General features: G+C 65.2%; 88 protein-coding genes, 3 tRNA genes and 1 riboswitch. Of the genes, 38 read left to right on the top strand and 53 right to left on the bottom strand.

Annotation, left to right across the window (positions count from 1 at the left end; translation table 11 throughout):
* A partial coding sequence (locus ACOJB8_RS31065; protein ID WP_475016021.1) for a biotin/lipoyl-containing protein occupies nucleotides 1–1,024 on the bottom strand: 1,024 nt, incomplete at its 3' end.
* Nucleotides 1,025–1,102: 78 nt separating this feature from the next.
* On the bottom strand, nucleotides 1,103–3,799 hold the full coding sequence (gene aceE, locus ACOJB8_RS31060; protein ID WP_475016019.1) for a pyruvate dehydrogenase (acetyl-transferring), homodimeric type: 2,697 nt from the start codon (nucleotides 3,797–3,799) through the stop codon (nucleotides 1,103–1,105).
* A gap of 295 nt (nucleotides 3,800–4,094) precedes the next feature.
* On the opposite strand from aceE, the gene fixL reads away from it, so the two are divergent.
* From fixL to ACOJB8_RS31040, 4 genes are all read left to right on the top strand, one after another.
* Entirely contained in the window at nucleotides 4,095–6,608 is a 2,514-nt protein-coding gene (gene fixL / locus ACOJB8_RS31055) for an oxygen sensor histidine kinase FixL (RefSeq protein WP_368606274.1), read from the top strand.
* Nucleotides 6,605–7,252, top strand: a complete 648-nt coding sequence (gene fixJ, locus ACOJB8_RS31050) for an oxygen response regulator transcription factor FixJ (protein ID WP_042264842.1) — start codon at nucleotides 6,605–6,607, stop codon at nucleotides 7,250–7,252. Before fixL ends, fixJ begins: the two co-directional genes overlap by 4 nt.
* Before the next feature lie 217 nt (nucleotides 7,253–7,469).
* Nucleotides 7,470–8,324: a bifunctional methylenetetrahydrofolate dehydrogenase/methenyltetrahydrofolate cyclohydrolase FolD gene (gene folD, locus ACOJB8_RS31045; protein WP_342945898.1), complete on the top strand. Its 855-nt coding sequence runs from the start codon at nucleotides 7,470–7,472 to the stop codon at nucleotides 8,322–8,324.
* Nucleotides 8,325–8,570: 246 nt separating this feature from the next.
* Nucleotides 8,571–10,670 carry a M3 family metallopeptidase gene (locus ACOJB8_RS31040; protein ID WP_475016017.1) on the top strand — a complete coding sequence of 700 codons (2,100 nt, stop codon included), beginning with the start codon at nucleotides 8,571–8,573 and terminating at the stop codon, nucleotides 10,668–10,670.
* 83 nt (nucleotides 10,671–10,753) lie between these two features.
* Here ACOJB8_RS31040 and ACOJB8_RS31035 read toward each other — a convergent pair whose 3' ends face one another.
* Both ACOJB8_RS31035 and dinB read right to left on the bottom strand, forming a co-directional pair.
* Nucleotides 10,754–12,040, bottom strand: coding sequence for an amidohydrolase family protein (locus ACOJB8_RS31035; protein WP_475016015.1), 1,287 nt, complete (start codon nucleotides 12,038–12,040; stop codon nucleotides 10,754–10,756).
* A gap of 112 nt (nucleotides 12,041–12,152) precedes the next feature.
* Complete coding sequence (gene dinB, locus ACOJB8_RS31030) at nucleotides 12,153–13,349, bottom strand: DNA polymerase IV (RefSeq protein WP_406952104.1); 1,197 nt, start codon at nucleotides 13,347–13,349, stop codon at nucleotides 12,153–12,155.
* Between the two features lie 141 nt (nucleotides 13,350–13,490).
* Here dinB and ACOJB8_RS31025 point away from each other — a divergent pair, with 141 nt between their 5' ends.
* Nucleotides 13,491–14,198, top strand: coding sequence for an aspartate/glutamate racemase family protein (locus tag ACOJB8_RS31025; RefSeq protein WP_475016013.1), 708 nt, complete (start codon nucleotides 13,491–13,493; stop codon nucleotides 14,196–14,198).
* 96 nt (nucleotides 14,199–14,294) lie between these two features.
* Here ACOJB8_RS31025 and ACOJB8_RS31020 read toward each other — a convergent pair.
* Together ACOJB8_RS31020 and ACOJB8_RS31015 are read right to left on the bottom strand one after the other, a co-directional pair.
* A tRNA-Met gene (locus ACOJB8_RS31020) sits at nucleotides 14,295–14,371 on the bottom strand.
* Between the two features lie 136 nt (nucleotides 14,372–14,507).
* A complete protein-coding gene (locus tag ACOJB8_RS31015) occupies nucleotides 14,508–15,050 on the bottom strand; it encodes a PadR family transcriptional regulator (protein WP_475016011.1) in 543 nt (180 codons plus the stop codon).
* Between the two features lie 186 nt (nucleotides 15,051–15,236).
* Here ACOJB8_RS31015 and ACOJB8_RS31010 point away from each other — a divergent pair, with 186 nt between their 5' ends.
* On the top strand, nucleotides 15,237–16,238 hold the full coding sequence (locus ACOJB8_RS31010; protein ID WP_475016009.1) for an NAD(P)H-dependent flavin oxidoreductase: 1,002 nt from the start codon (nucleotides 15,237–15,239) through the stop codon (nucleotides 16,236–16,238).
* Nucleotides 16,239–16,299: 61 nt separating this feature from the next.
* On the opposite strand, the gene ACOJB8_RS31005 is transcribed toward ACOJB8_RS31010, so the two are convergent.
* A complete protein-coding gene (locus ACOJB8_RS31005) occupies nucleotides 16,300–16,920 on the bottom strand; it encodes a 2-hydroxychromene-2-carboxylate isomerase (RefSeq protein WP_368606281.1) in 621 nt (206 codons plus the stop codon).
* A gap of 100 nt (nucleotides 16,921–17,020) precedes the next feature.
* On the opposite strand from ACOJB8_RS31005, the gene ACOJB8_RS31000 reads away from it, so the two are divergent.
* Both ACOJB8_RS31000 and xth read left to right on the top strand, forming a co-directional pair.
* Nucleotides 17,021–17,749: an SDR family oxidoreductase gene (locus ACOJB8_RS31000; RefSeq protein ID WP_069268146.1), complete on the top strand. Its 729-nt coding sequence runs from the start codon at nucleotides 17,021–17,023 to the stop codon at nucleotides 17,747–17,749.
* 83 nt (nucleotides 17,750–17,832) lie between these two features.
* Complete coding sequence (xth, locus tag ACOJB8_RS30995; RefSeq protein WP_368606283.1) at nucleotides 17,833–18,618, top strand: exodeoxyribonuclease III; 786 nt, start codon at nucleotides 17,833–17,835, stop codon at nucleotides 18,616–18,618.
* Nucleotides 18,619–18,627: 9 nt separating this feature from the next.
* Here the strand turns inward: xth and ACOJB8_RS30990 are convergent, their stop codons facing one another.
* From ACOJB8_RS30990 to glnA, 4 genes are all read right to left on the bottom strand, one after another.
* The gene (locus ACOJB8_RS30990) at nucleotides 18,628–20,721 is read right to left on the bottom strand and encodes a prolyl oligopeptidase family serine peptidase (protein WP_475016007.1); all 2,094 of its coding nucleotides are present in this window, start codon (nucleotides 20,719–20,721) and stop codon (nucleotides 18,628–18,630) included.
* Nucleotides 20,722–20,838: 117 nt separating this feature from the next.
* Nucleotides 20,839–22,410, bottom strand: coding sequence for a nitrogen regulation protein NR(I) (gene ntrC, locus ACOJB8_RS30985; protein WP_342945909.1), 1,572 nt, complete (start codon nucleotides 22,408–22,410; stop codon nucleotides 20,839–20,841).
* 66 nt (nucleotides 22,411–22,476) lie between these two features.
* Nucleotides 22,477–23,619 carry a nitrogen regulation protein NR(II) gene (gene glnL, locus ACOJB8_RS30980; protein ID WP_069268150.1) on the bottom strand — a complete coding sequence of 381 codons (1,143 nt, stop codon included), beginning with the start codon at nucleotides 23,617–23,619 and terminating at the stop codon, nucleotides 22,477–22,479.
* Nucleotides 23,620–23,849: 230 nt separating this feature from the next.
* A complete protein-coding gene (gene glnA / locus ACOJB8_RS30975; RefSeq protein WP_042264808.1) occupies nucleotides 23,850–25,265 on the bottom strand; it encodes a type I glutamate--ammonia ligase in 1,416 nt (471 codons plus the stop codon).
* Between the two features lie 449 nt (nucleotides 25,266–25,714).
* Here glnA and ACOJB8_RS30970 point away from each other — a divergent pair, with 449 nt between their 5' ends.
* Nucleotides 25,715–26,179, top strand: coding sequence for a rhodanese-like domain-containing protein (locus tag ACOJB8_RS30970; protein WP_133181498.1), 465 nt, complete (start codon nucleotides 25,715–25,717; stop codon nucleotides 26,177–26,179).
* Between the two features lie 114 nt (nucleotides 26,180–26,293).
* On the opposite strand, the gene ACOJB8_RS30965 is transcribed toward ACOJB8_RS30970, so the two are convergent.
* The 5 genes from ACOJB8_RS30965 to hrpA form a co-directional block, all read right to left on the bottom strand.
* On the bottom strand, nucleotides 26,294–27,151 hold the full coding sequence (locus ACOJB8_RS30965) for a competence/damage-inducible protein A (RefSeq protein ID WP_342945910.1): 858 nt from the start codon (nucleotides 27,149–27,151) through the stop codon (nucleotides 26,294–26,296).
* A 35-nt stretch (nucleotides 27,152–27,186) separates the two neighbouring features.
* The gene (locus ACOJB8_RS30960) at nucleotides 27,187–28,020 is read right to left on the bottom strand and encodes an EI24 domain-containing protein (RefSeq protein ID WP_069268153.1); all 834 of its coding nucleotides are present in this window, start codon (nucleotides 28,018–28,020) and stop codon (nucleotides 27,187–27,189) included.
* Between the two features lie 138 nt (nucleotides 28,021–28,158).
* Complete coding sequence (locus ACOJB8_RS30955) at nucleotides 28,159–29,217, bottom strand: sterol desaturase family protein (protein ID WP_342945911.1); 1,059 nt, start codon at nucleotides 29,215–29,217, stop codon at nucleotides 28,159–28,161.
* 17 nt (nucleotides 29,218–29,234) lie between these two features.
* Nucleotides 29,235–30,260: a YVTN family beta-propeller repeat protein gene (locus tag ACOJB8_RS30950; protein ID WP_368617710.1), complete on the bottom strand. Its 1,026-nt coding sequence runs from the start codon at nucleotides 30,258–30,260 to the stop codon at nucleotides 29,235–29,237.
* A 146-nt stretch (nucleotides 30,261–30,406) separates the two neighbouring features.
* Nucleotides 30,407–35,026 carry an ATP-dependent RNA helicase HrpA gene (gene hrpA, locus ACOJB8_RS30945; protein WP_475016003.1) on the bottom strand — a complete coding sequence of 1,540 codons (4,620 nt, stop codon included), beginning with the start codon at nucleotides 35,024–35,026 and terminating at the stop codon, nucleotides 30,407–30,409.
* Between the two features lie 23 nt (nucleotides 35,027–35,049).
* Here hrpA and argA point away from each other — a divergent pair, with 23 nt between their 5' ends.
* From argA to proP, 3 genes are all read left to right on the top strand, one after another.
* Nucleotides 35,050–36,441: an amino-acid N-acetyltransferase gene (gene argA / locus ACOJB8_RS30940; protein ID WP_342945914.1), complete on the top strand. Its 1,392-nt coding sequence runs from the start codon at nucleotides 35,050–35,052 to the stop codon at nucleotides 36,439–36,441.
* A 42-nt stretch (nucleotides 36,442–36,483) separates the two neighbouring features.
* Nucleotides 36,484–36,759, top strand: coding sequence for an oxidative damage protection protein (locus ACOJB8_RS30935; protein ID WP_069268157.1), 276 nt, complete (start codon nucleotides 36,484–36,486; stop codon nucleotides 36,757–36,759).
* A 654-nt stretch (nucleotides 36,760–37,413) separates the two neighbouring features.
* Nucleotides 37,414–38,871 (top strand): glycine betaine/L-proline transporter ProP, encoded by a 1,458-nt coding sequence (gene proP, locus ACOJB8_RS30930; protein ID WP_475016001.1) that lies wholly within the window; start codon nucleotides 37,414–37,416, stop codon nucleotides 38,869–38,871.
* A gap of 69 nt (nucleotides 38,872–38,940) precedes the next feature.
* On the opposite strand, the gene ACOJB8_RS30925 is transcribed toward proP, so the two are convergent.
* The 5 genes from ACOJB8_RS30925 to ACOJB8_RS30905 all read right to left on the bottom strand — a co-directional run bounded on the left by ACOJB8_RS30925 (nucleotide 38,941) and on the right by ACOJB8_RS30905 (nucleotide 42,655).
* A complete protein-coding gene (locus tag ACOJB8_RS30925; RefSeq protein ID WP_475015999.1) occupies nucleotides 38,941–39,420 on the bottom strand; it encodes a metallophosphoesterase family protein in 480 nt (159 codons plus the stop codon).
* 41 nt (nucleotides 39,421–39,461) lie between these two features.
* Entirely contained in the window at nucleotides 39,462–39,836 is a 375-nt protein-coding gene (locus tag ACOJB8_RS30920; RefSeq protein WP_069268158.1) for a cupin domain-containing protein, read from the bottom strand.
* Between the two features lie 10 nt (nucleotides 39,837–39,846).
* Nucleotides 39,847–41,250 carry an FAD-containing oxidoreductase gene (locus tag ACOJB8_RS30915; protein ID WP_475015997.1) on the bottom strand — a complete coding sequence of 468 codons (1,404 nt, stop codon included), beginning with the start codon at nucleotides 41,248–41,250 and terminating at the stop codon, nucleotides 39,847–39,849.
* A 341-nt stretch (nucleotides 41,251–41,591) separates the two neighbouring features.
* Nucleotides 41,592–41,801 carry a hypothetical protein gene (locus ACOJB8_RS30910; RefSeq protein ID WP_069268200.1) on the bottom strand — a complete coding sequence of 70 codons (210 nt, stop codon included), beginning with the start codon at nucleotides 41,799–41,801 and terminating at the stop codon, nucleotides 41,592–41,594.
* 239 nt (nucleotides 41,802–42,040) lie between these two features.
* Nucleotides 42,041–42,655: a glutathione S-transferase family protein gene (locus ACOJB8_RS30905; RefSeq protein ID WP_475015995.1), complete on the bottom strand. Its 615-nt coding sequence runs from the start codon at nucleotides 42,653–42,655 to the stop codon at nucleotides 42,041–42,043.
* Nucleotides 42,656–43,085: 430 nt separating this feature from the next.
* Between ACOJB8_RS30905 and ACOJB8_RS30900 the strand changes: the two genes are divergently transcribed.
* From ACOJB8_RS30900 to ACOJB8_RS30855, 10 genes are all read left to right on the top strand, one after another.
* Complete coding sequence (locus ACOJB8_RS30900) at nucleotides 43,086–43,334, top strand: hypothetical protein (RefSeq protein WP_475015994.1); 249 nt, start codon at nucleotides 43,086–43,088, stop codon at nucleotides 43,332–43,334.
* A gap of 484 nt (nucleotides 43,335–43,818) precedes the next feature.
* Nucleotides 43,819–44,091, top strand: coding sequence for a hypothetical protein (locus tag ACOJB8_RS30895; RefSeq protein ID WP_069268162.1), 273 nt, complete (start codon nucleotides 43,819–43,821; stop codon nucleotides 44,089–44,091).
* A 423-nt stretch (nucleotides 44,092–44,514) separates the two neighbouring features.
* Nucleotides 44,515–44,757 (top strand): hypothetical protein, encoded by a 243-nt coding sequence (locus ACOJB8_RS30890; protein WP_406952089.1) that lies wholly within the window; start codon nucleotides 44,515–44,517, stop codon nucleotides 44,755–44,757.
* Between the two features lie 346 nt (nucleotides 44,758–45,103).
* A complete protein-coding gene (locus ACOJB8_RS30885) occupies nucleotides 45,104–46,171 on the top strand; it encodes a LacI family DNA-binding transcriptional regulator (RefSeq protein ID WP_475015992.1) in 1,068 nt (355 codons plus the stop codon).
* Nucleotides 46,172–46,398: 227 nt separating this feature from the next.
* Complete coding sequence (locus tag ACOJB8_RS30880; RefSeq protein WP_475016025.1) at nucleotides 46,399–47,403, top strand: ABC transporter substrate-binding protein; 1,005 nt, start codon at nucleotides 46,399–46,401, stop codon at nucleotides 47,401–47,403.
* Nucleotides 47,404–47,423: 20 nt separating this feature from the next.
* Complete coding sequence (locus ACOJB8_RS30875) at nucleotides 47,424–48,248, top strand: ABC transporter permease (RefSeq protein WP_475015990.1); 825 nt, start codon at nucleotides 47,424–47,426, stop codon at nucleotides 48,246–48,248.
* Between the two features lie 28 nt (nucleotides 48,249–48,276).
* The gene (locus ACOJB8_RS30870) at nucleotides 48,277–49,221 is read left to right on the top strand and encodes an ABC transporter permease (protein WP_475015988.1); all 945 of its coding nucleotides are present in this window, start codon (nucleotides 48,277–48,279) and stop codon (nucleotides 49,219–49,221) included.
* Nucleotides 49,218–50,258, top strand: coding sequence for an ABC transporter ATP-binding protein (locus ACOJB8_RS30865; protein ID WP_069268165.1), 1,041 nt, complete (start codon nucleotides 49,218–49,220; stop codon nucleotides 50,256–50,258). The genes ACOJB8_RS30870 and ACOJB8_RS30865 overlap by 4 nt, the downstream gene beginning before the upstream one ends.
* Nucleotides 50,259–50,280: 22 nt before the next feature.
* Entirely contained in the window at nucleotides 50,281–51,108 is an 828-nt protein-coding gene (locus ACOJB8_RS30860; RefSeq protein WP_342945923.1) for a phosphodiesterase, read from the top strand.
* Nucleotides 51,109–51,220: 112 nt separating this feature from the next.
* Nucleotides 51,221–52,435, top strand: coding sequence for an MFS transporter (locus tag ACOJB8_RS30855; RefSeq protein WP_069268203.1), 1,215 nt, complete (start codon nucleotides 51,221–51,223; stop codon nucleotides 52,433–52,435).
* A gap of 16 nt (nucleotides 52,436–52,451) precedes the next feature.
* Here ACOJB8_RS30855 and ACOJB8_RS30850 read toward each other — a convergent pair whose 3' ends face one another.
* Nucleotides 52,452–52,994: a ferritin-like domain-containing protein gene (locus ACOJB8_RS30850; protein ID WP_256094991.1), complete on the bottom strand. Its 543-nt coding sequence runs from the start codon at nucleotides 52,992–52,994 to the stop codon at nucleotides 52,452–52,454.
* Between the two features lie 56 nt (nucleotides 52,995–53,050).
* Nucleotides 53,051–53,212 carry a DUF1328 family protein gene (locus tag ACOJB8_RS30845; RefSeq protein WP_028204224.1) on the bottom strand — a complete coding sequence of 54 codons (162 nt, stop codon included), beginning with the start codon at nucleotides 53,210–53,212 and terminating at the stop codon, nucleotides 53,051–53,053.
* A gap of 170 nt (nucleotides 53,213–53,382) precedes the next feature.
* Between ACOJB8_RS30845 and ACOJB8_RS30840 the strand changes: the two genes are divergently transcribed.
* Nucleotides 53,383–53,520 carry an entericidin A/B family lipoprotein gene (locus tag ACOJB8_RS30840; RefSeq protein WP_042264962.1) on the top strand — a complete coding sequence of 46 codons (138 nt, stop codon included), beginning with the start codon at nucleotides 53,383–53,385 and terminating at the stop codon, nucleotides 53,518–53,520.
* 183 nt (nucleotides 53,521–53,703) lie between these two features.
* On the opposite strand, the gene ACOJB8_RS30835 is transcribed toward ACOJB8_RS30840, so the two are convergent.
* Complete coding sequence (locus ACOJB8_RS30835; RefSeq protein ID WP_475015985.1) at nucleotides 53,704–54,657, bottom strand: EamA family transporter; 954 nt, start codon at nucleotides 54,655–54,657, stop codon at nucleotides 53,704–53,706.
* A gap of 723 nt (nucleotides 54,658–55,380) precedes the next feature.
* Between ACOJB8_RS30835 and ACOJB8_RS30830 the strand changes: the two genes are divergently transcribed.
* The 5 genes from ACOJB8_RS30830 (at nucleotide 55,381) to ACOJB8_RS30810 (ending at nucleotide 61,017) form a co-directional block, all read left to right on the top strand.
* Nucleotides 55,381–55,788, top strand: coding sequence for a GreA/GreB family elongation factor (locus tag ACOJB8_RS30830; protein WP_069268168.1), 408 nt, complete (start codon nucleotides 55,381–55,383; stop codon nucleotides 55,786–55,788).
* Nucleotides 55,789–55,885: 97 nt separating this feature from the next.
* A riboswitch (TPP riboswitch) is annotated at nucleotides 55,886–56,015 on the top strand.
* 104 nt (nucleotides 56,016–56,119) lie between these two features.
* A complete protein-coding gene (gene thiC / locus ACOJB8_RS30825; protein ID WP_475015983.1) occupies nucleotides 56,120–58,051 on the top strand; it encodes a phosphomethylpyrimidine synthase ThiC in 1,932 nt (643 codons plus the stop codon).
* 212 nt (nucleotides 58,052–58,263) lie between these two features.
* The gene (locus tag ACOJB8_RS30820; protein WP_475015981.1) at nucleotides 58,264–58,485 is read left to right on the top strand and encodes a glycine zipper 2TM domain-containing protein; all 222 of its coding nucleotides are present in this window, start codon (nucleotides 58,264–58,266) and stop codon (nucleotides 58,483–58,485) included.
* Nucleotides 58,486–58,803: 318 nt separating this feature from the next.
* On the top strand, nucleotides 58,804–59,187 hold the full coding sequence (locus ACOJB8_RS30815; protein ID WP_475015979.1) for a hypothetical protein: 384 nt from the start codon (nucleotides 58,804–58,806) through the stop codon (nucleotides 59,185–59,187).
* 231 nt (nucleotides 59,188–59,418) lie between these two features.
* Complete coding sequence (locus ACOJB8_RS30810; protein ID WP_475015977.1) at nucleotides 59,419–61,017, top strand: L-lactate permease; 1,599 nt, start codon at nucleotides 59,419–59,421, stop codon at nucleotides 61,015–61,017.
* A gap of 110 nt (nucleotides 61,018–61,127) precedes the next feature.
* Here ACOJB8_RS30810 and bamC read toward each other — a convergent pair whose 3' ends face one another.
* Complete coding sequence (gene bamC / locus ACOJB8_RS30805; protein ID WP_069268172.1) at nucleotides 61,128–62,366, bottom strand: outer membrane protein assembly factor BamC; 1,239 nt, start codon at nucleotides 62,364–62,366, stop codon at nucleotides 61,128–61,130.
* Nucleotides 62,367–62,752: 386 nt separating this feature from the next.
* Between bamC and ACOJB8_RS30800 the strand changes: the two genes are divergently transcribed.
* Complete coding sequence (locus tag ACOJB8_RS30800; protein ID WP_475015975.1) at nucleotides 62,753–63,226, top strand: DUF2844 domain-containing protein; 474 nt, start codon at nucleotides 62,753–62,755, stop codon at nucleotides 63,224–63,226.
* Nucleotides 63,223–64,503 carry a DUF3443 domain-containing protein gene (locus ACOJB8_RS30795; RefSeq protein ID WP_475015973.1) on the top strand — a complete coding sequence of 427 codons (1,281 nt, stop codon included), beginning with the start codon at nucleotides 63,223–63,225 and terminating at the stop codon, nucleotides 64,501–64,503. The genes ACOJB8_RS30800 and ACOJB8_RS30795 overlap by 4 nt, the downstream gene beginning before the upstream one ends.
* A 131-nt stretch (nucleotides 64,504–64,634) precedes the next feature.
* Here the strand turns inward: ACOJB8_RS30795 and ACOJB8_RS30790 are convergent, their stop codons facing one another.
* A complete protein-coding gene (locus tag ACOJB8_RS30790; protein WP_475015972.1) occupies nucleotides 64,635–65,234 on the bottom strand; it encodes a hypothetical protein in 600 nt (199 codons plus the stop codon).
* 120 nt (nucleotides 65,235–65,354) lie between these two features.
* On the opposite strand from ACOJB8_RS30790, the gene ACOJB8_RS30785 reads away from it, so the two are divergent.
* Both ACOJB8_RS30785 and ACOJB8_RS30780 read left to right on the top strand, forming a co-directional pair.
* On the top strand, nucleotides 65,355–67,088 hold the full coding sequence (locus ACOJB8_RS30785; RefSeq protein WP_475015970.1) for a VRR-NUC domain-containing protein: 1,734 nt from the start codon (nucleotides 65,355–65,357) through the stop codon (nucleotides 67,086–67,088).
* Nucleotides 67,085–69,376 carry an ATP-dependent DNA helicase gene (locus ACOJB8_RS30780; protein WP_475015969.1) on the top strand — a complete coding sequence of 764 codons (2,292 nt, stop codon included), beginning with the start codon at nucleotides 67,085–67,087 and terminating at the stop codon, nucleotides 69,374–69,376. Before ACOJB8_RS30785 ends, ACOJB8_RS30780 begins: the two co-directional genes overlap by 4 nt.
* A 72-nt stretch (nucleotides 69,377–69,448) precedes the next feature.
* On the opposite strand, the gene ACOJB8_RS30775 is transcribed toward ACOJB8_RS30780, so the two are convergent.
* Entirely contained in the window at nucleotides 69,449–72,301 is a 2,853-nt protein-coding gene (locus ACOJB8_RS30775) for an ATP-dependent Clp protease ATP-binding subunit (RefSeq protein ID WP_475015967.1), read from the bottom strand.
* On the opposite strand from ACOJB8_RS30775, the gene ACOJB8_RS30770 reads away from it, so the two are divergent.
* Nucleotides 72,300–72,494, top strand: coding sequence for a hypothetical protein (locus tag ACOJB8_RS30770; protein ID WP_475015965.1), 195 nt, complete (start codon nucleotides 72,300–72,302; stop codon nucleotides 72,492–72,494). The two genes, ACOJB8_RS30775 and ACOJB8_RS30770, sit on opposite strands and share 2 nt — an antisense overlap.
* A 294-nt stretch (nucleotides 72,495–72,788) precedes the next feature.
* Here ACOJB8_RS30770 and ACOJB8_RS30765 read toward each other — a convergent pair whose 3' ends face one another.
* The 5 genes from ACOJB8_RS30765 to xylA form a co-directional block, all read right to left on the bottom strand.
* Nucleotides 72,789–73,988, bottom strand: coding sequence for a sugar ABC transporter permease (locus tag ACOJB8_RS30765; RefSeq protein ID WP_368617727.1), 1,200 nt, complete (start codon nucleotides 73,986–73,988; stop codon nucleotides 72,789–72,791).
* Nucleotides 73,985–75,586, bottom strand: a complete 1,602-nt coding sequence (gene xylG, locus ACOJB8_RS30760) for a D-xylose ABC transporter ATP-binding protein (RefSeq protein WP_475015963.1) — start codon at nucleotides 75,584–75,586, stop codon at nucleotides 73,985–73,987. Before xylG ends, ACOJB8_RS30765 begins: the two co-directional genes overlap by 4 nt.
* Before the next feature lie 45 nt (nucleotides 75,587–75,631).
* Nucleotides 75,632–76,660, bottom strand: a complete 1,029-nt coding sequence (gene xylF / locus ACOJB8_RS30755; protein ID WP_475015962.1) for a D-xylose ABC transporter substrate-binding protein — start codon at nucleotides 76,658–76,660, stop codon at nucleotides 75,632–75,634.
* Nucleotides 76,661–76,855: 195 nt separating this feature from the next.
* A complete protein-coding gene (gene xylB, locus ACOJB8_RS30750; RefSeq protein ID WP_342945936.1) occupies nucleotides 76,856–78,346 on the bottom strand; it encodes a xylulokinase in 1,491 nt (496 codons plus the stop codon).
* A gap of 102 nt (nucleotides 78,347–78,448) precedes the next feature.
* The gene (gene xylA / locus ACOJB8_RS30745; protein ID WP_342945937.1) at nucleotides 78,449–79,771 is read right to left on the bottom strand and encodes a xylose isomerase; all 1,323 of its coding nucleotides are present in this window, start codon (nucleotides 79,769–79,771) and stop codon (nucleotides 78,449–78,451) included.
* A 310-nt stretch (nucleotides 79,772–80,081) separates the two neighbouring features.
* Here xylA and ACOJB8_RS30740 point away from each other — a divergent pair, with 310 nt between their 5' ends.
* Together ACOJB8_RS30740 and ACOJB8_RS30735 are read left to right on the top strand one after the other, a co-directional pair.
* Nucleotides 80,082–81,293: a XylR family transcriptional regulator gene (locus tag ACOJB8_RS30740; RefSeq protein ID WP_342945938.1), complete on the top strand. Its 1,212-nt coding sequence runs from the start codon at nucleotides 80,082–80,084 to the stop codon at nucleotides 81,291–81,293.
* Nucleotides 81,294–81,351: 58 nt separating this feature from the next.
* Nucleotides 81,352–82,452, top strand: a complete 1,101-nt coding sequence (locus ACOJB8_RS30735) for an aldose epimerase family protein (RefSeq protein WP_069268181.1) — start codon at nucleotides 81,352–81,354, stop codon at nucleotides 82,450–82,452.
* A 16-nt stretch (nucleotides 82,453–82,468) separates the two neighbouring features.
* Here the strand turns inward: ACOJB8_RS30735 and ACOJB8_RS30730 are convergent, their stop codons facing one another.
* From ACOJB8_RS30730 to ACOJB8_RS30720, 3 genes are all read right to left on the bottom strand, one after another.
* The gene (locus ACOJB8_RS30730; protein WP_342945939.1) at nucleotides 82,469–83,329 is read right to left on the bottom strand and encodes a 3-hydroxybutyryl-CoA dehydrogenase; all 861 of its coding nucleotides are present in this window, start codon (nucleotides 83,327–83,329) and stop codon (nucleotides 82,469–82,471) included.
* A gap of 186 nt (nucleotides 83,330–83,515) precedes the next feature.
* Entirely contained in the window at nucleotides 83,516–83,836 is a 321-nt protein-coding gene (locus tag ACOJB8_RS30725; protein ID WP_069268183.1) for a DUF190 domain-containing protein, read from the bottom strand.
* Nucleotides 83,837–83,943: 107 nt separating this feature from the next.
* Nucleotides 83,944–84,513, bottom strand: a complete 570-nt coding sequence (locus tag ACOJB8_RS30720) for an acyloxyacyl hydrolase (protein WP_069268184.1) — start codon at nucleotides 84,511–84,513, stop codon at nucleotides 83,944–83,946.
* Nucleotides 84,514–85,150: 637 nt separating this feature from the next.
* Here ACOJB8_RS30720 and ACOJB8_RS30715 point away from each other — a divergent pair.
* Nucleotides 85,151–86,554, top strand: coding sequence for an MFS transporter (locus ACOJB8_RS30715; protein WP_342945940.1), 1,404 nt, complete (start codon nucleotides 85,151–85,153; stop codon nucleotides 86,552–86,554).
* Between the two features lie 91 nt (nucleotides 86,555–86,645).
* Here ACOJB8_RS30715 and ACOJB8_RS30710 read toward each other — a convergent pair whose 3' ends face one another.
* The 16 genes from ACOJB8_RS30710 to ACOJB8_RS30635 all read right to left on the bottom strand — a co-directional run bounded on the left by ACOJB8_RS30710 (nucleotide 86,646) and on the right by ACOJB8_RS30635 (nucleotide 101,858).
* Nucleotides 86,646–87,584: a DMT family transporter gene (locus ACOJB8_RS30710; protein ID WP_342945941.1), complete on the bottom strand. Its 939-nt coding sequence runs from the start codon at nucleotides 87,582–87,584 to the stop codon at nucleotides 86,646–86,648.
* A gap of 261 nt (nucleotides 87,585–87,845) precedes the next feature.
* Nucleotides 87,846–87,922, bottom strand: a tRNA-Pro gene (locus ACOJB8_RS30705).
* A 93-nt stretch (nucleotides 87,923–88,015) separates the two neighbouring features.
* Complete coding sequence (locus ACOJB8_RS30700) at nucleotides 88,016–88,414, bottom strand: MerR family transcriptional regulator (RefSeq protein ID WP_342945942.1); 399 nt, start codon at nucleotides 88,412–88,414, stop codon at nucleotides 88,016–88,018.
* 127 nt (nucleotides 88,415–88,541) lie between these two features.
* Complete coding sequence (locus ACOJB8_RS30695; RefSeq protein WP_028204248.1) at nucleotides 88,542–88,952, bottom strand: integration host factor subunit alpha; 411 nt, start codon at nucleotides 88,950–88,952, stop codon at nucleotides 88,542–88,544.
* A 91-nt stretch (nucleotides 88,953–89,043) separates the two neighbouring features.
* Nucleotides 89,044–91,500, bottom strand: a complete 2,457-nt coding sequence (pheT, locus tag ACOJB8_RS30690) for a phenylalanine--tRNA ligase subunit beta (RefSeq protein ID WP_342945943.1) — start codon at nucleotides 91,498–91,500, stop codon at nucleotides 89,044–89,046.
* Nucleotides 91,501–91,608: 108 nt separating this feature from the next.
* On the bottom strand, nucleotides 91,609–92,622 hold the full coding sequence (pheS, locus tag ACOJB8_RS30685) for a phenylalanine--tRNA ligase subunit alpha (protein ID WP_069268188.1): 1,014 nt from the start codon (nucleotides 92,620–92,622) through the stop codon (nucleotides 91,609–91,611).
* A gap of 223 nt (nucleotides 92,623–92,845) precedes the next feature.
* Nucleotides 92,846–93,205 (bottom strand): 50S ribosomal protein L20, encoded by a 360-nt coding sequence (rplT, locus tag ACOJB8_RS30680; protein WP_004192938.1) that lies wholly within the window; start codon nucleotides 93,203–93,205, stop codon nucleotides 92,846–92,848.
* 30 nt (nucleotides 93,206–93,235) lie between these two features.
* A complete protein-coding gene (rpmI, locus tag ACOJB8_RS30675) occupies nucleotides 93,236–93,433 on the bottom strand; it encodes a 50S ribosomal protein L35 (protein ID WP_004191477.1) in 198 nt (65 codons plus the stop codon).
* 291 nt (nucleotides 93,434–93,724) lie between these two features.
* Nucleotides 93,725–94,246, bottom strand: a complete 522-nt coding sequence (gene infC / locus ACOJB8_RS30670; protein WP_083245567.1) for a translation initiation factor IF-3 — start codon at nucleotides 94,244–94,246, stop codon at nucleotides 93,725–93,727.
* A gap of 50 nt (nucleotides 94,247–94,296) precedes the next feature.
* A complete protein-coding gene (gene thrS, locus ACOJB8_RS30665; protein WP_069268189.1) occupies nucleotides 94,297–96,204 on the bottom strand; it encodes a threonine--tRNA ligase in 1,908 nt (635 codons plus the stop codon).
* A gap of 292 nt (nucleotides 96,205–96,496) precedes the next feature.
* Nucleotides 96,497–96,573 (bottom strand) — tRNA-Val (locus ACOJB8_RS30660).
* Nucleotides 96,574–96,659: 86 nt separating this feature from the next.
* Nucleotides 96,660–98,909 (bottom strand): RelA/SpoT family protein, encoded by a 2,250-nt coding sequence (locus ACOJB8_RS30655; RefSeq protein WP_475015956.1) that lies wholly within the window; start codon nucleotides 98,907–98,909, stop codon nucleotides 96,660–96,662.
* Nucleotides 98,910–98,967: 58 nt separating this feature from the next.
* Nucleotides 98,968–99,321, bottom strand: coding sequence for a RidA family protein (locus ACOJB8_RS30650; protein WP_069268191.1), 354 nt, complete (start codon nucleotides 99,319–99,321; stop codon nucleotides 98,968–98,970).
* A 96-nt stretch (nucleotides 99,322–99,417) separates the two neighbouring features.
* Nucleotides 99,418–100,311, bottom strand: coding sequence for an alpha/beta fold hydrolase (locus ACOJB8_RS30645; RefSeq protein ID WP_475015954.1), 894 nt, complete (start codon nucleotides 100,309–100,311; stop codon nucleotides 99,418–99,420).
* A gap of 170 nt (nucleotides 100,312–100,481) precedes the next feature.
* A complete protein-coding gene (locus tag ACOJB8_RS30640; RefSeq protein ID WP_069268193.1) occupies nucleotides 100,482–101,123 on the bottom strand; it encodes a CoA transferase subunit B in 642 nt (213 codons plus the stop codon).
* Nucleotides 101,124–101,138: 15 nt separating this feature from the next.
* Entirely contained in the window at nucleotides 101,139–101,858 is a 720-nt protein-coding gene (locus tag ACOJB8_RS30635) for a CoA transferase subunit A (RefSeq protein ID WP_069268194.1), read from the bottom strand.
* 257 nt (nucleotides 101,859–102,115) lie between these two features.
* Between ACOJB8_RS30635 and ACOJB8_RS30630 the strand changes: the two genes are divergently transcribed.
* Nucleotides 102,116–102,688, top strand: coding sequence for a LuxR C-terminal-related transcriptional regulator (locus tag ACOJB8_RS30630; RefSeq protein ID WP_069268195.1), 573 nt, complete (start codon nucleotides 102,116–102,118; stop codon nucleotides 102,686–102,688).
* Between the two features lie 47 nt (nucleotides 102,689–102,735).
* Here ACOJB8_RS30630 and ACOJB8_RS30625 read toward each other — a convergent pair whose 3' ends face one another.
* Both ACOJB8_RS30625 and ACOJB8_RS30620 read right to left on the bottom strand, forming a co-directional pair.
* Nucleotides 102,736–103,176, bottom strand: a complete 441-nt coding sequence (locus tag ACOJB8_RS30625; protein WP_069268196.1) for an acyl-CoA thioesterase — start codon at nucleotides 103,174–103,176, stop codon at nucleotides 102,736–102,738.
* 64 nt (nucleotides 103,177–103,240) lie between these two features.
* Nucleotides 103,241–104,020 (bottom strand): SDR family oxidoreductase, encoded by a 780-nt coding sequence (locus ACOJB8_RS30620; protein WP_028204260.1) that lies wholly within the window; start codon nucleotides 104,018–104,020, stop codon nucleotides 103,241–103,243.
* A gap of 176 nt (nucleotides 104,021–104,196) precedes the next feature.
* Between ACOJB8_RS30620 and ACOJB8_RS30615 the strand changes: the two genes are divergently transcribed.
* On the top strand, nucleotides 104,197–104,323 hold a 127-nt coding region (locus tag ACOJB8_RS30615), incomplete at its 3' end, for an FAD-dependent oxidoreductase (RefSeq protein WP_475016023.1).

Raw genomic sequence — 104,323 nt, 5'->3', positions numbered from 1 at the left:
AGATCTTCTTGATGCGCGACAGCGGCTGCGTGTCGATCGGGCCGAACTTCGTGAAGTCGACCTTCGGCCACGGCAGCAGGTTCAGGCCCGCGCCGCCCGCAGCCGGTGCGGCTGCGGCGCCGGCCGGCGCTGCGAGCGCGCCCGTCATCACGCCCTTCACGAACGCGGTGACGTCGTCCTGGGTGATGCGGCCCTTCGGACCCGTACCCGTGACACGGGCAACGTCCACGCCGAGTTCGCGCGCGAACTTGCGCACGGACGGCGAGGCATGGCTCGGACGGCTCGAGCCGCCTTCGCCTGCCGGAATGATCGGCGCCTGCGCGAGTGCCGAAGGCGCTGCGGCGGCAGCCTTGGCCGGCGCTTGCTGGGGCGCGTCCGACGGCTCTTCGACGTGCTTCGCAGCCGGTGCGGCGGCGGGTGCCGCGGCGCCTTCTGCTTCGACGACGACGATCTCGGTGCCTTCCGACACGTTGTCACCGACCTTGACCTTGATTTCCTTGACGACGCCGGCCACGGGGCTCGGCACGTCCATCGTCGCCTTGTCCGATTCGAGCGTGACGAGCGACTGCTCCTTCTCGACGCGGTCGCCGACCTTCACGCCGATCTCGATGACCGGTACGTCCTTGTAGTCGCCGATGTCGGGGACCTTGACCGACTGCACGCCGCCGCTTGCGGCGGGCGCTGCAGCGGGGGCCGGCGCAGCCGCCTGCGCGGGCGCGGCGGCAGGAGCGGCCTTCTCTGCCTTCGCGGCGGGCGCGGGAGCGGCGGGCGCAGCGCCTGCACCGGCGCCGTCCAGCACCAGCACGAGCGAGCCTTCCGACACGTTATCGCCGACCTTGACCTTCACTTCCTTGACCGTGCCCGACGCCGGGCTCGGCACGTCCATGGTCGCCTTGTCCGACTCGAGCGTGATGAGGGACTGCTCTTTTTCGACGGTATCGCCCGCCTTCACCAGCACCTCGATCACAGGAATGTCCTTGTAATCGCCGATGTCCGGCACCTTGACTTCGATCGCTTGACTCATTGTTAGTGTCTCCGGGGCCGCATACGACACGCCTCCCCGTTTCGGGGAGGCGCACATGCCATGCACAGGGGTGATGGGTTAGACGGTCATCGGGTTGGGTTTGGACGGATCGAGGTTGTACTTGGCGATCGCCTCGCCAACCACCTTGCGCTCGATCTTGCCTTCGTCTGCGAGCGCATTGAGCGCTGCAACCGTGGTCCAGTAACGATCGACTTCGAAGAAGTGACGCAGCTTCTCACGCGTGTCCGAACGGCCGAAGCCGTCGGTGCCGAGCACCACGAACTTGCGCGGCACCAGACCGCGGATCTGGTCGACCAGCGCGCGCACGTAGTCGGTGGAAGCGATGATCGGACCTTGCGTGCCCTTGAGCAGCTTCTCGACGTGCGATTCGCGGCGCGGCTCGCTCGGGTGCAGCAGGTTCCAGCGCTCGACTTCATGACCTTCGCGAGCGAGTTCGGTGAAGCTCGGCACGCTCCAGAGATCGGCTTCGACGCCCCAGTCGTTCTTCAGCAGGTCAGCGGCCGCGATCACTTCGTTGAAGATCGTGCCCGCGCCCATCAGCTGAACGCGCGGCGCCTTGGCGTTCGCGTCGGCCTTGCGGAACGAGTACATGCCCTTGATGATGTCGGCCGCCACGCTCTCGCCCTGCGGAATCGCCGGGTGCTCGTAGTTCTCGTTCATCACCGTGACGTAATAGAACACGTCTTCCTGGTCCTGCACCATGCGGCGCAGACCGTCCTGCATGATGACCGCGAGTTCATAGCCGAACGTCGGGTCGTAGCTCACGCAGTTCGGCACCGAAGCCGCCCACAGGAGCGAGTGGCCGTCTTCGTGCTGCAGACCTTCGCCGTTGAGCGTGGTACGGCCCGCCGTGCCGCCCAGCAGGAAGCCGCGCGAGCGCATGTCGCCTGCGGCCCAGGCCAGGTCGCCGATACGCTGGAAGCCGAACATCGAGTAGAAGATGTAGAACGGGATCATGATCTCGCCGTGCGTCGAGTACGACGTCGCAGCTGCGATCCAGTCCGACATGCCGCCGGCTTCGTTGATGCCTTCCTGCAGGATCTGACCGGTTTCCGATTCCTTGTAGAACATCAGCTGGTCGGAATCTTCCGGCACGTACTTCTGGCCTTGCTGATTCCAGATGCCGATCTGGCGGAACAGGCCTTCCATACCGAAGGTACGCGACTCGTCCGGCACGATCGGCACGACGCGCTTGCCGAGCGCCTTGTCCTTCAGCAGGATGTTCAGGATCCGCACGAACGCCATCGTCGTGGAGATCTCGCGGCCTTCGCCCGTGCCCTTGAGCAGCGGCTCGAATGCGTCGAGCGCCGGCACCGGCAGCGACTCGGCCTTCTGGCGGCGAGCCGGGAGATAACCGCCGAGGTCCATGCGCTTCTGGCGCATGTACTCGAGTTCCTTCGAGCCTTCTTCGAACGTGAGGTACGGCACGTCGACGATCTGCTCGTCCGTGATCGGCAGGCGGAACTGGTCGCGGAACTTCTTGAGCTGATCCACCTGCATCTTCTTCTGCTGGTGGGTGATGTTCATGGCCTGGCCGGCTTCGCCCATGCCGTAGCCCTTGATCGTCTTCGCGAGGATGACGGTCGGCTGGCCCTTCGAGTTCGAAGCTTCGTGGAATGCCGCGTAGATCTTGTGCGGGTCATGGCCGCCGCGGTTCAGGTTCCAGATGTCGTCGTCGGACCAGTCGGCGACCAGCGCCTTCAGTTCCGGCGTATTGAAGAAGTGCTCGCGCACGAACGCGCCCGACTCCGACTTGTACGTCTGGTACTCGCCGTCGACCACTTCCATCATGCGGCGCATCAGCGCGCCCGACTTGTCGCGTGCGAAGAGCGCGTCCCAGCGGCTGCCCCAGATGACCTTGACGACGTTCCAGCCGGCGCCGCGGAACTCGCTTTCGAGTTCCTGGATGATCTTGCCGTTACCGCGCACCGGGCCGTCGAGGCGCTGCAGGTTGCAGTTGATGACGAACACGAGGTTGTCCAGACGCTCGCGGCCGGCCATGCCGATCGCGCCGAGCGATTCCGGCTCGTCCGTTTCGCCGTCGCCGAGGAAGGCCCAGACCTTGCGGCCGTCGGTCTTGGCAATGCCGCGCGCCTGCAGGTACTTCATGAAGCGCGCCTGGTAGATCGCCATGATCGGGCCGAGACCCATCGAGACGGTCGGGAACTGCCAGAAGTCCGGCATGAGCCACGGGTGCGGGTACGACGAGATGCCCTCGCCGCCCACTTCCTGGCGGAAGTTGTCGAGCTGCTTTTCGGTCAGGCGGCCGAGCAGGAACGCGCGCGAGTAGACGCCCGGCGACGAGTGGCCCTGCACGAACACGAGGTCGCCGCCATGCTCGGCGGAAGGCGCGCGCCAGAAGTGGTTGTAGCCGACGTCATAGAGCGTGGCCGCCGATGCGAACGAAGCGATGTGGCCGCCCACGTTCGTGTGCTTGCCCGCGCGCAGCACCATGGCCATGGCGTTCCAGCGCGTGTACGAGCGGATGCGGTGTTCGATGTCCTGGTCGCCCGGGTTCCTGGCCTGGTTGGCGACGGGGATCGTGTTGATGTACGGCGTGTTCGCCGAGAACGGCAGATGCTCGCCGTGCACACGGGCGAATTCGATCTGCTTTTCGATCAGGTAGTGGGCGCGATCAGGGCCGACAGTCGAAATGACGCCGTCCAGCGCTTCAAGCCATTCGGCGGTTTCCTGGGGATCCTCGTCCTTGTCGGCGGCAACGTACTTGAGGACTTCGTCGGGTACAGCGGACATGCTCGTCTCCTGAATATAGGGGAACGCTGTTGATCGGACCATGCGGGCGGCAACGCTTAAGACGTGACCGGGCCAACCGCAGCAGCTTCGGGGCGATTGTAATGACCCCCCTGACCATTGCGCAACAAAATTTTCGAATTGCGAGATGCGATTTTATAATGCGAAAAATTGCTGCAGCGCACGCTTAATCGTTCGCGCCCTTGAGCCGATAACGGCCAGTTTGCACCTGTTTATCGGCGATTTACGGCTTTTTTCGCGGCATTTCCGTGTCTTACGCTGAGCTACAATCCTTGCCATGTTGACCGAACGGCTTTTCGCACGCTCGGCGCGGCCGCCCGGAACGCCCGGCGAGTCGTCGCCGTCTCGCTGGCACCACGGACCCTGGTGGTCGAATTCCTATTTGCTGACGCCGCTCCTGTCGATCCTCGTGTTCCTGATCGTCATGAGCCTGATCTTGTGGAGCCTGAACCGCCGCGAGCAACAGCAGCAGGAAGACACGCTCTACCGCAACGTCGCATGGGCCCAGCAGCAGATCCGGCTATCCATGACAGGCGCGCAGGAGCAGTTGCAGGCGCTCGCTCGCGACCTCGCCGCGGGCCACAGCGATCCGCAGTATTTCCAGACGTCCACCACGGACATCATGCAGGGCCATCCGGAGATCCTCTATCTCAACTGGTACACGAGCCAGGAGGCGCCGCGCTGGCCCAACACGGCGATGCCGGTCTTCGGCCAGCGCCTCGCGAAGCCCAACGACGCGCAAATGGACGAGGCCGTGAAGGCCGCTTTCGCCGAGGCGCGCGCCACGCGCCGCCAGGTGTATTCGCCGCTTATTTACGACGACGTCGGTAACGGCTACATCACGCTGCAAACGCCGGTATACCGCGATCGTGAATTTCTTGGGTCGATCGCGGCCGTGTTTTCGGTCGAAGGCATCCTGAAGCACGACATCCCATCTGAGCTGTCGGCCAAGTACAAGATTTCGATCCTCGACGCGAACAACCGCGAGCTCGCCACGACCTCGACGCGCCCGCGCCTGCCGCGCGACGTCTATTACGACCTGCCGCTCGATCCGCCCGGCCAGGGCGTGTCGGTACGCGTGTACTCGTATCCGCAGATGACCAACTTCACGAACAACACGCTCGTGTGGCTGGTCGCGGGGCTGTCGTGTTTCGTGCTGTGGAGCCTCTGGAGCCTCTGGAAGCACACGCGCCAGCGCTTCGAGGCGCAGCAGGCACTCTATGCGGAGGCGTTCTTCCGCCGCGCGATGGAAAACTCGGTGCTGATCGGCATGCGCGTGCTCGACATGCACGGCCGCATCACGCACGTGAACCCGGCGTTCTGCCGCATGACCGGCTGGGACGAAAGCGACCTCGTGGGCAAGAACGCACCGTTCCCCTACTGGCCGCGCGACGCCTACCCCGAAATGCAGCGCCAGCTCGACATGACGCTGCGTGGCAAGGCGCCCTCCTCGGGGTTCGAACTGCGCGTGCGGCGCAAGGACGGCTCGCAGTTCCATGCGCGCCTCTATGTCTCGCCGCTCATCGACAGCTCGGGCCGCCAGACTGGCTGGATGTCGTCGATGACCGACATCACGGAGCCCAAGCGCGCACGCGAAGAACTCGCCGCCGCGCACGAGCGCTTCACCACCGTGCTGGAAAGCCTCGACGCCGCCGTCTCGGTGCTCGCCGCCGACGAAGCCGAACTGTTGTTTGCGAACCGCTACTACCGCCACCTCTTCGGCATCCGCCCGGACGGCCATCTGGAACTCGCGGGCGGCGGCGGCTTCGATTCGGCGAGCGCCTCTTCCGATTCGATCGACATGGTCGACGCCTTCGCCGGCCTGCCCGCCACCGCGCTCACCGAGAGCACGGCGGACGCGCAGGAGGTCTATGTCGAGAGCATCCAGAAGTGGTTCGAAGTGCGCCGCCAGTACATCCAGTGGGTGGACGGCCACCTCGCGCAGATGCAGATCGCGACCGACATCACCACGCGCAAGCAGGCGCAGGAACTGGCTCGCCAGCAGGACGAAAAGCTCCAGTTCACGAGCCGCCTGATGACGATGGGCGAAATGGCCTCGTCGCTCGCGCACGAGCTGAACCAGCCGCTCGCCGCGATCAACAATTATGCCTCGGGCACCGTCGCGCTCGTGAAGTCGGGCCGTGCCGCGCCCGACAACCTGCTGCCCGTGCTCGAGAAAACGGCGCAGCAAGCCGTGCGCGCGGGCATGATCATCAAGCGCATCCGCGAGTTTGTGAAACGCTCCGAGCCCAAGCGGCAGGCCACGCGCGTAGCCGACATCGTCGCCGACGCGGTGGGTCTCGCCGAAATCGAGGCGCGCAAGCGCCGCATCCGCATCGTGACCGACATGCGCTCGCGCATGCCCGTGATCTACGTCGATCCGGTGCTGATCGAACAGGTGCTCGTCAACCTCTTGAAGAACGCCGCGGAAGCCATGGCCGAAGCGCGCCCGAATGCGATCGACCCGGTGATCCGCGTGATCGTGAAGCGCGAAGGCGGCAACGTCTGCATCAGCGTGGTCGATCAAGGCCCCGGCGTCGACGAAGCCACGGCCGAGCGTCTCTTCGAACCCTTCTACAGCACCAAGTCGGACGGCATGGGCATGGGCCTGAACATCTGCCGTTCCATCATCGAATCGCACCGCGGGCGTCTCTGGGTGGTCAACAACGTCGAATCCGACGGCCACATCAGCGGCGCAACGTTCCATTGCAGTCTGCCTATCGGCGAATCGGACACCCCCTCGCGGAACACCGACGAACCGACTCCACAAACCGTTACGGGAGAGCCATGAACAGCCCAGTCACCACCCAGGAAACCGTCTTTGTTGTCGATGACGACGAGGCCGTACGAGATTCCCTGCGTTGGCTCCTCGAAGCGAACGGCTACCGCGTCCAGTGTTTCAACAGCGCGGAGGAGTTCCTCGAGGCGTACCAGCCGGCGCAACAAGCCGGGCAGATCGCCTGCATGATTCTGGACGTGCGCATGCAAGGCATGAGCGGCCTCGAACTGCAGGAACGTCTGATCGCCGAAAACGCCTCGCTGCCGATCATCTTCGTGACGGGCCACGGCGACGTGCCGATGGCCGTTTCGACCATGAAGAAGGGCGCGATGGACTTCATCGAGAAGCCCTTCGACGAAGCCGAGCTGCGCAAGCTGGTGGAGCGCATGCTCGACAAGGCGCGCAACGAAAGCACCAACGTGCAGCAACAGCGCGCGGCCGCCGAACGCCTCGGCAAGCTCACGGCGCGCGAGCACCAGGTGCTCGAGCGCATCATCGCGGGCCGCCTGAACAAGCAGATCGCCGACGACCTCGGGATCAGCATCAAGACGGTGGAGGCGCACCGCGCCAACATCATGGAGAAGCTCAACGTCAACACGGTCGCCGACCTGCTGCGACTGGCGCTCTCCAACAAGCCGCAACAAGCGCAGCAGTAAGCACGTCTTTCTCCGGCAGCATGCATGCGCACCCACGGCGCGCGCATGCTGCCGCCGGCGTCTCGCCGCGACCCTCTTTCCGCCCCCCATCGTCCGTTCAGGCAGGAGCACGGCCGCTGCGCGGGTATAATATCGGCCTTCGAATGGCGCCCGCCCACGCGCGCCAGCGCTCGCGCCCACACGAGCCCGCATAGCCCACTCTCGACCCCGACCGACCATGACTGCCACTATCATCGACGGCAACGCCCTCTCCAGGAAACTGCGCGCGCAAGTCGCTACGCGCGCCGCCGCCCTCACCGCCCGCGGCCATCAGCCGGGACTCGCCGTCGTGCTGGTCGGCGACAATCCGGCAAGCGAGGTCTACGTGCGCAACAAGGTCAAGGCCTGCGAGGACAACGGCCTCTACTCGTCGTACGACCGCTATCCCGACTCGCTTTCCGAAGCCGACCTGCTCAAGCGCATCGACGAGTTGAACCGCGACCCGAAAATCAACGGCATTCTCGTGCAGTTGCCGCTGCCGAAGCACATCGACAGCCACAAGGTGATCGAAGCCATCGCGCCCGAGAAGGACGTGGACGGCTTTCACGTCGCCAACGCGGGCGCGCTCATGACGGGCCAGCCGCTCTTTCGCCCCTGCACGCCCTATGGCGTGATGAAGATGTTCGAGGAATACGAGATCCCGCTCGAAGGCGCGAACGCCGTGGTGATCGGCCGCTCGAACATCGTCGGCAAGCCGATGGCGCTCCTGCTGCTCGAAAAGGGCGCGACGGTCACGATCTGCCACAGCAAGACGCGCGACCTCGCGAAGCACACGCGCGACGCCGACATCGTGGTCGCCGCGGTGGGCAAGCGCAACGTGCTGAGCGCCGACATGGTCAAGCCCGGCGCGACCGTGATCGACGTGGGCATGAATCGCGACGACAACGGCAAGCTCTGCGGCGACGTCGATTTTGCGGGCCTGAAGGACGTGGCCGGCTTCATCACGCCGGTGCCGGGCGGCGTCGGCCCGATGACCATCACGATGCTCCTCGTGAACACGATCGAAGCCGCGGAGCGCGCGGCAGGCGCGTAAGCAGCACGCGACGCCGCGTCGCGGCATGACGTTCCCGAAGCGGCCCACCACGGGCCGCTTTCTTTTTGCGGCGCCGCCCGCCTGAACGAGTACAGCCGCGATTGCGGCACCGCCCCCCGACATCTGTTAATTTGCTCGGATAACCCGGTTGGAAAGCGCGCCTGGCGCCCCAATACTCTGGCTATCGGGCGCGCGCATGCCGCGCCCCGGTCCACTAACCCGCGACAGACAGGAACAGGAAGCATCATGGCTACTACCCCCTCCGACAATCCGCTCCTCGACTTCACCGGACTGCCGCGCTTTGGCGAAATCCGCCCCGAACACGTGACGCCCGCGCTCGACGTCCTGCTCGCGAACGCGAAGGCCGCGGTCGAGCGCGCCGCGCAACCCATGACGCCCGCGCAATGGAGCGACGTGGTCGAGCCGGTCGAGCGCGCCAGCGAGCCGCTTTCGCGCGCCTGGGGCGTGGTCGGCCACCTGAACGCCGTCGCCGACACGCCGGAGCTGCGCGCCGCCCACGGCGAGAACCTGCCGCGCGTGACCGAATTCTGGTCGAGCGTCGGCCAGAATCTCGAGCTCTTCAAGAAGTACAAGGCCATTACGAATCACAACTCGTTCGAGCTGCTCTCGGGCGAGCGCAAGAAGATCCTCGACAACTCGCTGCGCGACTTCCGCCTCTCCGGGGCGGAACTGCCCGAAGACCAGAAACCGCGCTTCGCCGAGCTGCAGGAGCGCCAGGCCGCGCTCGCCAAAGCCTTCTCCGACCACGTGCTCGACGCGACCAATGGCTACGCGTTCTATGCCACGAATGAAGCCGACCTCGCGGGCCTGCCCGAGGACGTGATCGCCGCCGCGCGCGAAGCCGCCGAGCGCGAGAACAAGGAAGGCTGGAAGTTCACGCTGCACTTCCCCTCGTACTTCCCGGTGCTGCAGTACTCGGAAAACCGCGCGATGCGCGAGACGATGTACCGCGCCTACGTCACACGCGCGTCCGAGCTGGGCCCCGTCTACGGCGGCGGCAAGGCCGAATGGGACAACACGGCGATCATCGAGGAGCAACTGAAGCTGCGCGCCGAAGAAGCGAAGATGCTCGGCTACGACAACTTCGCCGAAGTCTCGCTCACGCCGAAGATGGCGGAAACGCCGGCTCAGGTGATGAGCTTCCTCGAAGACCTCGCCACGCGCGCGCGCCCGCACGCCGAAAAGGACTGGGAAGAGCTGCGCGAGTTCGCCACGAGTGAACTGGGCCTCACGCAGATCGAGCCGTGGGACATGGCATTCGCCGCCGAGCGTCTGCGCCAGAAGCGCTACTCGTTTTCGGAAAATGAAGTGAAGCAGTACTTCCCGGAAGACTTCGTGCTGCAGGGCCTCTTCAAGGTCACGGAAACGCTCTTTGGCGTGCGCATCCGCCCGGACAGCGCGCCGGTGTGGAATCCCGATGTGCGTTTCTTCCGCGTGGAAAACGCGGACGGCACGCTCGTCGCGCAGTTTTATCTCGACCTCTATGCACGCGAAGGCAAGCGCGGCGGCGCATGGATGGACGACGCCCGCTCGCGCCGCAAGCTCGAAGGCAACGACGTGCAAACGCCCGTCGCGTATCTCACGTGCAACTTCTCGGCGCCGGTCGGCGGCCGCCCCGCGTGCTTCACGCACGACGAAGTCATTACGCTCTTCCACGAGTTCGGTCACGGCCTGCACCACATGCTCACGCGTGTGGACGAACTGGGCGTGTCGGGCATCAACGGCGTGGAGTGGGATGCCGTCGAATTGCCCTCGCAGTTCATGGAAAACTTCTGCTGGGAATGGGACGTAGTGCGCGAAATGAGCTCGCACGTCGAAACCGCCAGGCCGCTGCCGCGCGAACTCTTCGACAAGATGCTCGCCGCGAAGAACTTCCAGAGCGGTCTCGGCACGCTGCGCCAGATCGTGTTCTCGATGTTCGACATGGCGCTGCACGTGGACTTCGACGCTTCGAAGGGCAAGAGCGCGAACGACCTCGCACGCGAGATCAACGAGCGCTACCACGTCATTCCGCAGGCATCGTTCTCGCGCTGGCCGAACACGTTCAGCCACATCTTCGCGGGCGGCTACGCGGCCGGCTATTACAGCTACAAGTGGGCCGAAGTGCTTTCCGCCGATGCCTATGCAGCCTTCGAGGAAGCCGCGCAGGCCGCGAAGTCGAGCGTGCTCGACGAAGCGACCGGCACGCGCTACCGCAAGGAAATTCTGGAAGTGGGCGGCAGCCGCCCGGCGATGGAATCGTTCAAGGCCTTCCGCGGCCGCGAGCCGAACATCGACGCGCTGCTGCGCCACAACGGCATGGAGCAGCCGCCGGCACAGCAGTGAACGCGTGACTCGCTCGTAAGCGATCCGAACTAAAACCGCGCATGGGTGTGGAACCCATACGCGGTTTTTTATTGCCCCGCGTTTTATCGATACAGCCTGAAGTCGACGCTTGGCGGCCGACCTTCGAGTGCAAGCGCCGCGCGCTGCGCGGGTTGCCGGCTCACCACCCTGCCCCGGCTCACGACCGCGAGCCGCGCCGCGCGCAGCCGGATCGCCTCGATGGGATCGCGCGCGTCGAGCACCACGAGATTCGCCGCGCAACCGGGCGCCACGCCGTAGCCTTCGAGGCCGAGGATCGTCGCGGCATTCACGGTCACCGCGTCGAACGAGGCGCGCGAGGCCTCGGTGCCCGTCATTTGCGCGACGTGCAGGCCCATGTGCGCGACTTCGAGCATGTCGCCCGAGCCGAAGCTGTACCACGGGTCCATCACGCAGTCATGGCCGAACGCGACGGTCACGCCTGCCGCCATCAACTCGGGCACGCGCGTCATGCCGCGGCGCTTCGGATAGGTATCGGCGCGCCCTTGCAGCGTGATATTGATGAGCGGATTCGCGATCGCCGCGACACCCGACTCGCGCATGAGCGGGATCAGCTTGCTCACGTAGTAGTTGTCCATCGAATGCATCGACGTGAGATGCGAGCCGGCTACGCGCCCATGCAGGCCCAACCGGTGCGTTTGCGCCGCGAGCGTTTCGATGTGGCGCGAGAGCGGGTCGTCGGATTCGTCGCAATGCATGTCCACGCGCAGGCCCTTGTCGGCGGCGAACTCGCAGAGCAGGCGCACCGATTCGGCGCCGTCGGCCATCGTGCGCTCGGAGTGGGGAATGCCGCCCACCACGTCCACCCCCATCGCGATCGCGCGCTTGAGATTGTCGAATGCACCGGGGCTGCGCAATACGCCATCCTGCGGAAACGCCACGAGTTGGAGATCGAGATACGACGCGACGCGGCGCTTCACTTCGAGCAGCGCTTCGACCGCGAGTAGCCGTGCGTCGCACACGTCGACGTGCGAGCGGATCGCGAGAAGCCCGCGCGCGACGGCCCAGTCGCAGTACTGCAGCGCGCGCTCGACGAGCGCCTCCTGCGTGAGATGCGGCTTGAGCTCGCCCCACAGCGCGATGCCCTCCAGCAGCGTGCCCGATGCATTCACGCGCGGCAGGCCGTACGAGAGCGTGGCGTCCATGTGGAAATGCGCATCGACGAACGGCGCACTCACGAGCGCGCCCGCGGCGTCGATCTCCTCGCGCGCCCCGGTCGCGAGGTGCGGCTCCACCGCGGTAATGCGCCCCGCCTCGATGCCGATATCCACCGTGGGATACCCGGCGGGATGCGCATGCGCGAGCACCGCGCGGCGAATGATCAGGTCCATCTGCGGCTCCTTGTTCTGGCGTGGTGGCGTGGCACTTTCGTTTCGGCTCGCGTCGATTCTATCGGCGCCAGAATGGCGCCGCCAGCGGCGTGGCCCCCTCCACGCGAAGGCATCACACGAGCGCGCTCGGGCCATCGTCTTCCGCTGGGTCGTCGTCGAAAAGCGCGAACTGCCCGCGCAACGCCGGGCTCTCCTCTTCGAGCCGCACGCCCACGCCGAGCAGCCGCACCGCCAGCTTGCGTCGCGCGAGCCCCTTTTCGAGCATCAGCAGCAGGGTGCGCACATCGGTGGAACTGGCCACACACTCGACCGTCGTGCGCTGGAAGTCGGCGAAGCGGATCTTCACGAAGAGCTTGCGCACGGCGTGCGCGCAACCCGCGCGTTCGATGCGCGCGTCGAGCTGCACTGCAAGACGCTGGAGCTCCTCGCTGCACGCTTCGAGCGTGAGCAGATCGTCCACGTAGGTCGTCTCGACGCTCACCGACTTGCGCTCCTGATCGGCGCGCACGGGCCGGTCGTCCAGGCCGCGCGCGAGTTCGTAGAGCCGCTTGCCGAACACGCCGAAATGCCGATGCAGGTCGAACAGCGACCATGTGCGCAGTTGCGCGCAGGTGGTGAGCCCGAGGTTTTCGAGCTTCGCTGCCGTGACCTTGCCGACGCCATGAATCTTGCGCACCGGCAGCGCAGCGATGAAGGCATCGACTTCAGGCGGACGCACGACGAAGAGGCCATCGGGCTTGTTCCAGTCCGAGGCGATCTTGGCGATGAACTTGTTCGGCGCGACGCCGGCCGATACCGTCACGCCCACGGTTTCGCGCACGCGCGCGCGTATTTCCTCGGCGATCAGCGTGGCGCTGCCTTTGCAGCGCGAGGCGCGCGTGACGTCGAGATAGGCTTCGTCGAGCGAGAGCGGTTCGACGTCGGGCGTGTAGTCCCGGTAGATCGCCATGATCGCGCGCGAGGCGGTGCGGTACTTCTCCATCGCCGTGGGCAGGATCAAGAGCTCGGGGCACTTGCGCATGGCGAGCGCCGAGGACATCGCCGAATGAATGCCGAAGCGCCGCGCCTCGTAGTTGCAGGTGGCGATCACGCCGCGCTGGTCGGGCCGGCCGCCCACCGCGAGCGGACGGCCGCGCAACGAGGGGTCGTCGCGCATTTCGACCGACGCATAGAAGCAGTCGCAGTCGCAATGGATGATCTTGCGAGCGGCGGCGGCAAGTGCGGCGGCGGTGCGCCCCGGGTCGGGTGCAGGCGGCGGCGCGAGGTCGGAAGAAGGCGAGGTCACGGTCCCGATACTGTACAAAAACACAGTATTATTTTCAAGACAAGTGTCCGCGCCCTTTGTCGGCTCCCGTACCGCTTCGGATCGGCCGGACCGTCTCTGGACTGCTGGCTGCGCGGGCCTATACTCGTGCGGACTGAACAGGCCACGAGCGTGAGGAACGAATCGATGAAGACAATCGGGGTGATTGGGGGGATGAGCTGGGAATCGTCGGCCGAGTATTACCGGCTGCTGAACCGCCACGCCAAGGCGCGTCTGGGCGGCCATCACAACGCGCGCAGCCTGATGGTGACCGTAGACTTCGCGCAGGTCGAAGCGCTCCAGCGCGCGGGCAACTGGGACGCGCTAGGCGTGCAGATGGCCGAGGCCGCGCAGCAGCTCGAACGCGGCGGCGCCGATATCGTGCTGCTCGCGACGAACACGATGCACCGCGTGCGCGCGGCAATCGAGGCGACGATTTCGATCCCCTTCCTGCATATCGCGGACCCGACCGGCCAGGCGTTGCGCGCCGCCGGCTTCGCGCGCGCGGGCCTGCTCGGCACGCGCTACACGATGGAACAGGACTTCTACGTGGGACGATTGCGCGAGGCGCACGGCATCGAAGCGATCGTGCCGAACGAACACGATCGCGCGGACGTGCATCGGATCATCTACGACGAGCTGTGTCACGGCAACGTCGATGCGCAGTCGCGGCGCGTGTATCAGCGCGTGATCGATGACCTCGCGGCACGCGGCGCGCAGGCGGTCATTCTCGGCTGCACGGAAATCACGCTGCTCATCGGGCAGAACGATTCTGCCCTGCCGGTGTTCGACACGACCGCGTTGCACGCGCAGGCTGCGGTGGATTGGGCGATTGCGAGCGAAGCAGGTGCTTAGCGCGATGGCGCTCGTGGCTGCTTCGAGATGCAGAAAACAAAAAACCCGCTTGAGCGGGTTCATTGATTGGCACGAGGCCTTGCTACTTAAGACGTTTGGTTGCGGGGGTAGGATTTGAACCTACGACCTTCGGGTTATGAGCCCGACGAGCTGCCAGACTGCTCCACCCCGCGTCCGTCAGAGAAAAGAATTATAGGGTGCAGAGACCGCTCCGTCAAGCGTCTTTTTCACATCACTGAAACATCACGCGTTCGGGCATCATCGAGCCGGCGATCACACAGCGGGAATTACTTCGGACAACCTGGCACATCACTGTGCCTGCAAAGGTTCCACCAGCGTGCGCACCTCTTCCGCCCAGGCAAGCCACATCTCCTGCGTATGAATGCCCGCCTTGAGGATCGCGTACTGCAACTGCTGCCCGCGCGTGAGCGACGCCGCGCCGAAATCGCGCCGCTCGATCTCCCGATACGTCGCGAGCCGTGCACGATTTTCTTCGATGAGCCGCGCGAGTTCCTCGGCGAGGCCAAGCGGCCCGATCACGGCATCGGCGCGCAGCTTGAGCAGAAACACGTTGCGCGAGTCGAGGTCGAGCGCGGTCTCGCGCACCCAGCGCGCCACTTCATCCCGCCCGACCGGCAATACGCAATACACCTTCTTGCGCGACGCGGCGGCGGTCTCGTCCTCGATGACCGACACCCATCCCGCGTCGACCATGCGGCCCAACTCGCGATAGATCTGCTGATGGGTGGCGTGCCAGAAGTAGCCGATTGCGCGATCGAAGCGGCGCGCGAGGTCGTAGCCTGACGAAGGCTTTTCCAGCAAGGCGATGAGGATGGCATGCGGCGTCGACATGCGGCGATTCTAAACCACGCCTCGCCCGATACCGGATCTGTTGCGGATCGAATTTTCCATCTATGCAACTGGTTGCATAGTTTCGACGGCTTTGCTATGTTTGAATCTGCCAGCCGGCGCGCACGCCGGCGCATCGAATCACGCGAGGGCAGCCGCACCCGGCGGCCCCCAGTCTAGGAGATATGGATGTCCCTGCCCGCCGTGCTGCGCCGCGGCCTGTCGATTCCGGTCGTCGGCTCGCCCCTCTTCATCATTTCGAATCCCGATCTCGTGATCGCCCAGTGCAAGGCGGGCGTCGTCGGCTCGTTCCCCGCGCTCAATGCGCGGCCCGAGCACGTGCTGGGCGAATGGCTCGACCGCATCACCACCGAACTCGCCGAGTACAACGCGAAGCACCCGGACGCCCCGGCGGCGCCCTTCGCCGTCAACCAGATCGTGCACAAGTCGAACGACCGCCTCGAGCACGACCTTGGCGTGTGCGCCCAATACAAGGTTCCGATCGTCATCACGTCGCTCGGCGCGCGCGAAGAGGTCAACCACGCGATCCACGCATGGGGCGGCATCGTGCTGCACGACGTCATCAACAACACGTTCGCGAAGAAGGCCATCGAGAAAGGCGCGGACGGCCTGATCGCCGTGGCCGCCGGTGCGGGCGGCCACGCGGGCACGCTCTCGCCGTTCGCCCTCATCCACGAGATTCGCGAATGGTTCGACGGCCCCCTGCTGCTGTCGGGCGCGATCGGCAACGGCAACGCGATTCTCGCGGCGCAGGCGGCGGGCGCCGATCTCGCCTATATCGGCTCGGCGTTCATCGCCACGCGTGAAGCGAATGCCGTCGACGCCTACAAGCAGATGATCGTCGAAGGCAGCGCGGGCGATATCGTGTACTCGAATCTCTTCACGGGCGTGCACGGCAACTATCTGCGCCAGAGCATCGTGGCGAGTGGTCTCGATCCGGAGGCGCTGCCGCAGTCGGATCCGTCGGCGATGAATTTCGGCTCGACGCGCGTGAAGCCGTGGAAGGACATCTGGGGCTCGGGCCAGGGCATCGGCGCGGTAAAGAGCATCGTCCCGGCGGCTGAACTCATCGCGCGTTTGAAGCGCGAATACGAGGCGGCGCGCGTGCGTCTCGGCGTGGTGAGCGCGCCGCTAGCCGAGCAACAATCCGTAGAACAAGCCGCGCTCTGATGCGCAGCGCGAGGCGGGAGCGATCATGCCGCATCCGCCTCGCCTCGTGATGCAACGCCTTTTACGCGTGCGACTTCACGCGCGCGATTTCCTCTTCGACGTCGCGCAGTTGATCCTTGCCGAAGTACATTTCCTCGCCGACGAAGAACGTCGGCGAACCGAACGCGCCGCGCTCGAACGCCGACTGCGTGTTCGCAAGCAGCGCGGCTTTCACATCGGCGTCCTGAATCGCCGTTTCGAATGCCGTGGCATCGAGGCCGTCCGCCTCCAGCGCCGCGCGGATCACGGCGGGGTCGTCCATCTCGAGGCCCTCTTCCCACATGTGCGCGAACATGCGGTCCACGTAGCGCTCGAACGTGCCGAAGCGCTGCGCCGCAATCGCGCCGCGCATGATCTGCAATGTATTCACCGGGAAGTGCGGATTGGGCCGATAAGCGCTCAGCCCATGCCGCTCAATGAAGCGCCGCATCTCGAGCATCATGAATTTGCGCTTGTTTTCGATGTCCGCGAACGCCTCGGCCGGCGAGCGATTGCCGCTCAGCTTGAAGAGGCCGCCAAGCAGGATCGGCACATACTCGAAACGCACCTGCCGGCGCGCTTCGATGCCGCCGATCACCTTGTGGCACAGGTAAGCGTTAGGACTGCCGAAGTCGAATAGAAACTGCACCTTGATGTCAGCCATCGTGTCTCCCCTATGTGAATTCGCGCACCTTTGCCCGAGCGCGCCGACGTCCTAAGATACCTGAAACCGGGCCGCTGCAATCGACAGTGAGACAAGCACCATGACGCAAAAGAAAGCCGTATTGGTAATCGGCGCAGGCGACGCCACCGGAGGCGCCATCGCGCGCCGCTTCGCACGCGAGGGCTACATTGCGTGCGTGACGCGCCGCAATGCCGACAAGCTCGCGCCGCTCGTCGCGCAGATCGAAGCCGAGGGCGGCGAAGCGCACGCCTTCGGCTCGGACGCGCGCAAGGAAGAGGACATGATCGCGCTGTTCGCGGACATCGAAACGCGCATCGCGCCCATCGAGGTGGCGATCTTCAATATCGGCGCGAACGTGCGCTTCGGCATTACCGAAACCACGGCGCGCGTCTATCACAAGGTCTGGGAAATGGCCTGCTTCGCCGGGTTTCTGATGGGTCGCGAAGCCGCAAAAGTGATGCTGCCGCGCGAGCGCGGTTCGATCTTCTTCACGGGCGCCACCGCGAGCCTGCGCGGGCGCGAGGGTTTTGCGGCGTTCGCAAGCGCGAAACACGCGCTGCGCGCCCTCGCCCAGTCGATGGCGCGCGAACTCGGACCGCAGGGCATTCACGTCGGCCAGATCATTGTCGATGGCGCGATCGATACCGAGTTCATCCGCGAGAATTTTCCCGAGCGCTACAAGCTCAAGGAACGCGACGGCATCCTGAACCCCGAGCACATCGCCGACGCCTACTGGACACTGCACCAGCAGCCGCGCGATGCGTGGACACACGAACTCGATCTGCGGCCGTGGCTCGAGCAATGGTGAGGCAACTGTTGCCCGCCTGGCGAAGCAGGCGATAATGGCGGCCAAGTGCACCGAATGCACACCGTCACCCTACCGAGCCTCACATGAAAATCGCAACGTGGAACGTCAACTCCCTCAAGGTCCGTCTGCAGCACGTCATCGACTGGCTCAACGAGAGCAAGACCGACGTGCTCTGCCTCCAGGAACTCAAGCTCACCGACGACAAGTTCCCGCGTGCCGAACTCGAGGCGCACGGCTATCGCAGCTGGTTCGCGGGCCAGAAGACCTATAACGGCGTGGGCATCCTCGTGCGCGAAGGCCTGTTCGTCGACGAGGCCACGGTCGTGCGCAACATTCCGGGCTTCGAAGATCCACAGCAGCGCGTGATCGCCACGACCATCGGCGACGTGCGCGTGGTGAGCGCGTATTTCCCCAACGGCCAGGCGCCCGGCACCGAAAAGTTCGCGTACAAGCTGCAATGGCTCGACGCCATGCACGACTGGCTCGCGCAGGAGATGCAGCGCTATCCGAAGCTCGCGCTGCTCGGCGACTACAACATCGCGCCCGAAGACCGCGACGTGCACGATCCAAAGGCCTGGGAAGGCCAGAACCTCGTCTCGCCCGAAGAGCGCGCGCAGTTTCGCCGCCTGATCGAACTGGGTTTCGTCGATGCGTTCCGCCAGTTCGAGCAGCCCGAAAAGCTCTTCACGTGGTGGGACTATCGCATGTTCGCGTTTCGCCGCAATGCGGGCTTGCGCATCGACCATATCCTGCTCTCGCCCGCGCTTGCCGGGCACCTCACCGCGTGCGAAGTGGACAAGGTGCCACGCAAGTGGGAACAACCGTCCGATCACACGCCGGTGATCGCCACGCTCGATATCGCGGGCTAAACGCGCGCCTTACCAGTTCCCTGCGAGCGTAGTCCACAGAAAGCGATAAACGAGCGCGTCATACTCCGCGCGCTCGAGCGAATCGCTGCCGGGGCCGTGGCCGCCTTCGGTGTTCTCCAGATACCAGACATTCGCATGCCCCTGCTGCTCCATGCGCGCGACCATCTTGCGCGCGTGTGAGGGGTGCACGCGGTCGTCGCTCGTCGAAGTCGTAAACAGCGACGGCGGATACACGACACCGGGCTTCACATGGTGGTAAGGCGAATAGGCGGCCAACGCACGCGACTCTTCGGCATCCTCAGGATCGCCATATTCGTCGATCCATGACGCACCCGCATGCAGCAGCGGGTAGCGCTGCATGTCGAGCAGCGGCACCTCGCACACCACGGCGCCGAACAGCTCGGGGCGCTGCACCATGCACGCGCCCACGAGGAGCCCGCCATTGCTGCCGCCCTTGATGCCCAGTTGCGCGGCGCTCGTGTAGCCATCGGCGATCAACTGCTCAGCCACCGCGATGAAGTCGTCGAACGAGCGCTGGCGATGCTCGCGCTGCGCCTCGACGTGCCAGGCGGTGCCGTACTCGCCGCCGCCGCGAATATGCGCGATCGCCACCACGCCACCCTGCTCCAGCCAGCCAATGCCCGAGCCGACGAGGTATTGCGGCGTGAGCGCGATGGCGAAGCCGCCGTAGCCCGTGAGCAGACACGGCGACGCCTTGCGCGACTCGCCTTCGAGTACGGCCTTCGGGCCGATCACGGTAAACGGGACGCTCGTGCCGTCCGCCGAGCGCGCGTGCGAGCGGATCACCGCGAGCGGGCCGGAATCGAACTGTGTGGGCCAGCGGTCGAGCAATTCCCACTGCTGGAGATCGGTTTGCGCGAGATCGGCGAGCCAGTATTCGGGCGGCAGCAAGTAGTCGTCGACATCGACGAATACCTCGTCGTTGAGCGTGTCTTCGATGGGCGAGACATCCACCTGCGAACTCGCACGCGCAGGAAACACGCGCGACTCCCAGCGCCATGCGCCATCGTCCTGCTGCGGCTGCCATAGCATCGTGCGGCTTTCCACATCATCGAGCCAGGAGACGATCAAGACGTTGAGCGTATTGGTCCAGTCGCACGCCGACGTAACCGGCGTGGGCGTGAAGAGCGTCGTGAACGCGCGATCGCCGGCGAGGAAAGGGTCTTCGCGGATCACGAGCAACGCACCGCCCTTGTACGTCACGCCCGCAACGCTCCAGTCGAGGCGCGGCTCGAGCAGCAGCCAGCCGTGCCACGCGCCGACCGAGACATGCGTAGGCACGTCGTACACCTGCCAGTCGCCGCGCTCATCGAGACGATAGGTGTATGAATCGAAGAAGTCGACACTGCGCACCACGTCGTGGCGCTTCTCGACCGGATCGTAGTCGCCCTCCACGCTGATGTCGTCGAACTCGCCGCTGAACACCACGGGTGCGTCGGCGAGCGCGGTGCCGCGCGTCCAGCGGCGCACCTCGCGCGGATAGCCCGAGCGCGTGAGCATCTTCTTGCCGCTCTTGCCGCCCGCGTCCCATCCCAGGTACACGGTATCGCGATCGATCCACGAAATGATGTGCTTGCCTTCCTTCGCGATGGCGAAACCATCGTCGAGGAATTCGCGCTTCACGATGTCGAACTCGCGCACGATGACCGCATCGGAGCCGCCATCGGAAAGCTGGATCAGCGCGCGGTCGCCGTCAGGGTAGAGGATGTCGATGCCGGCGCACACCCATGGCATGCCTTCTTTCGCGCCGAGCGCGTCGAAGTCGATGAGCGTTTGCCACTGCGGCTCGTGGGCGCGCCAGTCGGCCCAAAGCGCGCGGCGCCACAGGCCCTTGGGATTGTCTTCGTCCTCCCAGAGATCGTAGGCCCATTCCTGCCAGCGGCTCGGGATCACGGGCCGCTCGCGCGGCAGGTAGGCCTGCGCGAGGCGCTTCTCGAGCGCCTCGAAGCGCGCACCACCTTGCCACGCGGCGCGCGTGCGCGCATTCTGCGATTCGACCCAGGCCATGACGGCAGGGTCGTCGAGCGATTCGAGCGAAAGGAACGGATCGGCCTCGGTGGGCCAGGGAGAAGTCACGGGCATGATCGGTCGTCGACAGGAAAACAGCGTCGATTATGCCCTGTGTGCGCGCCGATGCACTGCGCGCCGGGCCGGCTCGCGTGACGCGAGACCGGCCCGGTGCCACAAGCTAGTACGCGCTCATTCCAGATTGAGTTCCTGGATCTTGCGCGTGATGGTGTTGCGGCCGATGCCAAGACGCTCGGCCGCCTCGACCTTGCGCCCGCGCGTGAAGTCGAGCGCCTCGCGGATCACGGCGGCCTCGAAGCGGCGCGAGAGTTCGTCCATGACGTCGGCGCTGTTTTCGCGCAACAGACGCGCGACTTCCGTGCGCAGACCGCTCTCCCACACGCTCAGCGCCGAGACTGCGGCAACGGCGCCGTTGGACGCACCGAACGCGGGCGTGCCGAACACCACGCCGCCGATCACGCCGGGCAAGCCCGCGCCGGCCACGGCGCCCGCAACCGGCGAGACGCCGCCCGCGCCATTGGCCGCCGCGCCCACTTCGGAGGCGGCCGAAGCATCGGCGAGATGCACCACCGCTCCCGCCGAGCTGTGCGCAGGCACGAGGTCAGGCGGCAGATCCTTGATCTCGATGGTCTGCGCGGGCGCCATCACGGTGAGCCAATTCGCGAGATTCTCGAGCTGACGCACATTGCCGGGAAACGGTAGCGACGACATCCACGCGAGCGCCTCGTCCGACACGCGCTTGGGCTCCACGCCCAGCTCGCGCGCGCTCTTCTGAAGGAAGTGGCGCGTGAGCAGCGGAATGTCCTCGCTGCGTTCGCGCAGCGCAGGCAAACGCAGCCGAATCACGTTGAGGCGGTGATACAAGTCCTCACGGAACAGCCCCTGGCGCACACGCGTTTCGAGGTTCTGATGCGTCGCGGCGATCACGCGCACGTTCGCACGCAGCGGGTTATGCCCGCCCACGCGGTAGAACTGCCCATCGGAGAGCACACGCAAGAGGCGCGTTTGCAGGTCGAACGGCATGTCGCCGATTTCGTCGAGGAACAGCGTGCCGTTCTCGGCCTGCTCGAAGCGGCCCTGGCGCATGGCCTGCGCGCCGGTGAACGCACCGCGCTCGTGGCCGAACAGTTCGGATTCCAGAAGATCCTTCGGGATCGCCGCAGTGTTCAGCGCGATGAACGGACCGTTCGCGCGTGGGCTATGTCGGTGCAAGGCGCGCGCGACAAGCTCCTTTCCGGTGCCAGACTCGCCGGTGATGAGCACGGTAGCCGCCGAATGCGAAAGCCGCCCGATGGCGCGAAACATGTCCTGCATGGCCGGCGCCTGGCCGAGCATCTCGGGCGCTTCGGCGGGACGCTCGTCCCACTGCTGCTCGCCCCGCATGCTTTCGTCCACGGCGCGGCGAATCAGCTCGACGGCCTTGTCGACGTCGAACGGCTTGGCGAGATACTCGAACGCGCCGCCCTGAAACGCGGCAACGGCGCTGTCGAGGTCGGAGAACGCCGTCATGATGATGACGGGCAAGCCCGGCACGCGCTCACGCACGGTTTGCAGCAGCTCGAGGCCCGAGCCGCCCGGCATGCGGATGTCGGAGACGAGCACCTGCGGGCTGTCGTGATCGAGCGCGCTCGCGGCTTCGCGCACGTTCGAAAAGCTTCGGGTAGCGAAGTTCTCGCGGGCAAGGGCCTTTTCTAGCACCCAGCGTATCGATTGGTCGTCGTCTACTATCCAGATCGGCTTCATAAGTTCGGTCAGAAGTCCTGGTGGCGTGCGGTATCGGTAAATCTCAATTCAGGTCTAGCTATCGATTCAACTTTCAAGCGGCAGCAGTATCTGAAACTCGGTGTGTCCCGGCCGGCTATCCACTTCGATCAATCCGTCGTGCTGCTGGACGAACGTCTGCGCGAGCGTGAGGCCGAGACCGCTGCCATCCTCGCGTCCGGAGACGAGCGGATAGAAGATGCGGTCGCGAATCTCCTCGGGAATGCCGGGTCCGTTGTCAGTGATATGCAAGTCCAGTGCCAGCTTGCACAAGCGTTTGGAAATCGTGACCTTGCGCGCAATGCGCGTGCGCAATTCAATGCGCGCGTCGCCCTGCGAAATGCGTTCGCGCAGCGCCTGCGCCGCGTTGCGCACGATGTTCAGCAGTGCCTGGATCAACTGCTCCTTGTCGCCGCGCAGGTCGGGCACGCTCACGTCGTAGTCGCGCTCGATGGTGAGGCCGCGCGGGAACTCCGCGAGGATCACGGCGCGCACGCGCTCGCATACTTCGTGAATGTTCACGTCGCCGACGATATGCGGATGCCGGTGCGGCTCCAGCAACCGGTCGACGAGCGTCTGCAGGCGGTCCGACTCCTTGATGATCACCTGCGTGTACTCGCGCAGCTCGTCGCGCTCCAGCGCACCGAGTTCGAATTCGAGCAACTGCGCCGCGCCGCGAATACCGCCGAGCGGATTCTTGATCTCGTGCGCGAGATTGCGGATCAGATGCTTGTTCACGGCCGTGAGGTCGTGAATACGCTCCTCGCGGTCGCTGCGCAGATGCCGCTCGTTCTCGAAGAGTTCGAGCAGCACGTAATCGGGCGTGCTTTCGAGAAAGCCCACGACCACATGCACGTTCAGCGGCTCGCGTCCGGGCCGTTCCAGCGAAGCGTCGAGCCGCGTCGCGTGAAAGCGATGCTCGGCGATCGACGCGATCGTCGAAAGCAGCTCGTCCGCATTCGAGAAGAGATCGGACCACCCCATCTGCGCGAGCTGACGGCGCGAGAGATCGAGCATCGCCTCCGCCGACGGATTCGCGAAGGCAACGCGCAATGTGCGCTTGTCGAGCACGAGCACGACCGTGGGCAGCGCCTCGAAGCCGGGCAGCAGGCCCGACTCGACGAGCGGCGCGTCGTCGGAGAGCGGTTCGGCGTGGCCCTTTCTTGCCCTGATCAGATTCTTGAGCACCATGTTTCAGGCCGGACGCCATGCGGCGCGCCAGCAACGGTCCTGGTCGTTAGTTCTGGTCAATACGCTGGTCAACTAGCGGGTCGATACGTCTCGTCGACGAGCGACAGGCGTCCCAACGAAAAAGGGACGGCACCGCCGTCCCTTGGAGACCCAACGCGCACGCATCCTGCGAGTCGAAGAAACTGAACCGGCGCTTCGCTGTGTAGCATGCAGCGAAGCGCCATCGCCAATTACAGCGAGTAGTACAGTTCGAACTCGACCGGGTGCGTGGTCATACGCACGCGTTGCAGTTCGCTTTCCTTCAGCGCGAGGTACGCGTCGATCATGCCGTCGGTGAACACACCACCGCGCGTCAGGAACTCGCGATCCTTGTCGAGCGCTTCGAGCGCCTGGTCGAGGCCGGCGCAGACGGTCGGGATCTTTGCATCCTCTTCCGGCGGCAGGTCGTACAGGTTCTTGTCGGCGGCTTCGCCCGGATGGATCTTGTTCTGCACGCCGTCCAGACCTGCCATCATCAGTGCCGAGAAGCACAGGTACGGGTTGGCGAGCGGATCCGGGAAGCGCGTTTCGATACGGCGGCCCTTCGGGTTCGACACGTGCGGAATACGGATCGATGCCGAACGATTGCGTGCCGAGTAAGCGAGCTTGACCGGCGCTTCGAAGTGCGGCACGAGACGCTTGTACGAGTTCGTACCCGGGTTCGTGATGGCGTTCAGCGCGCGAGCGTGCTTGATGATGCCGCCGATGTAGAACAGCGCGAATTCCGACAGACCAGCGTAGCCATTGCCCGCGAACAGGTTTTGGCCGTCCTTCCAGATCGACTGGTGAACGTGCATGCCCGAACCGTTGTCGCCGACGACCGGCTTCGGCATGAACGTCGCCGTCTTGCCGTACGTGTGCGCGACGTTGTGGACGATGTACTTCAGTTGCTGCGTCCAGTCCGCGCGCTGAACCAGCGTCGAGAACTTCGTGCCGATTTCGTTCTGGCCCTGGCCCGCCACTTCGTGGTGGTGCACTTCGACCGGAATGCCGATCTGCTCGAGCAGCAGACACATTTCCGAGCGGATGTCCTGGAACGTGTCGACCGGTGCGACCGGGAAGTAGCCGCCCTTCGTGCCCGGACGGTGACCCGTGTTGCCGCCCTCGATTTCGCGGCCCGACGACCACGGTGCTTCATCCGAGCCGATCTTCACGAAGCAGCCCGATTGATCCGTGTTCCACTGGACCGAATCGAAAATGAAGAATTCCGGCTCCGGACCGAAGAAGGCGGTGTCGCCGAGGCCGGTGCTCTTCAGGTAGGCTTCAGCGCGCTTGGCGAGCGAACGCGGGTCGCGCTCGTAGCCCTTGCCGTCGGCCGGCTCGACCACGTCGCAGGTCAGCACGAGCGTCGATTCTTCGTAGAACGGGTCGATGAAGGCCGTGTTCGGGTCCGGCACGAGCAACATGTCCGAGGCTTCGATGCCCTTCCAGCCGGCGATCGACGAACCGTCAAACGCATGACCCGACTCGAACTTGTCTTCGTCGAATGCCGACAGCGGAACCGAAACGTGCTGCTCCTTGCCGCGCGTGTCCGTGAAGCGGAAGTCGACAAACTTGACGTCTTCGTCCTTGACGAGTTGCATGACGTCGGCCACGGATTTACTCATAACCTATTCTCCTGATTAACGATTTCGGCGAACGCTGCCGCCGTCCCAATCTTGTTTGATCCCCGCCGGCCTGCCCTGCTGCCCTGGCTGGCCGGCTGCGAATCGATCGAGACGTATAAAGCAGCTTCCGTGCCATGCATGCGCCAACGTGGCGCAAATCCCTTTCGCGACACGCACTTGGAGTCAAAAATCGTGCGCCGCGCTTTTATGGAGCCGCCACCGTGGCGGCTCATCGGCACCAAATTCGTGCAATCCCGAATTTGGCGCGCGAATCTCTCTTCATTATGGTGCAAAACATCTCGCATGCACCATTTCAATGCATCCCGCCCTTTGTGCCGCCCAATCCATCGCGTACGTCCGGTTTCACCTCGTCCGGACCGTCCTGCCCGCTCCGTCCCTACGCGCTAGAATGGTTTTTTGGTCCAACGCGAAACAGGAGATCCGTTGTCATGAGTACGCTCGAACAGTTGTACGCCCAGGCCGAGAAACGCCGCGTCGAGAACCAGCTGCCCTACGCGGGCGCGGTGTCGCCCGCAGAGGCATTCGAGCTTCTGCAGCTCGACCCGCGTGCGCGCCTCGTCGACGTGCGCACACGCGCCGAACTCGACTGGGTCGGCCGTCCCGTCGTGGGCGACGGCCAGTATTCGCATGTCGAATGGACCCGCTATCCGGGCGGCGTGCCCAACGCCGAGTTCCTCACACAGCTCAAGAGCGCCGTGGAAGCCGACGCGCCAGTGCTGTTCCTGTGCCGCAGCGCCGCGCGCTCCAAGCTCGCCGCCATCGAGGCCGCCAAGGCCGGCTTCACGAAGGCCTATGACCTGCTCGAAGGCTTCGAAGGCGACAAGGACGGCCAGGGGCACCGCAAGACCGTTACGGGCTGGTGCTTCCGCGGCCTGCCGTGGATCGGCGCCTGACACCCTGAAACCGCCCCGCTCCAACCCAACGGGCCACTCTGAGCGCCCCGTGTGACATGCCGATGATGCGCCGCCTGCCCTCCCGCCGCACGCGGCCCATCTTCACACGCTGATTCAAAAACCGGCGCGCGGCGCGCTGCGGCGTTCGCGATCGGGCGTCCCCTCGCCCGGCGCCGCCGGCTCGACCACATCGCCGCCGAGCTCGTGCACGCCTTCGCGCAGCTTCACGAAGGCGGCCGCCACGGCCTCGGGCTCGCCCTTCACGCCCAGATCGATGTGCCGGCGCGCATAAATGCCGCCGCGCTCCGCATCGCCCACGCTCGGCAGGCTAAACACCCGCACGCCCGGAAAATCGCGCTCGATGCGCTCCATGAGCGGCGTGAGCGTCGACTCCGGCAGCTCGAACACGAGCAGCGACTTCTCGGCGTGCGGCGTCTGGTGATGCAGGTGCGCGTACTTCGTGTCGAGCACCCATTCGATCATCGGCCAGGCCATCACGGGAAAACCGGGCACGAAGTAATGATCGCGAATCGAAAAACCCGGAATCTTGTTGTAGCCGTTCGGGATGATCTCGCAGCCCTGCGGGAACGTGCCCATCTGGAAGCGGTGCAGATTCTCTGGCGACTGGTAATTCACGGGATCGGCGCCCGTGTGCATGTCGCGGATGCGCTCGCGGATCGCCACCTCGGCGTCAGGGTGCAACGCGAGCGGCACCCCCAGCGCCGCAGCGGCGCACTGGCGCGTGTGGTCGTCCGGCGTCGCGCCGATGCCGCCCGTCGAGAACACGATGTCGCCCGAAGCGAACGAGCGCCGCAGCGTCTCGGTGATGCGCTCGGGATCGTCGCCCACGTACTGGGCCCACTCGAGCGAGAGGCCGCGCGCGCCGAGCAGTTCGATGACCTTCGGCAGATGCTTGTCGGAGCGGCGCCCCGAGAGAATCTCGTCGCCGATGATGATGACGCCAAATGCCATGGGCCGCCTCGTTGGATTGTCTTGATGATTGAGCGTTAGTGCACGATCGTCACGTCGCCGGACGCCTGCTGCACATCGTGGGCACGCATGCGCTGCAGCGCCCGCAGGCAGTAGTGCCCGAACCAGAGCGCCGTGAACACCAGAATGAACGCATAGATCCAGATGGTCACCGCCGCCAGTACCGGGAAGAACAGCAGCAGCCACGCGGACACGGCCCAGATGGCCGTTGGCAGCGAGCCGAGCAGTCCGCTCACCACGCCGATCACGAGCAGCGGCAGCCGATGGCTGCGCACCAGCGTGCGGCGCTCTTCGACGGTTGCGTGCAGCGCGAGCGCATCGTAGGTCATCACCCGATACGTGAGCCAGCCCCACAACAGCGGCGGAATCAGCGCGAAGAACGGCGGAATGAGCCACAGCGGCAGCGTCACGATCATCACGATCAGGCAGACGAGCGTCGTGACGAGCGAATAGAACAGGCTGCCGTACCAACTGCCGCCGTGCCGCATCTCGAGCGTCCCGTACTGGCGCTTCGACAGATGGCGGATCACGCGCGGCATCGAAATCGCGACGATCAGCAGCAGCACCGTGATCACGATGAGCGGAATCGTCAGGATGATGACGAGAAACGGCGCGATCGTCGCGCGCAGCCAGCCGAAACCGAGCGCGTCGAACAGATGATAGAGGTAGGCCGTCGAGGACCAGTTCGCGAGCGCGCCGCGCATCAGGTCGAGCAGCGGCTGCCAGAACACGTAGAGCACGGCGCCCCACACCGCCGCCGCCACGAGAAATGGCACGAAGGTGAGCAGCAGCATGGCGGGATGGAACACGCTCGCGAGCGCGCGTCCGAACGAGCGCAACAGGTCATTCATGCGAGCGGAATACGGCGAAAAGGACGGGTGGAGAACACGGTGTCGGCGAAATCGGTGCGACCAAGCCGACAGCATAAACCACCGCGCGCATGGCGGGTAAGACGGGTGCGAGCAAGTGCAAGGACGCCGTGGCGGCGCTCAGGTCACGGTGGCGTCGTCGCGCGCCTCGGCCGGCGTGGCGGCGGCGGCGTGCGAACGCGAACGCAGGCGCCGCGCGATGCGGGTGAACGCATAACCCTGCTGCGCCCAGAAACCCTCGCCATAGCTCACGCCTTCGAGCTGATCGCGAATGCCCGTGGGCTCGATCTCGCGATTGAACGACGCGCTGCCGAACATCATGTCCCACCAGGGGAACAGCACGCCGAAGTTGCAACCATAGTGGGTGCCTTCGTGGCCATAGCCGACGGCGTGATGGCGGCGGTGAAAGCGCGGGCTCACCAGCAGCCGTTCGCCGAGCCAGCCGAAATGCACGCGAATGTTGGCGTGCTGCACGCTCTGCACGAAGTTCGTGAGCGCGACGAGCACCACGAATTGCGCGGGCGGCACGCCGATGACGAGTGCCACGGCGGCGAACATGCACGACTGCCCGATCACGTCGAGCAGGTGGTTGCGGTCGTCGCACCAGAGCGACATCTTGCGCTGGCTGTGGTGCACGGCGTGCAACTCCCACCAGACGCCGTAGCGATGCGAAAGCCGGTGGTACCAGTAGCTGAAGAAGTCGAGCACCACGAGATAGATCGCGAACGCCACGAGCGGCTGCGTGCTCACGCCCGGCCAGAGATTGTCGAGGTCCACCGTCTTCACGCCCATGAGCCGCAGCGCGCTCTGCGCACGATCGAAGAACGGCTGCATCGTGAAGAAAAACAGCAGGTTCAGGATGCCGAGGCGCGTGACCCACGTGTAGAGCGCGTCGACGCCCACGCCCTTGCGGTCGCGCCACTTCTCCGCGGGCACGAGCGCTTCGAGCGGGCGCAGCAGCGCGTACATCAGGCCCACTTCGAGCAGACCCACGATCACCCAGTACAGTGCGTCGTAGGTGTCTTCGTCCACGTCCATCATGCCGACGCGGAAGAGCAGCGGCTGAATGACGTCGATGTAGAGGAGCGTTTGCAGCCAGGAGACGAGGTCGTCTGCCGACGCGATCACGGACTGCCCCGCGTGCGCGACGAAGGCCAGCAACGACGCCACCGTATCCATGCGCGCGCCCCGTTGCCTTAAGCTCCGTTCGGCGCCGTGACGGGCGCGCGATCGTAGAAGTAGATGCCATGCGGCGAGCGGCCCACGGCGATGGTTTTGATGAGCTTCCTGGTTTGCATGTCGATGAGGCCGATGTGCTTCGCGAAACGGAACGTCACCCACAGATAGCGCTTGTCGGCGGTCAGCTCCATGTCGTCGGGGCCGGGCATCAGGCCGCTGATCTCGCCGGTCTTTTCGAGCGTGTCCTCGTCGATGATGCTAATGACGTTCGCCACGCGGCTCGACACCAGCACATGGCGGCCGTCCACGAGCGAGCGGAAGTTGTGCGCGGCCTTGCCCACCTGGATCGTCTTGACGATCTTCTGGTTGCGCCAGTCCACCACCGCCACGTAGTCGGCGCCCGTCATGCCGACGAGCAGGTACTTGTCGCCGGGCGTGAGCCACAGGCCAGCCGGCGCGGCGCCGACCTTCATCTTCCAGAGCACCTTCTGCGTCGGCAGATCGACCGCGGCGATTTCGCCGGAAACCTGCAGCGAAACGAACACGGTGCGGCTGTCGTTCGTGAACGCCAGGTGGCTCGGCATGGCCGAGAGCGGCAGGCGTTTGGCGAGCGTGACGTTGCTGCCGCCCGCGTAGTTGTAGATGTCGAGGCGGTCGAGGCGCAGGCCCGTGGTCACGAACCACTTGCGGTCGGGCGAGAAGCCGAGCTGGTACGGGTCTTCGACGTTTTCGACCCAGCGCTGCGGCTTGCCGGTCTTCGGATCGACGAACAGGAGGTTGTTCGACACCGAGTTCGCGACGATCAGCGAGGTGTTATCCGGCGTGGGAAAGAGGTGGTGCGGTTCCTTGCCCGTGGGCACGGTGCCGACGACTTCGTGCGTCTTGTCGTCGATGAGGCTCAACGTGGCTTCGCCCGAATTCAGGACGATGATGTTGTTCGCGTAAGCGGCCGTGGAGGCGAAAGTGGCAACCGTCGCTGCGCAAGCGAGCGCAAACGTTGCGGCCTTGGCGGCGACGCGGCTAAAGGTGTTGTTGTTCGGCATGAAGAATCGTTCCCGGGCAGATTCGTGATTGTAGAACGTCTACCCGCAAGCAAGGTTGACGTAAAGCCCTTGAAATATGCAAGGGGCGCAATTGAGCGCCCCTTTTTCGAACAATTTTGAAGAACTGTTATGGCCCGCAATGCGCTTTATCGCTGCATCGATTCCCATACCTTGTGGAGGCGCTTGACCGAGACCGGCATCGGCGTGCGCAATTCCTGCGCGAAGAGCGAGATGCGCAGTTCTTCGAGGAGCCAGCGGAACTCCGAAAGACGCGGATCGAACACGCCCCCGCGCTGCGAGAGCGCGCGCTGATACTGCTGCGCGAGTGGCTGGAATTCGGCGGCCTGGCGCGCGTCGCGAGCGGGGTCGGCGCGCAGCTTGTCGATGCGCAGCGCGACGCCCTTCAGGTAGCGCGGGAAATGCACGAGCTGTGCATAGGGCGTCTCCAGAATGAAGCGCTTGCTGATGAGCGCGTCGACCTGCGCCTGCATGTCCGCGGCCGGCGCGCCAAAGGCCTTGGCCTGCACGAGCTTCTTCGCCAACGATGCGTATTCCGCGAGGATCTGCCCGACCAGCCGCGCGATTTCCTGCGCGAGCAGCGAAAGGCGTCCGCGGCCTTCATCCTTGCGTGCGTGGAAGCTCGCGTCGTCGTCGGGCAGCGGGTCTTGCAGGCAGGCGCGATCGAGCGCGAGTTCGACCAGCTGGTCGCGCAGCTCCTCCTGCGTGGCGCGCGCCATGAACTGCATCGCCATCTCGCGCAGGCCCGGCAGGTTCCTCTCCAGGTAGCGGATCGGCTCGCGCAACTGCAGCGCGAAGAGCCGGCGCAGCCCCGCGCGATGGATGCGCGCGGCCTCCTCCGGCGAATCGAACACCTCGACGTCGCAATGCGTGCCGCGATCGACGAGCGCGGGATAGCCGAACAGCGTTTGTCCGCCGCGGCGGATTTCCAGCAGCTCGGGCAGCTTGCCGAAATTCCACGTCGTGAGGTTTTCGTAGAGCGCCGTGGCAGGCGCGGCGTCGCCCGACGCGGGTGTGTGCGGCACGTTGCTCTTCTGCGGCGCGTTGCCGGTCGCATCGCGCTCGACCTGAGCGTTCTGCGGTGCTTCACCGCCCTGCGCATGCGTTTCCAGTGCCGCGAGCGCCGTCGCGCTCGCGAGCTTCTGGAATTGCTGCTGCGCCTGCGCGCCGAGTTCCGCGCGCAGTTGCGCGAGGTTGCGGCCCATCGCGAGCTGGCGACCGTGCTCGTCGATCACCTTGAAGTTCATGAAGAGGTGCGCGGGCAGCGTCTCCAGCTTGAAGTCGGCCGACTTCAGGGCGATCTGCTTTTGCTCGCGCACGTCGGCGATCAGCGCTTCCAGCAGGCCGCCCGCGCCGAAACGCTCGCCGCCCACGCGCTCCGCGAAGCCGGCCGCGTACTCGGGCAGCGGCACGCAGTGGCGGCGCAGCTTCTGCGGCAGCGACTTCAGCAGCAGTTGCGCCTTCTCCTTGAGCATGCCCGGCACGAGCCATTCGCAGCGGCGCGCATCGACCTGGTTGAGCGCGTAGAGCGGCACCGCGAGCGTCACGCCGTCGCGCGGCGAGCCCGGCTCGAAGTGATACGTGAGCGCCATCGCCACGCCCGACATCGTCATGCGCTTCGGGAACAGCTCGGTCGTCACGCCCGCCGCCTCATGGCGCATCAGGTCGTCGCGAGAGAGGTACAACAGACGCAGCTTGTCCTCGGGCTCGCCGCCCTTCCTCACCTCGTCGCGATACCAGCGCTCGAACGACGCGCCCGAGTAAATGCCTTCCGGAATCGCCTGATCGTAGAAGCCGTAGATCAGCTCATCGTCGACCAGCACATCCTGGCGGCGCGACTTGTGCTCCAGTTGCTCGATATCGGCGAGCAGCTTGCGGTTGTGCGCGAAGAACGCGAGCTTCGTGTCGAACTCGCCCTCCACGAGCGCGCCGCGAATGAAGAGTTCGCGGGCGCGCGCCGGGTCCTGCTTGCCGAACGCCACGCGCCTGCGTTGATACACCGGCAGGCCATACAGCACCCCGCGCTCGAACGCGCTCACCTGCGCCGCGCGTTTTTCCCAATGCGGCTCGGAGAGCGACTTCTTTAACAAGTGCGCGCCGACCTTCTCCAGCCACTCGGGCTCGATCTTCGCGATGCAGCGCGCGTAGAGGCGGCTCGTTTCGACGAGTTCGGCGGCCACCACCCAGCGCCCCGCCTTCTTCACGAGCGCCGAGCCCGGCCACAGATGGAATTTGATGCCGCGCGCGCCGAGGTAATGCGGGTCGTCGTCGGCCTTCAGACCGATATTGCCGAGCAGGCCCGTGAGCAGCGCGTGATGGATCTGCTCGTAGGTCGCGTCGGCTTCGTTGATGCGCCAGCCATGCTCGCGCACCACGGTCAGCAATTGCGAATGCACGTCGCGCCATTCGCGCAGACGCAAGTGCGACAGAAAATTCGCGCGGCACGCATCGAGCAGTTGCCGGTTGGACTTCTTGTGCGCGACGGCCTCTTCGAACCAGGCCCAGATCTTGAGCCACTGCAGGAATTCGGAGCGCTCGTCGGCAAAACGGCGATGCGCCTGGTCCGCCTGCTCCTGCGCCTCGATCGGTCGGTCGCGCGGATCCTGCACCGACAGCGCGCTCGCGATGATGAGCACTTCGCGCAGCGCCTGCTCGTCGCGTGCGCCGAGAATCATGCGTCCCACACGCGGATCGAGCGGCAGGCGCGCGAGTTCGCGGCCGAGCGGCGTGAGCGCGTTGTCGTCGTCCACGGCGCCGAGTTCGTTGAGCAGCTGATAGCCGTCGGCGATCGCGCGGCCCGGCGGCGGCTCGATGAACGGGAACGTCTCGATCGCCGTGAGATGCAGCGACTTCATGCGCAGAATCACGGCGGCAAGCGACGAGCGCAGGATTTCCGGATCAGAGAAGCGCGGCCGTGCGATGAAATCCGCTTCTTCGTACAGCCGGATGCAGATGCCGTCCGCGACGCGCCCGCAACGGCCCGCGCGCTGGTTCGCCGCCGCCTGCGCAATCGACTCGATCTGCAGCTGCTCGACCTTGTTGCGATACGAATAACGCTTCACGCGCGCGAGGCCCGTATCGACCACGTAGCGGATGCCCGGCACCGTGAGCGACGTTTCGGCCACATTGGTCGCGAGCACAATGCGGCGCGCATTCGACGGCTTGAAGACGCGTTCCTGCTCCTGAGCGGACAGCCGCGCGAATAGCGGCAGGATTTCCGTGTGCGGCGGATGGTGCTTGCGTAGTGCTTCCGCGGCGTCGCGAATCTCGCGCTCGCCGGGCAGGAACACGAGCACGTCGCCCGAGCCCTCGCGGCAGAGTTCGTCGACGGCATCGACGATGGCTTCCATCAGGTCGCGATCGGTGTCGCGCTGAGACTTGCCGCTCTTTTCGCGGCCCGTCGTGCCCTGCGCGTTCTTCACCGCCGGGCTGTCTTCCTGCACCGGGCGATAGCGCACTTCGACCGGATACAGCCGGCCGCTCACCTCGATCACCGGCGCGGGCTTTTCCTCGCTGCCGAAGTGGCGCGCGAAGCGATCGGCGTCGATGGTCGCCGACGTCACGATCAGCTTGAGGTCGGGCCGGCGCGGCAGAATCTCTTTCAGATAGCCGAGCAGGAAGTCGATGTTCAGGCTACGCTCGTGCGCCTCGTCGATGATGATCGTGTCATAGGCCTTGAGCAGCGGATCGGTTTGCGTCTCCGCGAGCAAGATGCCGTCGGTCATGAGCTTGACCGAGGCGCCCGGCGAGAGATTGTCGGTGAAGCGCACCTTGTAGCCGACCACTTCGCCGAACGGCGTATTGAGTTCGTCGGCGATGCGCCGCGCCGTGGCCGAGGCCGCAATCCGGCGCGGCTGCGTATGGCCGATCAAACCCGTGCCGCCCGCGCCGAGGCCGCGACCCAGCGCGAGCGCGATCTTCGGCAACTGCGTGGTCTTGCCCGAGCCCGTTTCGCCGCTCACGATCACGACCTGATTCTGTGCGATCGCACGCGCGATCTCTTCGCGGCGGCCGGAGACCGGCAGCGCTTCGGGGAACGTGATGGGCGGAACCTTGTTCGGCTCGATGTGCGCGCGTGGTGCACGCGGCGGACGTTCCTGGCGTTCGGCGCGCGGCGCGCGATCACGTTCGCCTTCACTGCCGGGGCGCGGCGCGTGTTCGGATTTCGGCTTGGCGGATCGCTGCGGATTCGGCGGGTTCTGCGGCTTCGCCTGCTTCGGAGGTTGCTGCGCGCGCGACGGTTGATTGCGCGGCGCCTCGGCGCGTGCCTCGCGCGATTCGTTCGGGCGATCTCGTGGCTCGTTTCGCTGCGCCGGGCGTCGATCGTCGCGCGCCTCGCGTCGCCTGGCCGGCTGAGCGGCGCTGCGCTCCGCACGCGGTTCGCCTCGCGATGGCGATTGTGACGGCGACTGCGGCGCGGGTTTCGTTTCGTTTCCCTGCTCAGGCTGCTGATGCAGTTGCTGATCCGGCTGCTGATCCGGTCGCTGATCCGGGCGCTGTTCCGCGCGCGGCGGCGTCTGCTGTTGCGCCTGTGGCTGCTTCTGCTCCGCACGCTTGTCCTGCACGCGCGCGCCGCCCAACGCGCCACCGCCCATCAGCGCGGCAAGCTTGTCCGTCGACGCGAGCTTTTGCCCGTCGCCATACTTCTGCGCCGCGCCTTTCGCTTTCGCGCCGTCCTGCGCCGTTTCCTTCCCGGCCGGGGTGTTGCTGCCCTGCGCCGAGGCAGGTCTTTTGGGTACATTCGACATGGGGGCGCATTATAATCCCGGGCATGAATTCCCAAACCGACCTCGTCCCCGCTACTGCCAGCGCGCCGGCCTCCGCCGCCGCTGCGGATTCCGACTCGCAGATCATGGCGCAGCACGCGCAGTTCGTCGACTGGATGCGATCGGTCGCGCCCTACATCCACGCGTTCCAGGGCAAGACGTTCGTCGTCGGTTTCGGCGGCGAGGTCGTGCACCAGAACCTGCTCAACGCGCTCGTCGCCGACATCGCGCTCTTGCAGGCCATGGGCATCCAGATCGTGCTCGTGCACGGTTCGCGCCCGCAGGTCGAGGAGCAGATGAGCCTGCACGGCGTCGAGTCCGAGTTCTCGCACGGCATGCGCATCACCAATGCCCGCGCGCTCGAATCGGCGAAGGAAGCGGCCGGTGAAGTGCGTCTCGACATCGAGGCCGCGATCAGTCAGGGTCTGCCGAACACGCCGATGGCGCACGCGCACATCAGCGTGGTGTCGGGCAACTTCGTGACGGCGCGGCCGGTCGGCATTCTCGACGGCGTGGACTTCCAGCACACGGGCGTCGTGCGCAAGATCGACGCCGATTCGATCCGCCACTCGCTCGCGAGCCGCAAGCTCGTGCTGCTCTCGCCGCTCGGTTTTTCGCCCACGGGCGAGGCGTTCAATCTGTCGATGGAAGACGTCGCCTCGGCGGCAGCCATCGCGCTGCGCGCCGACAAGATCGTCTTCCTTACGGAAACGCAGGGCCTGATCGACGAGGAAGGCGAGCTGATCCGCGAAATGTCGCTCGACGACGCCTACAAGCTGCAAGAAGGCGGCACGGTGCTCGGCGACGAAGGCTTCTATCTGAAGCACTCCATTCGCGCGTGCCGCGGCGGCGTGGGGCGTGCGCACATCATTCCCTACGCGCTCGACGGCGGCTTGCTGCTCGAACTGTTCCTGCACGACGGCGTGGGCACCATGATCTCGTACGAGAATTTGGAAAGCCTGCGCGAAGCCACGCCTGACGACGTCGGCGGCATTCTCACGCTGATCGAGCCGCTCGAATCCGACGGCACACTCGTGCGGCGCGGGCGTCACCAGATCGAGCGCGACATCGACCACTTCTCGGTGATCGAGCACGATGGCGTGCTGTTCGGCTGCGCGGCGCTTTACGCGTACTCGCAGGAGCGTATCGGCGAAATGGCGTGCCTCACGGTCTCTCCCGAAGCACAAGGCTCCGGCGACGGCGAACGTCTCTTGCGCCGCATCGAGCAGCGTGCACGGGCGCGCGGCCTCACGCGCATCTTCGTGCTCACCACGCGCACCGAACACTGGTTCCTGAAGCGCGGCTTCGTCAAGGCAACGGTCGACGACCTGCCCGAAGACCGCCGCCGCCTCTATAACTGGCAGCGCAAATCGCTCGTGCTGATGAAACAGCTCTGAGCGCGCCGCCACCCACACATACGACTACAGGAGAAGCACAGCATGGCCCGTATGATCCAATGCGCGAAGCTCGGCAAGGAAGCCGAAGGTCTCGACTTTCCGCCGCTGCCGGGCGAACTCGGCAAGCGCATCTATGAAAGCGTCTCGAAAGAGGCATGGCAGCAGTGGCTCAAGCAGCAGACCATGCTCATCAATGAAAACCGCCTGAACATGGCCGATCCGCGCGCGCGCCAGTACCTGATGAAGCAGACCGAGAAGTTCTTCTTCGGCGAAGGCGCCGACCAGGCTTCGGGCTACGTGCCGCCGACCGAAGGCTAAGGCCTCGCGATGCGCACCGGGATCCGTCCCTGAGCCGCATCACGCAACCGGTTACCCTGCAAAAACCGCGCCCCCGGCGCGGTTTTTTTATGCGCTTCATGCGCATTCCAGGGCGCGGAAACGGTTCCATCGAAACGGCGCAATCCCCCGCCGCGTGGGGCTTCCAGTCCGCGCCCCGAATCCCCGCAGATACTTGGGTTTGCGCGATCTTCCGTTATCGTGCTAACATGTGGCCTCGTTCAACAGGCATTAGCCATCAATTGCATTCGGCACGGCGCCCAAAAACGCCATCATTCCGAATGCGCATATGACAAAAGGAACGCTCCGCCACGCGGGCTTCTTTTTCGTTTCAGTGGCGCTTTGACCAGGCAATCCGAGGCACCTCGTGCCGGTCCAGCGTCCTCATGCGCCCTGCTCCCCATCCACGGCCACGCAGGCGCAACGTTAAACACAATTTGTCCGAGTGTCGTTTCGCGACACTTCAGCATTGCTTTCGTGCGCCGCTCGCCTTGCGCGATGCACCATCGGCCCGCCTTCGTCGCTGACGCAACGTGGCGTGCCGTGCGCGAAATGTCGCCGCTATCGCGAAACGGTACTCTCCGGCAACCGTGGCGGGCCCTCATGGGTTCGTCGCAGTCATTGGAGATGCAGACCTTGACCGCTTCCACTTCCGGCGCGTCGGCCCAGACCGACCTTACCCTCGACGACATCACGATCGTCGACAAAAGCCTCCTCAAACGCGCCGTCGGCGCCATGGCGCTCGGCAACGCCATGGAATGGTTCGACTTCGGCGTGTACAGCTACATCGCCGTCACGCTCGGCCAGGTGTTCTTCCCGTCGAGCAGCCCCTCGGCGCAGCTCATCGCCACGTTCGGCACATTCGCGGCCGCGTTCGTCGTGCGCCCGATCGGCGGCATGGTGTTCGGGCCGCTCGGCGACCGCATCGGCCGCCAGCGCGTGCTCGCGATGACGATGATCATGATGGCCTGCGGCACCTTCGCCATCGGCTTGATTCCCTCGTACAAGTCGATCGGCATTGCCGCGCCGGCGCTTCTGCTCGTGGCACGCCTCGTTCAGGGTTTCTCGACCGGCGGCGAATACGGCGGCGCGGCGACCTTCATCGCCGAATTCGCCACCGACAAGCGCCGCGGCTTCATGGGCAGCTTCCTCGAGTTCGGCACGCTGATCGGCTACGTGTTCGGCGCGGGCACGGTTGCCGTGCTGACCGCCGTGCTCTCGCACCAGCAACTGCTCGACTGGGGCTGGCGCGTGCCGTTCATGATCGCGGGCCCGCTCGGCCTCGTCGGTCTCTATATCCGCATGAAACTCGAGGAAACGCCGGCGTTCAAGCGCGAAGCGGAACTGCGCGAGGCCGAAGAGCACACGCGCCCCAAGCTCACGCTGCATTCGCTCCTCACACAGCATCTGCGCCCCTTCCTGCTGTGCGTGGGTCTCGTGCTGATCTTCAACGTGACCGACTACATGGCGCTGTCGTACCTGCCGAGCTACCTCTCGGCGACGCTGCACTTCAACGAGACGCACGGCCTCTTCCTCGTGCTGATCGTGATGGTGCTGATGATGCCGATGACGCTCGCGTTCGGCCGCCTCTCCGACGCCGTGGGCCGCAAGCCCGTGATGCTCGCGGGCTGCGTGGGCCTGATCCTGCTGTCGATCCCGTCGCTCACGCTGATCCAGACGGGCGCGCTCGTGCCGGTGTTTTTCGGCCTCCTGATTCTCGGCGCGCTGCTCTCGTGCTTCACGGGCGTGATGCCCTCGGCGCTGCCGGCGCTGTTCCCGACCGCGATCCGCTACGGCGCGCTCGCCATCGGCTTCAACGTCTCGGTGTCGCTGTTCGGCGGTACCACGCCGCTCGTGGCGGCATGGCTCGTCGAGCACACGCAGAACCTCATGATGCCCGCGTACTACCTGATGGGCGCAGCCGTGATCGGCATCGTTTCGGTGCTGGCGCTGCATGAAACGGCGCGCCGCCCGCTGCCGGGCTCGGCGCCGAGCGTGAGCACCAGGGCGGAAGCGCACGCGGTGCTGCGCGGGGTGCGTCTCGCGCGCGAACTCGACGAGGAATACGCCGTCGCCAACGCCGTGCGCGCCTGATAGGGCACCACTGAAACGCAAAAAAGGCCAGCGTCGTGCTGGCCTTTTTTCTTGCGCGCTCGCTTGAGCCTATTCGACGAGGTTGACGTGCTCGACGTCCAATGCGCCGTCGTCGCCGATCGTCAGCATCGCTGCCGAGATCGGCAACTTGAAGCGGCGCGGCCCCGCGCTGCCGGGGTTCACGTACAGCACGCCCTCGCGCGTTTCGAGCGCGGGCTTGTGCGAATGGCCGCTCACGACCACAGCAATGCCTTCGCCAGCAGGATCGCCCTGCAGGTCAGGTAGTTCGTGGACCACCGCAAGCCGGACCCCAGCAAACGCGACGGTCGTTTGCACCGGCAACGCCTCGGCCCACGCGCCATGATCGTTGTTGCCGCGCACGGCGGTGAGCGGCGCGATGGCCGCGAGCGAGTCGAGCACGCGCTGATCGCAGATGTCGCCCGCATGCAAGATGGCGTCCGCGCCCTCGACGAAGGCGAGTAGCTCCGGACGCAGCAGATTGTGCGTGTCGGAAACCAGTGCAACACGTAGCGGATGTTTCGCGGACATGACGTTGCGTTTCGGTTGAATCCTGCCGATTATCGCCGCGCTCACGCCTCGCCGTCGCCTTCCTCAGGCGCTGCGCCGACGTACACCGCGAGCCAGACGCTCGGCACGGTCGGATCGGTCCATGACACGCGATGACGGCAGTGCGCCGGGATGTGCACATAGTCGCCGGGCAGCAGGCGTCGCGGCGGCACTGCCGGGTTCTCGAATTCCAGCGTCGCCGCGCCGGCGAGAAGCGCCACCCATTCCTCGCGCGCATCGTCGTACCAGAACCCCGGCGGGCTCGCCTGGCCCGTGGAGACGATGCGCTCGATCAGCACCCCGTCACGCGAAACGAGCGTGTCGAAGCGCTCATCCTCGGCATTTGCGTCGATGCCTGCGAAGAGATTGCCGAATGCAACCGTGTTCGGTTCGTTCATGCCAATGCGCTCATTCGAGAGGTTTCAGGCCGTCGAGCAAGGTCGGCACCAGCTCGCTCACGGTCGGGTGGATGTGCATCGCGTATTGCAGCGTCGTATAGGGCGCGTCGGCCGTCATCGTGTCGATGAACGTGTGGATCGCCTCGTCGCCCTCGATACCGAAGATCGCTGCGCCGAGAATACGTTGCGTTTGCGGGTCCACCAGCGCTTTCATGAAGCCGTCCGTCTCGCCGCGTTCGCGCGCGCGGCCCACGCGCGACATCGGCATGGTGGCGATGAGCGCGGGTTTGCCCCGCTCGCGCACTTCGCGCTCATTCATGCCGACGCGCGCGAGCGGCGGATCGACGAACACCGCGTAGGCGGGAATGCGTGTGTCGGCGCTGCGCGCTTTGCCGTCCAGCAAATTCGCCGCGACGATCTGAAAGTCGTCGTATGACGTGTGCGTGAACGCGCCGCGGCCATTCACGTCGCCGAGCGCCCAGATGCCCTCTACGCGCGTGCGCAACTGGCCGTCCACGGCGATGAGCCCGTGGGCGTCGCGCTCGATGCCCGCCGCGTCCAGCCCCAGATCGTCAGTGTTAGGCAGGCGCCCGGTCGCAAAGAGCAGGTGCGAAACGTCGAGCGGACCGCTGTCGAGCGCGATGCGCACGCCAGCCTGGCCATCTAGCGGCGCAACGCTGCGCGGCTCTGCGCCGAAGCGAAAATCCACGCCTTCACGCGCGAGCACGTCCTGGACCGCGCGCGAATAATCCTCGTCCTCGCGTGCGAGGACGCGCTGCCCGCGCACGAGCACCGTCACGCGGCTGCCGAAGCGGCGGAACATCTGCGCGAATTCGAGCGCCACGTAGCTGCCGCCGCAGATCGCCAGATGCTCGGGGAGTTGCGCGAGCGCGAGCAGCGTCGAGTTAGTCTCGTAGCGGATCGTCTCGACGCCGGGAATGGCAGGAATCAGCGCGCGTGTGCCCGTGTTGATGAAGATCTCGGGCGCTTCGAGATCGACCTGCGCACCGTCGTGCGCAGCCACGCGCACCGTGTGGGCGCCCGTGAAGCGCGCGTGACCCTTGAACACGGTGACGTTCGGCGCATGGCGCAGCCACTGCTCGACGCCGTCGCGCGACGCCCCGATGATGCGCTCCTTGCGCGCCTTCACGAAGGCGAGATCGACGCGCACGTCGGCGGGCTGCGCGCCCGTGCCGATTTGCACGCCGAAGTCCGCCGCATGGCGCGCAACATGGGCGGCACGCGCGCAGGCGACGTAGGCCTTGGTCGGCGTGCAGCCGACGTTCACGCAGGTCCCGCCGAATGACGCGCGCTCGATCACCGCGGTCTTGCGGCCGCTCTTGCCAAGCCGCACCGCGAGAGGCGGCCCGCTTTGCCCCGTGCCGATCACGATCGCATCGAAACGTTGTGCCATGCCGCTCTCCTTTGCCGTTGACGCGAGTTGAGCCGCGAGTCGCGAAAGGCGGCCGATCGCGCCATCTTACGCGCGACGACTAGCCACCGCCCGCAGCGTGATTGTGCGAATCGGGTACGCATTGGCACGTGTTGCGAAGGGGAGCGCAGGGGCAAAAAAAGAGCCGCCTCGCACGCCGAGGCGGCTCACAGGGTGACGTCGCAACAGCAAACGGGCGAAGCCGCTGCGCGTCAGGGGGATCGGCGAACTTCGGACACGCTTGCGTCAGGCGTTCGGTGAATCCGTGACTGGATATTCAATCGTTGAAGTTGAGGCTCCGCGTGCGTGCAATCAGCACACAATCAGTGCACACAATCGGTGGCCGCACATTCTCCGTGGCCCGCGTTCCAGAGTTCGCGCGAGCGCAGGAATGCGGCGCGCGCGCCGCGCGTCGCCATCATCAGGCCGATTTGCCCCATGTTGAAGTCGTGCGACACCATCAGCTGCATCAGGTCCACCATCGGCAGGACCAATGCTGGCTGATATAACTGTCGTTCGATAAAGGATTTCATGACCGCTCCCGCTGCATGCCCCGCGTCCTCCTGACGCAAGGTCATTCCATGGTTGTCATTCTAGGAATGCGGCGTGCGTGGATAAATGGGCCGCCAGCGAAGTCACTTGTCGAGAATCGCAAACAATCGACCCGAATGTGGAAACAAGGGTTGCGGCGGCGGGGTCCGCCGTGTTCGCCGGGCATCGCGCGCGGCCGCGCCACGCGGCTTTGGGCGAATCCCGGCCGTGCGGACGCGCTTCAGTCGAGGGGCGTGGCGACGAATTCCGGCAGTGTCTCGGCATGTGCGGAAAGCGCGGCAATCGCCGGATATCGGGCGGGATCAGCGCAGCCGGGCAGCATGTACTGGTTGAAACGCCACGCAACGGCCGCGGTGATGTCGGCCTGCGTGATGCGGCCCGCGCACAGCCAGCCGTCGCGACCCGCAACGAGTTGGTCGAGTACGGTCCAGGCCGCGTGCATCTGGGCGTTCACGCGCTCGAACCACGGCTCGTGCTGGCGCTCGGCGGGGCGCAACTGGCGTTCATAGACCTGCTGCACCGTCTTTTCCATGGCCGCGAGCGCGAAACCGTTCACGCGCAGCGCGAAGGTCCGCTCCTGCGCCTCCTCCGGCATGAGCCGCCGCGCGGCGGGCACTTTGCGGTCCAGATAGTCGAGGATCAGCGTCGAGTCGATCAACTGGGTGCCGTCGTCGTCGACGAAGGTCGGCGCCTTCACGACGGGATTGATCTGAGCAAATTCGTCGTACTGCCGAAATACCGAAATGCTGCGGTGCTCGAACTCGAGCCCCAGCACATGGAGCGAAATCGCGACGCGACGCACGTAGGGGGAGTCCATCATACCGATCAACTGCATGGGTTCACCTCGAACAGTAAAAAGGGATCGGACGTCGATCTTGCAGGAAGCCCCATCGCATTTCAAGCCATGTTGAGCATCCCAGATCGGCGCCACGGCAACGCGGTCGTTGTGCAAAAACACACCGTGTCGATGTGCCACGTCCGGCTCGCCGCACTACAGGACTACATTTGTTAGCAGACGTCGAATCTGACGCGTCGCGGCATTGTTGCGCCGCAGCGCTTCACCCAGCGTACCGGCGCCTTTTTACCGTGCCGCGCTGCTCAAGGCGCCGCGGCGTGCGGGGTGCAAGCAAAGGATGCCGAAGCATTAGGCAGACCGCATGAAAACGGTTCTTGTGCGCCGCATGTGCTGCAGTGCATCGCCGGGAAACTCCTGGATTCGGACGCCGAACGGCTGAGATAGTCTCAATGCACAAGGAGACGGAATCATGAGACAAGCATTCAACGTTGGTGTTGTCGTCGTCCTCGCACTCCTCCTCGCGAATCGTGCCATGACACGTGTGCAGGCTCACGAGGCTGGCTCGCTTACCTGTGCCCAGGGCTCCGCACTCGTCAAGGCCGAAGCCCTCGTGCGCGGATTCGGCGAACACGGTGCGAGCGCCCAGAGCGAAAACTTCCTCTCTTCCTGTCTCGTTTCAGGCCAGGGTCAAGTCGGCGACCTGATCGCCCACGACTGAGCGCCAATGACTGAGCGCCCACGCCGCGAGCGCCCAGCCGCGTTTCGCGGCGTGGGCGCGGTTTAACGGCGCGACACGTGGTACCGCGCTCGCTCGCGGCCCCACCGCCGGAGCGCGCTCATGACCACCCCGCCGAACGCCGTTCACCATTCGGCTGGACAGGGTCACACGCCCGCCACGGCGGACCTCGATGTCCGCGGCCGCCCCGATTACCGACCCGAAGCCAACGCCCGGCTGCCCGACACCTTCGCCCTTGACCTCAGGTGCGACAAGTCGTCGACTTGCGCTGACGCCCGTAAGTTCACGCGCATCCGCGCCACCCGAAGTCGATACCTCCGCAGGCACCGCTCAGTCGCTCCCGCTCGTTGACGCAGGCGCGGGCGGTTCCACAGCGTCAAGCAAACCCGGCGCGCCGGGACGCACCGCTGCGGGTTGCCAATTCCCCGGGTTGGCGGCGAGAATGCTCGCGGACCACGGAGAATCTATGAAAGGTTGCATCCTGTTGTTTGGAGTCAGCATGCTGGCGGCGTGCACATCGGTAACGGCCGTCAATTCGAGACAGGATGGGCATCTCACCGTCACGAGCCGCGCGCGCTGGGAGCTTGTCTCGTGGAACCACGTGCGCGCAGTCGGGCTCAGCGAAGCCGAGGACTACTGCGAAAAACGGAAGAAGCAGTTGCATACGGTCGAGATCCACAGCGAAGGCGTGCGCGGCATGACGTCCCAGACAGTAGAAGTCATCTTCGACTGCATCTGAGGGGGACCGCATAGTCTTCTCGCGCATCCGCGTCAAACGGGCGTTGCAGCCCGTTAGCGCGCTGTTGCAGACCAGATTGCTCGAGATGGCGCAATAGTTTGTTGTCGTTCACCCTGATACCCAAATCGCATGACCGCGCTAAACTGACGATACATTTTGTTACGTTTAGGGCCGCGTCATGTTGACCGCATTCTTTATCGCCTGCCCCTTCGGCATCGCGGCATTGTTCGGGTTCGCAAGGCTGATCAATCCTCTCACCGGGAAGATCGGTAGTCGCTGAGCGCGCAAGCGCCTGGTTGCGGCGCGGCGCCCGACTGATCCTCGCGCCGCCATTCTGCGCGGCTGCCCCGGGCTTTTCCCGCCCTATCCTGTTTTTCTCTTCGGTGTAGCCAGATCCCTTCGTGCGCCCGCACGGATTTAGCCATGCAAATGAAAAACCCGCGAAGCCTGAAGCTATCGCGGGTTTCGGGAATCCAGCGGCATTCGCTGGAACAACAACATCTGGTGCCGGGGACCGGACTCGAACCGGCAAGCCGTAAGGCGGCGGATTTTCGTCACACCACGTCTTTCGACGCCGCGCGCCATGCATGGGCGCGCGTTCGTGCGCTGGACTATGCCTTCACCGTCGCTGAGCGCCGCGTAATCTCACGCCGCGCCTGGCCTTAGGCGCCCCCCGTCTAGTCTCTACACCTTCCTGACCACCGCTTTGCGCGGCAGCCGGCTTGGCTCGGCGTTGCCTCGGCGCCTCGCGCGCGACGCGCTTCCAGGCCCAGGGGTTTCGCCGAATTTGAGGGGTTCTGCACCGGCCGTTTCCGGTCGGGCACTCAATCGTTTCTTAAGTCCGCTATGTTTACCAATTTCATCACCCCGGCAGGGCGGACGCGATTCTACCATTGCCCGGCGCACCTCCCAAAGGCGGGACGGGGGACCGCATCCGTCATCTGCCGGTCATACGCATTTTTCATAATCGGCCCCATCGAAAACGTTTACATACGACGCCGGGGCCGATCGCATGACGCCAACCATCAAGGATGTCGCCGCACACGCCGGATTCTCGATCGCCACCGTGTCGCGCGCGATCAATGCGCCTCATACGGTCAACCCCGTCACGCTCGCGCGGGTGCGCGAAGCAATCGACGCGCTGAAGTTCCGCCCGAACCCGCTCGGCCGCCAGTTGCGCGGCGAGCGCACGCGTCTGATCGGCGTGGTGCTGCCCACGCTCGCCAATCCGGTGTTCGCCGAGTGCCTGCAGGGCATCGACGAACTCGCCGCGGCGCAGGGCTTTCGCCTCATGCTGATGACCACGCAGTACGACGCCGAACGCGAGCGTCATGCGATCGAGACGTTGCGCGCGCAACGTGTCGAGGGGCTGATCCTGACCGTCGCCGACGCCGACACCCATCCCCTGCTCGACGAACTCGACGCGGACGGCCCGCTCTACGTGCTGATGCACAACGACACGAAACGGCGCCCTTCGGTGTCGGTGGACAACCACCAGGCCGCCTGCGACGGCGTGCGCATGCTCATCGCGCACGGGCATCGCCGCATCCTCATGCTGGCCGGCACGCTCGCCGCCTCCGACCGCGCGCGCCAGCGCCATGCGGGCTATGCCCTCGCAATGCAGCAGGCCGGCCTCACGCCCGCGCCGGCCCTCGAAGTCGATTTCAACGCGCAAGAGCTTGCGCCTTCGGTGCTCGCACATCTGACGAGCGGGCCCGCGCGGCCCACGGCCCTCTTCTGCAGCAACGACCTGCTGGCCATGGTCGTGATGCGCGGACTGCGCCGCGCCCGCCTGCGCGTGCCGCAGGACATGTCGATTCTCGGCTTCGACGGCCTCGCGATGAGCGAACTGCTCGCGCCGCCGCTTGCGAGCATCGGCACGCCGAACCGCGACATCGGCTGCGAAGCGTGGCAATGCCTGATGGCGCGCATCGGCGGCCAGTATGCGGGGCCGCTCGCCAATACGCTGCCGCACACCTTGCGCACCGGCGGCACCATCGCGGCGATCGCGCACGCGCCGCTCGGCGCGCATGGAAGCGCGATCGATCGCGGCCTCGAACTCGGCGGCGCGCTCTCGTGAGTCAGTGGCGCGTCTGAGGAACAAACCGAACCAGCCGAACAATCCGGGGCCGTGCACGCACGCGGCCCTCATCCACCAGAACGCTCTCGCAACCGACCTGGAGACCTGCCTTGACCAGCCGACTCGCCTTTGCCGGCCCGCTTTCGCTTGTGCCCGTGCGCGCCGTCCTGCGCACGCTAGCCGCACCCGTGCGGCGCCTGACCCGCTTCGCCCGCTCCTCCCGCGCGCTGCCGCTCGCCGCGAGCGCCGCCGCCCTCGTAGCCGGATTTGCCGCGCCACTGACGGCGCAGGCCGATCAGACCGCCATCTGCTACAACTGTCCGCCCGAATGGGCCGACTGGGCGAGCCAGATCCAGGCGATCCAGAAAGAGACCGGTATTCGCGTGCCGTTCGACAACAAGAACTCCGGCCAATCCATCGCACAACTGATGGCCGAGCAGAAGAGCCCGGTCGCCGATGTCGTTTATCTCGGCGTGTCATCGGCATTCCAGGCGAAGGACAAGGGCGTGATCACGCCGTACAAGCCCGCGCACTGGAACGACATTCCCGCCGACCTGAAGGACCCGCAAGGCTACTGGTTCGCCATCCACTCGGGCACGCTCGGCTTTTTCGTCAACAAGGACGCGCTCGAAGGCAAGCCGGTGCCGCGTTCGTGGGCCGATCTCCTCAAGCCCGAGTACAAGGGCATGGTCGGCTACCTCGATCCATCGAGCGCCTTCGTGGGTTATGCGGGCGCGGTAGCCGTGAATCTCGCGTTGGGCGGCACGCTCGACAACTTCCAGCCCGCTTTCGAATGGTTCGGCAAGCTCAAGGCCAACCAGCCGATCGTGCCGAAGCAGACCGCCTACGCGCGCGTGCTGTCGGGTGAGATTCCGATCCTGCTCGACTACGACTTCGACGCCTACCGCGCCATGTACAAGGACCACGCAAACGTCGAGTTCGTGATCCCCAAGGAAGGCACGATTTCGGTGCCCTACGTGATGAGCCTCGTGAAGAACGGCCCGCACGAAGCGAACGGCAAGAAGGTGCTCGACTTCGTGCTGTCCGACGAAGGCCAGAAGCTCTGGGCCAATGCCTACCTGCGCCCGGTGCGCGCAAGCGCGCTCTCGCCGGAAGCCGCGTCGAAGTTCCTGCCCGCGAGCGATTATGCACGCGCAAAACCCGTGGACTTCGCGAAGATGGCGGCGCAGCAGCAGGCGTTCGGCGAGCGCTATCTGCAGATCATGCACTGATACCCCAGCCGATCACTTCCATGCATGACCTCACTTTTCCGCTGCGCTGGCGTGTGGCGCTCATCGCGCCCGCGCTCGCGGTGTTCCTCGCCTTCTGGCTGCTGCCGATGATCGCACTCGTGCAGGTGAGCGCCGACGGGCACTTCATCGAAACTTATCGCGCACTGCTGACGAATGGCCGTTACATGAGGAGCCTTGGCGCGACTATCGCGCTTTCGGCCGCTGTGACCGCGGCAACGCTCGTGATCTCGACGATCTGCGGCCTTCTGCTCGCACGGCGCACATTCGCGGGGCGCCGCGCGCTCGTCGCGCTGCTCACGTTTCCGCTGGCGTTTCCGGGCGTGGTGGTCGGCTTCATGGTGATCATGCTCGCCGGCCGCCAGGGGCTCATCGGCGCGCTCTCGCTGCGGCTCACCGGCGAGCGCTGGGTGTTCGCGTACTCGATGGCGGGACTCTTCGCGGGCTATCTGTACTTTTCGATTCCGCGCGTGATCGTGACCGTGATGGCCTGCGCAAGCCAGCTCGACGGCTCGCTCGAAGAGGCCGCGCGATCGCTTGGCGCGTCGTCGTGGCGCCTGCTGTGCGATGTGATCCTGCCCGCGCTCGCGCCCGGCCTCGTCGCCGCAGGAGCGATCTGCTTCGCGACCGCGATGGGCGCGTTCGGCACGGCCTTCACGCTCGCCACCGACATCGACGTCCTGCCGATGACGATCTATACCGAGTTCACGCTCAACGCGAACATGGTCACGGCAGCCGGCCTTTCGATCGTGCTCGGTCTCGTGACGTGGGCGGTGCTCACGCTCGCGCGCAGCGTGACGGGCGCGGCCGTCGCGGCCACGGCATGAGCACGCTGTGGCTTTCGAGGACTCCAGAATGAATTCGGTCGTCAATCCCGCCGCAGCGGCTGCGCAAGACATGCACGAAGCGCCCGGCCAGCCGCCCGCCGCGCGGCGGCGCTTCGCCCGGCCCTCGGTGCGCGCATGGATTGCGTGCGCGCAATGGCTCGTCACGCTCGCCACCTGCGCATTTCTCATCGTGCCCGTGGTGATGTCGATCGTCGCGGGGCTTACCGTCAACTATTTTCGCGGCGTCGCGAGCGGCCTTACGCTGCGCTGGCTCGACCAGGTCTGGACGCAGTATCACGCGAGCGTCTTTCTCTCGCTCGAAGTGGCGGCCGCCACGCTCGTCATCACGCTCGCGACCGGCGTGCCCGCGGGCTATGCGCTCGCACGCAGCCGCACGCGCCTCTCGCGTCTGATCGAGGAATTGCTCGTGCTGCCCGTTGCCCTGCCCGGCCTCGCTTCGGCGCTCGCCCTGCTCGTGGTGTACGGCGGCTTCAGCACCTTTCGCATGAGCGCGGCATTCATCGTGGTCGGCCACGTGGTGTTCACGCTGCCGTTCATGGTGCGGCCCGTGGCAGCCGTGTGCGCGTCGGCGGACCTGCGCACGCTCGAAGAAGGCGCGGCGAGCCTCGGTGCGAGCTTCTGGCAGCGCTTCACGACCATCGTGCTGCCCAATGCACGGCCCGGCATCGTGGCGGGCGCGCTCGCGGTGCTCACGCTTTCGATCGGCGAATTCAATCTCACCTGGATGTTGCACACGCCCGACACCAAAACGCTGCCAGTCGGCCTCGCGGACACTTACGCGTCGCTGCGCATCGAAGTGGGCAGCGCCTACACGATCCTCTTCTTCGTCATGACGATGCCGCTGCTCGTGGCGATGCAATGGCTCGGCGTGGACGTGCCCGGCGCCTCGGGAAAGCCCTCTGGCAAGCAGCGCCTCGCAGGCCAGCAAAATAGCGACAAGGATTCCGAATGAAACTCGAACCGATCCCGATTACGCTCACGCGCTGCGCGAAGACGTTTCGCGGCACGCGCGTGCTCGAACCGCTCGACCTCGCGATCGGCGCCGGCGAAACGCTCGTGCTGCTCGGCCCTTCGGGCTGCGGCAAGACCACCACGCTGCGCATGATCGCGGGTCTGGAAACGCCCGACGCCGGCGGCCGCGTGGCCTTTGGCGACGAGGACGTGACCGCGCTGCCGATCGAGCAGCGCAAGGTCGGCATGGTGTTCCAGAACTACGCCCTCTTTCCGAACCTCGACGTGCGCGGCAACATCGGCTATGGCCTGAAAATCCAGCGCGTTCCCGCCGCCGACGCGCGCGCACGCGTGGACGAATTGCTCGCGATGATGCGTCTCGAAGCGCACGCGACCAAGCCCATCAACCAGCTTTCGGGCGGCCAGCGCCAGCGCGTGGCGCTCGCACGCGCGCTCGCACCACGCCCGCGTGTACTGCTGCTGGACGAGCCGCTCACCGCGCTCGATGCGCGCCTGCGCGACACCTTGCGCAGCGAGATGAACGCGCTGTTGCGCGAGCTGGGCGTGACGACGGTCTACGTCACGCACGATCAGGCCGAGGCGATGGAGCTGGGCGACCGCATCGTCGTGATGAGCGCAGGCCGCATCGAGCAGATCGGCACGCCGCGCGAGATCTATTTCCGGCCTGCGAGCCGTGCGGTCGCGCAGTTCGTCGGCACGCTCAACCGGATCGCCGGAGAATGGCAAGGTGGCATGCTGCGCACGAGCGGCGGCGCCGTGCCGGCCGGCCCGTACCAGACGAGCGGCGCCGCCGAGCTGTATTTCCGCCCCGAAGACGCCACGCTCGCCGACCCTGTCGGCGCGCAGCTACGCGGCGTGATCGAGCAGGCGACCTTTCTCGGCGAGCGCACGCGGCTCACGATCGGCGGCGCGGCGCCCGATGCCCTGCTCGTCGACGTGGCGGGCCGAGTCGAGCTGGCGCGCGGCACGCCGGTCGGCATTTCGATTGCCCCTGAAGCGCTCATCGCGCTCGCGTAATTCTTACTCAATGAGGACTACCATGCTGCTCGCCCAGATCAGCGACCTGCACATCAAGCCACCGGGCGCGCTCGCCTATCGCCGCGTCGATACGGCCGCGAGCCTCGCACGCACCATCGCGCGGTTGAACGCGCTCACGCCGCGCCCCGACGCGGTGCTCATGACCGGCGACCTCGTCGACCAGGGCTCGGTCGAGGAATACCGGCACCTCAAATCGCTGCTCGACACGCTCGAGATTCCGTACTGGCTCCTGATCGGCAACCACGACGCGCGCGAGCCGCTGCGCGAAGTATTCGCCGATCGGCCCGAACTGCGCGAAGGCGGCGAGTTCATCCAGTACGCCGTTGACCTCGGCGCGCTACGCGTGATCGCGCTCGACTCCATGCAGCCGGGGCAAAGCGCGGGCACACTCTGCGCGACGCGCCTCGCGTGGCTCGCGCAGCAGCTCGATGCGGCGCGCGGCAAGCCCGTGATCGTCGCACTCCATCACCCGCCGTTCGACTGCGGCATCGGCCACATGGATGCGATTCGGCTCGACGACAGTGCCGCGCAGGCGCTCGAAGCGCTCGTGGCGCACCATCCCAATGTCGAGCGCGTGCTGTGCGGCCACGTGCACCGGCCCATGTTCGTGCGCTTCGGCGGCACGATCGCTGCGGCCGTGCCGGCGCCGGCCCACCAGGTCACACTCGACCTCGCACCCGATGCGCCCTCCACCTTCACGCTGGAGCCGCCCGCCTTCGCGCTGCATCGCTACGATCCGCGGGGCGGGATCGTCACGCATCATGGCTACGTCGATCCATTCGACGGACCGTATCCGTTCTACGAGCCCTCGGGCAAGCTGATTGCCTGAAAGCGCGACAGGCGGCCCGCTCCCGGGCCGCCAGCGCGATTGTGCGCGCTCCGGTATGATCGGCACGCTCGAAGCCTGCCTTTCGCATCACCGGGCGCCGCCCGCATCGCACATGTCCACACCTGATTCCGCAACCGCTGGCGCAAGCCAGTCGCTGCGCGGCCTGCTGCTCCTGCTCGCGACCATCGCGGGCGTCACGGTCGCGAACATCTACTTCAACCAGCCGCTGCTCGACGATTTCCGCCAGAGCTTCCCGGCCGGCGCCGCGTGGATCGGCGCCGTGCCGGCCGGCACCCAGCTCGGCTACGCAGCGGGCATGCTGCTGCTCGCGCCGCTCGGCGACCGCTACGACCGCCGCCGCATCATCCTGCTGCAAACCGCCGGCCTGTGCGTGGCGCTGCTCGTCGCGGCCACGGCGCCCTCGCTTGCCGTGCTGGTCGGCGCGAGCCTCGCGATCGGCATCCTCTCCACCATCGCGCAGCAGGCCGTGCCGTTTTCCGCGGAACTCGCGCCGCCCGAGGCGCGCGGCCACGCGGTGGGCACGGTGATGAGCGGCCTCTTGCTCGGCATCCTGCTCGCGCGTACGGCGGCCGGTTTCGTCGGTCAGTACTTCGGCTGGCGCGCGGTATTCGGCGCGTCGATCGTCGCGCTGCTCGTGCTCGCGCTCGTCATCGTGAAAAAGTTGCCGAAGAGCCAGCCGACCTCGACGCTCGGCTACGGCAAGCTGCTCGGCTCGATGTGGCATCTCGTGCTGGAGCTGCCCGGACTGCGTGAAGCATCGGCGACCGGCGCCTGCCTCTTCGCCGCGTTCAGCCTCTTCTGGCCCGTGCTCACGCTGCTGCTCGCGGGCGAGCCGTTCCATCTCGGGCCGCAGGCGGCGGGCCTGTTCGGCATCGTCGGTGCGGCGGGCGCGCTGGCCGCGCCGATGGCGGGCCGCTCCGCCGACAAGCGCGGGCCGCGCGCGGTCATCACGATGTCGATCGCGCTGATGGCGCTCGCGTTCGTGATCTTCGCATTCTCCGGCACGAGCCTGATTGGCCTCGTGATCGGCGTGATCGTGCTCGACGTGGGCGTGCAGGCCGCGCAGATCTCGAATCAGTCGCGCATCTACGCGCTGCGCCCCGAGGCGCGCAGCCGCGTGAATACGGTGTTCATGGTCTGCTACTTCATTGGCGGCGCGACCGGTTCCGCCGTGGGCGTAACCGCGTGGCACGCATTCGGCTGGATCGGCGTGTGCGCAGCGGGCATCGCATTCACGGCGCTCGCCGGCTGGATTCACCATGCAACGCGCCCGCGCATGGGCGCGGGCGCGCGGACTTCTTCCTGAGGGCTAGCGTCAGGCGTTATTTGCTCGCATACAGCAAATCGGTCATATCGTCGGCGTGCTCTTCCTCCGTCGCGAGGATTTCCTCAAAGATGCGTCGCGTCGTGGTGTCGTCATGACCGAGATAATTGATGATCGCGCGATAGCTCTCGATGGCGATGCGCTCCGCGATCAGATTCTCGCGGATCATGTCCTTCAGGTCGACCCCTTCCTTGTATTCCGAGTGCGAGCGCTCGAGCAGCGTTGCCGGCGAGAAGTCTGGCTCGCCGCCTAGCTGCACGATCCGGGCCGCGAGCATATCGGCGTGCTGCTGCTCCTCAGTCGCGTGCTGGAGAAACTCGGCCGCCACCGACTCGGACTCGATGCCCTTCGCCATGAAATGGTGCCGCTTGTAGCGCAGCACGCACACGAGCTCCGTGGCGAGCGAATCGTTGAGCAACTTGAGCACGGTCTCGCGATTCGCGGGGTAGTCCGACGTGACCGGCCCCTGGTCGAGATTGCGGCGCGCCTCATCGCGTACGCGCTTGAGATCGAACTCAAACGAAGCGTGTGTCTTCGACATCTGACTCTCCTTCGAACATGACATGCATGAGTGGGATTGGGTTTCGCATGCGCGCGTCATCGGTGCATCACGCCTAGCAGCAACGTGACGACGAAGACCACGAGGAAGATATAGAACAGGATCTTGGCGATTTCGGCCGCGCCCGCAGCGATTCCCGTGAAGCCGAACACGGCGGCGATGATCGCGATGATGAAAAACACGATGGCGTAGTGAAGCATGGCGTAGTCCTCCTCGTGGGCGGATGTGCTGCGCTATGTCGCGCCTGCGTCAGCGCTAGCGCAAGCCGCGGACCCGACGCCTGCGCACACGCAGACGCATGGCGGCACAAATGACCGGGCACGAGACATGCTGGAGAGTGATCTCCTTTGACACCGTGGAGGACTTCCTCATGAAACGCCTGATTGCCCTCTTTCTCGTTACCGCATCGCTGGCAGCGCTCTCGGCTTGCAACACGATGGCGGGTGCCGGCGAGGACGTTTCCGCAGGCGGCCACGCCCTCACGAATTCGGCGGAAAAGGCAAAATAGTGTCCGGCAAACGGTAAAGGCGCCGGAATGACGGCTAACGCGTGCGCGTAGCTCGTACGTACGCTACCGGCATCGATCACCGGTGAACGACGAAGTCGCGGCCGCTGTGCGCCTCGCATGCGCAGCGGCCGCGCACGCAACGCGGCGCGACGACGCGAGGCGCGTCGCGAAGGCAGGATGAACTCAGGCAGTGCGGCGGCGGTCGTCGAACAGGAACGACAGACCCACGCTGCCGAGAATCAGCACGGTCGCGACAACGGTTGCGCTCGTGACCGGCTCGCCGAGCAGCAGCGCGCCGAGTGCGACGGCAACAACGGGATTCACGTACATGCAACTGCTCGCGACGAGCGGGCTGGTATGGCGGATCAGGTAGCCATACGCGACGTAGGCCGCCATCGTGCCGATGAAAAGCAGGTAGAGAAACGCCACGAGCGGCAGGAAATGCAGCTCGCCCATGCGTTCGCCGCTGATCCACGCGACCGTCGTCGAAATGGCGCCGCCCAGGCCGATCTGCAGCGCCGTCGCGACGAAGAGATCGGTCGGCAACGTGAGCTTGCCCGCCAGATGCGCGCCGATTGCCCAGAAGAGCGCGCCGCACAGAATCGCGAGGCTGCCGCCCGCCGAGCCGGCCGCGGCGCCGCCGTGGCTCAGGATGGCGATGCCGACGAGGCCGAGCGCGACCGCGGCCCATTCGGCCTTTGCCACGCGCCGCCCGGTGACCGCCGAGATCACGGTCGCAAAGAGCGGCACCGTGGCGACCATCACGGCCGCCTTGCCAGTGCCCACGGTACGCATGCCGTAGGCGAGCATGCCGCTCGACAGGCCCACGAGCAGCGTGCCCACCACGCCCGCGTTGCGCACTTCGAGCAGCGTTGGCATGACGGGCCGCCGGCGCATGGCGAAGACGAGCAGGCCGATCCCGGCGAGCAGATTGCGCAAGCCGGAAAGCAGGAGCGGCGGGAAAGAATCGAGCGCGACTTTCACGCCGAGATACGTCGAGCCCCAAACGAAGTAGACGACGGCGAGCGAGAGCGCAACGCGCCCGGTGCGCGATTGCGGCAGCCGTACGGCACGCGCGAAACGCCATAGCGCGGCTGCGACGTGCTGGGCCCCGGCGAATAAAGATTGAGTGTTCACGTGGAAAGGCAAACGGGGAGGCATCGTCAATTCACCGCGGCAGGTGAAAGGCAGGACCGCGGTCGCCCCGGCAGCAAGGTGGCGGGACGTGTGAAGCTCGACGGCATGGTGCAGATGCGCAAAAACGCGAAAAAAAACGGAGTACGAAGGACACCCGGGACGGGCGAAGCGCATTATGCAACAACGCCGGGTGTTGCGGATGCTTTCAGGATGCTTTATGCGCAGCGATTCGTTGCGTGCGCGTCACAGTGTGAGCGGCGCAAGCGAGGACCGTGGATCGCGCACTATATTGCCGTGTAACGGCCGCGTTGCGCCGCGCTGGGAAGACCGTGCTAGCATGACAAAACCTTTCGCTTAACTTTCACCAACCGGATTTCATACACGCCGCTCGCCATGCTTTCGCTCGTTTCGCGTCCCGTATTCGCCTTGCCGCCGCGTCATTTGCGCGGCGCGTCGGCACGCGTACGCGCCGAGCGCGAGCGAACGGCGCCGTGGCCTCTCGACACCCGAGCGCGCGACCTAGCTACTCTCTCCGCTCCGCTTTACGCCGCCCGGCGTCCGCACTGAACCGCCTCCCCCAACCCATCGGAGCCGGTCGGTCGGGCTCCGGGCCGATCCGTTACGCCCCGTTACGCCCCGCTGCGGCCCGCGCCCGATTGCGCGAATTCGCTCCCAGCCCTCGCCGTTACCTCGAATCTTTTCTGGATCGCAAGGAAGACTGCCATGTCGAAGAAAATCCGTTACTTCACCGAACTCGATGTCGCCCGCCTCGAAAAATGCGCCGCCGAACCCGGCGCCGCACCCGCGCGCCAGGCCATGCTCGACGAACTCCTCGAGCACGCCGTGATCGTGGAATCGCGCGACATGGCCGCCAACGTCGTGACGATGAACTCGCAGGTCACGCTCGTGGACGAGCGTAACGGCGCATCCCTCACGTACACCGTCGTCTATCCGCATGAGGCGAACGTCGACGCCGGGCGCCTGAACGTGTTCTCACCCGCGGGTCTCGCGCTCCTCGGCGCGAAACGCGGCAACGCCGTGCGCTTCACGACGCCGGGCGGCGCGGTCGAAACCCTGAAGATCGAGCGCATCCTGTTTCAGCCGGAAGCTTCGAAGGATTTCACGCTGTAAGCTGGGGCCACACTACACATCGCGATACCCCGCGCCTGGCACATCGCGCGCGAGATGGCACTTGCCAGATCGTCGCAGCGCGGTGTATCGTTTGGCCTTGCTTACGCGGGGGTCCTGCGTCATGCGCCGCATCGAACGAAAGTCGTGCAGCGTATTTCGCGGGTGAGAAATACCCTTTGAACCTGATCTGGATAATGCCAGCGCAGGGAAGCGTCCGGACTTCGCAACATCGCTCAGCGCCTCACCTCATCACAGCGAAGTCCGTCCACGTTCCGTCTCGTCTCCTGCTAAGCCGCTGTTCCCACTTTGCTTTGCATGGAGAGAGAGACGCATGAACGCGAATCCGAAGTTCATTTCCGCCAACGCGCACGTCGACGAAGCCGCGATCGCGCCGCTGCCCAATTCCCGCAAGATCTACGTGACCGGTTCGCAGCCCGATATCCGCGTGCCGATGCGCGAGATCACGCAGGCGGATACGCCCACGGGCTTCGGCGGCGAGAAGAATCCGCCGATCTACGTCTACGACACCTCGGGTCCGTACACCGACCCTGAAGCGAAGATCGACATTCGTGAGGGCCTGCCTGCGCTGCGTCAGGGCTGGATCGAAAAGCGCGGCGACACCGAAGCGCTGCCGGGCCTCTCCTCCGAATACGGCCGCGAGCGCGCCGCCGACCCAGCGACGGCCGAACTGCGCTTCCCCGGCCTGCACCGCACGCCGCGCCGCGCGAAGGCCGGCAAGAACGTCACGCAGATGCACTACGCGCGCCAGGGCATCATCACGCCGGAGATGGAATACATCGCGATTCGCGAGAACCAGCGCCGCGCCGAGTATCTGGAAAGCCTCAGGGCGAGTGGCCCGAACGGCGCGAAGCTCGCGGCGATGATGGGCCGCCAGCATCCGGGCCAGGCGTTCGGCGCAGCCGCTTTCGGCGAGAACGCGCTCAAGGCAATCACGCCCGAGTTCGTGCGCGACGAAATCGCGCGCGGCCGCGCGATCATTCCGGCGAACATCAACCACCCGGAAAGCGAGCCGATGATCATCGGCCGCAACTTCCTCGTGAAGATCAACGCGAACATCGGCAATTCGGCGGTCACTTCGTCGATCGGCGAAGAAGTCGACAAGATGACGTGGGCGATCCGCTGGGGCGGCGACACGGTCATGGACCTCTCGACCGGCAAGCACATTCACGAAACGCGCGAGTGGATCATCCGCAACTCGCCAGTGCCGATCGGCACGGTGCCGATCTACCAGGCGCTCGAAAAGGTCAACGGCAAAGCCGAAGACCTCACGTGGGAAATGTTCCGCGACACGCTCATCGAGCAGGCCGAGCAGGGCGTGGACTACTTCACGATTCACGCGGGCGTGCGCCTGCAATACGTGCCGCTCACCGCGAACCGCATGACGGGCATCGTCTCGCGCGGCGGCTCGATCATGGCCAAGTGGTGTCTCGCGCATCACAAGGAGTCCTTCATTTATGAGCATTTCGAAGAGATCTGCGAAATCATGAAGGCATACGACGTGAGCTTCTCGCTCGGCGACGGCCTGCGTCCCGGCTCGATCTACGACGCCAATGACGAAGCGCAACTCGGCGAACTGAAGACGCTTGGCGAGCTCACGCAGATCGCGTGGAAGCACGACGTGCAGGTGATGATCGAAGGCCCGGGCCACGTGCCGATGCAGCTCATCAAGGAGAACATGGATCTCCAGCTCGACTGGTGCAAGGAAGCGCCCTTCTACACGCTCGGGCCGCTCACCACCGACATCGCGCCGGGCTACGACCATATCACCTCGGGCATCGGCGCTGCGATGATTGGCTGGTTCGGCACGGCCATGCTCTGCTATGTCACGCCGAAGGAACACCTGGGCCTGCCCAACAAGGACGACGTGAAGGAAGGCATCATCACGTACAAGCTCGCGGCGCATGCGGCCGATCTCGCGAAGGGTCACCCGGGCGCGCAGGTGCGCGACAACGCACTGTCGAAGGCGCGCTTCGAGTTCCGCTGGGAAGACCAGTTCAACCTCGGCCTCGATCCGGACAAGGCGCGCGAGTTCCACGACGAAACGCTGCCGAAGGACTCGGCCAAGGTCGCGCACTTCTGCTCGATGTGCGGCCCGCACTTCTGCTCGATGAAGATCACCCAGGACGTGCGCGACTTCGCGGCCAGGCAAGGCGTGAGCGACGACGAGGCCCTCAAGAAGGGCATGGAAGTGAAGGCGGTCGAGTTCATCAAGCAAGGCGCCGAAATCTATCAGCGCCAGTAAGCGCTGACTTCGGGCTGACTCAGGGCTCACTACGCCCCGGCGGGCGCTCGCCGCCCGCCGAAACATTTACTAACGATTCCCACAACTCTCTGACAAGCGCACACACCCTGATACGGGTCGCGTGGCTAGCATGAGGGTGTCGAAGGCGCAGCGTGCGTGCCAGCGCACGCCGCACCGCACACTCGAACGCATCATGCGTAGGGAGTCGAAAAATGAATACGCTCAAACGTGCACGCACGCTACCCACGGTGACGACACTCATCGCCGTGCTGGGCAGTCTCGGCGCTTGCGACAACATGTCGAGACGCGACCGCGATACGGTGATCGGCGCGGGCGTGGGTGGCGTGGCCGGCGCGGCGATCGGCGGCAATGCGCTCTCGACCGTGGGCGGCGCAGCGGTCGGTGGCGTGATCGGCAATCAGGTGGGCAAGTAAGCGTTAGCGCCAGTACGGATCGACGATGCGGCTGCACGACGGGCTGCACGATCGAAGCGACGGCACAGAACAGAAATGACACGACAGGCAACACGCCATCCACGGCGTGCATCAGGGAAGGATGCGCGGCGCAGACCCTCACGGGCTGCGCCGCGTTTGCTTGGGTCGCTGGCGTCGCGGCCGCAGGAATACGCGAAATATTCGGTTAACGACGCATCGCGCAAAGCGTGTTCGCACGGCGTAAGCTCGAACGAATCAGACGGCCCGAGCCTGATGGCGATCATCCTGCGCGGCCGTTCGCCACTCGCGGAGCCCGCCATGAAACGTCCGTCTGTGCTTGTGATCGCCGCCGCGAGCGCGCTCCCCGCGCTTTCCGGCTGCTACTACTACGCCCCCTACGGCTACCCGCCCTACTACTACGGCACCGTGCCCGTCGCCGCCACCCAGCAGGAAACCGCGGTCGTGCAAACGGCGCCGAACCCCGCGCCTGCCGCCGTGCCCGACGCGCAGTATCCGGGACCGCTCTATCCCTCGCCGCCGGTTGCGATCGCAGTGCCTGCGTGGCCGGCCTATCCAGCATATCCAGCGGTCTACCCCGCGACCTATCCCGCGTACTACCCTTACCCTGCGTACGGCTGGGGCGCGCCCGCCGTCTCTTTCGGCTTCGGCTACTGGGGCGGCGGCAGGCACTGGCATCACTGATGTTCACGCACCCAGCCACGCCGCGAACTGCGCCACAAAACGGTGCCGGACCGTACTTTCCCTCCTTGACGCTCCCGTGTCGTTATCTATCCTCCAAGTGGGCTAGCGGGGATTGAAGCACCGCCTTAACTCGGCCGCCTGGCCGGGCCCTGAACTCCACAGCCGACGACGCGCCCCGGCGCATGCTGCCGCACTGCTGCGCCGACAACGAACCAGCATAAAGGAGACGTGATGTTCCACCAGCTGTTGACCCCCATCGGCAATTCGCTGCTGTTTTCGTTTCTGATCGCCGTGCTGCCGATTCTCACCGTGCTCGCCCTGCTCGGCTGGGCGCGGCGGCCTGCATGGCAAGCCTCGCTCGCGGGGCTCGTGGTCGGTCTGATCGTCGCGATCGCCGGCTGGCAGTTTCCGGTCAATCTCGCGATCAGCTCGGTGCTCGCGGGCGTGGTGTTCGCACTCTGGCCGGTGATGTGGATCGTCGTCACGGCGATCCTGCTCTACAACATCGCGCTGCGCTCGGGCCGCTTCGCGGCGTTTCGCATGTGGTTGCTCGACAATCTGCCCAACGACCGGCGCATCGTGCTCGTCGTGGTCGGCTTCTCGTTCGGCGCGCTGTTCGAAGGGATTTCCGGCTTCGGCACGCCAATCGCCATCACGAGTTCACTGCTCATCATGCTCGGCTTCCCGACGCTCGAGGCCCTGACCTTCACGCTCATCTTCAACACGGCGCCTGTTGCGTTCGGTGCGCTCGGCGTGCCGATCACGGTGCTCGGCGCGGTCACGCACCTGCCCGCCGATCTGCTCGGTCAAATGGTCGGCCGCCAGTTGCCGTTCTTCGCCTTGCTGCTGCCGTTCTATGTCATTGCGATCTACGCGGGCATGGGCGGCATGCTGCGCATCTGGCCGGTGCTGCTCGTCTCGGGCGGCAGCTTCGCCCTCACGCAGTTCATCACCGCCAACTTCATCAACTACAGCCTCACCGACGTGCTCTCGTCGCTCGTCTCGCTGATCCTCACCATCCTGTTCCTGCGCGTGTGGAAGCCCGCGCCCGATCCGCGCTTCGCCATCAAGGTCGATCGCGCGAAGGAAGCGCGCGGCGCCGTGACGGGCGCGCAGGGCTGGTATCCGTGGATCATCGTCGCGGCCGTCGTGATCATCTGGACCGTCGCGCGGGTCTTCACGATCGGCGAGGTGAAGGTGCCGTGGCCGGGCCTCGACAAGGCCGTCTACATCACGCTCTACAACACGCCCTATGGCGCGATCTGGGACTTCCAGCCGCTCGCCACCGGCACGGCGATTCTCGTCGCGGCGATCATCACCGCGTTCGTCGTGCGCCTGAAGCCCGCCGATTTCGGCGTCGCGATCGTCGATACCTGGGTGCAGACGCGCATCGCCATCCTCACGGTCGCGACCATCGTCGGGCTCGCGTTCCTCATGAACTACTCGGGCCTCACCTATACGCTGGGTCTCGCGGTGTCTTCGGTCGGCGCGTTCTTCCCGCTCGTTTCGGCCTTCCTCGGCTGGGTCGCGGTGTTCCTTTCGGGCAGCGACACCTCGGGCAATGCGCTGTTCGGCAACCTCCAGGTGGTAGCCGCGAAACAGCTCGATCTCAACCCCATCCTGATGGCGGCGACCAACTCGTCGGGCGGCGTCATGGGCAAGATGATCTCGCCGCAAAACATCGCGACGGGCGTCGCCACCACGGACCTCAAGGGCCAGGAAGGCATTGTGTTCGCGAAGACGTTCAAGCACTCGATCCTGTTGACCGTGTTGCTCGGCATCCTCGTGTGGCTGCAGCAGAACGTGCTCACCTGGATGATTCCGCACTGAGTACGGCTCGCGCGCGGGCATGAAAAAACCCGCCTGCGCGGCGATGCGCAGGCGGGTTTTCTTTTGCGGCCTTGAGCCAGACAACGCTGGCTCGAGCGTGCGCGCAATGTTTAGTGCAGTTCGTCGACCACGAGGCTCATGATCTCCTGCGCCGGACGCGACGAGTCGATCTGGCCACTGTCGTCCACGATCGCGACGCGCGTCTGGTTGTCCGTCACGGCGCGCACGTTGAGCTTGTACTGCTTCGCGGTCTTTTCCTTGCGGCCGTGGAAGATCTGGTTCCAGAAGCCCTGCTCGTCCGAGCTGTGGTCCTTCGGATCGACATAGCGCACGTAGTAGATGCCCTTCGTGCGGTCGCGATCGTCCACCGTGAAGTTGGCGCGGTCGAGCGCGATGCCCACGCGCACCCATGCGCGGTCGTACGGCTCACCGAGCGTGAGCTCCGACGAGGTGTACTGACCCGACGTGCCCTGCGCGTTCGACGAGCCGCTGCCCGATTGCTGGCCCACGGCCGCGACGTTCTGCGCGGCCATGGCGGCCGCAGCGGCGTCCGGAGCCTTCGACTTCGCGTCGGTGCCCTTGCTGTTGGCCTTGGCGTCGGCTTCGGCCGCGACCTGCGCGTCGGGCACGCCCGGCTTCGCGTTCGCGAGCGTCATCATGAGGCGCTTGAGGTACTCGGCTTCGAGCGCGGGATCGTTGGGCTTCGGCACCCACTTGCTGGTGTCGTTGTTGGTTCCCGAGAGCTGTTCGCTCAGACCCTTCTGGCTGATGAACACATAGGTGCCGCCGCTGGGCGACGTTTCGAGGCGCGTGCGGTACTTGTTGCGCTCGGCGGTCACGTACGAGTTGCCCGTGGCCCACGAGAGCGTGTTGCGGATGAGGCCGTCGCTGATCTTCGGATGGGTTTCGTTCCAGTCCGTTTCCATCACGCCCTTGTCGCGCTGGTCGACCACGAGCAGGAAGCCCTGTTCCTGCCAGAAGCGGCGCACTTGCGCCCAGACCTGCTCGGGCGTGCGGCTGTCGATGACGAGCCAGCTTTCCGTGCCGTCACGCTGGATATGCATGCCCGGCACCTGCGGGACCACCTGGGCCTCGTCGGACTGCGGCGCGGCGGCCTGGGTCTGCTTGAGCGAGGACAGCGAGGTTTCGCCGCCCTGCGGCGCGAGCGAGCGCTGGTCGGACGCTTCGTCGAGCATATTCGGCGGCACAGCGAGCGAGGACTGCTTCGCCTTGGCGTCACTACGGTAATCGATCTTGCCTGGCGTCGGCGAGCTGCAGCCGGCGACCAGCCCGCCCGCCATCAGAAGCGCGAGCGCGCGTGCGGCAAGACGTTGATGAAAATCACTCATGTTCGGGTAATCCCTTCGGCTACGCCACGGCCAGTTTCCGTGGATCAACCAAACATTTTACCGGTCCGGCGGCCCGCTGTGCAAAAACCACGGGGTGGCACGCAATCCAGGCCCGATATCCGCAGCGGCGACGCGCGCCGAACCGCGGTCGCGGCACTCCAGACCGACCGCGCCTTAACATTCATCCACATTCGATCCGGCGCGGCGAACCTACTGAAAAGCCGCCAATTTCCTTTTGGATCAACGCATTAACTCCTCCCCACGCGCAAACGCTGCTTTGCGCTGTGCCGCCCTCCCGGCCTGGGACGCTCGCAAGAACGACCCTGGTGCTAATTTCATCTCGAAATCTCAAAAAAGATTCGTAAATAGCAGGACCGGAGAGCGTCATGAAAACTTGCAGCCTCACCCAGGCGGGCCGCGCCGCAGCCTTCGCCTGCGCGCTCAATTGCCTCGGCTTCGCCGCCGCGCCGGCCCGGGCCGCGCTCGGCGACACCGCGACCGTACCGGCCGGCCCCGCCCAACGCAGCATCGGTGGCGGCGCCGGCCGCGTCGTCAGCTACGTCGACGACAACGGCACGACCATCAACGCCTATGTGGGCAGCGCGGCCGGGACGGTCTTCGCGTACACGTGGCAGGGGCCGGCTCAGCCCAACGTGGGGGCGCTACTGGGCCGTTACGCAGCCGACTGGCGCAGCGCCGCCGCGGCGCTTCACGCCACCGGCCACAACGGCCTGCACGCTGCGCGCGTGGACGGCGCTCAGGTCGTGGTCGAGACGGCCGGCCACATGCGCGCCTACGTGGGACGCGCGTGGCTGCCCGCCGCACTTCCCGCTGGCGTGAGCGTCGGGGATCTCCAATGAAGGCCCGCTCCCGGCGCCTCGCCCTCGTCGCCCCCCTCGCGCTCTTCTCGCTTTGCGCCGCGCTCACCGCGTGCGGTGGCGGCGATGCCGGAACCGCGTCCGCGAGCACAGGCGCCGCGGAACCCGCCAGCGCCTCAACTCCCTCGAGCGCGCCGTCGACCGCCGGCACGAGCCGCACGATTCCGCAATCGACCACGCCCAATGTCGTGGCGGTCACGGTGGGCCCGACGCCCACCTCGACGCACAACATGCTGATGACGAGCGTCACGGTCTGCGTGCCGGGCACCGCGGACTGCGCGAGCGTCGACAACGTCCAGGTCGATACCGGCTCCCAAGGCCTGCGCCTGCTCGCTTCGGCGCTGCCGGCAGGCTTCTCGCTGCCCCCCGTGCCAGCCGGTGCGGGGGCCGACATCGCCGGCGAATGCGCCGTGTTCGGCACGGGCTACACGTGGGGCACGGTGCGCAGCGCCGACGTGAAGCTCGCGGGCGAGACTGCCGCTTCACTGCCGATCCAGTTGATCGCCGACCCGGCCGTGCCCGCGTCAGCGCCGGACGGCTGCGCCGGCAGCGGCCTCGCGATGAACAGCGCCGCCGCGCTGCGCTCGAACGGCATTCTCGGAGTCGGGCCGTTCAGCGCCGATTGCGGCGTGTCCTGCGTCAGGGCGGCAGCCACGCCGTGGTACTACGCCTGCCGCGCGAGCGGCTGCACGGCGAGCGCGCAACCGCTTGCGCAACAAGTCAGCAACCCGGTGGCGGGCTTTGCCACCGACAACAACGGCGTGATCATCGACCTGCCGCCCCTGGCCGACAGCGGCGCGTCCGGGGTGAGGGGGTCGATGATCTTCGGCATCGGCACGCAGGCGAACAACGCGCTCGGCAGCGCGACGGTGCTGCGCGCGAACTCGGGCACCGGCTATGTGAAGACGACGACATCGGACGGCACGGTCTACTCGCTGAGCTACCTCGACACGGGCTCGAACGCGCTGTACTTCAACAGCCCGACGATGACGCGCTGCGGGTTCTGGTATTGCCCGAGTTCGCCGGTCAGCCTCGGTGCGACGATAGCCGGCATCGACGGTGTGGGCGCTTCCGTGACCTTCGCGGTCGCAAGCTCGACGACGCTGCTCGCCACCGGCAACTGGGCCTTCAGCAATCTCGCTGGCTACAACGGTCGCGCGTTCGGCTGGGGACTGCCGTTCTTCTTCGGGCGCCGCGTGTTCACGGCGATCGCCTTGCAGGACACACCTGCAGGCAGCGGACCATTCTTCGCGTTTTGAACGCGCCGGCGATCACCGGAGTCTTATCAGCTACAAACGACGAAGGCCTCATGCGAGGCCTTCATGAGCGCAGAATGCGCCAACGACGGGTGCTGCCGTAGCAACGCCACGGCGAGCAGCGTGCGTTCGTTTTAATCGTTCGAGGCGTTCGGGTCGGGCGTGGTCTTCGCGAGCTTAGGCGGCGCGAGCCAGCGGAACGTCGCGAGGCCCGACTCGTTGAAGGTGCACTCCGCGGCCGCCGGTGTGCCGACGGCCTTCTTGATACCAAGCTTTGCGACCAGCGCGGCGACCGGCGTGGTCGGCTTGCCCTCTGGCGTGCCGCCTTGGGCGACCGGAGCGGTGGGAACCGAAATCGTGCCGGGCAGCGCCGCCGCCTGCACCATCGGCGCCGTGACCGTGGGCGCCTCGTTGGCGCCCTGCGCCGTGGTGGACGCCGCCGCCGATGCGGCCGATGCGGCCGACGCCGCCGACGCCGACGCCGACGCCGACGGCGCCGAGGCGACCACGGCGGCCGAAGCCGCGCCGTTCTCGAGCTGCCCTTCGACCACCACACGGGCGCCACGATACGTCGTCGCGCTATGCGTGACCTTGAGGTCGCCGAGCGTCGTCTCGGCAAGGCGGCTACGCATCGCCTCTTCGCAGGCGCTGGTGTTGCGGTACTGCGCCGCGCATCCCGCGAGCAGGGTGACGGCGGCCGCGAGGCCGGCGAAGCATGCGTTACGTGTGTTCATCGCTCATCCGATTTTCAGGCTGCGGCAATTGTAGCGTACGGGGCGGGGAATCCCTGACGGCGCTCGCGCCCACCTGCGACCCTGCTATCATCGCTGCTGTATATCCGTACAGTGCCACGCGTGCTTCCCGACTCTCCCGATCCGTTCTATTACCTCGCGAACTTCGAGCGTGCGCTAGCGTGGCTCGACGCGCGCTGCGCCGACCTCTTCGACGACGCCGAGCGCCGCTTCGCCGACGAATTCGTGCAGGTGCCGCAAGCATCTCGCGCGCTCTTCGTGCGCATGCTGATGCGTAAGGGTCCCTATTTTCGCGCCAGCCGGCTCGCGTACGACGAGATCGGCTGCCCGCGCGCGGCTGCGGCACCGCTCGTCGCGGCGGGTTGGCTCGACGACGCGCCCGCACTCGATCTCGGCGCGCTCGCCGCGCTCGTGACGAAAGCCGAACTGCAAGCGCTCGCCGAGCGACTTGGCATCGCGCTCGAAGCTCGCGCCACGCGCGCGGCAACGCTCGAGGCGCTCGATGCACACTATGCCGCCGCGCCCGAACCGCGCGACTGGCGTGCGTGGTTCCCGGCCTCGTCCGACACTGTGCTTTTGTTCGCGAGCGCCCCGCTCTGCGAGCGCCTGCGCCTGATGTTCTTCGGCAACCTGCATCAGGACTGGTCGGAGTTCGTGCTCGCCGACCTCGGCGTCTTTCGCTACGAAAGCGTGCCCTTCGATCACGCCTCGCGTGCGTTCCAGCGACGCGAGGACATCGACGCGTATCTGGCGCTGCGCGATTGCCGCGACGGACTCGAGAGCGCCGCCGAGACCCAGGACTTCGACGCTGCCGGCGCCATCACCGCAACACTCGCAGCACTCGACGCGCTGGCCCCGCGCACGCAAGCGAACGCCTGGCTGCGCGCTCGCCACGACAAGCTGCGTCACGCCGCGGGGCTCGCCGCCGAGCGCGCGGGCGAACCCGAACTCGCGTGGCGCGCTTATCTCGACTGCGCTCACCCTGAATCGCGTTACCGCCGCGTGCGTGTGCTCGAACAACTGAACCGACGCGAGGAAGCGCTGGCGCTCGCGCAGACCATCGCCGATGCGCCCGCAAACGAAGAGGAAGCGCAACGCGCGGCGCGCGCGCTCGGGCGTCTCGCGCGCACGCGGGCGAAGTCGAAGACGAGCGCCGGGCCGGGATTCGCGCAGCTCGAACTCGCGCTGCCCGCGGCGCCTGGCGCACTGCGCGTCGAGGAAGCCGCGCGCATCGCGCTCGCCGCGCCGCAAGCGCCCGTGTTCTATGTCGAGAACACGCTGATCAACGCGCTCTTCGGCCTGCTCTGCTGGCCCGCGCTGTTCGCGCCGATGCCAGGCGCGTTCTTCCACCCGTTCCAGCGCGGCCCCGCCGACCTGCACGCCGCCGACTTCGTCGCACGACGTGCTTCGCAGTTCGAAACATGTCTCGCCGAACTCGAAACGCACGCCTACCGCGAGTCGATTGTGCGCCGCTATGCGGAAAAATCCGGCATGCAGTCACCGTTCGTCGCGTGGCCCGCATTGAGCGACGAACTGCTCACGCTCGCCCTCGACTGCTTCCCCGCCGCTCATCTGCGCCTGTGGTTCGAGCGACTGCTGCGCGAACCCGTCGCGAACCGCTCGGGTCTGCCCGATCTCGTGCGCTTCTGGCCGCACGAGCGGCGCTACGAACTGATCGAGGTGAAAGGCCCCGGCGACCGCTTGCAGGACAACCAGCGCCGTTGGCTGGCCTATTGCGTGCAGTACGGCATGCCGGTTTCCGTATTGCAGGTGCGTTGGCCCAACCTGCCAGACGAAGCCGACGACAGCGCCGGCCAGGCGCTGCCCGCGCCATGAGCTACACGGTGGCCGTGCGCACGCTGTGCGAGTTCACCGCGAAGCGCGGCGACCTCGACTTGCGCTTCACGCCCTCGCCCGACGCAAGCGACGGCCGCGCCGGCCACGCCGCCATCGCCGCGCGGCGCCCGCCCGGCTACGAGACCGAGATCGCGCTTTCCGGCACGTTCGAATCGCTGAGCGTGCGCGGTCGCGCCGACGGCTACGATCCCGCGCGCCGCAGGCTCGAAGAATTCAAGACCTATCGCGGCGACCTCGATGCGATGCGCGAGAATCAGCGCGCGCTGCACTGGGCGCAGTTGCGCGTCTACGGCGCACTTCTCTGCGAAAAACTCGGCCTCGATGGGCTCGAACTCGCTTTGGTCTACTACGACATCCGTTCGGGGCGCGAGACGGCGCTCGTCGAGCATGCGAGCGCGCGGGAATTGCGCACCGCGTTCGAAACGCAATGTCGTCGCTTCGTTGCATGGGCCGAGCAGGAAAGCGCCCACCGCGCCGCACGCGATACCGCGCTTGCCACACTGTGCCTGCCGCATCCGCAGTTTCGACACGGCCAGCGCGATCTTGCCGAAGCCGTCTGGCGCGCGGCGACGCAGGGACGCTGTCTGCTCGCGCAGGCGCCCACCGGCATCGGCAAGACCATCGGCACGCTCTTTCCGCAGTTGAAGGCTTGCCCGCGCGCGGCGATCGACAAGGTCGTATTTCTGAGCGCGAAAAGCTCTGGGCGTCAGTTGGCACTCGACGCGCTCGCTACGCTGACAAGCGCGCAAGACGAAGCAAGCGCCGAAGCGCATCGAACGCCCGTGCCCCTGCGCGTGCTCGAACTCGTCGCGCGCGAAAAGTCGTGCGAGCATCCCGAAGCGGCATGTCATGGCGAATCATGCCCGCTTGCGCGCGGCTTTTACGACCGTCTGCCGGCCGCGCGTGCGGCGGCGCTCGAACGCGTGCGGCTCGACCGCGCGGCACTGCGCGATGTCGCGAGCGAGCATGCCGTCTGCCCCTACTACCTTGGCCAGGAGCTGGCGCGCTGGAGCGACGTGATCGTCGGCGACTACAACTACTGGTTCGACGCGAGCGCCATGCTGTTCATGCTCGCCGCGCACAACCAGTGGCGCGCGAGCGTGCTCGTGGACGAAGCCCACAACCTCCCCGAGCGCGCCCGCGCGATGTATTCGGCGGAACTCGTGCAAACGCGCATCGACGCCGTGCGCCGCGCCGCGAGCGCACCGCTCAAGCGCGCGCTCGCGCGCCTGCAGAAGCACTGGAACGCGCAGAACGCCGTGTTGCCCGGCGCCTGGCGCGCGAGCGACACCTTGCCCGAAGGCCTCGTCGCCGCGCTTGGCGACGTGATCGGGGCGATCGGCGACCAGCTCGCCGAACCCGCGCTCGTGCGCGATCCCGAACTCGAGCGCTTCTATTTCGACGCCCTGCACTTCACGCGCATTGCCGAACGCTTCGATACGCATTCACTCTTCGACGTCACGCCATTGGCGCATCAGAACGCGCGCCGCCCGCGTTCCACGATCGCCATCCGCAACATCGTGCCGGCGGATGCCTTGCGCCCGCGCATCGCCACGGCACACAGCATCACGCTCTTCTCGGCGACGCTCTCGCCCACGCATTACTACAGCGACATGCTCGGGCTGCCCGCCAACACGGTGAGCATCGACATCGACACGCCATTTCGCGCCGAGCAGCTCGACGTCCACATCGCCCGCCATATCTCGACGCGCTATAAGGACCGCGAACGTTCGCTCGAAGCGCTGGTCGGGCGCGTGGCCGCGCAATTTGTCGAACGCCCCGGCAACTATCTGTGTTTTTTCAGCAGCTACGACTATCTGCAGCAAGCCGCCGATGCGTTTGCGGCACGCCATCCGGAGGTGCAAGTCTGGCTCCAGTCGCGCACCATGGACGAAGCGGATCAGCAGGCCTTCGTCGCGCGCTTCGTGGAAGGCGGCTGCGGCATCGGTTTCGCGGTGCTGGGCGGCGCGTTCGGCGAGGGCATCGATCTGCCGGGCACACGTCTCATCGGCACGTTCATCGCGACGCTCGGCATGCCGCAGGTGAACGCCGTGAACGAGGCGATGCGCGCACGCATGGATACGCTCTACGGCGACGGCTTCGACTACACCTACCTGATTCCGGGCCTGCGCAAGGTCGTGCAGGCCGCCGGGCGCGTGATCCGCACCGAGCAGGATCGCGGCGTCGTACACCTGCTGGACGACCGCTTCGCACAGCCCGGCGTGCGCGCGCTGCTGCCCACGTGGTGGCGTATCGCCACGAGTTAATCTGGATTCCAGATCAATCGTAACGTAAAAAACTGGCGCACGTTTCGGTGCGCCAGCCGTTGCTCCACTCAATCAAACAGGCTTCGCCTTGCCCCCGCCCTTGCCGCTCTTCTTCGGAGGCGGGGGTGGTGGATCGCCTTCCATGTCGTCGGCGGCCATCTCGCTCGCGATTTCGTCGACAGGCGGTGCCGCCGTTTTCTTCGCCTTCTTCGCCGGCTTGCTCTCCTTCACGTCGGGTGGCACAGCGATCTTGCTGATCGTGACTTGATCGTTCGTTTTGTCGTAGCCGATCTCGACGGTATCGCCCGACTGCAGCGCGTCGCCGAGTATCTCTTTGGCAAGGCGCGTTTCCACTTCCTGGCGAATCTGCCGCTTGAGCTCGCGCGCACCGAACTCCGGCTGATAGCCGGCCTCCACGAGATGATCGACGAGCGTCTGACCCATCAAGAGCGTGATGCCCTGCGCGGACGCCGTGCGCGTCACGCGCTCGAGCTGGATCTGCACGATCGCGCGGATGTTCTCGCGCGAGAGCGCATGAAACACGATGATCTCATCGATGCGATTGAGGAACTCGGGCCGGAAGTGCCCCTTGAGCACCTTCATGAGTTCGGCACGGATCGTCTTGTCGTCGAGCCGCGACTTCTCCGGGCGCTCGAGGTTGTCCATGATGATCGACGCGCCCAGGTTGCTCGTGGCGATCAGGATCGTGTTGCTGAAGTCGACTACGCGACCCTTGCCGTCCGTTAAACGCCCGTCGTCGAATACCTGCAGCAGCACGTTGTAGACGTCCGCGTGCGCCTTCTCGATCTCGTCGAGCAGAATCACGCTGTACGGGCGGCGCCGCACGCGCTCGGTAAGCTGGCCACCCTCGTCGTAGCCCACGTAGCCCGGCGGCGCGCCGATGAGCCGCGCCACCGCATGACGCTCCATGTACTCGCTCATGTCGATGCGGATGATCGCCTGCTCGTCGCCGAACACGGTTTCCGCCAGCGCCTTCGCAAGCTCGGTCTTGCCTACGCCGGTCGGCCCGAGGAACAGGAAGGTCGCGATCGGCCGGTTCGACTGACCGAGTCCGGCGCGCGAAAGACGTACGGCGTCGCTTACGGCGACCACGGCATCTTCCTGGCCTACCACGCGTTCGCGCAGCGTCTCTTCCATCTTGAGCAGCTTCTGGCGCTCTTCCTGGGTGAGATCCGCGACCGGAATGCCAGTGAGCCGCGACACGACCTCGGCAATCGACGCCACCGTGACTTCGAGCGTTTCCGAACCCGTCTTGCGCTGCCACGCCTCAGTCAGCTCTTCGAGCTTTCCCTGCTTCTCGTTGATGCGCTCCTCGAAACCCTTGGCCTCGTCGAAGCGCTTGCGCGAAGCCGCGTAGTCCTGCTCGCGTTTGAGCTGCGCGATCTCCGCTTCGAGTTCCTGCATCTCGGCGGGACGCGACGTCGAACCGATGCGCACGCGCGCGGCTGCCTGGTCGATGAGATCGATCGCCTTGTCCGGCAAGAAGCGTGACGTGATGTAGCGATCCGACAATTCGGCCGCGGCCACGAAGGCGTCGTCGGCGAAGGTCACCTGATGGTGGGCTTCGAGCTTGTCGCGCAAACCGCGCAGGATCACGATGGTTTGCTCGACCGTGGGCTCCGGCACGAGCACGGGCTGAAAGCGCCGTTCGAGTGCCGCGTCTTTCTCGATGTACTTTTGATACTCGTTCAGCGTCGTGGCACCAATGAGGCTCAACTCGCCGCGCGCCAGCGCGGGCTTCAGCACGTTGGCAATATCGAGTCCGCCTTCGCCGCCGCCCTGCCCCGCGCCAACGATCGTGTGCAGTTCGTCGATGAAGAGGATCAACTCGTCGTGTTTCGCGGTCACTTCGTCGATCAGCTGCTTCGCGCGTTCCTCGAACTCGCCGCGGTATTTCGCGCCCGCGACCATCGAATTGATGTTCACCTCCACGAGCCGCTTGCCGCGCAGCACCTCGGGCACATCGCCATTGACGATGCGTTGTGCGAGCCCTTCCACGATGGCGGTCTTGCCCACGCCCGGTTCGCCGATCAGCACCGGGTTGTTCTTCTTGCGCCGCGCGAGCACTTCGATCGTACTCTCGATTTCCTGCGCGCGGCCCAGCACCGGATCGAGCTTGCCTTGCCGTGCCATGGCTGTCAGGTCCCGGCCGAACTTGTCGAGCGTGGGGGTGCCCGTAGGCGCATCGACGCGGCCATCTTCCGCGCCCTTGCCCACGACCTTCACGACCTTCTGGCGCAGCGCCTCGGGCGTCACGCCGTACTTCTTGAGCAGCGCGCCCGCAATGCTGTCGGGCACCGCGGCGAGTCCGATCAGCAGATGCTCGGGGCCGACGTACGAGTGACCGAGATCGCGCGAGGCCTGAAACGCGAACTGAAACGCTTTTTTCAGGCGCGGCGAAATCGTCATCTTGTCGATGGGCGCATCGGGCGAAGCCGTGCCCTTTTGCGCGTGCTGATCGATATAGCCTTTGATGTCCTGCGGCGAGAGCTTCAACTCCTTCAGGAGTGCGGCGCAAACATCGGTGTCCGCCAGGACGTACAGCAGGTGTTCCGTGTCGAGTTCATTGCGCTGCAGTTCATGGGCTTTTTCCGCGGCGCGTTGCAGGATTTCGAGCGTCTGCTCGCTGAAGGCATCGGTCGCGTCCACGGATTCACGCGGCACCTCGGCGGCGAGGTCGTGCCCCTCGTCGTCGTGCTCGTCCTCGCCGCCTTGTCCACCGAAAAAGCGTGACAGGCCACTGCCGCCCAGCAGCGAATCGAACGGGTTGAGCATGCTTTGGTGACGCATCAGTTGGCGGTAGTCGTAGTCGCAGATCGACATGGACTTGCGCTGCCCGTTTTGCACGACAGTCACGCGCGCGACTGCAGGCCGGGAGTTACAAATTTCGCAAAGAGTGGGCATGGTCGGCTTGTCTCCGGAGGTTCGGAATCGCGCCGCCGAAGTTGGCAAAACGCTGGCACAACCTCGCGGCATGATTCGGTGCAACGCGAGCGCTCATGCAGCGGTTGCACCAGCAAAGCGACAAATCGGCGAGCACGCGCTGGAACACGACGACGCGGTGCTGTGGCTGACGATGACCTTGCGGACGGCATGAATCGCACCTATCGCGTGCGCATGCCGCCCTGCACAGGTGCGAACGATTGTGGCAGGAAACGATCGCCGGCGCGTCGAACATGCGCCGCTCGGTGCGAGATGCTTGAGCGGCCACAGCAAAGAAAAAGGGCGGGACATGAGTCCCGCCCTGAGAGCGCGCTCGGCGCGCGCGAGGAGAGCAACTGCGCGTGGCAGTCATCCGCAAAAATTACGCCGCGGTGTCACGCGCGATGCAAGAACACGGTCATGATTTTCATGGCGTCAGCAGGTTTGCAATCGTGTGCGCCACGCTTTCTCAGCGGCGGTTCGAGCCCGACACCACGTCGATCCACACGGCAAGCACGAGAATGCCGCCCTTCACAATCATCTGCCAATACGCGTCCACGTCGAGCATCGACATGCCGTTGTCGAGGCTCGCCATCACGAGTGCGCCGATCAGCGCGCCATACACGGTGCCGGAACCGCCGCGCATCGACGTGCCGCCGATAAAGCAGGCCGCGATCGCGTCGAGTTCGCCCATCGTGCCCGCCGAGGGCGAACCCGCCGCGAGACGCGCCGTATTGACGATACCCGCGAAGGCACACATGAGACCCATGAGCGCGAAAATGACAAGCTTCACGCGGTTCGTGTTCACGCCCGAAAGGCGCGTGGCTTCGAGGTTCGAGCCCACCGCGTAGATACGCCGGCCGAACACGGTTTGCGTGGCGATCCATGTGAAGATACCGAGCAGCGCGAGCAGCAACAGCACGGGCACCGGAATGCCGCCATAGCTGTCGAGCATCAGCACGAAGGCAAGCAGGATCGCACCCGCCCCGACGATCTTCACGCCGTCTTGCCAGAGTGGCACGACGCTCAGCTGATAGCGCCTGCGGTTCCCACGCTGGCGCACCGTAAGCACGGCGAGCAGCACGAAGAGCGCGAGCGCCAGCACGTCGCCCGCCACGCGCGGCAAGTAGCCCTGGCCGAGAAACACGAAGTGATCGGACACCGGCGCGATGGTCGAGCCGCCCGTGATGCCGAGCAGCACGCCGCGAAACGCGAGCATGCCGCCGAGACCCACGATGAACGACGGCACGCGGCGGTACGTCGACCACCAGCCGTTGAAGAGTCCGACGAGCACGCCAAGCACGAGCACCGCCGGCACGGTCACGCCGATCGGCCAGCCGCGATTCACATCGAGAATCGCCGCGACGCCGCCGAGCAGGCCGAGCAGCGAGCCGACCGATAGATCGATCTCGCCCGCGATGATGACGAACACCATGCCGCACGCGAGCATGCCGGTAATCGACATCTGCCGCAGCAGGTTAGACACGTTGCGCGGCGTGACGAACGCGCCGTGCGTGAGCAGCGAAAAGAACAGCCAGATCACCGCCACTGCGAGCAGCAGCGCGAGGATCTTGTAGCGCGCAAAAAGTTGCTGGAAACGCATGGCGAAGCCATTACCGCCTTGCGGCAGGTCTTCGCGTGCGCCCTGGGTCGTGACGTCGGGGGTCATACTGCACTCGCTGTATCGGGTTGGGCGCGCACGCTCTGGATCGCTGCGCCGAGAATGTCTTCCTGGGTGAGGTCGTCATTGACGAAGTCGCCGCGCAACTCGCCCTCGCCGATCACGAGCACGCGGTCGCTGATGCCCAGCACTTCGGGCAATTCGGACGACACCATCACGATCGCCACACCGCGTTTGGCCAACTGGAAGATCAGTTTGTAGATCTCGTACTTCGCGCCGACATCCACGCCGCGCGTCGGCTCGTCGAGGATCAGCACCTTCGGGTCGGTGAGCAGCATCTTGGTGAGCACCGCCTTCTGCTGATTGCCGCCCGAGAGGCTCGCAATCGACAGCATGGGGTTCGCCGCGCGCACCGAAAGGCGCTGCATCTCCGTGCGGATCGTATCGAGTTCCGCGGCCGTGTCGATGCGGCCGTGCCTCGAAAAGCGCTGCAGCACCGAGAGCGTGATGTTGTGGCCCACGCCCAGTTGCGGCACGATGCCGTGACGCTTGCGGTCCTCGGGCACCATGGCGATGCCCGCGTTGATCGCGTCGAGCGGCGAACGGATTTTCAGCGGCTTGCCATCGAGCAAGACCGTCGCGGTGCATGCGCCCGCATACGCACCGAAGATCGCCTGCATGGTTTCCGTGCGGCCCGCGCCGACGAGTCCGGCCACGCCGAGGATTTCGCCGCGACGCACCGAGAACGAGACGTCGTCCACGCGCTTGCGGCGCGGATTCGTCACGTCGTAGCAGGTCACGTTGCGGGCCTCGAACACGACCTCGCCGATGTCATGCGCCTCGCGCGGAAAGAGATTGCGGATCTCACGCCCCACCATCTGCGCGATGATCCGATCGGTCGTGAGCGTCGCCATCGGCTCGGTGGCCACGTGCCGGCCGTCGCGAATCACGCTCACCGTGTCGCACACGGCTTCGACCTCGTCGAGCTTGTGCGAGATGTAGACGCACGCCACGCCGCGGCGCTTCAGGTCGCGCACGATGTCGAGCAGGATCTTCGTTTCCGCCGCCGTGAGCGAAGACGACGGCTCGTCGAGAATCAGCAGCTTCGCGCGCTTGTTCAGCGCCTTCGCGATCTCGATGAGCTGTTGATGGCCGCCGCCATAGTTCATCACCGGCTGCGCCACGTTGATGGCGTCGATGTTCAGCTCGCGCAGCAATTCGTCGGCGCGCTGGTACATCGCCGCGTAATTCATGCGCCCGCCCGGAAGCGTGATTTCGTTGCCGAGAAAGATGTTCTCGGCCACCGACAGCTCGGGCACGAGCATCAGTTCCTGGTGGATGATGACGATGCCCGCGCGTTCGGTGTCGCGCACGCTTTGCGCTTCGAGCGGCGCGCCTTCCCAACGGATCTCGCCGCTCCAGGTGCCGTGCGGGTACACGCCCGAGAGCACTTTCATGAGCGTGGATTTGCCGGCGCCGTTCTCGCCGCACAGCCCCACGCATTCGCCGGGCCGCACGGTGAGGTCGATGCCGTCGAGCGCTTTCACGCCCGCAAAGGACTTGACGATGCCGCGCATCGTCAGCAAGGGTTCGGTCATACGCTGGTTACTCGCTGCGATGGCCCGCGCGCGCCGCAGTAGCCACATTCGTGGCCACACTCGTGGAGCGCACGGGCCGTCAGGCCATAAGCGTTACTGGCTTGCCAGTTGCGCCTGCGTATAGAAGCCGTCCTTCACGACGACGTCCACGTTGCTCTTCGTGAGCAGCGTCGGCTGCAGCAGCACCGTATCGACCTTCTTCTTGCCGTTGTCGTACTGCGCGTTGTACGCCGGCTTCTGGCCCTTCGCCAGATCGACGGCGAGCTTCGCGGCTTCGCCCGCGATGAGCTTGAGCGGCTTGTAGACCGTCATGGTCTGCGTGCCCGCCACCACCCGCTTGACCGCTGCGAGGTCCGCGTCCTGGCCCGACACGGGCACCTTGCCCGCGAGATGCTGCGCGGCGAGCGCCTGGATCGCGCCGCCCGCCGTGCCGTCGTTCGAGGCGACGACTGCGTCGATCTTGTTGTTGTTCGCGGTGAGCGCGTCTTCCATGATGCGCAGCGCCGTCGCCGCGCTCCACTCCGGCACCCACTGCTGACCGACCAGCTTGATGTCGCCACGGTCGATGGCCGGCTTGAGGACCTTCAGCTGTCCTTCACGCAGCATCTTCGCATTGTTGTCGGTCGGCGCGCCGCCCAGCAGGAAGTAGTTGCCCTTCGGCTGTGCATCGTAGACGCCCTTCGCCTGGAGCTCGCCCACCTTCTCGTTGTCGAACGAGATGTACGCGTCGATGTCGGCGTCGAGGATCAGGCGGTCATACGAAACGACCTTGATGCCCGCCTTCTTCGCTTCGGCAACGACATTGGTGAGCGCCTTCGAATTGAACGGCACGATCACGATCACATCCACGCCGCGCGAGATGAGGTTTTCGATCTGCGAGACCTGACGCTCTTCGCTTGCGTCCGCCGACTGCACCGACACCTTCGCGCCCATCTTTTCCGCTGCGGCGACGAAGTAGTCGCGGTCACGCGACCAGCGCTCGACACGCAGGTCGTCGATGCAGAAGCCGATCTCGGGATGATCCTTGCTCGCGTGCGCGAGCGGTGCGGCAAGCGACAGGCTCGCGAGCACGGCCCCGCATACGAGCGAACTCAGAACCGAACGACGTTTGGCGAAATTCATGTCTCCATACTCCTCTTGATGCCGGTGCGCAGGCGCGCGCGAACGCGTCGCCGCCGCGGCGATGGTTATCAGGGTGCTGCCGATGTAAATGCGGAACACACGCGAAACAGCACAGCGTGCGGTATAACCGTAGGACGACTAATCAGCTGCACGACTACACTGGCCGTGCAGTTTTTTCTTCGCCGGCGCCGCTAGTCAGGCGCCGGTGGCGAAAACCGGTTCGAGCGCGCGATACAGCGCGCTAAAGGTTGGACGGCGCGCCTCGCGATACCAGGCGTGGCGTGCGGCGTCAGGTTCGCGAATCGCCAGCACGGGCGGCTGCGGGCACACTTCGTCGAGCGGCGCGCCCGGTTCGAGCGCGAGATGCGCGAGGCGCGCGGCGCCAAGGGCCGGCCCCACCTCGCCGCCTGCGCGCAACGTGAGCGCGCGGCCGCTGATATCGGCGAGCATCTGCGTCCACCAGGCGCTGCGCGAGCCGCCGCCAATTACCGTGATCGTGTCCGGCACGAGCCCCGCCGCATGCAACGCATCCATGCCGTCGAGCAGCGCGAAGCCCACGCCTTCCAGCGTTGCGTTCGCCAGATCGGCGCGCGAGGTCTGCGGGGTCATACCGTAGAACACGCCCTTCGCGTTGACGTTGTTGTGCGGCGTGCGCTCGCCGCTCAGATACGGCAGGAACCACGGCCGGCGCGCGTCGCGCTCGGCGTTCGAGTTCGCTTGCGCATCGGCGAGCAACGCGGCGACGCTTTCGTAACCCGTCAACTGCGCCGTGAAGTCGAGGCAACTGGCCGCGTTGAGCATCACGGACATCAAGTGCCACGTGTGCGGCAACGCATGGCAGAAGCTGTGCACCGCGGAATCGGGATTGGCAAGAAAGCCGTCCGAAACTGCGAAATAGACACCGGAAGTGCCGAGCGAAAGCATCGCGTCGCCGGGCCGCACGATGCCCACGCCCACGGCGCCCGCCGCGTTGTCGCCGCCACCCGCCACGACCGGGATTTCGCGCAGGCCGAATTGGCGCGCGAGTTCGGGCCGTAGCGTGCCGGTCACCTGGTTGCCTTCGAATACCTCCGGCATTTGGGCGCGCGTGAGGTCGCAGGCCGAGAGCAGCGTGTCGCTATAGTCGCGTTTCGCAATATCGAGCCACAGCGTGCCGGCGGCATCGGAGGGATCGGTGGCGAACACGCCCGTGAGCAGCCAGCGCAAATAGTCCTTCGGCAACAGCACGTGCGCGATGCGCGCGAAGATCTCCGGCTCGTGCTTGCGCACCCACAACAGCTTCGGCGCCGTGAAGCCCGGCATCGCGAGATTGCCCGCGATGGCGTGCAACTGCGGTACGGCGCGCTCCAGCTCGAGACATTCGGTATCCGAACGACCGTCGTTCCACAGTATGGCGGGACGCAGTACCTCGCCCTGCGCGTCGAGCAGCGTCGCGCCGTGCATCTGGCCGGTCAGGCCGAGCGCCTCGATGCGTGCGGGGTCGAAGCCGCGCCCGCGCGCCTCGTCGATGAGTGCGCGCAACGCGCTCTGCGTGGCGAGCCACCAGTCTTGCGGCGCCTGTTCGGACCAGCGCGGCTGCGGCCGGCTCACGGTGAGCGGCGCGCTCGCGCTGCCGAGCACATCGCCCGCGCGATCGAGCAGCACGGCCTTCACGCCCGACGTGCCGAGGTCGATACCGATGAACATGTCTCCGTCCTGATTTTTTGCGTCAGTTTGCCTTCAATCGCAAACGGCGCAATTGCGAATTTGACGGCGCGCGCTAATGATTTTTCGCGCGCCGTGGCACGGCTAGCGCTGGCCGTAGATGGCCTGGTTCACGACATTCTCGAGCCGCTCCTGCTGGCCGCTCGCGTGCTGCGGATTCATACCGTGCGAGATTGCGTCGGCGGCGAGCGACGAGAGCGAATAGCCGCCGGCGAGAATCTTGCGGCCGAACTCGCTGTCCCAGCCCGCGTAGCGCTGGCTGCGGAACTGCTCGAGCCGGTCGTTTTCCACGAGCGCCGCACCGCGCTCGAGCGCCAGCGCGAGCACGTCGATCGCACCCACGTGACCATAGAACATGTCTTCCGGATCGCTGCTCGCGCGGCGCACCTTCGCGTCGAAGTTCATGCCGCCCGTGGTAAAGCCGCCGTGGCGCAGGATCTCGTAGAACGCGAGCGTCAGTTCTTCGACGCTGTTCGGGAACTGGTCCGTATCCCAGCCGTTTTGCGGATCGCCGCGGTTCGCGTCGACGCTGCCGAACACACCCAGCGCGAACGCGGTGGCGATTTCGTGATGGAACGAGTGGCCTGCGAGCGTCGCGTGATTGGCCTCGATATTCACGCGGATTTCGTTTTGCAGACCGTATTGCGTGAGGAAGCCGTGCACCGTCGCAACGTCGTAGTCGTACTGGTGCTTGGTCGGCTCCTGCGGCTTCGGCTCGATCAGCAGCGTGCCGGTGAAGCCGGTGCGGTGCTTGTGCTCGACCACCATCGAAAGGAAGCGTGCGAACTGCTCGCGCTCGCGCTTGAGGTCGGTATTGAGCAGCGTGTCATAGCCTTCGCGGCCACCCCACAGGACGTAGTTCTCGCCGCCCAGCTTGCGCGTCGCGTCGAGCGCATGACATACCTGCGCGGCCGCGTAGGCGAAGACTTCGGGGTTGGGGTTGGTCGCGGCGCCGCCGGCGTAGCGCGGATTCGAAAACAGGTTGGCGGTGCCCCAGAGCAGTTTCACACCGCTCGCCTGCTGGCGCTCGCCGAGGTAGTCGACCATGCGCTTGAAGTTTTCCGTGTAGTCCTTCAGGTCCTTGCCTTCCGGAGCGACGTCGGTGTCGTGGAACGTGTAATAAGGCGTGCCTAGCTTCGAGAAAAACTCGAACGCCGCGTCGGCCTTCTGGTGCGCGCGTTCCATGGCGTCGCCGGGCTGCTGCCACGGGCGGTGAAACGCGCCCTGCCCGAAGATATCGTTGCCGGGCCAGACGAACGAATGCCAGTAGCACACGGCAATGCGCAGATGCTCCTCGAGCGTCTTGCCGAGCACCTTTTTGCTACGGTCGTAGTGATGGTACGCAAGCGGATTGTCCGACTGCGGGCCTTCGTATCGAATGGCGGGAATATGTTCGAAATACGACATGATGTCTCCAATGTTGTTGCAGCGCAGCGGCGCAGCGTGCATCCCTCTGTGTGACGCCATACTGCCCGCGACGCGCAAAGCGCGGCAATTGCGAAATTGCGTGAGACCTCTAACGTTTCCTGCCGACGGGCGCGACCGGCCTGCCCGCGAACCCGAATCTGGGCCTAAAATAGCCGGACGCTTAAAATGACGCGCCGCAGGCGCCAGAGACATCGTAGCGCGGTGCACCTTGGCGCGCACCGCGCCCGAACTGGAGACATGGCGGTTTTCCGCCGGCGATCCGCGCCGGGCGAACAACCGCCGACCCGACATGACCCGTGCCCCCGCTTCCCAGACACCCCACCGCATCGCGCTGCTCTTCAACGCGAATAAGGTGTACGACCGCGAGATCATTGCGGGGATTGGCCACTATCTGCGCTCCACGCGCGTCGCATGGGATCTCTTTCTCGAGGAAGACTTCCGCTGTCGCCTCGCGGGCATCGAACGCTTCGACGGGGACGGCATCATCGCCGACTTCGACGACCCCGACGTGGCCGACGCCCTGCGCGGCTGCCCGCTGCCGGTGGTCGCCGTGGGCTCGTCATTCGAAGACGCCGCCCAGTACCCGCCCGACGTGCCCTATATCGCGACCGACAACCGCAAACTGGTCTCGCTGGCCTGGACGCATCTGATCGGTGCGGGCCTGCCGAACCTCGCGATGTACAGCCTGCCCGTCGCGCAGGAAAACCGCTGGGCGCAGGAGCGCGAACTGGCGTTCCAGGCGCTCGCCCGCGAAGAGGGCGTACAGGCGCCGATCTACCGCGGCCAGGCCACCAGCGCCAGCGCCTGGAACCAGGCCATCGAGCAGTTGAGCGTCTGGCTGCACAGCCTGCCCAAGCCCGTGGGCGTGATCGCCGTGACCGACGCACGGGCGCGGCATTTGCTCCAGGCGTGTCTGATTCACGGCATTGCCGTGCCCGAGCAGGTGGCGATCATCGGCATCGACAACGATCCGCTCACCCGCACGCTCACGCGCATTCCGCTCTCGTCGGTCATCCAGGGCACGGAGGAAATGGGCAAGACCGCCGCGCACTTGCTGCACCAGATGCTGCGCGGTGCACGTTTTCCGGGCCAACGCATTCTGGTGCCGCCCGTCGGCATCAACGTGCTCGAATCGACCCGCCACGAGCCGCTGTCGAGCCCGCATGTCATGCGTGCGCGCCACTTCATCCGCCAGTACGCCTGCCAGGGCATCAAGACCGAGCAGGTGGCCGACTATGTCGGCGTATCGCGCTCGTCGCTGGAAGACTATTTCCGGCGTGAACTGCAATGCACGGTCCACCAGGAAATCCTGCGCCACAAGCTCGACGCCGCCAAGGCGATGCTCGCGAGCCGCGACGCCTCGAGCGCGGAGGTGGCGATCCGCTGCGGATTCACGTCGCTGCAGTACATGTATGCCGTATTCCGGCGCGAACTGGGATGCACGCCGCGCGAATATCAGGACAGTGTCGCGAACGCTTCGGGCCCACGCCTGTCCACTTGATGAAGCGGCTTCGGCCATCCCGGACAAACACGCTTTCTTCATACGTTCCCTTCACCTCATGAACACTCTTGCTGCCCATCTGACTTCCGAACCGTGGGGCGCCCTGCCCGGCGGCGACGCCGTGCGGCTCTACACGCTGCGCAACGCGCAGGGCATGAAGGTGACAGTCAGCGACCTCGGCGCCACGCTCGTCTCATGGCTCGCGCCCGATCGCGCCGGCCGCCTCGCGGATATCCTGCTCGGCCACGACACGCCAGCGGACTATCTCGCCGCCACCACGTACATGGGCGGTCTGGTGGGACGCTGGGCCAACCGCATCGCCGGTGCGCATTTCACGCTGGACGGCATCGACTATCCGCTCGATCGCAACGAGAACGGCAATCTGCTGCACGGCGGCGCGAACGGCTTTCATCGGCAGATGTGGCAGGTGGAAGAGGATCGGGGCTCGCTGGTGCTGCGACTCGACTCACCCGAAGGCGACGGCGGCTTTCCGGGCAACGTGAGCGTGCAGGTGCGCTACACGCTCGACGACGACGGCACGCTGACGCTCGAATACGAGGGCGTCACCGATGCGCCTACGCCGCTCAATCTCACGAGCCACGGCTATTTCAACCTCTCCGGCGAGGCGAGCCCGGACATTCGCGGCCACGTGCTGACGATCGACGCGGACGCGTTCCTCGAAGTCGACCCGCAGTTGATTCCCGCGCGCATCGCCGACGTCTCGGGCAGCGCCTTCGACTTCCGCCATGGCGCGCCGCTCGGCGCGCGGCTCGACTGGCCGAACGCCCAGCTCGAGCGCGCACGCGGTTTCGACCACTGCTACGTGCTGCGCGCACCCGAGAGCACGGCAGGCACGCTGCACGCCGCGCCGGGGCGATGGCCGGTGCGGCCGGTGGCGCGCGTCTACGAGCCGGGCAGCGGACGCGAGCTTGCCGTCTCGACCGACCAGCGCGGCCTGCAGCTTTATACGGGGAATTATCTGGAGGGACAGCCGGGACGCCGGGGCGCGACGTGTGCGCGCTATGCGGGGCTGTGCCTCGAAGCGGGCGGCTTCCCGAACCAGATCAACATGGAAGCGCCCGCCTGTGACGAAGTGGTGCTGCAGCCCGGCAAGACCTATCGGCAAGTCACGCAATACCGCGTAAGCGTGCTCGCCTGAAGCCGGGCGCGAGGCCTTACGACACCTTGTCGTACTGATACACGCCGCGGCCGGTCTTGCGGCCGAGCTGGCCCGCCGCGACCATCTCGCGCAGCAGCGGGCACGCACGATACTTCGAGTCGCCGAAGTCCTTCAGAAACACGTCCATCACCGAAAGACACACGTCGACGCCGATCAGGTCCGCCAGCGCGAGCGGGCCGATCGGATGATTGGCGCCGAGCTTCATGCCGGCGTCGATTTCCTCGGCGCTCGCAATGCCTTCCGCGAGCACGAAGAACGCTTCGTTGATCATCGGCACGAGAATGCGGTTCACCACGAAGCCCGGCGCGTTTTTCACGGCGATCGGCGTCTTCTCGAGGCGCAGCGCCATTTCGCGCACCGACTCGGCGACCTCCGGGCGCGTCTGCAGGCCGCGGATCACCTCGACGAGCGGCATCATCGGCACCGGGTTGAAGAAGTGCATGCCGATGAAGCGCGACGGGTCGGCGAGCGTGGTCGCGAGGGCCGTGATCGAGATCGACGAGGTGTTCGACGCGACGATCGCGTCGGGGCGGGCCGCGGCTTCGATCTGCTTGAGAATGCGCGTCTTGAGCTCGGCGTTCTCGGTCGCCGCCTCGATTACGAGATCGACGCTCGCGAGGCGCTGATAGTCGGTGGTCGTTTCGATGCGTGCGAGCGCGGCGTCGCGCGCGCCGGCTTCGAGCTTGCCCTTCGAGACGAGCCGCTCGAGGCTATGGGTGAGCGTGGCGACGCCCTTGGCGAGCGCCGCATCGGTGACGTCGATCATCACCGCCTTGAGCCCCGCCACCGCCACGGCCTGGGCGATGCCGTTGCCCATCGTGCCTGCGCCCACGATCCCTACCGATTCGATTGCCATGCCTCGTCCTCACTCCTTGTCTGCGACTCCGGCGTGTCGCTATGGAAAATGCCGGTCGTGCGGCGCAATGCGTGGTGCACCGCACCAATACCCACAGTGTAACGGGTTGCGGGAATCGACTGGCGCCCGCGTGACGGGGAGGACCTGCGGCGAAGCGCCTGCGCGGCGGCGTGAAGACCGTGCCGGTCAAGCGCCGGCGAGGCGGCCGTACTCGATTGGCGTGCGCGTATAGAAGAGTTCGACGCCGCCCGCTTCGAGCGTGACGAGGAGCGCGTCGATAGAGGGCTCGTCGGCGACGATCAGCACCACGGCGGGCTCGTCGGCCAGATCGAAGAAGTGGGCGGCGTGCATCTTTCCGTGGGCGTCGAGGCCTTCGTAGCCTTCCAGCACGGTGATGCCGAAGACGCCCTGCGCACGCGCGGCGTCGATGATCCACGCGACCGCCGACTTGTGGCCCTTCTTGTGCTTGCGGCTCGTATAGAGCGTGAGTTGACTGCCTGCGGGCATGGGGCCTCCATGCAGTCGGAAATCCAGTCATTGAGCGCCGCGCGACAGGCGGCATGTAAAAAATTCTAGCACGCGTCCTGACAGACGCCGGGATGCCCGCTGGCACCCTAGAAGTTGTACTGGAAGTAGATCTGACTGAAGTTCGTACCCGGATTCGGCGCCTTGATATCCGCGTTCGACAAATGCTGGAAACGGAACCCGGCCTGATAGTTGCCGTGCTCGCCGAACTGCGCACCAACACCGACCATGTCGACGAACTGGAAGGACGTCGACGTCGCGCGATCGGGCGTCTGCCGGACGTGCGAGAGAAAGTGAAAGCCCACGCCCGCCTCGATGAAGGGCTTGAACCAGCCGCTGTCCTTGATGAAGCGAAAAACGGGCGTCACGCCGTATTCCCAGATATGCGAGTAGACGGCGTCCGGCGCATTCAGCTTCCAGTAGGCGACATGCGCTTCACCAACCAGCGTGAAGTGATACCCGCCGATGTGCCACCACTGCAGGCCCGGATCCCACACCAGGCCGAGGTCGAGCTTTTTCACGTCGTGGTCCGCTACGCCCGCTCCAAGCTGCACGCCAAACGTGTTGTCCGCCTGCGCGCCGGCGGCGCCGAGGGCGCACAGCGCGGTGAGCGCCCAACGCACTGCATGAGCGTGCCAGACGAATCTTCTTACTTTCATAGCTTTCCCCGATTCGATCGATTCAGCATGACGCCATGCATCGGGCACAACCACGATTCGCGCAGGTTCGGCACCCGCACAAATCCCATACGAAATGCACTACGCGCTTGTCACCTGGACAGAACAAATAGCATCACGCCCCAATGTTCACTAATGACTGGCGCACATATGAGAGCGAAGTTTAGCGTCGAAAAATCGAACACGCTCGCTGGCGAGCCAACAAATCGCGCCACTGCAAGGCCCTGTGGCTTCAAAATGACTGACTGCCAGCTTTCAGTTTCGATTATTGAGGCGAATAAATGGTGCTCATCGATTATTGACGGAAGGATTTGCGAAATAGGACTCACCTCGTTACCGAATCCGTCTCAATTACGAGCTTTAGATTTACCGGGCATTCAGATCTCTGAATAACGATTTTCAGACTTGCTGGTCGTCCCGATATCCCTCTGCGTAAAACCGGCATGGCGCCCGGACCCGGGTATTCCCGAACTTCGCGGAATGCGCGGCGCAGCTGTACCCAAATTGAGGACAGACAGCGCGCAGGCGCCTCGCATAATCCGCGTGAATTGTGATCCGCGGCAAACAACAACGCCATAACCCTTGCCACGCTCACGTCCCGGTGCTTAGGAGGAGACACATGAGCCCAATCCCGCAAGGGCATGCTTCGCGCGTGCCGCAAACGTCCGCACAAGCGCAGTCAAACTGCGCAGCCGCCACCGAACAAGTCACGCGCAAGGTCTCGCGCCATTTGCTCGGCTTCCTGTTCCTGCTGTTCGTCGTCTCGTTCCTCGACCGCATCAACATCGGGTTCGCAGGCCTGACGATGATGAAGGACCTCGGCCTGTCGAGCACGCAGTTCGGCTTTGCCACCACCCTCTTCTACGTCGCCTATATCGCGTGCGGCATTCCGGGCAATCTGATGCTCGCGCGCGTCGGTGCGCGCCGCTGGATCAGCGTCATCATGATTGCGTGGGGCCTCGCCTCCACCGCGACGATGTTCGCCACCAACGCCACCACGCTCTACTGGCTGCGCATGCTGGTTGGCGTGACCGAGGCAGGCTTTCTGCCCGGCATGCTGCTCTATCTCACCTGCTGGTTCCCGAGCGCGTGGCGCGCCCGCGCCAACGCGCTCTTCATGATCGCGATGCCCGTGACGGCCGCGCTCGGCTCCGCAGTCTCGGGCTTCATCCTCAAACTCGACGGCCATGCGGGACTCGCCGGCTGGCAATGGCTGTTCGTGCTCGAAGGCATGCCGGCCGCACTGCTCGGCTGCGTGGCGTTCTTTTATCTTGACGACACGCCGCGCGCCGCGCGCTGGCTCAGCGCGCAAGAAAAACGCACGCTCGAAGCCGCGCTCGCCGAGCCGTCCGAGGCCCTCGCTGCGCCTACGGCGCAAGCAGCGAGCGAACGCAGCCTCTGGCAGCAACTGCGCTCGCCCGTGGTCCTGCGCTTCGCGGCGGCGTACTTCTGCCTCGTCAATACGCTCGCGATGGTCGCAGTATGGGCACCGCTGATCGTGAAGGGCTTCAGCGCCGGTGCGAGCAACGTCACCGTGGGCCTCGTCGCGACGATTCCGCAGATCGTCACCATCGTCGCGATGATCGTGTGGGGGCGCCGCTCGGACCGTCGTCAGGAACGCAAATGGCACCTCGCCGCGCCCATGCTGCTCTCCGGGCTCGGCTGCGTGCTGACGGCGCAAGGCGGCGCGCCGCTCGTGCAGTTGCTTGGCGTGTGCCTCGCATCGGCGGGGTCGTACACGGCGATGTCGATCTTCTGGACCACGCCCGATCAGGCGTTCACGCCGCAGGCGCGCGCAGTGGGTATCGCCGTGATCAATGCGATCGGCAATATCAGCTCGGCGGCGAATCCGCTCGTGGTCGGCTGGCTCAAGGACGCGACGCACAGCTATGCCGCGGGGCTCATCTATTCCGCGGTGCTGCTCGTGCTGGGGGCGGGGATCGTCGCGTCGTTGCCGATCGGGCGCGGTGACCGCAGCGATCGGGAGAAGGAAGTGAAAGCCGTGCCTCGCGCGGCGGCTTGAGCGAACTTCAGAATGCAAATCGCGCGACGGTGAGCGTCACGCGATTTCGTTAAACCGGCGCGCAAGGCAGTGCGTTGCGCGCCCTACGCTGCTAGCGTTCCGCGCCGGCGCCGCTGCGGCGCGCGGTGAATCCGGGCAAGCGCTTCACGAAGCCAGTGGCAAGCGCGGTGCCCACGAGAATCGCCGCGCACGCCTCGACCATGCCCATCGACACGCGCTCGCCGAGAAAGAGCGCGCCCCACAGAATGCCGAAGATCGGGATCACGAACGTCACCGTGATCGCGCGCGCCGGGCCCACCGCTGCGATCAGGCGGAAGAACAACAGATACGCGATACCCGTGCACGCCACGCCAAGGCCGAGCACTGCACCCCACGCATGCAGCGAGATGGGCGTAGCCGGCCAGGTTGCCACGGCGAACGGCGCGAGTACGAGCGTCGCACCCGTCATCGTCCCGGCAGCGACCGTGAGAGGATCGACGCCCGTGAGATGGCGCTTCGTGTAGCTCGCGGCAACGCCGTACAGCGCCGCAGCAACGAGCGCCGCGAGGGCGGCAAGCGCAGCGCTGGTGGATGACGCGCCGTCGCCGGCGTGCGTGACGACCTGATCCCACACCAGTGCGAGCACGCCCGCGAAACCGATCGCGAGCCCGACCACGCGCAGGCCGCTCAAACGATCCTTGAGCCAGACATACGCGACGACGGCGCCCCACAGCGGCGTGGTCGCGTTGATCACGGACGTGACGCCCGCGGAGAGCGTGAGCTCGGCCCACGCGAAGAGGCAGAACGGCGCGGCCGAATTGAGGATGCCGACAATGAAAAGCGGCCACGCGCGTTCGCGCAGCGTGCCGAGCGCTTCGCGCGCGGGGCGGCGTGAAAACAGCACAAGCAGCAGGAACAGCGCGCCGATGCCGACGCGCAACGCCATCAACGGCGCGACGCCGAAGTCGGTCACGCCGACGCGGATGAACAGAAACGACCCGCCCCACAGGGCGGCGAGGAGGACCAGTTGCGCGAGTTCGATCGGGTTCATGTGAGGTGGCGCTGAGTGGTGAGGTGGCGCTGAGTGAGCACAGGGTTGCGCGCGGGCGCGCGATTGCACGAATCACCGGCGCGAAGGTATGCGTATCGTAAGGCGAGCGGCACCCGCCGTATAACGAAGGATTCTCACCGATATGTGAGAAAAATTAACAGCCGGATCTTGCGGTCTCGTTCGTGTGCTGTGCTTCTTGTTTTTTCGCGGCGCACAAAAGACAAAGCCCGCGCAATCTTTCGACTACGCGGGCTCTATTTCTGGTCGGGGCGAGAGGATTTGAACCTCCGACCACCTGCACCCCATGCAGGTACGCTACCAGGCTGCGCTACGCCCCGAGAGCTAGAAAGTATAACAGAGAGTTTCCCTAATTAGAACCGCTTCGCACGTAATTCGTGAACGACTCACATGCATGCCTTCAGCGGGGTGTTTCAGCGCCCGAGCAGATCGAGCACATGCAGCAATTCCTTGCGCAACTGATCGACGTCCACGAGGGCGGTCTTGCCTTCGGCGACCGGTGCCCCCACGGTTTCCGACTGCCCGGCTTCGTCGGCTGCCGCCCCATGCGAGTCGAGCCGATTGCGCGCGCCGTTGATCGTGAACCCCTGCTCGTAGAGCAGTTCGCGAATGCGACGGATCAGCAATACCTCGTGATGCTGGTAATAGCGACGATTGCCGCGCCGCTTCACCGGCTTCAACTGCGTGAACTCCTGCTCCCAATACCGCAGTACGTGAGGCTTCACGCCGCACAGCTCGCTCACCTCGCCAATGGTGAAGTAGCGCTTGGCGGGTATGGGAGGCAAGACGACCTTTTCGCTTGTCGATGTCATCGCCGGGTTGCCGTCGTGGGGGTTGCGCAATGAGGCGTCGCCGCCTGGGTCCTTGAAGTCCGCTATTTCTACTTATACGTTCACGCCCGCCAGATTGCCACCAGCGCGGGCAAACAACCTCAACGCATCAACGCGGGAAGCTCGCCTCGGCACCGCTCTCCACGAGCGCCTTCAACTTCTGGCTCGCATGGAACGTCACCACGCGACGCGCCGCGATGGGTATCGCCTCGCCCGTCTTCGGGTTGCGGCCGGGTCGTTGCGGTTTGTCGCGCAACTGAAAATTACCGAAGCCGGACAGCTTCACGCTGTCGCCGCTTTCAAGCGCGTCGCGAATCACTTCGAAGAAGGCTTCGACCATGTCTTTCGCTTCGCGCTTGTTGAGACCGACGTTGTCGAACAGCAGCTCAGCGAGTTCGGCTTTCGTCAGCGTGGGCGTGTCGTTCGTGGCGCTTGCCGACGAGGCAGGAATGTCGCGAATCATGGCGCTACGCTGTGCCGCAAGAAGGGCTTCGAAATCACTCGAGTTCATTTCGTTCATCTATCTATGCAATGGCGCGCTGCCGGTTGCGGGGTTGACTTGCCACCTCGCAAACCGGAAGCCGATGTCGGTACGTGAAGAGCCGAGAAGCTTATCCGCGCAACCGGGCGCCATACACTCGAGCCAGGCGATCCACCAGGGACTTGATGGCCGTATCGACCGTTTCGTCCTGAAGGGTTCCGCCAGTATCTTGCAGGGTCACCCGGAAGGCAAGGCTTTTCTCGTCCGCGCCAAGTCCGGAAGTATTTGATTTTGCACGAAATTCATCGAACAGCGCAACCCTCTGCACAATCCGGCAAGGCTCGTCTTGCATGCCCTTCTGGAACTCGTCGAGCAGCGCTTGCACCTCGATCTTTTGATCGACAACGAGCGCGATGTCACGGCGGACCGGCGGGAATTTCGAGACTTCGCCAGGCGTCGGCAGTTCGCGCGCCATCAGTGCGTCGGCCTCGACCTCGAAGAGCATCGGTGCATGCGGCAGGTCGTACTTCTGCATCCAGCGCGGATGCAGCTCGCCGATCCAGCCCACGGCACGGCCATCGACTTCGATGCGTGCGCTACGTCCCGGGTGCAGCGCGGGGTGCTCTGCCTTCACGAAACGCGGCGTCTTCGCGGCGCCGAGCGATGCGAACAACGCTTCGAGATCGCCCTTCACGTCGAAGAAGTCCACGCCGCGCGTCTGCGCGCCCCACTGCTCTTCGAGCGCGGGACCGTACGCGAGCGCGCCGATCATCTTCGGTTGTGCGAAGCCTTCCACCGTCATCTCGCTCGCCTTGATCGACGGATCGTGCAGGAACACGCGGCCCGCCTCGAACACGCGCACGCGGTCGGCGCGGCGGTTGAGGTTGTGGCGCAGCACGTTGACGAGGCTGCCGAACAGCGTCGTGCGCATGACCGAGAGCTGGTTCGCGATCGGGTTCAGCAGCTTCACGGGATTCGCGTTGCCCGCGAAGTCCTGTTCCCATTCGGCATCGACGAAGCTGAAGTTGATCGTCTCGGCGTAGTCGCGCGCGGCGAGCGCGTGGCGAATGGCGTGGATCGAACGGCGCGTTTCGTGGGTCGCGCGCATTTCGCTGCGCGCCACCGGCGGCAACGCCGGAATCTTTTCGAAGCCGTAGATACGCGCGACTTCCTCGATCAGGTCTTCTTCGATCTCGATGTCGAAGCGGTACGGCGGCGGCGTGACGATGAAGCTCTCGTCGCCCGCGTTGTCAACGCTGCGCGTGAACGCGAGGCCGAGGCGCGTGAAAATCTGCGCGATCTCGTCGGCACTGATCTTCACGCCGATGATGCGGTTCGCGCGCGCCACGCGCATTTTCACCGCTTCGCGCGTAGGCACGTTCACGGTTTGATCGTCGATCGGGCCGGCTGCGCCGCCGCAGATATCGAGGATCAGCTGCGTGATGCGCTCGATGTGCTCGACAGTCGTCGACCAGTCCACGCCGCGCTCGAAGCGATGGCCTGCATCGGTCGAGAAGTTGTAGCGGCGCGAGCGGCCACGAATGCTGTCCGGCCACCAGAAGGCGGCTTCGAGATAGATGTTCGTGGTGTCGAGCGTGACGGCCGTGCTGTCGCCGCCCATGATGCCCGCGAGGCTTTCGATCTCGCGGTCGTCGGCGATCACGCCCACGGTTTCATCGACTTCGACGGTGTTGCCGTTGAGCAGCCTGAGCGTCTCTCCTTTACGGCCCCAGCGCACGTCCATCGAGCCGTGGATCTTGTCGAGATCAAACACGTGCGACGGACGGCCGAGTTCGAGCATCACGTAGTTCGAAATATCGACGAGCGCCGAGATGCTGCGCTGGCCCGAACGCTCGAGGCGCTCGACCATCCACATCGGCGTCTTCGCGTGCGCGTTCACGCCGCGGATCACGCGGCCCGAGAAGCGGCCGCACAGGTCCGGCGCCGAGATCTTCACGGGCAGCTTTTCATCGAGCTTCACTTCGACCTTCGGATACACGGGCGCCTGCAGCGGCGCGCCGGTGATCGCGGCCGTTTCGCGCGCGATGCCATACACCGAAAGGCAATCGGCCTTGTTCGGCGTGAGCTTGATTTCGAAGATGGTGTCGTCGAGATTGAGCGCTTCGCGGATGTCCTGGCCGATCGGCGTGTTTTCCGGCAGGATCATCAGGCCGCTGTGGTCTTCCGAGAGCTTCAGTTCACGCGCGGAGCACAGCATGCCCTGGCTTTCCACGCCACGCAGCTTGGAGAGCTTGATCGCGAAAGGCTTGCCGCCTTCTTCGGCGGGCGGCAGCTCGGCGCCCACGAGCGCCACGGGCACCTTGATGCCGGGCGCGACGTTGGGCGCGCCGCATACGATCTGCAGCGTCGCGCCGGTGCCGGCATCGACCTGCGTGACGTTGAGCTTGTCCGCGTCCGGGTGCTTGACGACTTCGAGCACACGGCCCACGACGATTTTCGTGGTGGGGGGCGCCGCCGGGCTCAGGCCTTCGACTTCGAGGCCGGCCATGGTGAGCGCGTGGGCCAGTTCATCGGTCGTGAGCTTCGGATCGACAAAGCTTCTCAGCCAGGATTCGGGGAATAGCATTTGGTTTTACGTTCCAGACAGATTGTGACCGTCGCGTAGGCGGATGCTCGCGCACCTTCTTCAGATGCTGCGTCCGCCTCGCGCACTGCAAGCGAATGCGTCGCCGCTCTACGCGAACTGACGCAAAAAGCGCAGATCGCCTTCGAAGAACAGGCGCAGGTCCTGCACGCCATAGCGCAGCATCGTCAGGCGTTCGAGGCCGCTGCCGAACGCAAAGCCGATGTAGCGCTCCGGGTCGAGGCCCATGTTGCGGATCACGGTCGGATGCACCTGGCCCGAGCCCGAGATCTCGAGCCACTTGCCGGCGTTCTTGCCTTGCTCGAACATCATGTCGATTTCGGCCGACGGCTCCGTGAACGGGAAGTACGACGGACGGAAGCGCACCTGAATGTCGTCACGTTCGAAGAACTTCTTGAGGAAGTCCGTGTAGACACCCTTCAGGTCTGCGAAGCTGATGTTCTCTTCGATCCACAGGCCTTCGACCTGATTGAACATCGGCGAGTGCGTGGCGTCGCTGTCCACGCGATACGTGCGACCCGGCACGATCACCTTGATGGGCGGCGTGTGCGTGCGCGCGTAGCGCACCTGCATCGGACTCGTGTGCGTGCGCAACAAAAGCTGACGGCCATCGGCGTCCTTGCCGTCCACGTAGAACGTGTCCTGCATGGAGCGCGCCGGATGGTTCTCCGGGCTGTTGAGCGAGGTGAAGTTGTACCAGTCGGTTTCGATCTCCGGACCGTCGGCCACGTCGAAGCCGATCGAGCCGAAAATGCGCTCGACGCGTTCCCACGTCTGCATCACGGGGTGCAGGCTGCCCGTGCCCGTGCCGCGGCCCGGCAGCGTGACGTCGATCGCCTCGGCGGCGAGACGCTGGTTCAGGAGCGCGTCCGCGAGCGCCTGGCGGCGCGCGGTGAGCGCGGCTTCCACTTGCTGCTTGACGGCGTTGATGCGCGCGCCTTCGGTCTTGCGCGTTTCCGCGTCGAGCTTGCCGAGACCCTTGAGCAGTTCGGTCAGCGCGCCGGACTTGCCGAGAAAGCGGGCCTTTTCGTTTTCAAGCGTGTTGACGTCGGGGGCGGAGGCGAACGCGCTTTGCGCGTCGGCGACAATCTGGTCCAGATCCATTGATCCCATCTTTTCAGCGTCAGAGTTTGAGACTTGGAGCCTCTCCGCGCTCACGGCACGCCACGATGACGCCTGGCAATGACGGCGCGAAGACACTCCATGAAGCGGCGCAAGAAGCGTGATTACCAACAAAAACGGGGCTCGGTGAGGAGCCCCGTTTTTGTTGCAGCATCACCGAGACTACCGGAATGTCTGCTGCAACGAACCTGCGCAATACCTGCTATCAGGCAGCGACGGCGGCCTTCACCTGCTTGACGATCGCAGCAAATGCAGCCTTGTCGAACACAGCCATGTCAGCCAGAACCTTGCGGTCGAGTTCGATCGAAGCCTTCTTCAGGCCGTTGATGAACACGCTGTAGGTCATGTCGTGCTGACGCACCGCCGCGTTGATACGCGTGATCCACAGTGCGCGGAACACACGCTTCTTGTTGCGGCGATCGCGGTAGGCGTACTGGCCTGCGCGCATGACCGCCTGCTTGGCGATGCGATAGACGTTATTGCGACGGCCGCGGTAACCCTTGGCCAGGTTGATGATCTTCTTGTGGCGGGCCCGTGCGGTAACCCCACGTTTGACTCGAGGCATGTTTCGCTCCTATGAGTTATCGGTTGAGGATTACGCGAACGGCAGCATTGCGCGCACGGAGTTCAGATCGGAATCATGAACGGCCGTTGCACCACGCAGATGACGCTTGTTCTTGGTGGTCTTCTTGGTCAGGATGTGACGCTTGAAGGCTTGACCGCGCTTGACGGTACCGCCCGGACGAACCACGAAGCGCTTTGCAGCGCTCTTCTTGGTCTTCATCTTCGGCATGACAGACAACTCCATTATTTGATGGACATGGGTGTGCGGTTGGCGCAGTGTTCACACACCTTGCCGGGACTCCGCCCTTCGAAACCCACTCCACTTGTTTTGGCGACTGGCTGGCTTTTGAAAAACAAGCTCGCCGCCGCTTCCAGGAAAAACGCCCGTTTGCCGCACTTCACGTGCAGCGCGCGGGCGCCGTTCCGGAACCTGCTTGCCGCCTCCTGCGCCTGGGCGCCGAAGACGTCATTGAAAACTGCATGTTGACCGCCGCGCAGGTCGAACCGCGCGGCACGCCAGTTACTTCTTCTTCTTGGGCGAGAGCACCATGATCATCTGGCGCCCTTCCATCTTCGGCATTTGCTCGACCTGACCGACTTCTTCGAGGTCGGTGCGCAGGCGCTCGAGCATACGCATACCGATTTCCTGGTGGGCCATTTCGCGGCCCCGGAAACGCAACGTGATCTTCGTTTTGTCGCCATCGTCGAGGAAGCGGATGAGATTACGCAGCTTGACGTTGTAATCGCCATCGTCTGTACCCGGGCGGAATTTGACTTCCTTGACCTGGATGACCTTCTGCTTGAGCTTGGCCTCGTGCTGCTTCTTCGATTCCTGGTACTTGAACTTGCCGTAGTCCATGAGGCGGCACACGGGAGGCACCGCCTGCGGGGCAATTTCAACCAGATCGACGTCCTGCTGTTCCGACATGCGGAACGCATCGGCCAGCTTTACGATGCCGAGCGGCTCGTTCTCGATTCCGACGAGACGCACCTCGGGTGCAGTGATTTCACCGTTGATGCGATGCGACTTATCCGTAGCGATGTTACGTTTCCTCTAAAAATTAAAAAAACGAGCCGCGCTGCCGCAGTGGCTTACCTGAACGTCTTGATGTCTTCCGCAAGACGCGCTGTAAAGGCATCGACGGGCATGACACCCAGATCGACGCCGCCACGGGCACGCACGGCTACCGTTTGTGCTTCACGCTCCTTGTCGCCGACGACAAGCAGGTATGGGACCTTCTCAAGCGTGTGCTCGCGTATTTTATAGCTAATTTTCTCGTTGCGCAAATCGGCCACCACTCTAAGCCCTTGTTTTTGCAACGATTGGACCAGATTCGCGGCATATTCGGCCTGACTTTCCGCGATATTCATCACAACGGCCTGCACCGGAGCGAGCCACGGCGGCATCGCGCCGGCATGGTGCTCGATCAGAATCCCGAGGAAGCGCTCCATCGAACCGAGGATGGCCCGGTGCAGCATGATCGGGCGGCGACGGCTGTTGTCCTCGGCCACGTACTCGGCGCCAAGGCGCTCCGGCAGGACCATGTCGAGCTGCAGCGTACCGCACTGCCACGAGCGGCCGAGCGCGTCCTTGATGTGGTACTCGACCTTCGGACCGTAGAACGCGCCCTCGCCCGGCAGTTCTTCCCACTGCAGACCGCAGGCCGTGAGCGCCTCGCGCAGGCCCTGCTCGGCGCGATCCCACGTCTCATCCGTCCCCGCGCGCGAATCCGGGCGCAGCGAGAGCTTGATGTCGATGTGATCGAACCCGAAATCCTTGTAAATGCTCATCGCCAGCGTGTTGAAGGCGATCGACTCGCTGATGATCTGATCTTCCGTACAGAAGATGTGCGCATCGTCCTGGACGAAGCCGCGCACGCGCATGAGGCCGTGCAGCGCGCCCGACGCCTCGTTGCGGTGGCACGAGCCGAACTCCGCGTAGCGCAGGGGCAGATCGCGGTACGAGCGCAAGCCATGGTTGAACACCTGGACGTGGCCCGGGCAGTTCATCGGCTTGATCGCGTAGTCGCGCTTTTCCGACTCCGTCGTGAACATGTTTTCACGATAGTTCTGCCAGTGACCCGACGCTTCCCAGAGCGAACGGTCCATGATCATCGGCGTCTTGATTTCGTCGTAGCCGGCCAGGCGCAGGCGGCCGCGCATGTACTGCTCGACCTGCTGCCAGAGCGTCCAGCCCTTCGGGTGCCAGAACACCATGCCCGGCGACTCGTCCTGCATGTGGAACAGGTCGAGCTGCTTGCCGAGCTTGCGGTGGTCGCGCTTTTCGGCCTCTTCGAGCATGTGGAGGTACTGATCCTGGTCTTCCTTCTTCGTCCAGGCCGTGCCGTAGATGCGCTGCAGCTGCTCGTTCTTCGAGTCGCCGCGCCAGTAGGCGCCCGCGACCTTCATGAGCTTGAAGACCTTCAGTTTGCCCGTGGACGGCACGTGCGGGCCGCGGCACAGGTCCGTGAAGCCGCCGTGCGAGTACAGCTTGATTTCCTGGTCGCCCGGAATCGACTCGATGATCTCGGCCTTGTACTTCTCGCCGATGCTCTTGAAGTAGTCCACGGCTTCGCCGCGCGTGACGACGCGGCGCGACACCGGCTCGTCCTTCTTCGAGAGTTCCTGCATGCGCTTTTCGATCTTCTCGAGATCTTCGGGCGTGAAGGGGCGGTTGTAGGCGAAGTCGTAATAGAAACCGTTGTCGATGACCGGTCCGATCGTGACCTGCGCTTCCGGATACAGCTCCTTCACCGCGTAGGCGAGCAAGTGCGCCGTCGAGTGACGGATGATGTCGAGGCCGTCGGCGTCCTTGTCCGTGACGATGGCGAGCGATGCGTCGCGATCGATCAGCGTCGACGTATCGACCAGTTCGCCGTCGAGCTTGCCGCCGAGCGCCGCCTTGGCGAGGCCGGGGCCAATCGAAGCCGCCACTTCGGCGACCGTGACGGGATGATCGTACTGTCGAACCGAACCGTCGGGCAGACGTATCGCAACCATGTTTTTCTCCAGAAGTGCCGCGCAGGCACATCGTATTGTTCGTGGGGAACAGACCGCGGAAAACTTCGCAGCGAAAAAAAATGCGGCCCCGCTTTCGAGGGGCCGCATTCACTTTTCAAACCTGACTGCAGAGGCGAAAGAGGTCCTCGACTAGCGTCGCTCCGAAGTAGTTTCGGTAAACGTTCGCGGTGTCATAACCGTATTCGCCTTATGGCTGCTTCCTTTGCAGGCGCAGCGCGCTGTGTGCATTTACTGCCTTGAGCCCCCGGCAACGCCAAGGATTCGATTTCGTTGGTAGGCTCGATTGGACTCGAACCAACGACCCCCACCATGTCAAGGTGGTGCTCTAACCAGCTGAGCTACGAGCCTGAAGAAGGAAGATTATATGAAGTAGCCGCAGACTTGGCAAGCATTTTTTGCAGCGCGGCAATCTTTGCCTGCCTCGTCTGGCCGCCTCATCCCCTGCGCGACGCCCGCTGCACTCCGCCCACCTCACCGAGCAGCACGCAGGCGCGCTGGATCTGCGCCGAACTCGACACTTCCACCGTGAACTGCATGTACGCCGCATTGCGGCGAGACTGCGTCTTCACGCCGATCACGTTCATCTTCTCGCGCGCGAACACTTCGGAGATGTCGCGCAGCAAACCCTGGCGGTCGGTCGCCTCGATCGAGATATCGACCGGGTAGACCGACTGACCGCGCCCGCCCATCACGTCGGCGGACCACGTGGTGTGCAGCACGCGCTCGGGCGCGCGGGCGGCCATGCGCCGGAAGGTCGGGCAGTCGCTGCGATGGATCGACATGCCCTTGCCGCGCGTGACGAAACCGCTGATCGCGTCGGGCGGCGCGGGCCGGCAGCAGCGCGCGAGCTGCGTAAGAAGCGCGTCCACGCCCACCACCAGCACGCCCGACGATCCGCCATGCGCGACGTTCGCGCCGCTCGCGCGCTTGGTGAGCTGCTCGGGCGTCTCCTCTTCGGGCTCGGCCGCGGGCGCGTCGTGCAGCGCGTGCTCGACGTTGCGCAGGCTGAACTCTTCCTTGCCGACCACGCTGAAGAGATCGTCGGGCGACTTGAAGCCCAGCTTGGCCGCGAGCTGATCGAGACTGACCGACGTGCGGCCCTCGCGCTGCAGCGTCTTTTCCACCATCGCGCGGCCGTTGGCGATGTTTTCCTGCGCCTCGATCGCGTTGAACCACGCGCGGACCTTCTGGCGCGCACGCGGGCTCTGGAGATAACCGAGCTGCGGATTGAGCCAGTCCCGCGACGGGCCGCCCTCTTTCACCGAGACGATTTCGACCGTCTGGCCGTTGCGCAGCTGGGTGTTGAGCGGCACCATCGCGCCGTCCACGCGCGCGCCGCGGCAGCGATGGCCCAGTTCGCTGTGCAGGTGATAGGCGAAGTCGAGCGGCGTTGCGCCCTGCGGCAGCGCGATCACGCGCGCCTGGGGCGTGAGGACGTAGATGTGGTCGTCGTCGAGGGTGGCCTGGCGCAACTGCTCCCACGGCTGGCGCCCATCCGAGACATCGTCCTTCCACGCGAGCAGCTGGCGCAGCCACGCGATCTTCTCGTCGTAGCTGCTGCTCGCGCTGAACTGGCCGCCGTAGCCCTTCGCACCGGCTTCCTTGTAGCGCCAGTGCGCGGCCACGCCGTATTCGGCGAACTGATGCATCTCGTGCGTGCGGATCTGCACTTCGAACGCGCGGCCGTCGTCGCCGATCACGACCGTATGCAGCGAGCGATAACCGTTGGGCTTGGGCCGCGAGATGTAGTCGTCGAATTCCCTAGGCACCGGCTGCCAGAGGTTGTGCACGATGCCGAGCACCGTGTAGCAATCCTTGATGTCGGGCACGATCACGCGGAACGCGCGCACGTCGTAAAGCTCGGAGAAGTCGATCTCCTTGCCGCGCATCTTCTTCCAGATGCTGTAGATGTGCTTGGGCCGCCCGCTCACCTCGGCCTGGATATGCGCAGCGGCAAGCTCGCTCTGCAGCCGCGCGATCGCCTCGGACACGTAGCTCTCGCGCTCCACGCGCTTTTCGTCGAGCAGCTTTGCGATGCGCTTGTAGGTATCGGGCTCCTGGAAGCGGAACGCGAGGTCTTCGAGTTCCCACTTCAGTTGCCAGATGCCGAGGCGGTTGGCGAGCGGTGCGTAGATTTCGAGCGTCTCGTGCGCGATCTCGGGCGCCGGCTTGATCTTCGCCGCCGCATAAAAGCGCAGCGACTGCAAACGCGACGCGAGTCGGATCAGCACGACGCGAATGTCCTGCGCGAACGCGAGCAGCATCTTGCGCAGCGACTCGACCTGCGCGCGCCGCGCCGCCTGGGCGTCGCGACTTTCGCGACCCGCTTCGGGCACGGCGTGCTGCGCCGCGCGCAGGCTCACGGTGCCGAGCCGCAAGAGCTTGCGCACGTCGAACACGAGCTTCGCGACTTCCGCGCCGAAGCGCGCTTCGAGCGCGCCTTCCGGATCGTCGAGATGCGGCGCGAGATTGAAGAGCGCCGCGGCAAGCACCGCAGGCGGGTCGACATTGAGCCGGCTCATGATGACTGCCGTGCCCTGCGCATGCTCGATGAGCGGCTCGCCCGTGGAAAGACGTGCGTCGCCGGCGTGCTTGCGCACGAACGCAAGCGCGTCGTCGAGCGACGGCAGCGCGCCGGGATCGGCGGTAACCGCGGGGGAAGGAGGAACGGTGTCGCTACTCATGAGGCGATGCCCACCGGCTTGCCGGACGGGCGACAACGAAAAGGATCAAACCAGCTGCTCAATCGCGCTGCGCAGCCACCACGACGATCTCGACCAGGCATTCCGGATTCGCGAGCTTCGCTTCGACCGTCGCGCGCGGCGGCGTCGCGCCTTGCGCAACCCACTTGTCCCACTCGGCGTTCATGCCGGGGAAATCCTTCATGTCGGCGATATAGATCTGCACCGAGAGCAGCAGCGACTTGTCGCTGTTCGCCTCACCCAGCAGACGGTCGATGTGGCCGAGCACTTCGCGCATCTGGCCGCCGATGTCTTGCGTCGTGTCTTCGGCGATCTGGCCAGCCAGGTAGACGGTGCCATTGTGGATGGCGGTTTCCGAGAGACGCGGGCCAACGTGGTGACGAATGACTGCCATGAAAATTCCTGTTGAGAAGTGAAAAACGGTCGACTTCCGGACCGGCACGATCCGGTGCGCATCGGCGCGCGCCGGAATATGCCGGCCAATCTCATATTATGACGCGCGAAGGGCCTCGCCGTCGAAGAAACGGCGCGCGATCGCGAGCTGGTCGGGCGCGAGGAAGGCCGGCGCGTGCCCGACGCCCTCGATTTCGACGCTCGATACCTGGCGCCCGGTCGCGACCATCTTTTCGACGGTTTCACGCGAAAGCAGGTCCGAAAGCGCGCCGCGCACGACGAGCACAGGCCCTTCGAACGCAGCGAGCGAGCGCCACAGGAACTTCTCGCCCTCCTCGTTCTGCTCGGGCGTGAGCGACTTGAAGGGCTCCGCAATGCGCGGGTCGTACCGGTAGCGCCACTTGCCTTCCACTTCATGCAGCAACGGCGTATTGATCTCGCGCCATTCATCGGCACTCAGCGGACCGAACGAGGCCGCGAGAAGCGCCGCGTTGTCGATGCCTTCCTGGAGCGTAGCGAAAGACCCGCCTTGCCCGACGTACTCGCCGATGCGCGCGAGCGACGCGGGTTCGATATGCGGCCCGACGTCGTTGAGCAGCATGCGGCCGATGGGCGCGCCCGGCAGCCCCGCGAGCGCCATGCCGATCAGGCCGCCCATCGACGTGCCGAACCAGTCCACCTTCTCCACGCCGGTACGTGCGATCAACGTGACCATGTCGGCCACATACTGCGCGACGCCGTAGCCGCGCGGGTCGAGCAGCCACGATGACAGCCCCCGCCCTGCCACGTCGGGGCACACGACACGATACCGGTCGGCCATCGTGGCCGCGAAGCGGTCGAAGTCGCGCCCCGAGCGCGTGAGTCCATGCACGCACACGAGCACGCGCGGGTTGGCGGGGTCGCCCCACTCGGTGTACGCGATGCGGTGCAGGCCCGCGGGACTGAGACACTGGACGTATTGCTGGCGCGGCACTGCGGTCGATTCGGTCATCGCGGAATCCTCGCTCGAAGGCGCATCAAGGCTTTCGGCCGATTGTAAACGGCTTTGCCGCACGGCATCGTCGGTCAAGCCGCACGCGGACCGTGCGCAAGCCATGCGCAAAAACGAAACGGGCGAGACCGAAGTCTCGCCCGCCGCCAATCGTGCTTACGCGACGACGTTCAGCCCACGGCGCTCACGTCGAGCGGCGCGCCGGTCTTCGCCTTGATCTCGTCGATCGTGACGCCCGGTGCGAGTTCGGTCACCTTCAGACCCGCATCGCTCACTTCCATCACGCCAAGGTCGGTGATGATGAGATCGACCACGCCCACGCCCGTCAGCGGCAAGGTGCAGGCCTCGAGGATCTTGTGCTGGTCGCCCTTCGCGACGTGCTCCATCAGCACGACCACGCGGCCGACGCCCGCCACGAGGTCCATCGCGCCGCCCATGCCCTTGATCATCTTGCCGGGGATCATCCAGTTGGCCAGGTCGCCCTTCTCGCTCACCTGCATCGCACCGAGGATCGCCAGGTTGATGTGGCCGCCGCGAATCATCGCGAACGAGTCCGCGGACGAGAAAATCGACGAGCCCGCCAGCGTTGTCACGGTCTGTTTGCCGGCGTTGATCATGTCGGCGTCCACTTCGTCCTCGGTCGGGAACGGGCCGATGCCGAGCAGGCCGTTTTCCGACTGCAGCCACACTTCCATGCCCGCGGGTACATGGTTGGCCACGAGCGTGGGCAGCCCGATGCCGAGGTTCACGTAGAAGCCGTCCTGCAGTTCCTTCGCCGCGCGCGCGGCCATTTCGTCACGATTCCATGCCATGGTCGGTCTCCTTCCTCAGTTGCCCGCGGGTTTGCCAGCTGCGGCGCGCACGGTGCGTTGTTCGATGCGCTTTTCCGGGTGCGCGTTGAGCACGATGCGCTGCACGAAGATGCCCGGCGTATGAACGGCGTCCGGATCGAGTGCGCCGTTCTCGACGATCTCTTCCACTTCCGCCACGGTGATCTTGCCCGCCATCGCGCACATCGGGTTGAAGTTGCGCGCCGTGCGGCGGAACACCAGGTTACCCGACTTGTCGGCCTTCCACGCCTTCACGAGCGCGACGTCTGCCGTGAGCGAATGCTCGAGCACGTAGTGCTTGTCGCCGAACTGGCGCGTTTCCTTGCCTTCGGCGATCAGCGTGCCGAAGCCGGTATTCGTGAAGAACGCCGGAATGCCGGCGCCGCCCGCGCGCAGCTTTTCAGCCAGCGTGCCTTGCGGCGTGAATTCGAGTTCGAGTTCGCCCGACAGATACTGGCGCTCGAATTCCTTGTTCTCGCCCACGTAGGAGGAGATCATTTTCTTGATCTGGCGCGTCTCCAGCAGCAGGCCGAGGCCGAAGCCGTCCACGCCTGCGTTGTTGCTGATGCAGGTGATGCCCTTCACGCCCGTATCGCGCAGTGCGGCGATCAGGGCTTCGGGAATGCCGCACAGCCCAAAACCGCCAACCGCGAATGTCTGGCCGTCCTTGACGATGCCCTCGAGCGCGGCAGCCGCGCTTTTATAGACCTTGTTCATCAGTGTGTCCCTTCCTCGAATGGAAATCCGCCAATCCGGTTTGTCGCGCGGACGTCTGGCGCGTCCGGATGTTCAATTCTAGTCATGCCCCGGCGGCGCTGCCGTGAAGCCGGCAGCCCGGCCGGGCCGTGCGCACGGGCCCAAACGAGCCGCGCGAGCCTGGAAAACTGCCCCTCCGATGGGTGCAAAGCGTACGCTGGCCTCCTGTTGCGGCACAATACGCAAAACTACATAAAGCAATACCCGCACCGTCCGCCATGGCTGCTCCCACCCAATCCGTCGAACGCTCCGCGCTCGACTACCAGACCGCGTTCCATCTCGCGCCCATCGGCCTCGTACTGGCGCGCGAGCGCACCATCGTCGATTGCAACGACCAGGTCGCCGCAATCTTCTGCTGCGTACGCGAGGCGCTGATCGGCCAGTCGTTCCAGGTGCTCTACCCTTCCGCGGACGAGTTCGAGCGCATTGGCGCACGCATCCCGCCGATCATGACGGCGCAAGGCAGCTATGCCGACGACCGCATCATGAAGCGCGCCAACGGCGAACTCTTCTGGTGCCACGTCACGGGGCGCTCGCTCGATCGCGCCGAGCCGCACGCGGCGGGCGTCTGGACGTTTGAAGACCTGAGCGCGACGCGCCGCGTGGCCATCGAGCTCACGCCGCGCGAGCGCGAGATCGCCGCGCAGCTCGTTACGGGCAAGACCAGCAAGCAGATCGGGCGCGTGCTCGATATCAGCCCGCGCACCGTGGATGTCTATCGCGCGCGCCTCATGCGCAAGTACGACACCGGCAACGCCACCGAGCTGCTGCAGCGGCTGCTCGGCCAGTAAGGACGCCAGGGCCGCGCACTGCGGGGCAGCGCGCGACATCGGGGCGCTCAACCTATCCGGTCGGACTTCACCAGTCCCGCATGCTCGATGGTGGCGCGCAACATATCGGGAATCGGCACCGATTTGCCTGCCGCGTAGTCGATCCACACACAGCGCGCGTTCCCGCGTGCGTAGAGCGTGTCCGGCTCGTCGGCGCGGCGCAGTTCGAAACCGGTGTCGAAGCTGCTGCGGCCGGGCTGGCCGACCGTCATCGTACAGACGATGTCGCCGGGGTAATGCAGTTGCTTGAGAAATTCCATCGAAGCATTGACGATCACGGGGCCCTGTCCGTCGCCGCTCTCCGAGGCCACGCCAAGATGCTCGAACCAGGAAATGCGCACCTGCTCCATGTAGCGAAAATAGACCGTGTTGTTCACATGGCCGAACGCATCCATGTCGCCCCAACGGATCGGCATGGTCATTTCAAATACGGGGTGGTAGTCACTCATTGCACTTCAACTTCGTGTTGTTGCGGAAAACAGAATGCCGGGCGCCGGCCGGACTCGCCTCAGTTCAGGTGAGCCCGAAGCCGTCGTCGGCGGTGATGATCGAACCGTTGATGAACGACGACTCGTCGGCGGCGAGCAGCAGCAGCAGGCCGTCCAGGTCTTCGGGTTTGCCGACGCGGTGGCGCGGCAGCATCGAAACGAGCTTTTGCCCCTGCTCGGTCGACCAGTGGTGGTGGTTGATCTCCGTGTCGATGTAGCCCGGGCAGATCGCGTTCACGTTGATGCCGTGGCGGCCCCACTCGAGCGCCATCGCCTTCGTCATGTGGACGACCGCGGCCTTGCTGATCGCGTACAGGCCGATTTGCGGCAGCACACGCAGCCCCGCCACCGAAGCGATATTGATGATGCGGTAGGCCGGCTTCGGGCCGCCGCCGTTGCCGCGCATGATCATCCGTTTGGCCACTTCCTGGGCCACGAAAAAGGCGCCACGCGTGTTGGTATCGAACACGTATTCGAAGTCGGCGGGCGTGACGTCGGCGAGCTTTTGCGTCGTGGAGACGCCCGAGTTGTTGACGAGGATGTCGATGGTCCCCGCCTCGGTTTCCGCGTGCGCGACCGCCGAGCGAATGCTCTGGTAGTCGGTCACGTCGAGCGAGACGACGTGCGCGGCGCCCCCGCTCGCCTCGATTTCGGCGCGCAGCTCCTTGAGCCGCTCCACACGGCGGCTCGCCAGCACGACCTTTGCGCCCGCCTGCGAGAGCACTTGGGCGAAACGCTTGCCGAGCCCGCTGGAGGCCCCCGTGATCATCGCGACCTTGCCTTCCAGATTGATCGAACGGCCCATTTCCGGTTCCTGTTCAGAGGTAAATAGGCGCCAGAACGCGGCGGGGTCGGCCCGCCAAATCTGATGCCACAGAATAGAACGGTCGTGCTAATGTTAGCCTGTTGGGTTGCGGCACGGGGAACGTTACCCGACAATACGATCCCGAAAAAAGCATTCTAATGGCAAGAGGAGCATTGATGACCCCCGCAAGTCTTTTAGAGCAATACGGCCCACGCGAGTCGATGGAATACGACGTGGTGATCGTCGGTGGCGGCCCCGCCGGGCTGTCTGCCGCGATCCGCCTGAAGCAGCTGGCCGCGGAGA

The organism is Paraburkholderia sp. BR10141 (assembly GCF_056155635.1).
Note: the sequence above shows the minus strand (reverse complement) of the source record. Positions and strands in the feature narration are given on the sequence as shown.

Coding starts and splice junctions, on each gene's coding strand:
- xylB (WP_342945936.1), bottom strand. CDS start 78,346: ATGTTCATCGGTATCGACCTCGGCACGTCGGGCGTGAAGGCCGTGCTG.
- ACOJB8_RS30850 (WP_256094991.1), bottom strand. CDS start 52,994: ATGTCGAAGACACACGCTTCGTTTGAGTTCGATCTCAAGCGCGTACGC.
- ACOJB8_RS30865 (WP_069268165.1), top strand. CDS start 49,218: ATGAAACTCGAACCGATCCCGATTACGCTCACGCGCTGCGCGAAGACG.
- ACOJB8_RS31040 (WP_475016017.1), top strand. CDS start 8,571: ATGGCTACTACCCCCTCCGACAATCCGCTCCTCGACTTCACCGGACTG.
- ACOJB8_RS30620 (WP_028204260.1), bottom strand. CDS start 104,020: ATGGGCCGTTCGATCAATCTGGAAGGCAAGGTCGCGATGATCACGGGG.
- ACOJB8_RS30840 (WP_042264962.1), top strand. CDS start 53,383: ATGAAACGCCTGATTGCCCTCTTTCTCGTTACCGCATCGCTGGCAGCG.
- ACOJB8_RS30650 (WP_069268191.1), bottom strand. CDS start 99,321: ATGGCAGTCATTCGTCACCACGTTGGCCCGCGTCTCTCGGAAACCGCC.
- thiC (WP_475015983.1), top strand. CDS start 56,120: ATGAACGCGAATCCGAAGTTCATTTCCGCCAACGCGCACGTCGACGAA.
- xylF (WP_475015962.1), bottom strand. CDS start 76,660: ATGAATTTCGCCAAACGTCGTTCGGTTCTGAGTTCGCTCGTATGCGGG.
- ACOJB8_RS30935 (WP_069268157.1), top strand. CDS start 36,484: ATGGCCCGTATGATCCAATGCGCGAAGCTCGGCAAGGAAGCCGAAGGT.
- ACOJB8_RS30720 (WP_069268184.1), bottom strand. CDS start 84,513: ATGAAAGTAAGAAGATTCGTCTGGCACGCTCATGCAGTGCGTTGGGCG.
- ACOJB8_RS30700 (WP_342945942.1), bottom strand. CDS start 88,414: ATGACATCGACAAGCGAAAAGGTCGTCTTGCCTCCCATACCCGCCAAG.
- ACOJB8_RS30710 (WP_342945941.1), bottom strand. CDS start 87,584: ATGAACCCGATCGAACTCGCGCAACTGGTCCTCCTCGCCGCCCTGTGG.
- hrpA (WP_475016003.1), bottom strand. CDS start 35,026: ATGTCGAATGTACCCAAAAGACCTGCCTCGGCGCAGGGCAGCAACACC.
- ACOJB8_RS30955 (WP_342945911.1), bottom strand. CDS start 29,217: ATGGATACGGTGGCGTCGTTGCTGGCCTTCGTCGCGCACGCGGGGCAG.
- ACOJB8_RS31025 (WP_475016013.1), top strand. CDS start 13,491: ATGAAGACAATCGGGGTGATTGGGGGGATGAGCTGGGAATCGTCGGCC.
- ACOJB8_RS30885 (WP_475015992.1), top strand. CDS start 45,104: ATGACGCCAACCATCAAGGATGTCGCCGCACACGCCGGATTCTCGATC.
- ACOJB8_RS30630 (WP_069268195.1), top strand. CDS start 102,116: ATGGCTGCTCCCACCCAATCCGTCGAACGCTCCGCGCTCGACTACCAG.
- xylG (WP_475015963.1), bottom strand. CDS start 75,586: ATGTGGCTACTGCGGCGCGCGCGGGCCATCGCAGCGAGTAACCAGCGT.
- pheS (WP_069268188.1), bottom strand. CDS start 92,622: ATGGATCTGGACCAGATTGTCGCCGACGCGCAAAGCGCGTTCGCCTCC.
- glnA (WP_042264808.1), bottom strand. CDS start 25,265: ATGAGTAAATCCGTGGCCGACGTCATGCAACTCGTCAAGGACGAAGAC.
- ACOJB8_RS30795 (WP_475015973.1), top strand. CDS start 63,223: ATGAAGGCCCGCTCCCGGCGCCTCGCCCTCGTCGCCCCCCTCGCGCTC.
- xylA (WP_342945937.1), bottom strand. CDS start 79,771: ATGTCGTATTTCGAACATATTCCCGCCATTCGATACGAAGGCCCGCAG.
- ACOJB8_RS30625 (WP_069268196.1), bottom strand. CDS start 103,176: ATGAGTGACTACCACCCCGTATTTGAAATGACCATGCCGATCCGTTGG.
- ACOJB8_RS30990 (WP_475016007.1), bottom strand. CDS start 20,721: ATGCCCGTGACTTCTCCCTGGCCCACCGAGGCCGATCCGTTCCTTTCG.
- ACOJB8_RS30645 (WP_475015954.1), bottom strand. CDS start 100,311: ATGACCGAATCGACCGCAGTGCCGCGCCAGCAATACGTCCAGTGTCTC.
- xth (WP_368606283.1), top strand. CDS start 17,833: ATGAAAATCGCAACGTGGAACGTCAACTCCCTCAAGGTCCGTCTGCAG.
- ACOJB8_RS30905 (WP_475015995.1), bottom strand. CDS start 42,655: ATGCAGTTGATCGGTATGATGGACTCCCCCTACGTGCGTCGCGTCGCG.
- ACOJB8_RS30730 (WP_342945939.1), bottom strand. CDS start 83,329: ATGGCAATCGAATCGGTAGGGATCGTGGGCGCAGGCACGATGGGCAAC.
- ACOJB8_RS30870 (WP_475015988.1), top strand. CDS start 48,277: ATGAATTCGGTCGTCAATCCCGCCGCAGCGGCTGCGCAAGACATGCAC.
- bamC (WP_069268172.1), bottom strand. CDS start 62,366: ATGAGTGATTTTCATCAACGTCTTGCCGCACGCGCGCTCGCGCTTCTG.
- ACOJB8_RS30640 (WP_069268193.1), bottom strand. CDS start 101,123: ATGGCATGGAATCGTGACGAAATGGCCGCGCGCGCGGCGAAGGAACTG.
- ACOJB8_RS31010 (WP_475016009.1), top strand. CDS start 15,237: ATGTCCCTGCCCGCCGTGCTGCGCCGCGGCCTGTCGATTCCGGTCGTC.
- ACOJB8_RS30695 (WP_028204248.1), bottom strand. CDS start 88,952: ATGAACGAAATGAACTCGAGTGATTTCGAAGCCCTTCTTGCGGCACAG.
- ACOJB8_RS30655 (WP_475015956.1), bottom strand. CDS start 98,909: ATGAGTAGCGACACCGTTCCTCCTTCCCCCGCGGTTACCGCCGATCCC.
- ACOJB8_RS30635 (WP_069268194.1), bottom strand. CDS start 101,858: ATGAACAAGGTCTATAAAAGCGCGGCTGCCGCGCTCGAGGGCATCGTC.
- ACOJB8_RS30715 (WP_342945940.1), top strand. CDS start 85,151: ATGAGCCCAATCCCGCAAGGGCATGCTTCGCGCGTGCCGCAAACGTCC.
- ACOJB8_RS30845 (WP_028204224.1), bottom strand. CDS start 53,212: ATGCTTCACTACGCCATCGTGTTTTTCATCATCGCGATCATCGCCGCC.
- ACOJB8_RS30815 (WP_475015979.1), top strand. CDS start 58,804: ATGAAACGTCCGTCTGTGCTTGTGATCGCCGCCGCGAGCGCGCTCCCC.
- ACOJB8_RS31005 (WP_368606281.1), bottom strand. CDS start 16,920: ATGGCTGACATCAAGGTGCAGTTTCTATTCGACTTCGGCAGTCCTAAC.
- ACOJB8_RS30960 (WP_069268153.1), bottom strand. CDS start 28,020: ATGAATGACCTGTTGCGCTCGTTCGGACGCGCGCTCGCGAGCGTGTTC.
- rpmI (WP_004191477.1), bottom strand. CDS start 93,433: ATGCCGAAGATGAAGACCAAGAAGAGCGCTGCAAAGCGCTTCGTGGTT.
- ACOJB8_RS30860 (WP_342945923.1), top strand. CDS start 50,281: ATGCTGCTCGCCCAGATCAGCGACCTGCACATCAAGCCACCGGGCGCG.
- rplT (WP_004192938.1), bottom strand. CDS start 93,205: ATGCCTCGAGTCAAACGTGGGGTTACCGCACGGGCCCGCCACAAGAAG.
- ACOJB8_RS30925 (WP_475015999.1), bottom strand. CDS start 39,420: ATGTCCGCGAAACATCCGCTACGTGTTGCACTGGTTTCCGACACGCAC.
- ACOJB8_RS30770 (WP_475015965.1), top strand. CDS start 72,300: ATGGTCGGCTTGTCTCCGGAGGTTCGGAATCGCGCCGCCGAAGTTGGC.
- ACOJB8_RS30775 (WP_475015967.1), bottom strand. CDS start 72,301: ATGCCCACTCTTTGCGAAATTTGTAACTCCCGGCCTGCAGTCGCGCGC.
- ACOJB8_RS30780 (WP_475015969.1), top strand. CDS start 67,085: ATGAGCTACACGGTGGCCGTGCGCACGCTGTGCGAGTTCACCGCGAAG.
- ACOJB8_RS30970 (WP_133181498.1), top strand. CDS start 25,715: ATGAGTACGCTCGAACAGTTGTACGCCCAGGCCGAGAAACGCCGCGTC.
- ACOJB8_RS30740 (WP_342945938.1), top strand. CDS start 80,082: ATGACCCGTGCCCCCGCTTCCCAGACACCCCACCGCATCGCGCTGCTC.
- fixJ (WP_042264842.1), top strand. CDS start 6,605: ATGAACAGCCCAGTCACCACCCAGGAAACCGTCTTTGTTGTCGATGAC.
- ACOJB8_RS30800 (WP_475015975.1), top strand. CDS start 62,753: ATGAAAACTTGCAGCCTCACCCAGGCGGGCCGCGCCGCAGCCTTCGCC.
- ACOJB8_RS30810 (WP_475015977.1), top strand. CDS start 59,419: ATGTTCCACCAGCTGTTGACCCCCATCGGCAATTCGCTGCTGTTTTCG.
- ACOJB8_RS30875 (WP_475015990.1), top strand. CDS start 47,424: ATGCATGACCTCACTTTTCCGCTGCGCTGGCGTGTGGCGCTCATCGCG.
- ACOJB8_RS30735 (WP_069268181.1), top strand. CDS start 81,352: ATGAACACTCTTGCTGCCCATCTGACTTCCGAACCGTGGGGCGCCCTG.
- ACOJB8_RS30790 (WP_475015972.1), bottom strand. CDS start 65,234: ATGAACACACGTAACGCATGCTTCGCCGGCCTCGCGGCCGCCGTCACC.
- ACOJB8_RS30895 (WP_069268162.1), top strand. CDS start 43,819: ATGAAAGGTTGCATCCTGTTGTTTGGAGTCAGCATGCTGGCGGCGTGC.
- ACOJB8_RS30965 (WP_342945910.1), bottom strand. CDS start 27,151: ATGGCATTTGGCGTCATCATCATCGGCGACGAGATTCTCTCGGGGCGC.
- fixL (WP_368606274.1), top strand. CDS start 4,095: ATGTTGACCGAACGGCTTTTCGCACGCTCGGCGCGGCCGCCCGGAACG.
- ACOJB8_RS30910 (WP_069268200.1), bottom strand. CDS start 41,801: ATGAAATCCTTTATCGAACGACAGTTATATCAGCCAGCATTGGTCCTG.
- ACOJB8_RS30830 (WP_069268168.1), top strand. CDS start 55,381: ATGTCGAAGAAAATCCGTTACTTCACCGAACTCGATGTCGCCCGCCTC.
- folD (WP_342945898.1), top strand. CDS start 7,470: ATGACTGCCACTATCATCGACGGCAACGCCCTCTCCAGGAAACTGCGC.
- ACOJB8_RS30820 (WP_475015981.1), top strand. CDS start 58,264: ATGAATACGCTCAAACGTGCACGCACGCTACCCACGGTGACGACACTC.
- ACOJB8_RS31015 (WP_475016011.1), bottom strand. CDS start 15,050: ATGTCGACGCCGCATGCCATCCTCATCGCCTTGCTGGAAAAGCCTTCG.
- ACOJB8_RS30915 (WP_475015997.1), bottom strand. CDS start 41,250: ATGGCACAACGTTTCGATGCGATCGTGATCGGCACGGGGCAAAGCGGG.
- ACOJB8_RS30725 (WP_069268183.1), bottom strand. CDS start 83,836: ATGCCCGCAGGCAGTCAACTCACGCTCTATACGAGCCGCAAGCACAAG.
- aceE (WP_475016019.1), bottom strand. CDS start 3,799: ATGTCCGCTGTACCCGACGAAGTCCTCAAGTACGTTGCCGCCGACAAG.
- ACOJB8_RS30900 (WP_475015994.1), top strand. CDS start 43,086: ATGAGACAAGCATTCAACGTTGGTGTTGTCGTCGTCCTCGCACTCCTC.
- ACOJB8_RS30950 (WP_368617710.1), bottom strand. CDS start 30,260: ATGCCGAACAACAACACCTTTAGCCGCGTCGCCGCCAAGGCCGCAACG.
- ACOJB8_RS30855 (WP_069268203.1), top strand. CDS start 51,221: ATGTCCACACCTGATTCCGCAACCGCTGGCGCAAGCCAGTCGCTGCGC.
- ntrC (WP_342945909.1), bottom strand. CDS start 22,410: ATGAAGCCGATCTGGATAGTAGACGACGACCAATCGATACGCTGGGTG.
- ACOJB8_RS31035 (WP_475016015.1), bottom strand. CDS start 12,040: ATGGACCTGATCATTCGCCGCGCGGTGCTCGCGCATGCGCATCCCGCC.
- ACOJB8_RS31000 (WP_069268146.1), top strand. CDS start 17,021: ATGACGCAAAAGAAAGCCGTATTGGTAATCGGCGCAGGCGACGCCACC.
- ACOJB8_RS30920 (WP_069268158.1), bottom strand. CDS start 39,836: ATGAACGAACCGAACACGGTTGCATTCGGCAATCTCTTCGCAGGCATC.
- argA (WP_342945914.1), top strand. CDS start 35,050: ATGAATTCCCAAACCGACCTCGTCCCCGCTACTGCCAGCGCGCCGGCC.
- ACOJB8_RS30765 (WP_368617727.1), bottom strand. CDS start 73,988: ATGACCCCCGACGTCACGACCCAGGGCGCACGCGAAGACCTGCCGCAA.
- glnL (WP_069268150.1), bottom strand. CDS start 23,619: ATGGTGCTCAAGAATCTGATCAGGGCAAGAAAGGGCCACGCCGAACCG.
- ACOJB8_RS30890 (WP_406952089.1), top strand. CDS start 44,515: ATGCAAATGAAAAACCCGCGAAGCCTGAAGCTATCGCGGGTTTCGGGA.
- pheT (WP_342945943.1), bottom strand. CDS start 91,500: ATGCTATTCCCCGAATCCTGGCTGAGAAGCTTTGTCGATCCGAAGCTC.
- thrS (WP_069268189.1), bottom strand. CDS start 96,204: ATGGTTGCGATACGTCTGCCCGACGGTTCGGTTCGACAGTACGATCAT.